The sequence below is a fragment of the Microbacterium sp. STF-2 genome, from assembly GCF_034650155.1.
GTDB lineage: Bacteria > Actinomycetota > Actinomycetes > Actinomycetales > Microbacteriaceae > Microbacterium > Microbacterium maritypicum_A.
Genome location: NZ_JARKMW010000001.1, coordinates 1,873,406 through 1,985,681, shown reverse-complemented (window position 1 = coordinate 1,985,681; position 112,276 = coordinate 1,873,406). Strand labels below are relative to the sequence as shown.

Annotated in this window: 106 protein-coding genes (2 of these 106 cut by a window edge); 65 read left to right on the top strand and 41 right to left on the bottom strand. The window is 69.3% G+C overall.

Going from position 1 to position 112,276, the window contains the following annotated elements:
* On the bottom strand, positions 1-7 hold the 5' end (the start) of the coding sequence (locus MicroSTF_RS09580) for a ribokinase (protein ID WP_021198314.1). 968 nt of this gene lie to the left of the window's left edge; 7 of the gene's 975 nt are visible here — the first part of the coding sequence; the start codon lies at positions 5-7; its stop codon lies beyond the left edge, outside the window.
* Between the two features lie 118 nt (positions 8-125).
* Here MicroSTF_RS09580 and MicroSTF_RS09575 point away from each other — a divergent pair, with 118 nt between their 5' ends.
* A complete protein-coding gene (locus tag MicroSTF_RS09575; protein WP_136024053.1) occupies positions 126-788 on the top strand; it encodes a transaldolase family protein in 663 nt (220 codons plus the stop codon).
* A 29-nt stretch (positions 789-817) separates the two neighbouring features.
* Here the strand turns inward: MicroSTF_RS09575 and MicroSTF_RS09570 are convergent, their stop codons facing one another.
* Positions 818-1,495, bottom strand: coding sequence for a FadR/GntR family transcriptional regulator (locus MicroSTF_RS09570; protein ID WP_021198316.1), 678 nt, complete (start codon positions 1,493-1,495; stop codon positions 818-820).
* Between the two features lie 46 nt (positions 1,496-1,541).
* On the opposite strand from MicroSTF_RS09570, the gene MicroSTF_RS09565 reads away from it, so the two are divergent.
* Positions 1,542-2,516, top strand: a complete 975-nt coding sequence (locus MicroSTF_RS09565) for an amidohydrolase family protein (protein WP_322955188.1) — start codon at positions 1,542-1,544, stop codon at positions 2,514-2,516.
* 59 nt (positions 2,517-2,575) lie between these two features.
* Here the strand turns inward: MicroSTF_RS09565 and MicroSTF_RS09560 are convergent, their stop codons facing one another.
* The 3 genes from MicroSTF_RS09560 to MicroSTF_RS09550 all read right to left on the bottom strand — a co-directional run bounded on the left by MicroSTF_RS09560 (position 2,576) and on the right by MicroSTF_RS09550 (position 5,358).
* Positions 2,576-3,292: a hypothetical protein gene (locus MicroSTF_RS09560; RefSeq protein ID WP_322955187.1), complete on the bottom strand. Its 717-nt coding sequence runs from the start codon at positions 3,290-3,292 to the stop codon at positions 2,576-2,578.
* Between the two features lie 459 nt (positions 3,293-3,751).
* Entirely contained in the window at positions 3,752-4,516 is a 765-nt protein-coding gene (locus MicroSTF_RS09555) for an SDR family NAD(P)-dependent oxidoreductase (protein WP_136024050.1), read from the bottom strand.
* On the bottom strand, positions 4,498-5,358 hold the full coding sequence (locus MicroSTF_RS09550) for a fumarylacetoacetate hydrolase family protein (protein ID WP_021198319.1): 861 nt from the start codon (positions 5,356-5,358) through the stop codon (positions 4,498-4,500). The genes MicroSTF_RS09555 and MicroSTF_RS09550 overlap by 19 nt, the downstream gene beginning before the upstream one ends.
* 124 nt (positions 5,359-5,482) lie before the next feature.
* Here MicroSTF_RS09550 and MicroSTF_RS09545 point away from each other — a divergent pair, with 124 nt between their 5' ends.
* Genes MicroSTF_RS09545 through MicroSTF_RS09535 form a run of 3 tightly spaced genes read left to right on the top strand, consistent with a single transcriptional unit; the run spans position 5,483 to position 8,218 of the window.
* Positions 5,483-6,778, top strand: coding sequence for an L-fuconate dehydratase (locus MicroSTF_RS09545; RefSeq protein WP_029258499.1), 1,296 nt, complete (start codon positions 5,483-5,485; stop codon positions 6,776-6,778).
* On the top strand, positions 6,765-7,751 hold the full coding sequence (locus tag MicroSTF_RS09540; protein WP_029258498.1) for an aldo/keto reductase: 987 nt from the start codon (positions 6,765-6,767) through the stop codon (positions 7,749-7,751). Before MicroSTF_RS09545 ends, MicroSTF_RS09540 begins: the two co-directional genes overlap by 14 nt.
* Positions 7,752-7,798: 47 nt before the next feature.
* Positions 7,799-8,218 (top strand): RbsD/FucU family protein, encoded by a 420-nt coding sequence (locus MicroSTF_RS09535; protein WP_021198322.1) that lies wholly within the window; start codon positions 7,799-7,801, stop codon positions 8,216-8,218.
* Positions 8,219-8,330: 112 nt separating this feature from the next.
* Here MicroSTF_RS09535 and MicroSTF_RS09530 read toward each other — a convergent pair whose 3' ends face one another.
* Positions 8,331-9,332, bottom strand: a complete 1,002-nt coding sequence (locus MicroSTF_RS09530; protein WP_322955183.1) for a LacI family DNA-binding transcriptional regulator — start codon at positions 9,330-9,332, stop codon at positions 8,331-8,333.
* A gap of 211 nt (positions 9,333-9,543) precedes the next feature.
* Between MicroSTF_RS09530 and MicroSTF_RS09525 the strand changes: the two genes are divergently transcribed.
* From MicroSTF_RS09525 to MicroSTF_RS09510, 4 genes are all read left to right on the top strand, one after another.
* On the top strand, positions 9,544-10,413 hold the full coding sequence (locus MicroSTF_RS09525) for a sugar phosphate isomerase/epimerase family protein (protein WP_322955181.1): 870 nt from the start codon (positions 9,544-9,546) through the stop codon (positions 10,411-10,413).
* 189 nt (positions 10,414-10,602) lie between these two features.
* Positions 10,603-12,105 carry a sugar ABC transporter ATP-binding protein gene (locus MicroSTF_RS09520; RefSeq protein ID WP_322955179.1) on the top strand — a complete coding sequence of 501 codons (1,503 nt, stop codon included), beginning with the start codon at positions 10,603-10,605 and terminating at the stop codon, positions 12,103-12,105.
* Positions 12,105-13,139 carry an ABC transporter permease gene (locus tag MicroSTF_RS09515; RefSeq protein WP_029258495.1) on the top strand — a complete coding sequence of 345 codons (1,035 nt, stop codon included), beginning with the start codon at positions 12,105-12,107 and terminating at the stop codon, positions 13,137-13,139. Before MicroSTF_RS09520 ends, MicroSTF_RS09515 begins: the two co-directional genes overlap by 1 nt.
* A 155-nt stretch (positions 13,140-13,294) precedes the next feature.
* Positions 13,295-14,296 carry an ABC transporter substrate-binding protein gene (locus MicroSTF_RS09510; protein ID WP_021198327.1) on the top strand — a complete coding sequence of 334 codons (1,002 nt, stop codon included), beginning with the start codon at positions 13,295-13,297 and terminating at the stop codon, positions 14,294-14,296.
* 316 nt (positions 14,297-14,612) lie between these two features.
* Here the strand turns inward: MicroSTF_RS09510 and MicroSTF_RS09505 are convergent, their stop codons facing one another.
* The 7 genes from MicroSTF_RS09505 to MicroSTF_RS09475 form a co-directional block, all read right to left on the bottom strand.
* Positions 14,613-14,909, bottom strand: coding sequence for a putative quinol monooxygenase (locus MicroSTF_RS09505; RefSeq protein WP_029267779.1), 297 nt, complete (start codon positions 14,907-14,909; stop codon positions 14,613-14,615).
* An 82-nt stretch (positions 14,910-14,991) separates the two neighbouring features.
* Positions 14,992-15,963 carry an aryldialkylphosphatase gene (locus MicroSTF_RS09500; RefSeq protein WP_322955175.1) on the bottom strand — a complete coding sequence of 324 codons (972 nt, stop codon included), beginning with the start codon at positions 15,961-15,963 and terminating at the stop codon, positions 14,992-14,994.
* The gene (locus MicroSTF_RS09495; protein ID WP_297555470.1) at positions 15,963-16,922 is read right to left on the bottom strand and encodes a shikimate dehydrogenase; all 960 of its coding nucleotides are present in this window, start codon (positions 16,920-16,922) and stop codon (positions 15,963-15,965) included. Before MicroSTF_RS09495 ends, MicroSTF_RS09500 begins: the two co-directional genes overlap by 1 nt.
* The gene (locus MicroSTF_RS09490) at positions 16,919-17,926 is read right to left on the bottom strand and encodes a phosphoglycerate dehydrogenase (protein WP_322955172.1); all 1,008 of its coding nucleotides are present in this window, start codon (positions 17,924-17,926) and stop codon (positions 16,919-16,921) included. The genes MicroSTF_RS09495 and MicroSTF_RS09490 overlap by 4 nt, the downstream gene beginning before the upstream one ends.
* Complete coding sequence (gene xylB / locus MicroSTF_RS09485) at positions 17,902-19,392, bottom strand: xylulokinase (protein WP_322955170.1); 1,491 nt, start codon at positions 19,390-19,392, stop codon at positions 17,902-17,904. Before xylB ends, MicroSTF_RS09490 begins: the two co-directional genes overlap by 25 nt.
* 9 nt (positions 19,393-19,401) lie before the next feature.
* Positions 19,402-19,977 carry a glucose-6-phosphate isomerase family protein gene (locus MicroSTF_RS09480; RefSeq protein WP_021200322.1) on the bottom strand — a complete coding sequence of 192 codons (576 nt, stop codon included), beginning with the start codon at positions 19,975-19,977 and terminating at the stop codon, positions 19,402-19,404.
* A 373-nt stretch (positions 19,978-20,350) separates the two neighbouring features.
* On the bottom strand, positions 20,351-20,887 hold the full coding sequence (locus tag MicroSTF_RS09475) for a CGNR zinc finger domain-containing protein (protein WP_021200323.1): 537 nt from the start codon (positions 20,885-20,887) through the stop codon (positions 20,351-20,353).
* Positions 20,888-20,926: 39 nt separating this feature from the next.
* On the opposite strand from MicroSTF_RS09475, the gene MicroSTF_RS09470 reads away from it, so the two are divergent.
* From MicroSTF_RS09470 to MicroSTF_RS09445, 6 genes are all read left to right on the top strand, one after another.
* Positions 20,927-21,964 (top strand): EamA family transporter, encoded by a 1,038-nt coding sequence (locus tag MicroSTF_RS09470; protein ID WP_322955166.1) that lies wholly within the window; start codon positions 20,927-20,929, stop codon positions 21,962-21,964.
* Positions 21,965-21,998: 34 nt separating this feature from the next.
* Entirely contained in the window at positions 21,999-22,706 is a 708-nt protein-coding gene (locus MicroSTF_RS09465; protein WP_240750476.1) for a GntR family transcriptional regulator, read from the top strand.
* Positions 22,703-24,229: an MmgE/PrpD family protein gene (locus tag MicroSTF_RS09460; RefSeq protein ID WP_322955162.1), complete on the top strand. Its 1,527-nt coding sequence runs from the start codon at positions 22,703-22,705 to the stop codon at positions 24,227-24,229. Before MicroSTF_RS09465 ends, MicroSTF_RS09460 begins: the two co-directional genes overlap by 4 nt.
* Positions 24,229-25,131 (top strand): methylisocitrate lyase, encoded by a 903-nt coding sequence (gene prpB / locus MicroSTF_RS09455; RefSeq protein WP_029267764.1) that lies wholly within the window; start codon positions 24,229-24,231, stop codon positions 25,129-25,131. Before MicroSTF_RS09460 ends, prpB begins: the two co-directional genes overlap by 1 nt.
* A gap of 2 nt (positions 25,132-25,133) precedes the next feature.
* The gene (locus MicroSTF_RS09450; protein ID WP_029267762.1) at positions 25,134-26,267 is read left to right on the top strand and encodes a bifunctional 2-methylcitrate synthase/citrate synthase; all 1,134 of its coding nucleotides are present in this window, start codon (positions 25,134-25,136) and stop codon (positions 26,265-26,267) included.
* Between the two features lie 171 nt (positions 26,268-26,438).
* A complete protein-coding gene (locus tag MicroSTF_RS09445; RefSeq protein ID WP_036271644.1) occupies positions 26,439-27,926 on the top strand; it encodes an MFS transporter in 1,488 nt (495 codons plus the stop codon).
* 40 nt (positions 27,927-27,966) lie between these two features.
* Here MicroSTF_RS09445 and MicroSTF_RS09440 read toward each other — a convergent pair whose 3' ends face one another.
* Entirely contained in the window at positions 27,967-28,632 is a 666-nt protein-coding gene (locus tag MicroSTF_RS09440; RefSeq protein ID WP_021200330.1) for a type 1 glutamine amidotransferase domain-containing protein, read from the bottom strand.
* 95 nt (positions 28,633-28,727) lie between these two features.
* On the opposite strand from MicroSTF_RS09440, the gene MicroSTF_RS09435 reads away from it, so the two are divergent.
* Positions 28,728-29,621 (top strand): LysR family transcriptional regulator, encoded by an 894-nt coding sequence (locus MicroSTF_RS09435; RefSeq protein WP_029259508.1) that lies wholly within the window; start codon positions 28,728-28,730, stop codon positions 29,619-29,621.
* Positions 29,622-29,645: 24 nt separating this feature from the next.
* On the opposite strand, the gene MicroSTF_RS09430 is transcribed toward MicroSTF_RS09435, so the two are convergent.
* Complete coding sequence (locus tag MicroSTF_RS09430) at positions 29,646-30,230, bottom strand: antibiotic biosynthesis monooxygenase (RefSeq protein ID WP_031207567.1); 585 nt, start codon at positions 30,228-30,230, stop codon at positions 29,646-29,648.
* Positions 30,231-30,647: 417 nt separating this feature from the next.
* Between MicroSTF_RS09430 and MicroSTF_RS09425 the strand changes: the two genes are divergently transcribed.
* The 4 genes from MicroSTF_RS09425 to MicroSTF_RS09410 are packed head-to-tail and all read left to right on the top strand — an operon-like array spanning position 30,648 to position 35,091.
* The gene (locus MicroSTF_RS09425; RefSeq protein WP_029259510.1) at positions 30,648-32,150 is read left to right on the top strand and encodes a CoA-acylating methylmalonate-semialdehyde dehydrogenase; all 1,503 of its coding nucleotides are present in this window, start codon (positions 30,648-30,650) and stop codon (positions 32,148-32,150) included.
* Between the two features lie 28 nt (positions 32,151-32,178).
* On the top strand, positions 32,179-33,384 hold the full coding sequence (locus tag MicroSTF_RS09420; RefSeq protein WP_029259511.1) for an acyl-CoA dehydrogenase family protein: 1,206 nt from the start codon (positions 32,179-32,181) through the stop codon (positions 33,382-33,384).
* On the top strand, positions 33,381-34,286 hold the full coding sequence (gene mmsB, locus MicroSTF_RS09415; protein WP_029259512.1) for a 3-hydroxyisobutyrate dehydrogenase: 906 nt from the start codon (positions 33,381-33,383) through the stop codon (positions 34,284-34,286). The genes MicroSTF_RS09420 and mmsB overlap by 4 nt, the downstream gene beginning before the upstream one ends.
* Before the next feature lie 28 nt (positions 34,287-34,314).
* Positions 34,315-35,091 carry an enoyl-CoA hydratase-related protein gene (locus MicroSTF_RS09410; protein WP_029267752.1) on the top strand — a complete coding sequence of 259 codons (777 nt, stop codon included), beginning with the start codon at positions 34,315-34,317 and terminating at the stop codon, positions 35,089-35,091.
* An 84-nt stretch (positions 35,092-35,175) separates the two neighbouring features.
* Here MicroSTF_RS09410 and MicroSTF_RS09405 read toward each other — a convergent pair whose 3' ends face one another.
* The 3 genes from MicroSTF_RS09405 to MicroSTF_RS09395 are packed head-to-tail and all read right to left on the bottom strand — an operon-like array spanning position 35,176 to position 36,624.
* Complete coding sequence (locus MicroSTF_RS09405) at positions 35,176-35,619, bottom strand: YdeI/OmpD-associated family protein (protein WP_021200337.1); 444 nt, start codon at positions 35,617-35,619, stop codon at positions 35,176-35,178.
* Complete coding sequence (locus tag MicroSTF_RS09400; RefSeq protein WP_029259515.1) at positions 35,616-36,086, bottom strand: SRPBCC family protein; 471 nt, start codon at positions 36,084-36,086, stop codon at positions 35,616-35,618. The genes MicroSTF_RS09405 and MicroSTF_RS09400 overlap by 4 nt, the downstream gene beginning before the upstream one ends.
* A 1-nt stretch (position 36,087) precedes the next feature.
* Positions 36,088-36,624, bottom strand: coding sequence for a MarR family winged helix-turn-helix transcriptional regulator (locus MicroSTF_RS09395; protein WP_021200339.1), 537 nt, complete (start codon positions 36,622-36,624; stop codon positions 36,088-36,090).
* Positions 36,625-36,764: 140 nt separating this feature from the next.
* On the opposite strand from MicroSTF_RS09395, the gene MicroSTF_RS09390 reads away from it, so the two are divergent.
* Genes MicroSTF_RS09390 through MicroSTF_RS09375 form a run of 4 tightly spaced genes read left to right on the top strand, consistent with a single transcriptional unit; the run spans position 36,765 to position 41,417 of the window.
* On the top strand, positions 36,765-37,541 hold the full coding sequence (locus MicroSTF_RS09390) for an electron transfer flavoprotein subunit beta/FixA family protein (protein WP_029259516.1): 777 nt from the start codon (positions 36,765-36,767) through the stop codon (positions 37,539-37,541).
* Between the two features lies 1 nt (position 37,542).
* On the top strand, positions 37,543-38,514 hold the full coding sequence (locus MicroSTF_RS09385) for an electron transfer flavoprotein subunit alpha/FixB family protein (RefSeq protein WP_322955149.1): 972 nt from the start codon (positions 37,543-37,545) through the stop codon (positions 38,512-38,514).
* A gap of 2 nt (positions 38,515-38,516) precedes the next feature.
* Positions 38,517-40,232 (top strand): cytochrome b/b6 domain-containing protein, encoded by a 1,716-nt coding sequence (locus MicroSTF_RS09380; protein ID WP_322955147.1) that lies wholly within the window; start codon positions 38,517-38,519, stop codon positions 40,230-40,232.
* A gap of 33 nt (positions 40,233-40,265) precedes the next feature.
* The gene (locus MicroSTF_RS09375) at positions 40,266-41,417 is read left to right on the top strand and encodes an acetyl-CoA C-acetyltransferase (RefSeq protein WP_029259519.1); all 1,152 of its coding nucleotides are present in this window, start codon (positions 40,266-40,268) and stop codon (positions 41,415-41,417) included.
* Positions 41,418-41,499: 82 nt separating this feature from the next.
* On the opposite strand, the gene MicroSTF_RS09370 is transcribed toward MicroSTF_RS09375, so the two are convergent.
* The gene (locus tag MicroSTF_RS09370) at positions 41,500-42,009 is read right to left on the bottom strand and encodes a GNAT family N-acetyltransferase (protein ID WP_029267742.1); all 510 of its coding nucleotides are present in this window, start codon (positions 42,007-42,009) and stop codon (positions 41,500-41,502) included.
* A 131-nt stretch (positions 42,010-42,140) separates the two neighbouring features.
* On the opposite strand from MicroSTF_RS09370, the gene MicroSTF_RS09365 reads away from it, so the two are divergent.
* The 10 genes from MicroSTF_RS09365 (at position 42,141) to rocD (ending at position 54,359) form a co-directional block, all read left to right on the top strand.
* Positions 42,141-42,701 (top strand): acyl-CoA thioesterase, encoded by a 561-nt coding sequence (locus MicroSTF_RS09365; protein WP_136024015.1) that lies wholly within the window; start codon positions 42,141-42,143, stop codon positions 42,699-42,701.
* Between the two features lie 130 nt (positions 42,702-42,831).
* On the top strand, positions 42,832-43,212 hold the full coding sequence (locus tag MicroSTF_RS09360) for a hypothetical protein (protein WP_136025510.1): 381 nt from the start codon (positions 42,832-42,834) through the stop codon (positions 43,210-43,212).
* A 198-nt stretch (positions 43,213-43,410) separates the two neighbouring features.
* Positions 43,411-44,964, top strand: a complete 1,554-nt coding sequence (locus MicroSTF_RS09355; protein WP_322955141.1) for a Re/Si-specific NAD(P)(+) transhydrogenase subunit alpha — start codon at positions 43,411-43,413, stop codon at positions 44,962-44,964.
* Complete coding sequence (pntB, locus tag MicroSTF_RS09350) at positions 44,961-46,358, top strand: Re/Si-specific NAD(P)(+) transhydrogenase subunit beta (RefSeq protein WP_322955139.1); 1,398 nt, start codon at positions 44,961-44,963, stop codon at positions 46,356-46,358. The genes MicroSTF_RS09355 and pntB overlap by 4 nt, the downstream gene beginning before the upstream one ends.
* A gap of 103 nt (positions 46,359-46,461) precedes the next feature.
* Complete coding sequence (locus MicroSTF_RS09345; protein WP_315072694.1) at positions 46,462-50,112, top strand: proline dehydrogenase family protein; 3,651 nt, start codon at positions 46,462-46,464, stop codon at positions 50,110-50,112.
* A gap of 81 nt (positions 50,113-50,193) precedes the next feature.
* A complete protein-coding gene (locus MicroSTF_RS09340) occupies positions 50,194-50,628 on the top strand; it encodes a hypothetical protein (protein ID WP_021200350.1) in 435 nt (144 codons plus the stop codon).
* Positions 50,628-50,858, top strand: a complete 231-nt coding sequence (locus tag MicroSTF_RS09335) for a helix-turn-helix transcriptional regulator (protein ID WP_021200351.1) — start codon at positions 50,628-50,630, stop codon at positions 50,856-50,858. The genes MicroSTF_RS09340 and MicroSTF_RS09335 overlap by 1 nt, the downstream gene beginning before the upstream one ends.
* A complete protein-coding gene (locus tag MicroSTF_RS09330; RefSeq protein WP_322955133.1) occupies positions 50,855-51,868 on the top strand; it encodes an NAD(P)-dependent alcohol dehydrogenase in 1,014 nt (337 codons plus the stop codon). Before MicroSTF_RS09335 ends, MicroSTF_RS09330 begins: the two co-directional genes overlap by 4 nt.
* A 374-nt stretch (positions 51,869-52,242) precedes the next feature.
* Positions 52,243-53,121 carry a dimethylargininase gene (ddaH, locus tag MicroSTF_RS09325; RefSeq protein ID WP_322955131.1) on the top strand — a complete coding sequence of 293 codons (879 nt, stop codon included), beginning with the start codon at positions 52,243-52,245 and terminating at the stop codon, positions 53,119-53,121.
* Entirely contained in the window at positions 53,118-54,359 is a 1,242-nt protein-coding gene (rocD, locus tag MicroSTF_RS09320; protein WP_021200303.1) for an ornithine--oxo-acid transaminase, read from the top strand. The genes ddaH and rocD overlap by 4 nt, the downstream gene beginning before the upstream one ends.
* Positions 54,360-54,473: 114 nt before the next feature.
* On the opposite strand, the gene MicroSTF_RS09315 is transcribed toward rocD, so the two are convergent.
* From MicroSTF_RS09315 to MicroSTF_RS09305, 3 genes are all read right to left on the bottom strand, one after another.
* Positions 54,474-54,761 carry a hypothetical protein gene (locus tag MicroSTF_RS09315; protein ID WP_021200302.1) on the bottom strand — a complete coding sequence of 96 codons (288 nt, stop codon included), beginning with the start codon at positions 54,759-54,761 and terminating at the stop codon, positions 54,474-54,476.
* 63 nt (positions 54,762-54,824) lie between these two features.
* Positions 54,825-56,159: an MFS transporter gene (locus MicroSTF_RS09310; protein WP_029259850.1), complete on the bottom strand. Its 1,335-nt coding sequence runs from the start codon at positions 56,157-56,159 to the stop codon at positions 54,825-54,827.
* A gap of 5 nt (positions 56,160-56,164) precedes the next feature.
* The gene (locus MicroSTF_RS09305) at positions 56,165-56,605 is read right to left on the bottom strand and encodes a MarR family winged helix-turn-helix transcriptional regulator (protein ID WP_021200300.1); all 441 of its coding nucleotides are present in this window, start codon (positions 56,603-56,605) and stop codon (positions 56,165-56,167) included.
* 59 nt (positions 56,606-56,664) lie between these two features.
* Between MicroSTF_RS09305 and MicroSTF_RS09300 the strand changes: the two genes are divergently transcribed.
* The 5 genes from MicroSTF_RS09300 (at position 56,665) to MicroSTF_RS09280 (ending at position 61,425) form a co-directional block, all read left to right on the top strand.
* Positions 56,665-57,402 carry a copper homeostasis protein CutC gene (locus MicroSTF_RS09300; RefSeq protein ID WP_029259851.1) on the top strand — a complete coding sequence of 246 codons (738 nt, stop codon included), beginning with the start codon at positions 56,665-56,667 and terminating at the stop codon, positions 57,400-57,402.
* A gap of 55 nt (positions 57,403-57,457) precedes the next feature.
* A complete protein-coding gene (locus MicroSTF_RS09295; protein ID WP_029259852.1) occupies positions 57,458-58,309 on the top strand; it encodes an alpha/beta fold hydrolase in 852 nt (283 codons plus the stop codon).
* Between the two features lie 212 nt (positions 58,310-58,521).
* Entirely contained in the window at positions 58,522-59,313 is a 792-nt protein-coding gene (locus tag MicroSTF_RS09290) for a DUF1684 domain-containing protein (protein WP_231494475.1), read from the top strand.
* A 37-nt stretch (positions 59,314-59,350) separates the two neighbouring features.
* Positions 59,351-60,400 (top strand): lipoate--protein ligase family protein, encoded by a 1,050-nt coding sequence (locus MicroSTF_RS09285; protein ID WP_029259853.1) that lies wholly within the window; start codon positions 59,351-59,353, stop codon positions 60,398-60,400.
* Positions 60,379-61,425, top strand: a complete 1,047-nt coding sequence (locus tag MicroSTF_RS09280; RefSeq protein ID WP_322955124.1) for a site-specific DNA-methyltransferase — start codon at positions 60,379-60,381, stop codon at positions 61,423-61,425. The genes MicroSTF_RS09285 and MicroSTF_RS09280 overlap by 22 nt, the downstream gene beginning before the upstream one ends.
* 9 nt (positions 61,426-61,434) lie before the next feature.
* On the opposite strand, the gene MicroSTF_RS09275 is transcribed toward MicroSTF_RS09280, so the two are convergent.
* Complete coding sequence (locus MicroSTF_RS09275) at positions 61,435-62,004, bottom strand: TetR/AcrR family transcriptional regulator (RefSeq protein WP_021200294.1); 570 nt, start codon at positions 62,002-62,004, stop codon at positions 61,435-61,437.
* Positions 62,005-62,175: 171 nt separating this feature from the next.
* Between MicroSTF_RS09275 and MicroSTF_RS09270 the strand changes: the two genes are divergently transcribed.
* The 3 genes from MicroSTF_RS09270 to MicroSTF_RS09260 are packed head-to-tail and all read left to right on the top strand — an operon-like array spanning position 62,176 to position 65,758.
* Positions 62,176-63,483 carry an MFS transporter gene (locus tag MicroSTF_RS09270; protein WP_322955121.1) on the top strand — a complete coding sequence of 436 codons (1,308 nt, stop codon included), beginning with the start codon at positions 62,176-62,178 and terminating at the stop codon, positions 63,481-63,483.
* Between the two features lie 29 nt (positions 63,484-63,512).
* Positions 63,513-65,024: a carboxylesterase/lipase family protein gene (locus MicroSTF_RS09265; RefSeq protein WP_322955119.1), complete on the top strand. Its 1,512-nt coding sequence runs from the start codon at positions 63,513-63,515 to the stop codon at positions 65,022-65,024.
* Positions 65,021-65,758 carry a phosphatase PAP2 family protein gene (locus MicroSTF_RS09260; protein WP_322955117.1) on the top strand — a complete coding sequence of 246 codons (738 nt, stop codon included), beginning with the start codon at positions 65,021-65,023 and terminating at the stop codon, positions 65,756-65,758. The genes MicroSTF_RS09265 and MicroSTF_RS09260 overlap by 4 nt, the downstream gene beginning before the upstream one ends.
* 73 nt (positions 65,759-65,831) lie before the next feature.
* On the opposite strand, the gene MicroSTF_RS09255 is transcribed toward MicroSTF_RS09260, so the two are convergent.
* Genes MicroSTF_RS09255 through MicroSTF_RS09245 form a run of 3 tightly spaced genes read right to left on the bottom strand, consistent with a single transcriptional unit; the run spans position 65,832 to position 68,096 of the window.
* On the bottom strand, positions 65,832-66,179 hold the full coding sequence (locus tag MicroSTF_RS09255) for a cupin domain-containing protein (RefSeq protein WP_021200290.1): 348 nt from the start codon (positions 66,177-66,179) through the stop codon (positions 65,832-65,834).
* Positions 66,176-67,579: an FAD-dependent oxidoreductase gene (locus MicroSTF_RS09250; RefSeq protein ID WP_322955115.1), complete on the bottom strand. Its 1,404-nt coding sequence runs from the start codon at positions 67,577-67,579 to the stop codon at positions 66,176-66,178. The genes MicroSTF_RS09255 and MicroSTF_RS09250 overlap by 4 nt, the downstream gene beginning before the upstream one ends.
* 49 nt (positions 67,580-67,628) lie before the next feature.
* Positions 67,629-68,096: an Lrp/AsnC family transcriptional regulator gene (locus MicroSTF_RS09245; RefSeq protein WP_021200288.1), complete on the bottom strand. Its 468-nt coding sequence runs from the start codon at positions 68,094-68,096 to the stop codon at positions 67,629-67,631.
* Positions 68,097-68,195: 99 nt separating this feature from the next.
* Here MicroSTF_RS09245 and MicroSTF_RS09240 point away from each other — a divergent pair, with 99 nt between their 5' ends.
* The gene (locus tag MicroSTF_RS09240) at positions 68,196-69,647 is read left to right on the top strand and encodes a gamma-aminobutyraldehyde dehydrogenase (RefSeq protein WP_322955112.1); all 1,452 of its coding nucleotides are present in this window, start codon (positions 68,196-68,198) and stop codon (positions 69,645-69,647) included.
* 96 nt (positions 69,648-69,743) lie between these two features.
* Here the strand turns inward: MicroSTF_RS09240 and MicroSTF_RS09235 are convergent, their stop codons facing one another.
* Positions 69,744-70,268, bottom strand: a complete 525-nt coding sequence (locus MicroSTF_RS09235) for a GNAT family N-acetyltransferase (protein ID WP_029267716.1) — start codon at positions 70,266-70,268, stop codon at positions 69,744-69,746.
* Between the two features lie 52 nt (positions 70,269-70,320).
* Positions 70,321-71,100, bottom strand: a complete 780-nt coding sequence (locus MicroSTF_RS09230; RefSeq protein ID WP_051671141.1) for a M23 family metallopeptidase — start codon at positions 71,098-71,100, stop codon at positions 70,321-70,323.
* 754 nt (positions 71,101-71,854) lie between these two features.
* Here MicroSTF_RS09230 and MicroSTF_RS09225 point away from each other — a divergent pair.
* From MicroSTF_RS09225 to MicroSTF_RS09210, 4 genes are all read left to right on the top strand, one after another.
* A complete protein-coding gene (locus MicroSTF_RS09225) occupies positions 71,855-73,387 on the top strand; it encodes an HNH endonuclease signature motif containing protein (RefSeq protein ID WP_315071840.1) in 1,533 nt (510 codons plus the stop codon).
* 283 nt (positions 73,388-73,670) lie between these two features.
* The gene (locus MicroSTF_RS09220) at positions 73,671-74,819 is read left to right on the top strand and encodes an ROK family transcriptional regulator (protein ID WP_029259862.1); all 1,149 of its coding nucleotides are present in this window, start codon (positions 73,671-73,673) and stop codon (positions 74,817-74,819) included.
* An 89-nt stretch (positions 74,820-74,908) separates the two neighbouring features.
* Positions 74,909-75,856, top strand: coding sequence for a polysaccharide deacetylase family protein (locus MicroSTF_RS09215; RefSeq protein ID WP_297555518.1), 948 nt, complete (start codon positions 74,909-74,911; stop codon positions 75,854-75,856).
* Positions 75,853-77,190, top strand: coding sequence for an MFS transporter (locus tag MicroSTF_RS09210; protein ID WP_322955106.1), 1,338 nt, complete (start codon positions 75,853-75,855; stop codon positions 77,188-77,190). Before MicroSTF_RS09215 ends, MicroSTF_RS09210 begins: the two co-directional genes overlap by 4 nt.
* 3 nt (positions 77,191-77,193) lie before the next feature.
* Here the strand turns inward: MicroSTF_RS09210 and galE are convergent, their stop codons facing one another.
* The 3 genes from galE to galT are packed head-to-tail and all read right to left on the bottom strand — an operon-like array spanning position 77,194 to position 80,616.
* Positions 77,194-78,174 (bottom strand): UDP-glucose 4-epimerase GalE, encoded by a 981-nt coding sequence (gene galE / locus MicroSTF_RS09205; RefSeq protein ID WP_322955105.1) that lies wholly within the window; start codon positions 78,172-78,174, stop codon positions 77,194-77,196.
* Between the two features lie 49 nt (positions 78,175-78,223).
* The gene (galK, locus tag MicroSTF_RS09200; protein WP_322955103.1) at positions 78,224-79,417 is read right to left on the bottom strand and encodes a galactokinase; all 1,194 of its coding nucleotides are present in this window, start codon (positions 79,415-79,417) and stop codon (positions 78,224-78,226) included.
* The gene (gene galT / locus MicroSTF_RS09195) at positions 79,414-80,616 is read right to left on the bottom strand and encodes a galactose-1-phosphate uridylyltransferase (protein ID WP_322955101.1); all 1,203 of its coding nucleotides are present in this window, start codon (positions 80,614-80,616) and stop codon (positions 79,414-79,416) included. Before galT ends, galK begins: the two co-directional genes overlap by 4 nt.
* 205 nt (positions 80,617-80,821) lie before the next feature.
* Here galT and MicroSTF_RS09190 point away from each other — a divergent pair, with 205 nt between their 5' ends.
* The 6 genes from MicroSTF_RS09190 (at position 80,822) to MicroSTF_RS09165 (ending at position 87,734) form a co-directional block, all read left to right on the top strand.
* On the top strand, positions 80,822-81,778 hold the full coding sequence (locus MicroSTF_RS09190; protein ID WP_322955098.1) for a LacI family DNA-binding transcriptional regulator: 957 nt from the start codon (positions 80,822-80,824) through the stop codon (positions 81,776-81,778).
* Between the two features lie 271 nt (positions 81,779-82,049).
* A complete protein-coding gene (locus tag MicroSTF_RS09185) occupies positions 82,050-83,213 on the top strand; it encodes a Gfo/Idh/MocA family oxidoreductase (RefSeq protein ID WP_322955096.1) in 1,164 nt (387 codons plus the stop codon).
* Positions 83,214-83,220: 7 nt separating this feature from the next.
* Positions 83,221-84,498, top strand: coding sequence for a dihydrodipicolinate synthase family protein (locus MicroSTF_RS09180; RefSeq protein WP_315071819.1), 1,278 nt, complete (start codon positions 83,221-83,223; stop codon positions 84,496-84,498).
* Positions 84,495-85,391, top strand: a complete 897-nt coding sequence (locus tag MicroSTF_RS09175; RefSeq protein WP_297555529.1) for a sugar phosphate isomerase/epimerase family protein — start codon at positions 84,495-84,497, stop codon at positions 85,389-85,391. Before MicroSTF_RS09180 ends, MicroSTF_RS09175 begins: the two co-directional genes overlap by 4 nt.
* A 142-nt stretch (positions 85,392-85,533) precedes the next feature.
* The gene (locus MicroSTF_RS09170; RefSeq protein ID WP_315071815.1) at positions 85,534-86,604 is read left to right on the top strand and encodes a LacI family DNA-binding transcriptional regulator; all 1,071 of its coding nucleotides are present in this window, start codon (positions 85,534-85,536) and stop codon (positions 86,602-86,604) included.
* On the top strand, positions 86,601-87,734 hold the full coding sequence (locus MicroSTF_RS09165) for a glycerate kinase (RefSeq protein ID WP_315071812.1): 1,134 nt from the start codon (positions 86,601-86,603) through the stop codon (positions 87,732-87,734). Before MicroSTF_RS09170 ends, MicroSTF_RS09165 begins: the two co-directional genes overlap by 4 nt.
* Before the next feature lie 88 nt (positions 87,735-87,822).
* On the opposite strand, the gene pgm is transcribed toward MicroSTF_RS09165, so the two are convergent.
* Complete coding sequence (pgm, locus tag MicroSTF_RS09160; protein ID WP_297555533.1) at positions 87,823-89,466, bottom strand: phosphoglucomutase (alpha-D-glucose-1,6-bisphosphate-dependent); 1,644 nt, start codon at positions 89,464-89,466, stop codon at positions 87,823-87,825.
* A 79-nt stretch (positions 89,467-89,545) separates the two neighbouring features.
* On the opposite strand from pgm, the gene pheA reads away from it, so the two are divergent.
* Complete coding sequence (gene pheA / locus MicroSTF_RS09155) at positions 89,546-90,496, top strand: prephenate dehydratase (RefSeq protein WP_029259873.1); 951 nt, start codon at positions 89,546-89,548, stop codon at positions 90,494-90,496.
* Positions 90,497-90,579: 83 nt separating this feature from the next.
* Here pheA and MicroSTF_RS09150 read toward each other — a convergent pair whose 3' ends face one another.
* Both MicroSTF_RS09150 and MicroSTF_RS09145 read right to left on the bottom strand, forming a co-directional pair.
* Positions 90,580-90,789 carry a hypothetical protein gene (locus MicroSTF_RS09150; protein WP_021200014.1) on the bottom strand — a complete coding sequence of 70 codons (210 nt, stop codon included), beginning with the start codon at positions 90,787-90,789 and terminating at the stop codon, positions 90,580-90,582.
* 125 nt (positions 90,790-90,914) lie between these two features.
* Positions 90,915-91,961: an LLM class flavin-dependent oxidoreductase gene (locus tag MicroSTF_RS09145; RefSeq protein WP_315071809.1), complete on the bottom strand. Its 1,047-nt coding sequence runs from the start codon at positions 91,959-91,961 to the stop codon at positions 90,915-90,917.
* 53 nt (positions 91,962-92,014) lie between these two features.
* On the opposite strand from MicroSTF_RS09145, the gene MicroSTF_RS09140 reads away from it, so the two are divergent.
* The gene (locus MicroSTF_RS09140) at positions 92,015-93,745 is read left to right on the top strand and encodes a cation:proton antiporter (protein WP_021200012.1); all 1,731 of its coding nucleotides are present in this window, start codon (positions 92,015-92,017) and stop codon (positions 93,743-93,745) included.
* A gap of 81 nt (positions 93,746-93,826) precedes the next feature.
* Here the strand turns inward: MicroSTF_RS09140 and MicroSTF_RS09135 are convergent, their stop codons facing one another.
* The 5 genes from MicroSTF_RS09135 to MicroSTF_RS09115 form a co-directional block, all read right to left on the bottom strand.
* Positions 93,827-95,251 (bottom strand): dicarboxylate/amino acid:cation symporter, encoded by a 1,425-nt coding sequence (locus tag MicroSTF_RS09135; RefSeq protein ID WP_029267686.1) that lies wholly within the window; start codon positions 95,249-95,251, stop codon positions 93,827-93,829.
* Between the two features lie 214 nt (positions 95,252-95,465).
* On the bottom strand, positions 95,466-95,702 hold the full coding sequence (locus MicroSTF_RS09130) for a helix-turn-helix domain-containing protein (RefSeq protein ID WP_021201318.1): 237 nt from the start codon (positions 95,700-95,702) through the stop codon (positions 95,466-95,468).
* Positions 95,699-96,472 (bottom strand): hypothetical protein, encoded by a 774-nt coding sequence (locus tag MicroSTF_RS09125; protein WP_029259877.1) that lies wholly within the window; start codon positions 96,470-96,472, stop codon positions 95,699-95,701. The genes MicroSTF_RS09130 and MicroSTF_RS09125 overlap by 4 nt, the downstream gene beginning before the upstream one ends.
* A complete protein-coding gene (locus tag MicroSTF_RS09120; protein WP_029259878.1) occupies positions 96,472-97,119 on the bottom strand; it encodes a hypothetical protein in 648 nt (215 codons plus the stop codon). Before MicroSTF_RS09120 ends, MicroSTF_RS09125 begins: the two co-directional genes overlap by 1 nt.
* On the bottom strand, positions 97,119-97,736 hold the full coding sequence (locus MicroSTF_RS09115) for a hypothetical protein (RefSeq protein ID WP_315071803.1): 618 nt from the start codon (positions 97,734-97,736) through the stop codon (positions 97,119-97,121). The genes MicroSTF_RS09120 and MicroSTF_RS09115 overlap by 1 nt, the downstream gene beginning before the upstream one ends.
* 232 nt (positions 97,737-97,968) lie before the next feature.
* On the opposite strand from MicroSTF_RS09115, the gene MicroSTF_RS09110 reads away from it, so the two are divergent.
* From MicroSTF_RS09110 to MicroSTF_RS09095, 4 genes are all read left to right on the top strand, one after another.
* A complete protein-coding gene (locus MicroSTF_RS09110; protein ID WP_021201314.1) occupies positions 97,969-100,503 on the top strand; it encodes an ATP-dependent Clp protease ATP-binding subunit in 2,535 nt (844 codons plus the stop codon).
* Positions 100,504-100,602: 99 nt separating this feature from the next.
* On the top strand, positions 100,603-101,103 hold the full coding sequence (locus MicroSTF_RS09105; protein ID WP_021201313.1) for an amino-acid N-acetyltransferase: 501 nt from the start codon (positions 100,603-100,605) through the stop codon (positions 101,101-101,103).
* 68 nt (positions 101,104-101,171) lie between these two features.
* Entirely contained in the window at positions 101,172-101,822 is a 651-nt protein-coding gene (locus MicroSTF_RS09100; RefSeq protein ID WP_322955084.1) for a hypothetical protein, read from the top strand.
* A gap of 352 nt (positions 101,823-102,174) precedes the next feature.
* On the top strand, positions 102,175-102,585 hold the full coding sequence (locus tag MicroSTF_RS09095) for a hypothetical protein (protein WP_021201311.1): 411 nt from the start codon (positions 102,175-102,177) through the stop codon (positions 102,583-102,585).
* A gap of 28 nt (positions 102,586-102,613) precedes the next feature.
* On the opposite strand, the gene radA is transcribed toward MicroSTF_RS09095, so the two are convergent.
* On the bottom strand, positions 102,614-103,981 hold the full coding sequence (radA, locus tag MicroSTF_RS09090) for a DNA repair protein RadA (protein ID WP_322955082.1): 1,368 nt from the start codon (positions 103,979-103,981) through the stop codon (positions 102,614-102,616).
* A gap of 100 nt (positions 103,982-104,081) precedes the next feature.
* On the opposite strand from radA, the gene MicroSTF_RS09085 reads away from it, so the two are divergent.
* The 5 genes from MicroSTF_RS09085 to cydC are packed head-to-tail and all read left to right on the top strand — an operon-like array spanning position 104,082 to position 110,586.
* The gene (locus MicroSTF_RS09085; protein ID WP_021201309.1) at positions 104,082-104,801 is read left to right on the top strand and encodes a helix-turn-helix transcriptional regulator; all 720 of its coding nucleotides are present in this window, start codon (positions 104,082-104,084) and stop codon (positions 104,799-104,801) included.
* Complete coding sequence (locus MicroSTF_RS09080; protein WP_021201308.1) at positions 104,788-106,203, top strand: cytochrome ubiquinol oxidase subunit I; 1,416 nt, start codon at positions 104,788-104,790, stop codon at positions 106,201-106,203. Before MicroSTF_RS09085 ends, MicroSTF_RS09080 begins: the two co-directional genes overlap by 14 nt.
* Positions 106,204-106,217: 14 nt before the next feature.
* On the top strand, positions 106,218-107,246 hold the full coding sequence (gene cydB / locus MicroSTF_RS09075; protein WP_322955078.1) for a cytochrome d ubiquinol oxidase subunit II: 1,029 nt from the start codon (positions 106,218-106,220) through the stop codon (positions 107,244-107,246).
* Positions 107,243-108,901, top strand: a complete 1,659-nt coding sequence (gene cydD / locus MicroSTF_RS09070) for a thiol reductant ABC exporter subunit CydD (RefSeq protein ID WP_322955076.1) — start codon at positions 107,243-107,245, stop codon at positions 108,899-108,901. Before cydB ends, cydD begins: the two co-directional genes overlap by 4 nt.
* Entirely contained in the window at positions 108,898-110,586 is a 1,689-nt protein-coding gene (gene cydC, locus MicroSTF_RS09065) for a thiol reductant ABC exporter subunit CydC (RefSeq protein WP_322955074.1), read from the top strand. The genes cydD and cydC overlap by 4 nt, the downstream gene beginning before the upstream one ends.
* Positions 110,587-110,631: 45 nt before the next feature.
* Here the strand turns inward: cydC and MicroSTF_RS09060 are convergent, their stop codons facing one another.
* Entirely contained in the window at positions 110,632-111,408 is a 777-nt protein-coding gene (locus MicroSTF_RS09060; RefSeq protein WP_021201304.1) for a hypothetical protein, read from the bottom strand.
* Between the two features lie 132 nt (positions 111,409-111,540).
* On the opposite strand from MicroSTF_RS09060, the gene MicroSTF_RS09055 reads away from it, so the two are divergent.
* Positions 111,541-112,276, top strand: partial view of a hypothetical protein gene (locus MicroSTF_RS09055; protein ID WP_322955073.1) — the 5' portion only. It continues 311 nt past the right edge of the window; only the first 736 of its 1,047 coding nucleotides appear in the window; the start codon lies at positions 111,541-111,543; its stop codon lies off the right edge, out of view.

The following is a 112,276-nucleotide window of genomic DNA, read 5'->3' as shown; positions in this document are numbered from 1 at the left end:
GGGTCATCTCGCTCCTGATCTTCCTCGACGGCAGGCGTAGCCGACGCTTTGACAGACCGCGGTGGCTGTCATTACATTAGCCGAAACCGCACCTGTAACGACAGGTTGTCCGCGAGGAGACCCCGATGAACCCGATCGCGCCACGCCTGTACGTCGACAGCGCCGACGTCGACCGTGTCTCCCGACTGCTCGCCGCTGGTGTGGTGCACGGTGTCACCACCAACCCGACCATCCTCGAACGGGGAGGCCGCACCGCCGCCGAGATCCCCGAGCTCTACGCCCGGTGGGAGTCGGAGGGGGCGCGCGAGATCTTCTTCCAGACCTGGGGCGGCGACGCCGCGTCCTTCCTCCGCAACGCCGAGGGCATCCGCGCACTGGGCGACCGCGTGGCCGTGAAGGTCCCGGCCACGGCGGCGGGCTTCGCCGCCGCATCCGCTCTCGTGCGCGACGGCGCCACCGTGCTCGTCACCGCCGTGTACTCGGTCGCGCAGGCCCTCGCGTGCGCCTCGATCGGCGCGCAGTACATCGCTCCATACCTCGGACGGATGCGCGACGCGGGCCTCGACGGCGACGCGACGATCGCCCGCATGCAGGAGGTGTGCGCGGGGAGCGACTCGAACGTGCTCGCCGCATCGCTGCGCTCGCCGGACGACATCACCGGTCTGCGCCTTGCGGGAGTGCCGTACTTCACCGCTGCGCCGGATGTGCTCGACCGGGTGCTCTTCCATGAGGTGAGCGACAGCTCGGCCGCCGAGTTCGACGCCGCGATGGTGCGCCTGGGCGCGTGAGCGCGGTCTGCTGAAGTCCGCAGGCGGGGTCAGCTCGCCGCGGCCTGGCGCAGCCAGCGCTCCACGCCCGCGATATGCGCGGTGGCGAGCGAGGTCGCGAGGGCGGAGTCGTGCTGGGCGATCGCGTCGGCGATGGCCCGGTGCTCGGACAGGGTGCGCTCGACCGCGCCGCCCTCGGTGAGGCCGCGCCACACGCGGGCGCGCACGGTCTGGCTGCTCAGATGCTCGATCAGACTCGCGAGGTACGCGTTGCCGGACATCGCGACGATCTCGCGATGGAACCGGATGTCGTGGTCGACCAGAGACTCGATGGTCACGGCCGCGTCGACCGAATCGACCTCGTCCTGCAGCTCGGCGATCTGCTCCTCCGTGCCGAGGGTGGCCGCCAGCCCTGTCGCCTGCGACTCCAGCATGCGGCGCACCGCGAAGATCTCGAGCATCGAGTCGTCGTCGTGCATGTCGACGACGAACGCGATCGCCTCCAGCAGCAGATGCGGTTCGAGGCTCGTCACGTAGGTGCCGTCGCCGCGTCGCACGTCGAGGACCCGGATGACCTCCAGCGCCTTGACCGCCTCGCGCATCGAGCTGCGGGAGAGGCCGAGCCGCTCGGACAGCTCCTTCTCGGGGGGAAGGCGATCGCCGGGGGCGAGCTCGCCCGCCACGATCATCGCCTTGATCTTCTCGATCGCCTCGTCGGTGACTGCCATGGCGTCATCCTAGCGATTGATCGGATGTCTCCGGCAGGATGGAGCCATGCGCGTTCTCGATTCACACCTGCACCTCTGGGATCCGGGGGTGCTGACCTACACCTGGCTCGAGGGGCCGCTGGCGTACCGGTTCGCCGACCGGGAGCTGGAGCTCGCCCGCCTGTCCGCCGCGCACCCGGAGAAGTCGGTGTTCGTGCAGGCGGAGACCATCGAAGACGACTTCCTCGACGAGGTGCAGTGGGTCGCGGGGCTGGCGCCTGCGCTCGGCATCGTCGGGATCGTCGCCGGCATCCGTCTCGACCGGGGAACCGACACGGTCGCGCACCTGGAGGGGCTCATGGCCGAGCCCCTCGTCGTCGGAGTGCGGCACAACCTGCAGGGCGAGCCGGACGGACTGGCCGTCTCGGCCGCGTTCGTGACCGGCGCGCGTGAGGTCGCCGCGCGCGATCTGACCTTCGACGCGTGCGTGCGCGCCGATCAGCTCCCGGAGATCGCCCGTTTCGCCGGTGCGATCCCGGAGCTGCGGATCGTGCTCGACCATCTCGGCAAGCCTGCCGTCGGCACGGCGGCCTCGCCGCTCCCGCCGTCGGCGGCGTGGGCTCGCGATCTCGCCGAACTCGCCCGTCATCCGCACACCTTCTGCAAGCTCTCCGGCCTGCCGGGAGAGGCAGGCGGAGACTGGAACGCCGAGCAGCTGGAGCCGTTCCTCGACGTGGCGGCGGATGCCTTCGGGATCGAGCGCCTGATGTGGGGGAGTGACTGGCCGGTCTCGGCCATCGGCCCCGCCGAGCCCGGCGACCCGCACGCGCCGGAGGAGGGCTCCGCGACGTACCAGCCCACCGCGCGGTCGCGCTGGGCCGACACCGTCGTGGCGTGGGCGGAGTCGCGGGGCCACGACCTCGACGCCCTCCTGTGGGGGAACGCCGAGCGGTTCTATCGCACCGCTCAGCCGCGGCAGATCCCGTCTGATGCTGCTCCGCGCTCCGGCCTCCGGGGTTGGCTCCGCGGTCACCGCGGGTGAGCGTCGGTCTCTGCGGTTCCGGTCGCGATTGCTGCCGCGGGGTCGGCTCCGAGACGGCGTCAACTGCGACCGGAACTGATGCCGGGCGACCTGCCGAGAGCACGTCGGATTCGCAGGATCAAGTCCTCCGGGTGCGCGAAGAGCACGCTGGTGACCTCGATCACTGTCCAGCCTGCGACCCGAAGTGCCTCGATCCGCTCGACGTCTGCGGCGTAGCGCTGGGCGTGCCGGATCCCCTGATATTCGATCGCGACCTTCCGGGCCGGATACGCGAGGTCTACGCAGGCGAGGAACTGGCCGTCGTCACCATAGACATCGACATTGAGCTCCGGTTCAGGCAGACCTGCCCACACGATGCGACACCGCAGCGCGGACTCGCGGGCAGACCAGGAGTCCTCGCGGATGAGTTCGATCGCCTGTCGAAGACGGGTCGCGCCGACGCGGCGTCCGAGTTCGACCGCGCTGCGTAGACGTTCCACTGTCGAGTAGGAGGTCTTGCCGGGATCCGGTCGGCCGTATCCGACCCGCCAGACGCGACAGAAGTAGTCGCCGAGGGCGACGAGGTCGAGCAGATCCCACGTTCCGAGACCGGCGAACGTCAGCTCCGGGCTGGCGACCGTCAGCCCGGATGGGTGGAGAAGGCGGGCAGCGGGCGCGCGAAGTCGATGCGCTCGTACTCCAGCCGCGCGGACAAGGGCTCCAGAACCGAGGGTGGTGACGTGTACCGGGAGCGTGCGCCCGTCGGCGGGCCGTCTGTCAGCGAGGACCAGAGGCATGGGACCACCCCAGATCGCGACGGCGCTCTCGTGACTGAGGAACTGACCCGGGCGCAGCCGAGGGCCGTACTCATGCGCGCGGATGCGTCTCTCGACCTGTTGCCGCTCGAAGGAGTCGAGATCGTCGCGAACTGTAGAAGTTCGCACCTGCCGCCGAACGCCACGGAACGGAGTTTCGAGATCGCCTCTTCGCAGGCGGCCCGCATTGATTCCAGCATCCAGTGCCTGTTGCACTGAGAACGATGCACCGAGATGCGCGGGAAGGGGGCGAGACGGAGTCATCGCGCCACGATCGCAGGGTTGCGCGGTCGCTGCTGCGGCTTTCCACAGGTGGCTCGTGTCACGCGCTCCGGTCGCAGTTGCCGTCGTCCGGCGTCGGTCTCTGCGCTTCCGGTCGCAATTGTTGCCGCCCTCGCGCGACGGAGGCGGCGTCAACTGCGACCGGAACGCAGGCGGATGCTACTCCGCGCGCAGGCGCAGCTGGGCCATACCGCCGTCGACCTCGATGAAGGTGCCGGTGGTCGATCCCGCTGCGGGGCTCACGAGGTAGGCGACCGCAGCGGCGACCTCGTCGGGGCTGACCAGGCGTCCGTGCGGCTGGCGTGCTTCGAGGGCGGCGCGCTCGGCGGCGGGGTCGGCTGCCGAATCGAGCAGTCGGCCCACCCACGGGGTGTCGGCCGTGCCGGGGTTGACCGCGTTCACACGGATGCCCTCGCGCAGGTGGTCGGCGGCCATCGCGCGCGTGAGGGCTGCGACGGCTCCCTTCGACGCGCTGTAGAGCGCCCGTTGCGGCAACCCTGTCGTCGAGGCAATGGATGCCGTGTTGCAGACCGCGGCGGACGGAGACTTCCGCAGCCAGGGGAGGGCTGCCGAGGTGACGCGGGCGATGCCCGTGACGTTGACCGAGAGCACGCGCGCCCACTCGTCGTCGTCGTTCGCGGTGATGTCGCCCTGGGCGCCGATGCCGGCGTTGTTGACGACGATGTCGATGCGCCCGAACTTCTCGCCCACGGCGGCCACCGCCGCGTCGACGCTCGCGCGGTCGGAGACGTCGGCCGTGAAGGCGGCGAAGGCGGGGTCGGCTGCGGCGGTGTCCCGGTCGAGGACCGCGATGCGCGCTCCGTCGGCGTGCAGACGCTGGGCGATCGCCGCGCCGATCCCTGATGCTCCACCGGTGACGATCGCCACCAGTCCGTTCAATGCGCTCACTTCCGGGCCTCCCATGCCACGAACTCCTGCCGTTGACGGCCGAGGCCGTCGATCTCGATCTCGACCACGTCGCCCGCGGCGAGATAGGGGTACTTGCCCGACAGGGCGACGCCCTGCGGCGTGCCGGTGAGGATGAGGTCACCGGGCTCCAGCGTCACGTACTGCGAGAGGTGGTGCACGATGTGCTCGACGGTGAAGATCATGTCGCTCGTGTTCGAGTCCTGCCGCGGCTCGCCGTTCACGAAGCTGCGAAGCCCGAGCGCGTGGTGATCCACCTCGTCGGGGGTGACGAGCCAGGGCCCGGTGGGGTTGAAGCCGGCTGCGATCTTGCCTTTCGACCACTGCCCGCCCGAGACGGCCATCTGGAAGTCGCGCTCGGAGACGTCGTTCGCGGCGACGAAGCCGGCCACGTGCGCCATCGACTCGTCGGGGGAGTCGAGGTAGGCGGTGCGGGTGCCGATCACGATGCCGAGCTCGACCTCCCAGTCGGTCTTCTCGCTGCCGCGCGGGATCGTGACCGCATCGTTCGGGCCCACGACCGTGTTCGGCGTCTTGAGGAAGAGGATCGGGATGGTGGGCGGCTCCGATCCCGACTCGGCGGCGTGAGCGGCGTAGTTCATGCCGATGCAGATCACGGCACTCGGGCGGGCGATCGGGGCGCCGACGCGCAGCGATGCGGCGTCCGCGAGTTCGGGGAGGTCTCCGGCATCGCGGGCGGCAACGACGCGGTCGACGAAGTCACCCTCGAGGAAATCGCCGTTCACATCGGATGTTACGGGGCGGAGGTCGAGGTATCGGTCGCCCTCCACGAGGACGGGGATCTCATTCCCGGGGGTGCCGAGCCGCGCGAACTTCATGTTTCTCCTGATCGGTCGGGAGGCCGCGATGAGGCGGCCGGTCTCGTTGACAGTATAGACATCCGATGTTTACACTCCAAGAGATCCGCGCGGAAGAAATCAGCCGCGCATCGAGAGGAATCCCGTGAGCCGTATCGTCGCCCTCGACACCACCGACATCCGCTTCCCCACGTCCCTGAGCCTGGACGGGTCGGACGCGATGAACCCCGACCCCGACTACTCGGCCGCGTACGTCATCGTGCGCACCGACGCCGACGACGACATCGAGGGCCACGCGTTCGTCTTCACGATCGGCCGCGGCAACGACGTGCAGGTCGCGGCCATCGACGCGCTGGCAGGTCACCTGGTGGGTCGCGAGATCGAGCCCCTCCTCGACGACATGGGCGGCACGTTCCGCGACATCATCGGCGATTCGCAACTGCGCTGGCTCGGGCCGGAGAAGGGCGTCATGCACATGGCCATCGGCGCGGTCATCAACGCGCTGTGGGACATCAAGGCCAAGCGCGCCGGCCTTCCGCTCTGGCAGCTGCTCGCCCGTATGACGCCGGAGGAACTCGTCGACCTCGTCGACTTCCGGTACCTCACCAACGCCCTCACCCGCGACGACGCCCTCGAGATCCTGCGTGCCGCCGAGCCCGGTCGGGCCGAGAGGGAACAGCAACTGCTCGCCTCCGGATATCCCGGCTACACCACGAGCCCCGGATGGCTCGGCTACTCCGACGAGAAGCTCGAGCGCCTCGCCCGCGAAGCGATGGCCGACGGCTTCACCCAGATCAAGCTCAAGGTCGGCGCCGACCTCGACGACGACATCCGCCGCTTCCGCAAGGCGCGTGAGGTGTGCGGGCCCGACTTCCCGATCGCGATCGACGCGAACCAGCGCTGGGAGGTGTCGGAAGCGATCGAGTGGGTCAACGCGCTCGCCGAGTTCCACCCCGCCTGGATCGAGGAGCCCACCAGCCCCGACGACGTGCTCGGCCACGCCGAGATCGCCCGCGGCGTCGCACCGATCCGCGTCGCCACCGGTGAGCACGCCCAGAACCGCGTCATCTTCAAGCAGCTGCTGCAGGCCGAGGCGATCTCCGTCATGCAGATCGACGCCGTGCGCGTCGCCGGCGTGAACGAGAACATCGCCAACCTGCTGCTCGCCGCGAAGTTCGACGTGCCGGTCTGCCCGCACGCCGGCGGTGTGGGCCTGTGCGAGGCTGTGCAGCACCTGTCCATGTTCGACTTCGTCGCCGTCACCGGCACGCGCGAGGGCCGCATGATCGAGTTCGTCGACCACCTGCACGAGCACTTCGTCGTGCCCACCGACATCCAGGGCGGTTCGTACATGGCACCCACCGCGCCGGGAACGGGCATGGAGATGAAGGCCGACAGCATCGCGACCTACACCTGGAAGGGTGCACATGTCGGTGCCTGATCGCGCGGGAGTGCCTGACCGCCTGACCGTCCCGACGCTCGGCTACGGTGCCGCGAACGTGGGCAACCTGTTTCGGCCGCTGACCGATGACGAGGCCTGGGCCGTGCTGGATGCCGCGTGGGAGAGCGGCATCCGCTTCTACGACACGGCGCCGCATTACGGGCTCGGACTCTCCGAGCGTCGGCTCGGGGCCTTCCTGCAGACCAAGCCGCGTGACGAGTACGTGCTCTCGACCAAGGCCGGGCGCCTGCTGCGGCCGAACCCCGACCACGTCGGCGGCGGTCTCGACACCGCGAACGACTTCCACGTTCCCGATGACCTGCAGCGCGTGTGGGATTTCTCGGAAGCGGGTATCCGCACGAGCGTCGACGAGTCGCGCGAGCGCCTCGGCATCGAGCGCATCGACCTTCTCTACCTGCATGACCCTGAGCGGCACGACCTCGACCTCGCGCTCGCCGAGGCTCTCCCCGCGATGGAGGGGTTGCGCGCCGATGGCGAGGTGACCGCGATCGGCATCGGCTCGATGGTGTCGGATGCGCTCGCGGCGGCCGTGCGCTCGGCCGACCTCGACCTCGTCATGGTGGCCGGTCGCTACACGCTCCTCGAACAGCCGGCTGCGGTCGATGTGCTGCCCGCATGCCGCGAGACCGGGACCGGGATCGTGGCGGCATCCGTCTTCAACTCGGGTCTGCTCGCGTCGAGCGAGCCGCGTCGCGACGGACGCTACGAGTACGGGCAGCTGCCGGACGAGCTGTGGGACCGGCTCGTGCGCATCGCCGCCGTGTGCGCCGACCACGACGTGCCGCTGCCCGCGGCGGCGATCCAGTTCCCGCTGCAGTCCGACGTCGTGCGATCGGTCGTGGTGGGCGGCAGCCGCCCGGCGCAGCTGCGGCAGAATGCGGAGTACGCAGCGATTGAGATCCCGACGGCCCTGTGGGAGAACCTGGCGGCGGAAGGGCTCATCCCCGCCTGATCGACCTGTCCCCGGAATCACCCGACGTCTCACCGAGAGGAGCACTCGTGCTCGAAGGAATCCATCCCCTGCTCACCGGAGAGCTGCTGCTGCACCTCGATCGCATGGGACACTCCGATGCCGTGGTCGTCGCCGACGCGCATTTCCCGGCATGGGGTCTGGGCGCACGGGTGATCGACCTCCCCGGCACGACGACGCCCGAGGTCGTGGCGGCCATCCGCACGGTGCTCCCTCTGGATGATGCGCCCGGGATCGACCTGATGACCTCGGCTGACGGCGAGGTGCTCGACGTGCAGAACGAGCTGATGGCCGCGGCGGGGACGGCCGTGGATACGACGGCTTTCGTCGAGCGGTTCGCCTACTACGAGGTCGCGAAGGCCGCGTACCTGCTCGTGCGCACGGGCGAGACCCGCAAGTACGGCAACGCGCTGCTGCGCAAGGGTGTCGTCGGGCACGCGTCGGCGTGACGCCGTTCACAACCCGGGAACGGCGTCGGCGGAGGCGGCCGGATCGGCCGTTTCGACTCTGAGCTGCTCTCTTCTCCTGAGTTGTGAACACCGGGAGTTGTGAACGCCGAGTTCAGCGACCGACGGTCGATTCCCGCACGATGAGCTCGGCAGGGAACGGCGTCGTCGCAGGCGGCGGAGCCGAGGGATCGGCGAGCTGCTGCAGCAGGGCGGCCCCGGCGGCGCGGCCGATCTCGTAGCCGGGTTGCCGCACGCTCGTGAGCGGTACGACGCCCTGGTGGGCCTGCGCCACGTCGTCGAAGCCGACCAGCGCGATCTCCTCGGGCACGCGGATTCCGTGGCGCAGCAGCGTGGTGAGCACGCCGAGCGCCACCATGTCGTTCGCCGCGAACACGGCGTCGGGTCGTTCGGAGGCGGGCATCGCGATGATCTGCGCGCCGGCCTGCAGGCCGTCCTCTGTCGCCAGGTGCGGTACCTCGATCGTGGATACCGTCACGTCGGTGCCGGCCACCGCTTCGCGCAGCCCGGCCAGGCGGTCGTTCGACTGACTCACGGCCGGATTGCCGAGGAACAGGATGTGCTCTCGCCCGAGTCCGACGAGATGCTCGCCGGCGAGCCGCCCCCCGGCGCGGTCGTCGAACAGCACGGAGGCGACCTTCGACGAGTCGGGGATCGGGCCCACGACGACCGAACGGATGCCGCGATCGGCGAGCCCCTCCAGGCGCGGCACCACGTCGCCGAGCGGATAGATGACGATGCCCTGCACCCGGTGCGCCTCGAACATGTCGACGTTGCGCCGCTCCTGCGCGTCGTCGCGATTGCTGTTGCTGAAGAACAGCGACCAGCCGCCCTCTCGCGCCACGTCTTCGACCCCACGCGAGAGGTCGTGGAAGTAGGGCAGCCAGGCGTCGAGCAGGATGAGGGCCAGAGCCTTGCTCGACCCCGCGCGGAGTTGCCGAGCGGATTCGTTCGGCACGAAGCCGAGTTGTTCCACCGCCGCGCGCACCCGCTCCCGCGTCGCAGCTCCGAGCACGTGCGGATGGTTGAGGTAGTTGGAGACGGTGGAGGAGGAGACTCCGGCGAGGGCGGCGACGTCCTTGACGCTCGCGGGCATGGGGCTCCTTCGTCATCTTTGTCTTCATCGTCGCTGCGTCGGTCGGGGCTCCTGACCACGTCGGCGGCCTCAGGATATCGGAGGAGTTGCAACGTGCCAAGAAAGTTCTTGACAGGGCTCGTCCGCCCGACGTAGCGTGACTCGCACACCGGGGTTGGCACGTGCCAACCGCGGACGGCGACGGTGCCGCACACCCGCTGGGAGAGGTCTCATGAACATCGGCTGCCACGGGCTCGTCTGGACGGGGAACTTCGATGCCGAGGGCATCCGTCTGGCGGTGCGCAAGACCAAGGAGGCGGGTTTCGACCTCATCGAGTTCCCGCTGATGGACCCGTTCTCGTTCGACGTCTCCGTCGCGAAGGACGCGTTGGAGGAGTACGACCTCGCCGTCAGCGCCTCGCTCGGACTCTCCGAGGCGACCGACGTCACCAACTCCGACCCCGCGATCGTCGCGGCCGGCGAAGCCCTGCTCCTGAAAGCCGTCGACGTGCTCGCGGATCTGGGGGGTCAGCACTTCTGCGGGGTGATCTACAGCGCCATGAAGAAGTACATGGAGCCGGTGACGGCCGGAGGGCTCGCGAGCAGCAAGGCCGCGATCGCGCGGGTCGCCGACCATGCCGCCGAACGGGGGGTCTCCGTCGCGCTCGAGGTCGTGAACCGCTACGAGACCAACGTGCTGAACACGGCGAGGCAGGCTCTGGAGTACGTCGCCGAGGTCGATCGGCCGAACCTCGGGATCCACATCGACACGTACCACATGAACATCGAGGAGTCGGATATGTTCGCGCCGGTCCTCGATGCCGCCCCTGCCCTGCGCTACGTGCACATCGGTGAGAGCCACCGTGGCTATCTCGGGACCGGGACGGTCGACTTCGACACGTTCTTCAAGGCGCTCGGCCGCATCGGCTACGACGGTCCGATCGTCTTCGAGTCGTTCTCGTCGGCGGTCGTCGCCCCCGACCTCAGCCGCATGCTCGGCATCTGGCGCAACCTCTGGAACGACAACGTCGAACTCGGCGCCCACGCGAACGCGTACATCCGCGACAAGCTCGTGGCGGTCGAGTCGATCCGCCTCCACTGAGTGGGAATCCGGCCGGAGGAGCATCGGAAGATCAAGATGTCATTACAGGTCTTCCCCATCCGGCCGTCATTAGATACATTTAGATACAACTTGCGCTGCCCGTAGCGTAGGACGCAGAATTGATCCGATGTTTGCGACGGAATGATCCGTCGACGTCGAAGCAGAACCTTCAAGGAAGCAGGTGAGCGCATGAGTGGACCCATCCTCCGGGTCGAGGGGATCAGCAAAGGATTCCCCGGCGTGCAGGCGCTGAAAGACGTGCACCTCGAGGTGCACGCCGGCGAGGTGCTCGTGCTCGTGGGCGAGAACGGCGCGGGAAAGTCGACCCTGATGAAGATCCTCTCCGGGATCTACACCAAGGACGAGGGCACGATCACGTTCGAGGGTCAGGAGGTCGAGCTCACGAGCCCCCTCCAGGCGCAGGAGCTCGGCATCACGATCATCCATCAGGAGCTCAATCTGATGCCCGATCTGACCGTGGCGCAGAACATCTACGTGGGGCGAGAGCCCACCACGGGGCCGTTCCTGTCGGAGCGCAAGCTGAACGCGCAGACCGCCGACCTGCTGCAGCGCCTCGACATCCACCTGAACCCCCGTCAGCTCGTCGGCGAGCTCACGGTGGCCGAGCAGCAGATGGTCGAGATCGCCAAGGCGCTGTCCTTCAACGCCAAGGTCCTCATCATGGACGAGCCCACCTCGGCCCTCACCGACACCGAGGTCGAGACGCTCTTCGTGCTGATCGAGCAGCTCAAGGCGCACGGCACCGGGATCGTCTACATCTCGCACCGCATGGACGAGCTGCGCCGTCTGGCCGACCGAGTGACCGTCCTGCGTGACGGCACATACATCGGATCACTCGACAAGTCCGAGATCACCATCCCGACGATCATCGAGATGATGGTCGGGCGTGTGATCGACGAGGGGACCCGCCCCCAGGCCCGCGAGCACGCGAACGACCCCGTGGTCCTCGAAGTGCAGGGTCTGTCGACCAAGAGCCTCTTGAAAGACGTCTCGTTCCAGTTGCACAAGGGCGAGATCCTCGGCTTCGCCGGGCTCATGGGCGCCGGTCGCACCGAGACCGCCCGTGCGGTCATCGGTGCCGACCACCGCGACAGCGGCACGATCGCCATCGACGGTCGCGCGGTGCGCATCGCCCAGCCGGCGGATGCCGTGCACCACGGTGTCGGATACCTCTCGGAGGACCGCAAGCTCCTCGGACTCATGCTCGAGCAGGACGTGACGTTCAACACCGTGCTCGCCTCGCTCGGCTCCTACGCCAATGCGATCGGCTGGATGGGCGACAGCAAGGCGAAGAACCGTACCAAGGAGTACGTGCAGCAGCTGCGCGTGAAGACGCCATCGGTCAACCAGGTCGTCAAGCTCCTCTCCGGAGGGAACCAGCAGAAGGTCGTCATCGCCCGGTGGCTGATGCGCGACTGCGACATCCTCATCTTCGACGAGCCGACCAGAGGGATCGACGTCGGCGCGAAGGAGGAGATCTACCGCCTCATGCAGCAGCTCGCTGACGCAGGCAAATCCATCATCGTCATCTCATCCGAGCTCCCGGAGATCCTCCGTGTGGCGAACCGCATCGCGGTCTTCGCCAACGGTCGCATCACCGGGACGCTCCGCAACGAGGAAGCAAGCCAGGAGAAGATCATGCAACTCGCAGCCCACGGGGAGGAAGACTGATGAGCGCTCCGCAGCAGCCCGGATCGTCGACGACGACGATCATCCAGACCGCCGTGAACGAGAACACGGACAAGAGGGACGTCGGGGCGTTCCTGAAGCGTCAGTTCCAGCAGTCGCTGGCGTTCGGCACGCTCATCGTGCTGATCATCTTCTTCTCGATCGCCAGCCCCAACTTCTTCACCTTCAGCAACATCGCCACCGTGCTGCTGTCGACCGCCGTCATCGGCATCCTCGCCCTCGGCACCACCTTCGTCATCATCACCGGCGGCATCGACCTGTCGATCGGCACCGGGATGGCGCTCTGCGCCGTGATGACAGGTGTGTTCGTGACGAACATGGGGCTCCCGGTATGGGTCGGCGTCATCGGCGGCATCCTGACCGGCGTGCTGATGGGACTCGTCAACGGCGTGAACATCACGTTCCTCCGGCTTCCTCCGTTCATCGCCACCCTCGCGATGATGATGATCGCCGGCGGCCTCGCCCTCGTGATCTCGGGGGTCGCACCGATCTACTTCTCCACCTCGGCCCCCGACTTCAAGAAGATCGCCCTCGGCGTGATCATCCCCGGCATCCCGAACGCCGTGCTCGTCACCGCCGTGCTCGCGATCATCGCCTACCTGGTGCTGTCGAAGACGCTGCTCGGCCGCTACACGTTCGCGATCGGATCGAACGAAGAGGCCACGCGCCTCTCGGGTGTCAACACGCGTCGCTGGACGATCCTGATCTACATGTTCGCCGGGGCGTTCACCGGCGTCGCGGGCATCGTCATCGCCTCCCGCCTCGACTCGGCCCAGCCGCAGATCGGCACCGGATACGAACTGCAGGCGATCGCCGCAGTCATCATCGGCGGCACCTCGCTGCTGGGCGGACGCGGATCGATCCTCGGCACCGTGATCGGCGCGCTCATCATGAGCGTGCTCGTGAACGGCCTGCGCATCATGTCGATCCAGCCCGAGTGGCAGAACATCGTCGTCGGCGTGGTCGTGCTGCTCGCGGTGTTCCTCGACTCGCTCCGCAACCGACAGCGCACCTGAGACCTGGACGGCGGCGAAACCCGTGCCCGTCGTCGTCCTCCGGCTCCGGCCGGCTCCGCGGAGACATCCGCACAGGCACCTGGAATGTCCACAGCGCCGGCCCGTCCGGCATCCACACAGAACAAACCGAGCCGTACCCAAACAATGGAGTTTTCATGAAATTCGGGAAGAAGACCGCACTCGTGGCCCTCGTGGCCGCATCCGCACTGGTGTTCGCCGGCTGTGCCGGCGGTGGCGGCGACGTGATCGAGGAAGGCTCGAGCAGCGGCGGCAGCAACGACGGCGAGATGTACATCGCCATGGTCTCGAAGGGCTTCCAGCACCAGTTCTGGCAGGCCGTGAAGAAGGGTGCAGAGGACAAGGCGAAGGAGCTCGGCGTGAAGATCACGTTCGAGGGCCCCGCAGCCGAGACCGAGATCGCCGGCCAGCTCGAGATGCTGACCGCTGCGATCGACAAGAACCCGGACGCCATCGCCTACGCCGCCCTCGACCCCGAGGCGTGCGTCGCTCCGCTCGAGCAGGCCAAGGCGAAGGACATCCCCGTCGTCTACTTCGACGCCCCCTGCAACGGTGACGTCGGGCTCAGCCTGTCGGCCACCGACAGCAAGGTCGCCGGTGCGCTCGCTGCCGAGCACATGGCCGACCTGATCGGCGGCGAAGGACAGGTCGCGATCGTCGGCCACTCGCAGATCAACTCGACCGGTGTCGAGCGTCGCGACGGCTTCGTCGACAAGATCAAGGCGGACTACCCCGACATCGAGATCGTCGACATCCAGTACGGCGACGGCGACCACCTCAAGTCGGCTGACATCGCCAAGACCCTGATCGCGGCACACCCCGACCTCAAGGGCATCTACGGCACCAACGAGGGCTCGGCCATCGGCGTCGTGAACGCCGTGAACGAGCTGGGCCTCGAGAAGGGCAAGATCACGATCGTCGGCTTCGACTCCGGTGCCGCACAGATCAACGCCATCAAGGACGGCACCATGGCCGGTGCCATCACGCAGGACCCGATCGGCATCGGTGCCCAGGTCGTGCAGGCCGCGTACGACGCCGCCAACGGCAAGGACGTCGAGAAGTTCTACGACACCGGTTCGTACTGGTACGACAAGAGCAACATCGACGACCCGAAGATCGCGGCTGTGCTCTACGAGTGACACCGCGCTGACGCGAAGAAGCCCCTCGCCTTCGGGTGGGGGGCTTCTTCGTGTTCGGGGTGGGCGCGTGTGCTGTGTGCGTGTGCTGTGTGCGTGTGCTGTGTGCTGTGTGCGTGTGCCGGATGTCGGAAGGTCTCCCGGATGCAGGGGCGGACGCCGGCGATTCCTCCGACATGCGTGCATTCTTCCGACAGGTGAACAGGGCGGAGAGGCCGGGAGCGCGCGGGGCGGTCCCACCCACACGGAGGTCTCACCCCGCATGGTCACGGACGGCGTGCCACGGCGACACGGCGCCGCGTGAACGGCGTCGGGGCCGTCAGAGGCGGCGGAGGAAGGTGAGCTGCGACGTCGGTTCGACGATAAGCTCCTGCAACGCCACGTTGAAGGGGACTCCGGCGGGGGCGGCGATGTGCGCCTGGAAGGCCGCCTCGTCGCGGTAGACCTCGTAGACGAAGAAGCGGTCGGGGTCGTCGACGAGCCGGGTCGCATCGAAGACGACGTTGCCCTCCTCGGCGCGCACGACCTCGGCGAAGTCACGCACCAGGGCGGCCACGCGATCGCCGGCTCCCGGCTGGGCGGTGAACGTGGCGTGCAGGATGGTCGGCTCGGACACGGTGTCTCCTCGGGGGTGTCGGGGGTGGAAGCGGATGCTCATGGCCATGCTCGTGCTCAGGGCGCGGATCAGGGCGGCAGGGTCAGGGCGAGAGGGTCAGCAACCGCGCCGGGGTGGACACGAGCATTCGATGCACGGCCTCGTCTCCTACGGCCGCGCGGAGGCGCGGGAGGTAGCGGTCGCCGAGGTAGGCGAGTCCGGGCATGCCGCCGTACGCGATGTACCTCGTGCGCCGGGCGACGTCGCCGCCGAGCACGATCCGGTCGCCGGCACCACGCTCGACCACCGCGACGGTCAGGGCGAGCAGTTCGGCGTCGGAGCGGGTGCGCGGACGCGCGAAGCCGTCGTACTCGAGGTGGGCACCGCGTTCGGCGAGCGACGCGTGCAGCCCGGGGTCGGGGTCGCGGTCGGCGTGCGCCAGCACGACACGGTCGGCGGACACACCCTCGGCCCCGAGCAGGTCGAGCACCTCGTGGGCTGCCGTGCCGAACTCCAGATGCACCATGACCGGGGCGCCCGTCGCGCGGTGCGCCTCGGCCACGGCGATCAGGGTGGTGCGCTCGAACGGGCTGATGCGCCAGTAGTCGGCGCCGCCCTTGAGGAGGCCCGCACGCACGGGGCTGCCATCGGGTGCCGCGGCGAGCGGCACGTCGGGCGTCTCGAAGATCTCCCCGTCGTCGGCGGGCATGCCGCGCGTGATGTCGGCGATGAACAGGGCGGCCAGACGGTCGGCGGTCCACACCTGCATCGGATGGTCCGCGCCGTAGTGGGCCTCCCGGTGTCGTCCGGTCGTCGCGACGATGTGCAGCCCGGTCGAGGCGCTGATCCGGGCGAGGGCTGCGGGGTCGCGCGCGAGACCGAACGGCGTGGCATCCACCATCGTCTCGAACCCGCTCGCCTGCAGCAGGGCGGCTTCTTCGCCCGAGGCCTTCTCGTCGTCGAGTTCGTCGCCCGGCAGCAGCGGAGTCACCTGGAACAGGTGCTCGTGATAGTCCACCCGCCCGAGGAGCGCAGGGGCGATGTCGCCGAGCACGGTCCGGACGACGGCGGGCATCAGCGCACCGACTCCGCGGCCTCGGCGAGCCGTTCGACGACGTCGGGCGTGAGGTCGAGCTCGAACACGTCGGCCACCACCTGCGACCAGCCATGGATGAAGTAGCGCCACCCGTCGACCACGTGCAGCCCGCGGGCGGATGCCTGAGCCTCGGCCTGGTGCAGGAACTCGAGCGAGCCGCGGTAGTTGAACTCCCATGCGTACGCCCCCTCGGGGAACACCACGGCGTCGGTCAGGGGCGATCCGGGGCGGTCCTTGCCGAGTCCGGTCGCGTTCGCGATGACCGATCCTGCGGGGGCCGCAGCCACAAGGGCATCGGCGTCTGCGGGGGTCGCCGTCACGACGTAGTCGATCAGGCCCTCGCGGGTGCCGTGCTGACGGTGCACCTCGCGCAGGTGGTCGAGCTTGTCCTGTGTGCGGGCGGTCACCGTGATCTTCGACGGGGCGTCGTCGCGTTCGGCCAGCGCCCAGCTCAGCGCGGTGCCCGATCCACCGGCTCCGAGGATCACGACCGCACCCCCCGTGCGCGCGAAGTGGTCGGCGGGAAGGAAGTCGTTCAGCGCCAGGTCGACCGTGATCGGATCCTTCGCCCGCCCCGACAGGACAGTGCCGCGCTTCGAGATGCTGGAGATCTCGGAGCACGACACCGCGAACGGGTCGAGCTCGTCGAACAGGTCGGATGCCGCGGCGTACACGTTCATCTTGTGCGTGGTGACGAGCGCGCCGCGGTGATGGGGGTCGTCGCGGATCTGCTCGACCATGGCGCGGTACTGCGCGGGCTCGGCATCCATCGGCAGGTCGTGGCCGACCAGGGTGCGCGTCGGCAGCTCCAGGATGTCGGCCCACAGGGGGAAGACCTTCATGATCGACGACGACGCGGTGGTCACCCCGACGAAGCCCATGTAGTCGGCGGATGCCGGAGCGTGTGCGGTGGCGACGACGTCGGCGGTGGTGGTCATCGGGTCTCCTCGGGGACGGCGACGGGGACGGGGCTGGGGACGGGGTGGGCGGGCTCGGCGCCGGAGAGGACCGCGATCACGTCAGCGAGCGACAGGGACCCCATGTTGTCGACAGCCTGCGTGGTCTGCGCTCCCAGGTGCGGGGTGACGATCACGCGGTCGGCGAGTTCCGGCGCGAGCAGTGGGCTGTCGTGCGCCGCGGTATCGCCGTCGAGGGTGTCGGCCGCGTAGCCGGCGAGGATGCGGTCGTGCAGGGCCTGCGCCACGGCGGCCTCGTCGATCAGGTCGCCGCGGGCGGTGTTGACCAGCACGGTTCCCGGTCGCATGCCGGCGAGGCGCTCGGCGTCGACGAGCCGCTGCCCACCCGGAGCGTGCAGCGTGATCACGTCGGCGGCGCGGAACAACTCGGCGAGCGAGACGGGCTCCGCACCCCGCGCCCGCACGACATCGTCGGGAAGGAACGGATCGGCCGCCAGCACGCGCGGTTCGAAGCCGCTCAGCCGTGCGGCGACGCCCTGGCCGATGCGCCCGAAGCCGACGATGCCGACCGTGGCGGCGCCGAGCTCGCGACCACGCCGCACACCCCAGTCGCCCGCGCGCACGCGGCGGTCGCCGTCGGGCACGAAGCGGAGGGCCGCGAGCATCAGTCCGACCGCATGGTCGGCGACCGCGTCGGCGTTGGCACCGGGGGTGTTGGTCACCGGGATGCCGCGGTCGCGCGCGGCGTCGAGATCGACGGACTCGGTGCCGACACCATAGCGGGCGACCACCTTGAGCTTCGGGGCTGCCGCGAGATGCGCGTCGGTGACGGACCCGGTGCCCGCGATCCACGCATCGGCACCGTGCAGCAGCGACCGCAGCTCGTCGAGGTCGTGGTGGGCAGGCCCGCGCAGGATGCGGTGACCCGCCTGCGCCGCGCGCTCGACCAGGTCGAGGTCGCCGTCGGAGAACGAGCGGCTGGTGACGAGGATGACGCCCATCAGCGCGGCCGTCCGGCGAACCACGGCGCGAGAGTCGTGTAGGCGTCGGCGAAGCGGGCGTGCCGCTCGGCATAGACGGCGTGACGTGCCGCATCCGGAATGAACTCGGCCGTGACCGCGCTCAGGGCGCGGGCGGCCGAGAAGTCGGTGAGGCCGAGCCCGACCGCGGCGGTCACCGCGGCGCCGAGGCTGTTCGCCTCTTCGACGATCGTCCGGCGGCGCACGGGCACCCCCCACACGTCGGCGAGCACCGAGAGGTATACGTCGCTCTGGGCTCCGCCGCCGACCGCGTCGATGCGGTCGATCACGGCGCCGGCTTCGCGGAACGCCTGGATGCAGCTGAGCAGGTTGAACGCGGTGCCCTCCAGCACGGCCCGCACGAGGTGCGCCCTGGCGTGGTGGCGGGCGAGGCCGACGAATGCGCCCCGCGCCTCCGGATCCCACATCGGAGAGCGCTCGCCGAGCAGATAAGGGAGGAAGTAGAGATCGTCGGTGTCGACGTCGGCGGAGGCCTCGGCCGTCAGTCGTCCGGTCTCGGGGTGCGCAGGATCGGGGGAGAGGGCCTCGGCGATCCACTGCACCGAGGCGCCGCCGGCCTGCATGGTGGCGGTCGGCACGAACGAGCCTGGCACGACGTTGTCGAATGTGAAGGTACGCATCGCAGGGTCGTGCAGCGGGGCGTCGGCCGCGAACGAGATCCACGACGATGTGCCCAGGCAGACGTAGGGGCCGTCCTCCGGCGCGACGACACCCGAGCCGACGGCGGCCATCGGGCCGTCGCCGCCGCCCATCACCACACGCACGCTCGCGGGGAGGCCGAGGGCGTCGGCTGCGGCATCCGTCAACGTGCCGGCGATCTGCGTGGATTCCAGGATCTCGGGGAACAACTCCGGGTCGAGGCGCGCAGCCTGCAGCACCTCGTCCGACCACGTGCCCGCGGCCTGGTCGTAGGCGTTCGTGCCCGACGCGTCGGAGCGATCGGTCGCGAGGCGCCCGGTCAGGCGCAGCACGATGAAGTCCTTCGCGACGCAGACGCGTCGCACGCGCGCCCAGGTGTCGGGCTCGTTGTCGCGCACCCACATGACCTTCTCGACGGAGTAGGTGGGGTTGAGGCGGTGGCCCAGGATGCCGTAGGCGCGTTCGGCGCCGATCGCGGCCTCGAGCTCGCGCTGCTGCGCGCCGGCCCTGGTGTCGGCCCAGATGATCGCCGGGCGTGCGGGCTCACCATGGGCGTCGAGCAGCACGGCACCCATCATCTGGCCGCTCACCACGAGTCCGGCGATGTCGGTCGGGGCCGTGCCGGTGCGGGCGATCAGATCGCGCGTGGCGGCGACGACCGCATCCCACCAGTCGGCGGGATCCTGCTCGGCGACCCCGCCCGCGGCGAAGTGCGCGGGGTAGGGGACGGTGACCGAGGCGACGAGACGGCCGTCATCGTGGTGCAGCGACGCCTTGTTCCCGGTGGTGCCCAGGTCGTGCGCGATGATCATGGCCGGAGCCTATTCCGCGTAGGGACGCAGGTCGACGCCGGAGGCTCCGCGGTAGGCGCGCGAGCCCATGCCGTGCTCCAGCACCCAGCCGTAGTCGTGTCCTGCTCCTCCCGGGTACACCGCGAGGAAGGCGTAGGGCTCGTCGCCGGTGTTGACGGAACGGTGAGCCCAGCCCGGAGGGATGTAGCCGATCGTGCCAGGGAGCATGTCGAGCCACTCGGTGCGCTCGCCGTCGAACATCAGCAGTCCGCCCTGCCCCTTCAACGCCAGGTAGATCTCGCCCTGGTGGTCCGGGTGCTGGTGGCCCTTGGTCATCCAGAGCTCGCCGGAGGTGTCGCCGGGCATGATCGTGGTGATCGACTGCGGCAGCTCGCGGTCGATCTCGGGCACGGGGGAGCTGACGACCGTGTAGACCACGGGGTTCTCGCCGGCCGATGCCGCAGCCCAGGCATCTGCGTCGAGGAAGAGCCCCTCGAGGTCGGACATCCGCCGGGTGAGGGTCGGGCCCTCGGGGGAGAGCGTGAGCTTCTCGGCGTCGAAGGCGATCGCCATCGGAGAGATCGGCGGGGTATGGAACTCGGGCATCGGTGCTCCTCGTAACGGTGCTGCGGCGCTGCGCAACCTGTAATGACAGGTTCACTGTACCTGTTATGACAGGTGGCGTCCAGAGCGGATCGCTCCCGCGCGCGATCCGCGGCGCGCATCTGCGCACGGTGCGGCGGTCGGCGGTGGTCCTCCGGTCGCAGTTGGTGCCGGCTGCTGGTCCTCCGGTCGCGGTTGGTGCTGGTTACTGCTGCTCCGGTCGCAGTTGGTGCCGCCTGATCGGGAAAAACCCGGCAAGAAGTGCGACCGGAACGCGGGGGTCAGCCGGGGCCGGAACGCGGGGCCAGCCGGACCGGAACGTGCAGCCGGGGCCGGAGCGCGCAGCCGGGGGGAAGGCGTCGGAGTCAGTGCCGGGTCACTCGGCCGCGAGCCTCGCTCGGTAGGCGGCGACGGCGTTGCGGTTCGCGCACGTGGTCGAGCAGTACCGCTTCGAGCGGTTGCGCGAGAGGTCGAGGGCGATCGATCGGCAGGTGTCGTCCTCGCACACGGTGAGACGCGACCCCTCGTCGGCGCGGATGACGTCGATCAGGGCCATCGCGGTCTCGATCAGGATGCGCTCGGCGAAGGGCTGCTCGTCGGCGACGGCGTGCAGGTGCCAGTCCACGCCGTCATGCCGGCGCAGAGCCGGGGTGAGGCGTGATTCCGCAAGGGCGTCGTTGACGTGCGCGGCCATCTCGTCGCGCGGTGCCAGCAGCATGGTGCGCAGGCGTGGACGCAGCTCGCGCAGCGACGCCACCTCGAGCTCGTCGCGGTCGAGGCGCCCGGTGTACGGGAACTCGCGGAGGAACGTGTCTTCATCGTCGAGGTCGGTCAGTGTGTCTGGCTGTTCGGCGGAGTTCACCAGCCAGACGGCGGACCGCAGCGCCTCCTCCGTGTCATCGGTGAAGATCATGTTGACATCTTACAGCGCGCGCGAGTAGCGTCATCGATCATGAGCACGGTGAGCAGTGACAGGGCGGTCGCTTCCGCCCGCGGGGTGCGCCTCGGGCTGCCGCTGGCGATCGCCGCGGCTTTCGCCTTCGGAATGTCGGGTGGATGGGCGCGCGGGCTCATCGATGCGGGATGGACGCCCGGTGCCGCGGTCACCGCGCGCATCTGGGTCGCCGCGCTCGTACTGCTGATCCCCGCGATGCTGTCCCTGCGTGGACGGTGGGGGCTGCTGCGGCGCAACGCGGGCATGATCCTCGCCTATGGACTGCTGGCAGTCGCCGCGACCCAGCTCTTCTACTTCCAGGCCGTCGCGGTCATGGATGTCGGACTGGCGCTGCTCATCGAGTACACCGCTCCGATCGCGGTGCTGCTGTGGCTCTGGTTGCGGCGGGGGGAGCGTCCGACACGACGGAGCATCATCGGTGCGGCCATCGCCTTCGTCGGACTGGTGCTCATGCTCGACATCCTCACCGGCGCCGACGTCAACGTGGCCGGCATCCTGTGGGCGCTCGGGGCCATGGTGGGGGCGGCGACGTACTTCGTGCTCTCGGCCAAAGCCGACACGGGGCTGCCGCCGATCGCTCTCGCCGGCAGCGGTCTGCTGCTCGGCGCGCTCGGGCTCACCGTGGCCGGCGCGATCGGTGTGCTGCCGATCCGGTGGACGACCGACGACATCGCCTACCGGTTCGGCAGTGTGCCCTGGTTCGTGCCGGTGCTGGCGATGGGCGTCGTCGCGACCGCGCTCGCGTACCTGCTCGGCATCGCCTCGACGCGGATGCTGGGGTCGCGACTCGCCTCGTTCGTGGCGCTCGCCGAGGTGGTCGCCGCGCTCCTGTTCGGCTGGCTGCTGCTCGGACAGCTCCCCGACCTGCTGCAGGCTCTCGGTGGCGTGCTGGTGCTCGTGGGTGTGGTGGTCGTCAAGCTGGGCGAACCCGCGGCGCCGGAGTTCGTGGAGCCGGTGCCTGTGGGGCCGGTGCCTGTGGAGCCGATGTCCGCGGCCGATAATGTATACGGGAAGCGGGCTGAGGAAGAGTTCTGAGCCCGCAGCCTGGCTTTATGTATACACTGAGGGCATGACCATCGCCGTCGAACGCACCTCCGCGAGTGATCGTGCGTACGCGGCCCTGCTCGACGACATCCAGTCCGGCACGCTGGCAGCCGGCGTCGTGCTCGGCGAGGTCGAGCAGGCCGAGCGGCTGGGCGTCAGCCGCACGCCGATGCGCGAAGCGCTCCGGCGCCTCATCGCCGACGGGCTCGTCGTGCAGCAGTCGCCGCGGGTCACTGTGGTGGCGGGTCTCGATGCCGACGACATTCGTTCCCTCTTCGAGATCCGCCGCGCCCTCGAGGAGAGCTCCGCCCGTCTCGCCGCCGCCAGAGGAGACGCGCAGCTCTTCGCGGCACTCGCGGACGAGTTCGCACACGTCGATCTCGACGCCGTCGAGGGACGCGACGCGTACTACGCCCTGATCGCCCGCTTCGATGCCGCGCTCGATGCGGCCGTCGCCAACGACTACATCGCCTCGGCGCTGCGCACCGTGCGCACGCACCTCGTGCGCGTGCGTCGGATGGCCCGCGACAAGCCCGCCCGCCTCGCCGCCTCCGCCGCAGAGCACCGCACCATCGCTGAGGCGCTCGCCGCGCGCGACGGCGACCTCGCCGCCCACGCCACGCACGTGCACCTGCACAACGCGCTCGCCGGCATCCTCGATTCGCTCGACCCCCGCACCACCGTCGACCCCCGCACCACCGTCGACCCCGCACCAGTGAAGGATAAGAAATGACTGTCACCCACCACGTCCGCGTGCACCGCAGCGACGAGAACCTCGCCAGGGAAGACCAGCTCGCCTGGAAGATCGCCCAGGTCGCCGCCGATCAGGTCGAGGTCGAGCAGGACGTCGTCGACATGATCATCAACCGCATCATCGACAACGCCTCGGTGGCGGCGGCCTCCCTCACCCGCGGCCCGATCAACGCGGCCCGCGCGCAGGCGTTCAGCCATCCTGTCTCCACCGGCGGCGTCGGAGCGAACCTCTTCGGTGCCGCCCTCGACCACCGCACCAGCCCCGAGTGGGCGGCCTGGGCCAACGGTGTGGCCGTGCGCGAGCTCGACTATCACGACACCTTCCTCGCGGCGGAGTACTCGCACCCCGGCGACAACATTCCGCCGATCCTCGCCGTCGCACAGCACACCGGCAAGGACGGCCGGGCGCTCGTGCGCGGCATCGCCACCGGCTACGAGATCCAGATGGACCTGGTGCGCGCGATCTGCCTGCACAAGCACAAGATCGATCACGTCGCCCACCTCGGCCCGTCTGCCGCGGCCGGCATCGGCACCCTCCTCGGGCTCGACGTCGAGACCATCTACCAGGCCGTCGGCCAGGCGCTGCACACCACGACCGCGACGCGTCAGAGCCGCAAGGGCGAGATCTCGACCTGGAAGGCGCACGCTCCGGCCTTCGCCGGCAAGATGGCCGTCGAAGCCGTCGACCGGGCGATGCGCGGACAGACCAGTCCCGCCCCGATCTATGAGGGCGAAGACGGTGTGATCGCCTGGATGCTCGACGGCAAGGACGCGGCGTACGACGTGCCGTTGCCCGCCGCCGGCGAGCCCAAGCGCGCGATCCTCGACTCGTACACGAAGGAGCACTCGGCCGAGTACCAGGCGCAGGCGCTCATCGACCTCGCCCGCAAGCTCGGCATCGAGAACCCGGCGCTGCGCGACCCCGCGAACATCGATCAGATCGTGATCCACACCAGCCACCACACCCACAACGTGATCGGCTCCGGCGCGAACGACCCGCAGAAGTACGACCCGACCGCTTCGCGCGAGACACTCGACCACTCGGTGCCGTACATCTTCGCGGTGGCGCTGCAGGATGGCGGGTGGCACCACGTCGACTCCTACGCCCCCGAGCGCGCGGGCCGCGCCGACACCGTCGCGCTGTGGCACAAGATCACCACCGCCGAAGACGCCGAGTGGACCCGCCGCTACCACTCGGAGGACCCGGCAGAGAAGGCGTTCGGCGGTCGCGTCGAGATCCGCCTGACCGACGGCTCGACAGTGGTCGACGAGATCGCCGTGGCCGACGCGCACCCGCTGGGAGCACGCCCGTTCGCCCGCGAGAACTACATCGCGAAGTTCCGTCTGCTGGCAGAGCCCGTGCTCGAGCCGGCCGAGATCGAGCGGTTCCTCGCCCTCGTGCAGCGTCTGCCCGAGCTGACGGCTGCCGAGGTCGGTGAGCTGTCGATCGTCGCGAAGCCCGGCCCGCTCGAGGCCGCACCCACGCCGGCAGGACTGTTCTGATGCTGTATTCCACCGTCACCCCCGCCGAGAAGCGGCGGCTGTTCCGTGAGCGGCTCGCGAGCGGTGAACTGCTGCGCTTCCCCGGCGCGTTCAACCCCCTGAGCGCCCGTCTGATCGAGCAGAAGGGCTTCGACGGCGTCTACATCTCCGGCGCCGTGCTCTCCGCCGACCTGGGGCTGCCCGACATCGGCCTGACCACGCTGACCGAGGTCGCCGGACGCGCGAAGCAGATCGCCCGCATGACCGACCTCCCCGCGATCGTCGACGCCGACACCGGCTTCGGCGAGCCGATGAACGTCGCCCGCACGATCCAGGAGCTCGAGGACGCGGGCCTGGCCGGCACGCACATCGAGGACCAGATCAACCCGAAGCGCTGCGGCCACCTCGACGGCAAGGCCGTGGTCGACGAGAACACCGCGATCAAGCGCATCCGTGCCGCCGCCGACGCCCGTCGTGACGAGAACTTCCTCATCATGGCGCGCACCGACATCCGGGCGGTCGAGGGGCTGGACGCGGCGATCGACCGCGCGAAGGCCCTGGTGGATGCCGGTGCCGACGCGGTGTTCCCCGAGGCGATGCGCACGCTCGCCGAGTTCGAGGCCATGGCCGAGGCGCTCGACGTGCCGATCCTGGCGAACATGACCGAGTTCGGCAAGAGCGAGCTCTTCTCGGTCGACCAGCTGCGCGACGCGGGAGTGAACCTGGTCATCTGGCCGGTGTCGCTGCTGCGCATCTCGATGGGGGCTGCGGGCCGCGCACTGGATACTCTGAACGAGGAGGGGCATCTGACCTCGAAGCTCGGCGAGATGCAGCATCGCGCCGATCTCTACGATCTGATCGACTACGAGTCGTACAACCACTTCGACTCCGGCGTCTTCAACTTCACCATCACGAAGGAGTGACCATGACCGAGCCGGACATCAAGAAGGGCCTCGCGGGAGTCGTCGTCGACACGACCGCGATCTCGAAGGTCAACCCCGAGACGAACAGCCTGCTGTACCGCGGCTACCCGGTGCAGGAGCTGGCCGACACGCAGCCGTTCGAAGCCGTCGCGTACCTGTTGTGGAACGGTGAGCTGCCCACGCCCGAGGAGCTCGCGGCGTTCCGGTTGGAGGAGCGGAAGCACCGTGCGCTGGCCGACAACGTCAAGACCGCGATCGATCTGGTGCCGTTGGATGCGCACCCGATGGACGAAGTGCGCACCGCGGTCAGCCTGATCGGTGCCTCCGATCCCGGTGCCGGCGGCTCCGTGCTCGATGCAGGCGGCAGTCCGGAGCAGAACCTCGAGCGGAGCATCCGCCTGTTCGCCGCCCTCCCGGCGATCGTCGCCTACGGTCAGCGTCGCCGTCGTGGACAGGAGATCATCGCGCCGCGCGACGACCTCGACTACTCGGCGAACTTCCTCTGGATGACCTTCGGCGAAGAAGCGGACGACGTGGTGGTCGACGCGTTCAACCGCTCGATGATCCTGTACGCCGAGCACTCCTTCAACGCCTCGACGTTCACCGCGCGCGTGATCACCTCGACCCTGAGCGACATCTACTCGGCGGTGGTCGGTGCGATCGGCGCTCTCAAGGGCCCGCTGCATGGTGGCGCCAACGAAGCCGTGCTGCACATCTTCGATGACATCGGCACAGCCGACAACGTGGTGCCGTGGCTCGACAAGGCGCTCGCCGAAAAGCGCAAGATCATGGGCTTCGGGCACCGCGTCTACAAGAAGGGCGACTCTCGGGTGCCGACCATGAAGGCCGCGCTCGACACCCTCGTGGAGCACTACGACCGCCCCGAGGTCGCCGCTCTCTACGATGCGCTCGAGTCGGAGTTCGTCGCGCGCAAGGGCATCTACCCGAACCTCGACTACCCCTCAGGGCCCGCGTACAACCTGATCGGCTTCGACACCCTGACCTTCACGCCGCTGTTCGTCGCGGCGCGGGTGACGGGGTGGACCGCGCACGTGATCGAGCAGGCCGGGGCGAACGCGTTGATCCGTCCGCTGTCCTTCTACGACGGCCCGGACGAGCGGCACGTCTCCGCCTGAGCTCCGCGTTCCCATCGCCTGAATGGCTCCATCTCCGCCCGGGATGGAGCCATTCGCGCGATTCGGGGCTGTAGCGTGCCGGCAGCCCGGGGTCAAGCGGATGCGCCGGGGAGCGCGACGGGAGTAAGACCGTATCCGGGACGAACGCGCGTCCCGGACGAAGGAGGGTCCATGTCCGCATCCGACACCACCGTCAAGGAGGTCCGCTCGCTCGTTCCCGCACGCATGGACCGGCTGCCCTGGTCTCGATTCCACTGGCTGATCGTCGTGGGACTCGGATTCTCGTGGATCCTCGACGGCCTCGAAGTGCAGATCGTCGCCGCCAACGGCTACGCCGCCACCCTCGGGATGGGACCGGCCGAGGTGGGACTCGCCGGTACGTGCTACCTGCTCGGGCAGGTGTTCGGAGCGCTCTTCTTCGGACGCCTCACCGATCGCCTCGGACGCAAGAAGCTGTTCCTCGTCTCGCTCGCGGTGTACCTCGTCGGATCCGCCGTCGCCGGACTCGCCTTCGCGCCCTGGTTCTTCTACATCTGGCGGTTCGTCGCGGGTGCCGGCATCGGCGGCGAGTACGCGGCGATCAACTCGGCGATCGACGAGATCATCCCGGCGAAGTACCGGGGCCGCGTCGACATCGCGATCAACGGCACCTACTGGGGCGGCGCGGCGCTCGGTGCCGTGGCGAACGTGTTCTTCCTGAACACCGACATCCTCCCTGAGGACATCGGCTGGCGACTCAGCTTCTTCCTCGGTCCGGTTCTCGGGATTCTGCTCATCTGGATGCGCCGACACATCCCGGAGAGCCCGAGATGGCAGATGACCCACGGGCGCGAAGAAGCGGCGGAGCGCAACGTCGACGAGATCGAGGAGCGCATCCGCAAGGAGGGCAAGACGATCCCTCCGGTCGACGAGAGCAAGGCGATCACGGTCAAGGAGTACGGCCGTGTGCCGTTCCTCGTCATCGCGAAGGTGCTCTTCCGCAAGTATCCCCGGCGCACGCTGGTGGGCATCACGATGATGGTGACGCAGTCGTTCCTGTACAACGCGATCTTCTTCACGTATGCGCTGGTGCTCGAGAACTTCTACGACACCCCGCCGGCGTCGGCATCGCAGTACTTCATCGTGTTCGCGGTCGGAAACCTCGCCGGCGCGCTCATCCTCGGGCACTTCTTCGACACCTGGGGTCGGCGGCGGATGCTGTTCGGCACGTACATGCTCGCCGGCCTCATCCTTCTCGTGAGCGCCTTCCTGTTCAACGCCGGAGTGCTCAACGCCGCGACGCACACGGCGTTCTGGTGCGCCTCGTTCTTCTTCGCCTCCGCCGGCGCCTCCGCGGCGTACCTGACGGTCAGCGAGATCTTCCCGCTGGAGCTCCGGAGCCAGGTCATCTCGTACATCTTCTCGATCGGGCAGCTGGTCGGAGCGATCGCGCCGGTGCTCTACGGCGCCCTGATCGGTCAGAGCGCCGAGAGCGGGGACCGGGGCCCGCTGTTCTGGGGCTACGTGCTCGGCGCGGCGATCATGATGTTCGGAGGTATCGTCTGCGGGGTCTTCGGGGTCAGCGCCGCGGGGAAGTCGCTGGAAGACATCGCGGATCCGCTCTCGCTGGTGGAGTCCGGAGGGAAGGCGAAGGCGAGCGGCAGGGAATCGGGGGCCTGAGCAGAACCGGCGCCGCGATGATCGCGGCGCCGGCGACGGCTCAGGAGAGCGCCGCGATGAGCGCGCGGGCGGCGGATGCCGATGACTGCGGGTTCTGACCGGTGATGAGCAGGCCGTCGATCACGGTGTTGTCGCTCCACGGGGCGGCGATGTCGAGCTCGGCGCCCCGGGCCCGCAGTTCGCTCTCGAGCAGGAAGGGTGCGCGGTCGGCGAGGCCGCCGATGCGCTCCTCCTCATCGGTGAACCCGGTGATGCGGCGTCCGGCCACGACCGATTCTCCGGCTGCGGTGCGGGCAGGAAGCAGGGCGGCCAGTCCGTGGCAGACGGCCGCGAGCGGGCGACCGGCGGCGAGCGTCGCCGTGATCAGCGCGGCCGAGTCCTCGTCGACCGCGAGGTCCTGCATCGGACCGTGCCCGCCGGGGTAGTAGACGGCGTCGTAGTCCGCGGGGTCGACGTCGGCCAGGATCAGCGGGGCGGCGAGCTGATGGATCGCGGCGATCGCTTCGGCGTCGCCCTCGGAGAGGCTGGACGCATCGGCGACGGGGGCGACGCCGCCCGGGGTCGCGAACGACACCGAGTGACCCGCGTCGCGCAGCGCGCGATAGGGAGTGAGCAGCTCCTCGGCCCAGTAACCGGTCGGGTGCGCGGTGCCGTCGGTGAGGGTCCAGGTGCGGGCGGCGGTGACGACGAAGAGAACAGAGGACATGCGTGCTCCAGAGGGGTCGGACGGCAGACGCCGTGCAGGATGCGATATCGAGGACAACGGACAGCTCTCGCATCCGATTCCGATAGATTTCCGATATGAGTGATCGGAATGGCGATGGGTTGCGTGACCTCGCACTGTGGCGCACCTTCCTCGCCGCGCACCGCTCCGGGTCCGTGTCGGCGGCGGCGCGCACGCTGGGAGTCGCCCAGTCCTCGGTGACGACGCAGCTGCAGGCTCTGGAGCGGAGCATCGGGGAGCCTCTCTTCGTCCGTCACGCGCGGGGGATCCTCCCGACCCCTCGCGCCGATGACCTGGCTGCGCGCCTGTCCGGTCCGCTCGACGCGCTCGCCCTCGCCCTCGGAAGCCCGTCGCCGACCGAGGCGCCCCCGATGCGAATCGGCGGCGCAGCGGAGTTCGTCGAGCGGGTGCTGATGCCCGCGCTGGCGTCGATGATCGCGGAGGGGCAACGGATCACGGTCGCCGCGGGGCTCGCGGAAGACCTGCTCGATCAGCTCCGTGCCGGAAGCCTCGACCTCGTGATCTCCGCCGTCCGACCGAAGGGCCGCGCCCTTCCTTCTGCGGCCCTCGTCGATGAGGACTTCGTGCTCGTCGCGGCCCCTTCCCTCGGTCTCGCTCCTTCGTCCGCGCTCGCACCGGGCGACCTCGACACCGTCCCCCTTCTCGCCTACGCCCACGACGTACCGATCCTGCGGCGGTACTGGCGGCATGCGTTCGGCATTCGACTCGAGCGCGAGCCCGCGCTGATCGTGTCCGACCTCCGGGCGCTCGCCGCCGCAGCCGTCGCCGGAGCGGGAATCACGGTGCTGCCGACCTATCTGATCGCCGAGGAGCTCGCCGACGGTCGGCTGGTCGTGCTGCGCGAGACCGACGATCCGCCGATCAACACCCTCTACCTGGTGCGCCGGCCAGGTCCGCTCACGGCTGCGGTGGCCGAGATCGATCGGGCGCTGCGGGCAGCCGTCGCGTGACGGATGCGGAAGAGGTGCGGCGCCTCAGCGGGTGAGCCAGCTCCGCAGCGAACGGGTCACGAACGGCAGCACCCAGTAGGCCATGATCGGCGTGAGCACGAGAGTGGTGACGAGCACGCGCAGCCAGATCGGCAGCTCGTTCCAGCCCGGCACAGGGCTCATCGCGTAGGTGAAGGCCAGGTTCACGGGGAAGAAACCGAGCCAGATCGAGGTGGCCTGCTTCCAGCGCGGCGGAGCGGGCGCGACCGTGACGGTCTCGGTGCTGCCGTCGGACGCGGGGAGCGTGATCGTCCCGGTCGTCGGCTCGTCGAACCACCCCTCGATTCCGGTGCGACGCTTGGAGCGCTCGCTGCGCACGAAGCCCTCGCCCATCGACAACCACCATGCCCGCTCGGCCGACTGCTCCCAGGCGGTGAGCGAATCCTCGCTCGCGAAGCGGTAGAGCATGTGCCAGACCTGCGAGTCCTCGCCGGCGCGCACCCAGCCCGAGCCGAGGAAGCCCGGATACTTCGTCGCGAGGTTCACCCCCGTCTGCACCCAGGCGGTCGCCTCGACGATGCGCTCGGGGTCGACTTCGCGGCGGATGGACACGGTGAGGGGTTCGGACATGGTGCGGTCCTCGGGGGAACGGGCGTCCGGGGTGAGAACGCCGAAGCGGATGCGCCAGGGGTGGCAGCGCACCGTCGATTCTAATTCGGATGCGGCGTGGCCCAGGCCGTCGCCGCCTGAACGAGGAGGACCCCCGCCGACCCGATTCGGCGGGGGTCTCGCGGCGTGGGAGCCGCGACGGGAGCGAGAGCGCTCACCGTGCGCGCGGTAGACGTGACACCCGATCCGGTCTGAGTCTCTGTCCGCGCACCTGCAGTTGTACCCGGGCGAGATGACGCGGTGGTGAACGAGACGCGAACAACCTCGATCACGAGTCGAGCGGCGGGCGCGGGGCGATACAAGGATGTCCTAGTAAATATCCGGTACTCCGAGTAAACTCCCCAATGTGCCAACGACGGCACGGAGGGATGTCACACAATGACTCGTACTATCCCGCACTTCGTGGGCGGATCGCTTCTCACTCCCGACTCGGGTCGCTTCGCCGACGTGTTCGATCCGAGCACCGGAGCGGTGCAGGCCCGTGTGCCCCTGGCCTCGGCCGACGAAGTGCGTCGCGTTATCGCGAACGCCGAAGAGGCGCAGGTCGCATGGGCGGCGACCAATCCGCAGAAGCGCGCTCGTGTGCTGTTGCGGTTCCTCGACCTGGTGCAGCAGGAGATGACGTCGCTGGCCGAGCTGCTCGCGAGCGAGCACGGCAAGACGGTCGACGACGCGAAGGGCGACATCCAGCGGGGTCTCGAGGTCATCGAATTCTCCGCCGGCGCTCCGCACCTGCTCAAGGGCGAGTACTCCACCGGCGCCGGAACCGGCATCGACGTCTATTCGATGCGCCAGCCGCTCGGGGTCGTCGCCGCGATCACCCCCTTCAACTTCCCCGCGATGATCCCGCTGTGGAAGGCGGGGCCCGCTCTCGCCGCCGGCAATGCGGTGGTGCTCAAGCCCAGCGAGCGCGATCCCTCGGTGCCGGTGCGCATCGCCGAGCTGTTCCTCGAGGCGGGCCTCCCCGCCGGCGTCCTCAATGTGGTCCACGGCGACAAGGAGGCCGTCGACACCCTGCTCACGGACGACCGCATCCGCGCGGTCGGCTTCGTCGGTTCGACCCCGATCGCCGAGTACATCTACGCGACGGCCGCGGCTCACGGCAAGCGGGCGCAGTGCTTCGGCGGAGCGAAGAACCACATGATCGTGATGCCCGATGCCGACCTCGACCAGGCCGTCGACGCACTGATCGGCTCCGGCTACGGCTCGGCGGGTGAGCGCTGCATGGCCATCTCGGTCGCGGTGCCGGTGGGGCAGGAGACGGCGGACGCCCTCGCGGCCAAGCTCACCGAACGTGTCGCCCAGCTCCGGGTCGGCCCCTCTCTCGCACCCGACGTCGACTACGGGCCCCTGGTCACGCGAGCCGCCGTCGAACGGGTCGAAGGCTACATCCAGCAGGGGGTCGACGAGGGGGCGACGCTCCTCGCCGACGGCCGGGGCTTCACGGTCGACGGGCACGAGGAGGGCTTCTACCTCGGCCCGACCCTGTTCGACCACGTCACCACCGACATGGCGATCTACCGCGAGGAGATCTTCGGCCCTGTCCTGGTGATCGCCCGCGCCGCCGACTACGAGGAGGCGCTGCGGATGGCCTCGGAGCACGAGTACGGCAACGGCGTCGCGATCTTCACGCGCGACGGTGACGCCGCCCGCGACTTCGCGGCCCGTGTCGAGGTCGGGATGGTCGGCGTGAACGTGCCGATCCCGGTCCCGATCGCGTACTACACGTTCGGCGGCTGGAAGCGCAGCGGATTCGGCGACCTCAACCAGCACGGAACCGACGCCTTCCGGTTCTACACGAAGACCAAGACGGTGACGAGCCGGTGGCCCGCGGCAGGCATCCGCGATGGAGCCAGCTTCGTCATCCCGACCATGCACTAGCCCCGGACACCTCCCACAAGGAATCACGATGACCATGACCACCGTCACCACCACCGCCGAGGAGCGCGAGGCGATCATCGGCGCCGTCCGCGAGTTCGCCGAGACCGAGCTCGCCCCCTACGCCGCCGAACGCGATGAGAAGCACCTGTTCCCGAGGGAGTCGCTGAACCGTGCCGGCGAGCTCGGCCTCGGCGGCATCTACGTCGACGAGGAGTTCGGTGGCAGCGGCCTCAGCCGCCTCGACACCGTGGCGATCTTCGAGGAGCTCGCGAAGGGCGACCCCGCCGTCGCGGCCTACATCTCCATCCACAACATGGTGGTCTGGATGATCGACACCTACGGCGACGACACACAGCGCGGCGAATGGCTGCCGAAGCTCACCGCCATGTCCGAGTTCGGCGGCTACTGCCTCACCGAGCCGGGCGCGGGCTCGGATGCCGCGAACATCGCGACCAGCGCGGTGCGCGACGGCGACCATTTCGTGCTCACCGGGGTGAAGCAGTTCATCTCCGGAGCCGGGGAGGCCGCCGTCTACGTCGTGATGGCGCGCACGGGGGAGCCGGGAGCACGCGGCATCAGCGCGTTCCTCGTCCCGGGCGATTCCGAAGCGCTGAGCTTCGGCGCACCGGAGAAGAAGATGGGCTGGCACGCTCAGCCCACCCGTCAGGTGATCCTCGACGGTGTCAGGGTTCCGGCGTCCGCCATGCTCGGTGATGAGGGCCGCGGCTTCGCGATCGCGATGTCGGCGCTCAACGGCGGACGGCTCAACATCGCCGCCTGCTCGCTGGGCGGCGCACAGTGGGCGCTCGACAAGGCCGTGCAGTACGTGCACGAGCGGATGGCGTTCGGAGAGCCGCTGGCCGAGAAGCAGTCGATCCTGTTCGCGATCGCCGACATGCGCACCGACCTGCACGCCGCACGCCTCATGGTGCGTGACGGCGCGCAGGCGGTCGACGAGCACGCTCCCGATGCGACGATGCGCTGCGCCATGGCCAAGCGCTTCGCGACCGATGCCGGGTTCGACGTCGCCAACCGCGCCCTCCAGCTGCACGGCGGCTACGGCTACCTGCAGGACTACGGGATCGAGAAGGTGGTCCGCGATCTGCGCGTGCACCAGATCCTGGAAGGGACGAACGAGATCATGCGACTGATCGTCGGACGCGAGATGCTGCGACCTGCGGGTTCCGCGTCGGTCCAGCGCAGCGGCGGGGATCAGACGCGGAGCGCATCATGAACGCCTCCTCGTCGAAGGCGGTCGTCGCGTTCCTCGGGCTGGGCCACATGGGGCTGCCGATGGCGAAGAACCTCGTCGAAGCCGGTCACGAGGTGCACGGCTTCGACCTCGTCCCCGCCGCCGTCGAGGCGGCGCGGGTGGCCGGCATCCGCGTGGCCCCGAGCGGCGCGGACGCGGTGTCCGAGGCCGACGTCGTCATCACGATGTTCCCCGCCGGAAAGCACGTCATCGAGGCCTATCGCACGGAACTGCTGGCGGCGGCCCGACCCGGCACCCTCTTCATCGAATCCTCCACGATCGCCGTCGACGAAGCGCGCGCTGCACACGCTCTCGCGCTCGCCGCCGGTCACCGCAACGTCGATGCTCCGGTGTCGGGCGGCGTGGTCGGTGCGGAGAACGGCACGCTCGCGTTCATGGTCGGCGGCTCGGACGAGGACTTCGCCGCGGCGTTGCCGCTGCTCGAGATCATGGGAAAGCGCATCGTGCACTGCGGCGGTCCCGGACTCGGACAGGCGGCCAAGGTCTGCAACAACATGGTGCTCGCGGTCTCGCAGATCGCGGTCGCCGAAGCGTTCGTGCTGGGGGAGCGGCTCGGACTCGAGCATCAGGCGCTCTTCGACGTCGTCTCGCAGGCCTCGGGCCAGTGCTGGTCGATCACCACGAACTGCCCCGTGCCGGGTCCGGTGCCCACGAGCCCGGCCAATCGCGACTACCAGCCGGGCTTCGCCGGCGCGCTGATGGCCAAGGATCTCGGGCTCGCGTTGCAGGCGATCGAGCAGACCTCGACCGATGCGCGCATGGGCCGGCTCGCCCAGGAGATCTACGCCGTCTTCGCGGCCGGCGACGGCGCGACGCGAGACTTCTCCGGCATCATCACCGACATCCGCGACGACCGCGTGTGATGATCGGTACTTCGACGGAGAGGGCGACATGACCGAGTACGAGACGATCCTGGTCGAGCAGCGCGGACGGGTGGGGTGGATCACCCTGAACCGCCCGGAAGCGCTGAACGCGTTGAACAGTCGGCTCGCGGAGGAGGTCACCGCAGCGGCGCTCGCCTTCGATGCGGACGAGGGCGTCGGTGCGATCGTCGTCACCGGCTCCGAGAAGGCCTTCGCCGCCGGTGCAGACATCAAGGAGATGGAGGGCATGTCCGCGGCGCAGATGCTGGAGACCGATCACTTCGGTGTCTGGCACGACTTCGCGGCCGTGCGCACACCCGTGATCGCCGCGGTCTCCGGCTTCGCCCTGGGCGGGGGATGCGAGCTGGCGATGATGTGCGACATCATCCTCGCGGCCGACAACGCCAAGTTCGGGCAGCCCGAGATCAACCTCGGAGTGATCCCCGGCATGGGCGGTACGCAGCGCCTGATCCGTGCGGTCGGATACTACAAGGCGGCCGAGTTGGTGCTGTCCGGGCGCTTCATGGGCGCAGAGGAGGCGGAGCGTTCCGGGCTCGTGTCGCGCGTGGTGCCGGCATCCGATCTCCTCGCCGAGGCGACGAAGCTCGCCGACACGATCGCTTCCAAGTCGTTGCCGTCGGTGTACGCCGCGAAGGCCGCGCTCGATACCGCGATGGAGACGACCCTCGCCGAGGGGCTGGCTCACGAGAAGCAGGCGTTCGCCGCGCTGTTCGACACCGCGGACCAGAAGGAGGGCATGTCGGCCTTCCGGGAGAAGCGGGCACCCGACTTCCAGAACCGCTGAGTGCGTGATGAGACGAGTGCCTGATGAGACGAGTGCCTGACGAGACGAGTGCCTGACGAGATGTCTGCCGGAATCGGGGAGCAGTCAGCCGCGGAGCGCGTCGACGATCTTCGTGATGCGACGTTCGCGAGTCGCCTCCTGCTTCGCTTCGGCCACGCTCCTCGCGTGCTCTTTGCGTGCGGTGTACGACAGGGCGTCGAAGGCGGTGCGCAGCGCGGGGTCGGCGTCCAGGGCCGCGGCGAGCTCGGCCGGAACGTCGACCGTGCGCTCGGCGGAGTCCACCCGGATCACGGCGTCGATCTCCTGGTCGATCTCGAGTCCGAGGTCGGCGCGCACGGCCTTGCTGAAACCGATCATGTTCTCGCTGCCCATCCGCGCCAGACGCAGGCGGGCGGTGCGTCCGCCGATCGTGACGGCGACCGGGAACGCCTTGCCGGCGCCGAGAGAGGCCACCTGCTCGTCGCTGAGGAGGATCGCCGCAGCGGGGCCGCGGCCGGTGAGGACGGTGTGCAGGCGCAGTTCGCTCATGCCGAAAGGGTACGCCCGGGCTCCTCGAATTCCGCGGCGAGAATCGCGTTGCGCTCCATGATGAGGCGGCGCATGTACCCGCCGAGGAACATCGCGTCGACGATTCGGCCGAGCGGGCCGAACGGCGAGCGGAAGGTCACGGTGTCGTGCATGAGCGTGCCGGCCGGATGCTCCTCGAAACGGTGCTCGTGCAGGAATGCCGCGAACGGGCCGGAGATCTGCCGATCCGAGAACGCGTGGGGAGGATCGATGTCGAAGACGATCGAGCGCAGGCGGAACGGGATGCCGAAGTGGCGTGCCCGCCAGGTCGCGGTGGTCCCCTCGGTGAACACGCCGCCGGCCGGCGCCTCGACCATGGTCTCGCCGAACCGGGCCATGCTCTTCACGTGCAGTGCCGGGTCGAGCGATGCGGCGAACACCTCGGCAGGAGGCGCGCTGATGATCGTCTCGAGCGCGAACCGGGGCATGTCAGAGGGCTTCGGGCTGCGGGCGCGGATCGGCGAAGTCGCCGGCGTCCTTGCGCAGCCGGGCGACGATCGCGACGAGCTCGGCGGCGTCGTCGCGGCTCAGACCGGGCTCGGCGAACACGTCGGCGTTGAGAGCCTGTGTGGCGCGCTCGACCAGTTCCCGGCCGGACTCCGTCAGCACGAGCAGCGCAGCGCGTCCGTCATGGGGGTGCGGTTCACGCGCGACCAGACCGTCGCGCACCAGGCGCTCCGCCGTGCTCGTCACGGTGGTCGGGTGCACCTGGAGGCGGGCGACCACGCTCGACAGGGGCAGGCTGCCGGCGCGGCTGAAAGCCAGCAGACGCAGCACCTCGTAGCGGGCGAAGCTCAGAGCGAAGGGCTTCAGGGCCGCGTCGACACGGGCGAGCAGCAGCTGCTGGGCCCGCATGACCGAAGTGACCAGGGCCATGCCGTCCGCGGCATCCGTCCAGCCGTGCGCGAGCCACTGCCGCTTCGCCTCGGCGAGCGGATCGATGGGGAGCGGACGGGGTCGGGCCATTTCTCTACGGTAGTGGCGCGAGCGCGGGGGGCGGCGACGGCGCGCGACGCATCCGCTGTGGACATCCATGAGTCTCAGTCGCAGGTGAGCTGGAACTCAGTATCGCGGTCTAGAATTGCAGCAGTCGTGAGGAGCAATCGATGAAGATCTTCGTCCTGGTCAAAGAGGTGCCGGACACCTATGGCGATCGCAAGCTGAATCTCGAGACCGGCCTCGCCGATCGTGCGGCGGGTGACGTGGTCCTCGACGAGATCACGGAGCGGGCGCTCGAAGTGGCGCTCAGCTACGCCGACAAGAACGACGGCACCGAGGTGGTGGCGGTCTCGATGGCTCCTGAGGGCTCGACCGCGTCCGTGCGCCGGGCGCTCGCGATCGGTGCGGGCTCGGCCGTGCACATCGCCGACGAGCAGCTCGCCGGCGCCGACCTCGGTCTCACCGCCGAGGTCCTCGCCGCCGCGATCCGCCGCGGCGCCCCCGACCTCGTGATCACGGGCAACCTGTCGACCGACGGTTCCGGCGGCGTCATTCCCGCGATGTTGGCCGAACACCTCGGATTCGCGCAGGCCACCGCGCTCACGTCGGTCGAGATCACCGCCGACGGCGTCTCGGGCGTCCGTGGCTCGGATGCCGGCAGCCAGCCGGTCTCGGCGCCGCTGCCCGCCGTGATCTCGATCACCGAGGCGCTTCCCGACGCGCGGTTCCCCAACTTCAAGGGCATCATGGCGGCCAAGAAGAAGCCGCTCGAGGTGCTCGCGCTCGCCGACCTCGACGTTTCGGCGGATCCGTCCGTCGCTCCGCGCACCATCATGACCACTGTGTCGGAGAAGCCCCCGCGGGCGGCCGGCGTGAAGATCACCGATGAGGGTGACGCGGCCGACAAGCTCGTCGACTACCTCGTGCAGAACAGGCTGGTGTGAGATGACATCCTCCGAGAACCCGATCCTCGTCCTCGTCGACGTCGACCCCTCCGGTTACGTCGCGAGCAGCACGGCGGCGCTCATCGGCGCGGCTTCGACGATCGGCACGCCGGTCGCGCTGATCGTGGGCGGCAGTCCGGCCGCGGTGGATCAGGCCGCCGCGGCGGGTGCATCGGTGGTGCTGACCGCCGACGGTGAGCCGACGGCATTGACCGTGCCGATCGTGGACGCCCTGCAGGCGGCCGCCGCCCAGGTGCGCCCCGACGCCGTGCTGATCTCGAACTCGATCTCCGGACGCGACGTGGCCGGACGATTCGCGGTGCGCACGAAGAGCGCACTGTCGGTCGACGCGGTCGGAGTGTCACGCGATGACGATGGTGTCGTCGCCCACCACTCGGTCTACGGCGGGGCCTACCTCGTCGATTCGGCACCCACGTTCGGCACTCCGGTGATCACGGTGCGCCAGGGCGCGGTGGACGCGCGCGCCGAGGCCGTGCCGTCGCACTCGGTCGAGGCGCTCGACGTCACCCCGTCCGGTGCGGTCGCGGCGACGGCCGGTCCGGTCGAGGCGGTCGAGGTCGCCTCGTCCCGTCCCGACCTGCGCGGAGCCACGCGTGTGGTCTCCGGCGGTCGAGGTCTCGCCTCGAAGGAGAAGTTCGTGCTCGTCGAAGAGCTCGCCGATGCGCTCGGTGCCGCGGTGGGTGCCTCCAGGGCCGCCGTCGACGCGGGGTACATCCCGCAGTCGCATCAGGTCGGCCAGACCGGTGTCTCGGTGTCGCCGCAGCTGTATGTCGCCCTCGGCATATCCGGCGCCATCCAGCATCGTGCCGGCATGCAGACGTCGAAGAACATCGTCGCGATCAACAAGGACCCCGAGGCGCCGATCTTCGACGTGGCGGACTTCGGGATCGTCGGCGACGTGTTCGCGGTGGTGCCGCAGGTGATCGCCGCCCTCGAGGCGCGGAAGAAGTAGCCATGGCGACGCGGATGCTGCGACGCGGTCTGCCGCGTGTACCGGGCGGAGAGCCCTGGCCCCCCGCCGATGCGGCGGCTGTGGAGGAGCCGGCGGTTGCCGTGGCACCCGAGGCTCCGACGTCGACAGAGGCTGAGCCTGCGGCGACGCCGGATGTCGCCGCCGCCGATTCCGCCGTTGCGGTGGATCAGGCAGCCGTGGCCACCGCAGCGCCGACCGGGAGCCCTGCTCCCGCGGCGACCGCCGGAGCCGCGCGAATCCGTCGCGGCCTGCCACGCGTGCCGGGCGGAGAGCCCTGGCCGCCATCGGTCGCCGTCGCTCCCGCCGCCGCCGTGGCGACCCCCGCTCCGCAGACGACGCAGCCGGTATCGGCTGTCGCGACAGCAGTTCCCGCATCTTCGGCGACCGGGAGCGCACCGGCGACGGCTCGTGCCTCGACCGCTGCCACGACCGCACCCCCGACCGCACCCTCGCCCGCCGTCAGCGCACCCGAAGCGCCGATCGCTGCCGCAGGCGGTGTCCGTCGTGGCCTGCCCCGAGTGGTCGGCGGCGAGCCGTGGCCCGCCGCAGACACCGTCCCGCGCACACACGCTGTCGCGGCATCCGTCGAGCCCGTGGCTCCGGCGCCGATCGCTCCTGAGAGCACCGGACCGGAGAGCACCGGACCGGAGAGCACCGGACCGGAGAGCACCCCGGTCGTCGCGGCGCCCGTGAACGCACCCGCCATCGCCGACGTCGCGACCCCGCTGCCGTGGACGCGCACGGTCTGGAACGGGCGCGCGCCACGTCGCATCGCCGAGGCACCCGCCGCTGCGACCGGTCGACGCCGTCCGACGTGGCCCCAGGCCATCGCCGTGCTGTTCGGCGCCGCCGCGCTCGGAGTCCTCGCGGGCGCCGCCATCGCGTTCGTGCGCGCACTCCTGAGCTTCCCGTTCATGCAGGACTTCCTCGCAGCCTTCCCGGGCGAGTACGAGCCGGGGATCGCGGTCGAACCCGGATTCTCGCCCTGGGTCGGCTGGCAGCACTTCTTCAACATGTTCCTGATGGTGCTGATCATCCGTTCCGGGCTCCAGGTGCGTACCGAGAAGCGGCCGACCGTCTTCTGGACGCCCCGCGGCAACGCCAAGGGCAAGATCAGCCTGAACCTCTGGTTCCACCAGTCGCTCGACATCCTGTGGCTCGTGAACGGCGTGATCTTCGTGGTGCTGCTGTTCGTGACCGGTCACTGGGTGCGCATCGTGCCGACGAGCTGGGAGGTCTTCCCGAACGCGCTGTCGGCGGCCCTCCAGTACGTCTCGTTCGACTGGCCGCACGAGAACGGCTGGAACAACTACAACAGCCTGCAGCAGCTCGCCTACTTCGCGACCGTGTTCATCGCCGCGCCGCTGGCGGCGATCACCGGATTCCGCATGTCGGGGCTCTGGCCGAAGAAGGCCGAGAAGCTGTCGAAGGCCTACCCGGTCGAGTGGGCGCGCGCGCTGCACTTCCCGATCATGCTCTACTTCGTGGCGTTCATCATCGCCCACGTCGCCCTCGTGATGCTCACCGGCTTCCTGCGCAACCTGAACCACATGTTCGCTTCGCAGGACGCGGTCACCTGGACCGGATTCTGGGTGTTCATCCTCTCGCTCGTGGTGATCGCGATCGGCTGGGTGGCCGCCCGGCCCCTCGTGCTCGCGCCCATCGCGAAGGCGTTCGGCAAGGTCTCGGGCCGCTGACGTCACCGCGTCTCCCGCGACGGAAGGAAGATCATGGTCGAGGCATACATCATCGACGCGGTCCGTTCCCCGGTGGGGCGGCGTGGGGGATCGCTCTCCGGCATCCATCCCGCTGATCTCGGGGCACACAGCCTGCGGGCGCTGGTCGACCGCGTCGGTGTCGATCCCGCCGCGATCGACGACGTCGTGCTCGGCACGATCGACGCGATCGGCGGGCAGTCGGGCAATGTCGCACGCACCGCCGCTCTGGTCGCCGGATTCCCCGAGCACGTGCCCGGCGTCACGATCGACCGTCAGTGCGGATCGAGCCAGCAGGCCGTGCACTTCGCGGCGCAGGCCGTGATGAGCGGTGTGAACGACCTCGTCATCGCGGGCGGTCTCCAGAACATGTCCCAGGTTCCTTTGACCGCGGCCGCGACCGTCGGGGAGCAGTACAGTTTCACCACCCCGTACGCGGAGTCTTCCGGGTGGCGCGAGCGCTACGGCGATCAGGAGATCTCGCAGTTCGCCGGTGCGGAGATGATCGCCGAGAAATGGGACATCTCCCGTGCGGAGATGGAGCAGTTCGCCCTGGAGAGCCACCGTCGTGCGGCCGTCGCTCAGGACGAGGGGCGTTTCGCGAACGAGATCGCGCCCCTGAACGGCCTCGCCAACGACGAGGGGGTGCGGCGGGACACGACCCTGGAGCGGATGGCCGGACTCGCACCGCTGCGGGAGGGGGGACGGATCACCGCTGCCGTGTCGTCGCAGATCAGCGACGCCTCCAGCGCCGTGCTCATCGCCAGCGAACGGGCGGTGCGCGAGCACGGGTTCACGCCCCGCGCGCGCATCCATCGGATGACCGTTCGCGGTGCCAGTCCGGTGCTCATGCTCACCGCGCCCATCCCGGCGACCCGGCACGCTCTGGAGAGCGCGGGACTCGGTGTCGCCGACATCGACCTGTTCGAGGTGAACGAGGCCTTCGCGCCCGTCGTGCTCGCCTGGATGCGCGAGCTCGACGCCCCGCACGAGAAGGTCAACGTCAACGGCGGGGCCATCGCCCTCGGGCACCCCATCGGTGCGACCGGCACCAGACTGCTCACGACCATGCTGAACGAACTCGAGCGCACCGGCGGCAGGTACGGCCTGCAGGCGATGTGCGAGGGTGGCGGCATCGCGAACGTGACCATCATCGAGCGCCTCTGAGCCGGAGCGACCGGAACCGACAGCGAGAACGGGCCGCCTCCGAGGGGAGACGGCCCGTTCTGCGTGCGTGCGCGGCGGTGTGTCAGGGGCGGACGAAGCGCACTTCGGTCAGCGTCTCGCCGAGGAACGGCTCCGTGTGCGATGCTCCGTCGAGGTGGAATCCGTTGCGCGTGTAGAAGCGGTGCGCGCGGGGGTTGTCCTCGGCCACCCACAGGTACAGCGGCTCGTCCTTCTCGACGGCCGCGTCGAACAGCTTCTGACCGATGCCGGTCGAGTGCCACGCGTCGAGCAGGTAGATGAAGTACAGCTCGCGGAACGCGGGGGCATCCTTGTCGCGGGCAGGACCGGAGCCGACGAAGCCGACGATCTCGCCGTCGACGAGCGCGGCGTTCATCTTGAACTCGGGGCCCTGCGAGGCCCAGTGCGTCCACAACTCGGCCATGCGGCGGGGCGAGACCTTCTCCAGTGCCGCCTTGCTGATCAGGTGGTCGTAGGTCTCGTGCCAGCACTGCGCATGCACGCGACCGAGGGCTTCCGCATCCACATCACGGACCGGACGGACGATGACTTCAGGCTGGGCTTCGGCGCTCATGTTCGTGACTCTACGCGCGGCGTCCACGAAGAGGAAATCGAGGGGATGTTCGATGACGCCCGATACGCGGGCATGGAGGGTTCGCACAATGATGTTCGCGAATCGTGCACGCCTGGCTACGATCATTCTTCGTGAACGTGATCTGGCGGACCCTCCTGGTGATCCTCGGCGCTCGCCGCCGCGTGCGACGGGGGAGGACTCTCGATGCGTCGTCGGTCAGCAGCATCCGCCTGACCACGCTGCCGACCGACATCGACATCCTGCGCCACATGAACAACGGGCGCTATCTGTCGCTCTTCGACCTCGGACGCTGGGATCTGCTGATACGCACCGGGCTGTTCGACGCGATGAAGGACCGCGGCTGGTACGCGGTCGTCTCCAGCGAGACGGTGACGTTCCGCAAGTCGCTGCAGCTCTGGCAGCGGTTCGAGGTGCAGTCGCGCTTCATCGGGCACGACGACAAGGCGGTGTTCCTCGAGCACAGGGCCGTCGTCGACGGAGAGATCTATGCGCGGGTGATCGTGCGCTCGCGCATGTTGCGCCGTACCGGCGGCACCGTCAGCAACGAAGAGCTGTTCGCCGCCGTGGGCAAGCCCGAGGGCGTGCCGGAGATCGATGCCTGGGTGCATGACTGGGCCGCGGCATCCGCGCTCCCGCCGGTTCGCGTGAAGGCGCCGAGCGTCTGGGGCTGAGCGGTTCTCGACACCCCGGGCGGGCGGACCTTAGGGTGGGTGTCGCGCGAGACGAGCACGGTTGAGCGCGATGACGTCGGGAGGATCCATGCCGCAGGAGCGCCCGCGAGCAGATCGGGAATGGATGCCCGTGACGATCGTCCTCCCGATGCTGCTCTCGGCGACTCTCGTCGCGGCGTGGATCGCGGCCGGGTTCATCCTGGTCTGGCTCTTCCGCGCCTTCCCCACGCCGGCGAACGGGACATCGTCGATTCTCTGGGGCGTCGTGGTGCTGCTCGGCCTTCTGGTGAACATGACGATCCTCATCGGGCTCGCCCGACGCACCGCGTGGATGCGGTGGGTCGTCGTGGTGCAGGCGCTGGCGATGATGGCGCTGCTGATCGCGACGCCGTTCGGACTCTGGGCGGTGCTGGTCTGCGGCGGTCAATCGGTGCTGCTGTTCCTTCCGCCATCGCGGAGGTGGTTTCGCGGCCGACCGATTCCGCAGGCCGCGCTCGTCGAAACCTCCTGATCCGAACACGATCGCTTCGCCGCTGGGGGAGCGCCCCGAGATCTTCCTCCTCCGCTTTCCGTAAGAACCCCGCTTCTTTCCCTGTCACAGAGCCGAAGGAGGGGCGCTTCCGGAGCGCTCCTCAGTACTCTGAGCGGGAAGTCAGGGGCGCAGACGCCCCGGTGACCCCGTCGACGCAGACGGGCGGAGGAGGAAGTAGTGGCAGTCATCGGCATCGTGCGGGAGCCTGCGGGCGAAGCGCGGGTCTCGGCCACCCCGGCGACGATCGCGTCGCTCGGGAAGCTGGGCCACACGGTCAGAGTCGAGCGGGGAGCGGGCGCTGCGGCCTCGTACCCCGACGCCGAGTACGCGGCGGCGGGTGCGGCGCTGGTGGATCGCGCAGAGGCCTGGGGGAGCGAGATCGTCCTCGCGATCACAGCTCCCGGGGCGGAGGAGATCTCCCTCCTCTCCGATGACGCCACCCTCATCGCCCTGCTCTCGCCGGCACTGCGCCCCGATCTCGTCCAGTCGCTCGCGCAGCGTGGCATCACGGCGCTCGCGCTCGATGCGGTGCCGCGCATCTCGCGGGCGCAGTCGATGGACGTGCTCAGCTCGATGGCGAACATCGCCGGGTACCGGGCCGTCGTCGAGGCCGCGCACGAGTTCGGCCGCTTCTTCACGGGGCAGGTGACCGCCGCGGGCAAGGTGCCGCCGGCGAAGGTGCTGGTCGCGGGAGCCGGAGTCGCGGGGCTTGCGGCCATCGGCGCGGCATCGAGTCTCGGTGCGATCGTCCGCGCCACGGATCCGCGCCCCGAGGTCGCCGACCAGGTCACCTCGATCGGTGGCAGCTACCTCCCGGTCGACGTCGAGGTCGCGGCCTCCACCGACGGCTATGCCAAGGCGACCAGCGCGGACTATGACCGCAGGGCCGCCGAGATCTACACCGAGCAGGCCGCCGACGTGGACATCATCATCACCACTGCGCTGATCCCCGGACGCGCGGCGCCGCGCCTGATCGCGGCATCCGATGTCGCACAGATGAAGCCGGGCAGCGTGATCGTCGACATGGCCGCGGGCCAGGGCGGCAACGTCGAGGGCTCGGTCGCGGGCGAGCGCGTCGTCACGGAAAACGGTGTGATCATCCTGGGCTACACCGACCTGGCCTCGCGTCTGGCCGCACAGGCCTCCCAGCTCTACGGCACGAACCTCGCCAACCTCGTGGCGCTGCTGACGCCTGCGAAGGACGGGCGGCTGGTGATCGACTTCGACGATGTCGTGCAGCGCTCGGTCACGGTCGTGCGCGACGGCGAGGTCACCTGGCCCCCGCCTGCCGTGCAGGTCGCCGCCGCTCCAGCCCCGAAGGCCGCGGCGGCGCCGGTCGAGGTCGCACCGCCGAAGAAGATGTCCGCCGCCCGCAAGGTCACGCTGATCGTGGTGGGCGTCGCCGCGCTGTTCGCCGTGAACGCGTTCGCCCCGGCCCCGCTGCCGCAGCACTTCACGGTGCTCGTGCTGTCGGTGGTGATCGGCTTCTACGTGATCGGCAAGGTGCATCACGCGCTGCACACCCCGCTCATGTCGGTGACCAACGCCATCTCGGGAGTGATCGTGGTCGGCGCGATGCTGCAGATCACGTCGCCGCTGCCGGTGGTGCAGGTGCTCGCCGCGATCGCGGTGCTGCTGGCCTCCATCAACATCTTCGGAGGGTTCGCGGTGACCCGACGAATGCTCGCGATGTTCACACTCGGGACATCGGCGAAGGGCGGCCGGAAATGACCGTCGACGCGCTCGCCGGGGCGGCCTACATCGTCGCCGCCCTGCTGTTCATCCTCAGCCTCGCCGGCCTCAGTCGCCATGAATCCGCCCGCTCCGGTGTGGTCTACGGCATCGCGGGCATGGCGATCGCGCTGGTCGCGACGGTCGCCCTCACCATGGCCGACGCATGGAGCACCGGTGCCTTCCTCGGGCTGGGCCTGCTCGTGGCCGCGGTGCTGATCGGGGCGGCCATCGGGCTCTGGCGAGCGCGGGTCGTGGAGATGACCGGCATGCCCGAGCTCATCGCGCTCCTGCACAGCTTCGTCGGCCTCGCCGCGGTGCTCGTCGGCTGGAACGGCTACCTCGCGCACCCGGAGATCGCCCCCGAGCTCGTCGGCATCCACAACGCCGAGGTGTTCATCGGGATCTTCATCGGCGGCGTCACCTTCACCGGGTCGATCGTGGCGTACCTCAAGCTCTCGGCGAAGATGTCGTCGAAGCCGCTCATGCTCCCGGGCAAGAACGGGCTCAACATCGGGGCTCTCATCGCGTTCGTCGCCCTGACCGTGTGGTTCGTGAACGACCAGCAGCTGTGGCTCCTGATCGCGGTCACCGTGCTCGCCTTCGCCCTGGGCTGGCACCTGGTCGCCTCGATCGGCGGCGGAGACATGCCGGTCGTCGTCTCGATGCTCAACAGCTATTCGGGTTGGGCCGCCGCCGCGGCGGGGTTCATCCTGAACAACGACCTGCTGATCGTCACGGGCGCGCTCGTCGGATCGTCGGGTGCGTACCTCTCGTACGTGATGTGCAAGGCCATGAACCGCTCGTTCCTCTCCGTCATCGCCGGGGGATTCGGGGTCGCGGCGCCGACCTCCGACGACACCGAATACGGCGAGCACCGCGAGATCACCGCCGAGGGCGCGGCGGAGATGCTCGTCGCCGCCGACAGCGTGGTCATCACCCCTGGCTACGGCATGGCCGTCGCACAGGCGCAGTACCCCGTCGCCGATCTGGTCCGGCGGCTCCGCGAGCGGGGCGTCGATGTGCGGTTCGGCATCCATCCGGTCGCGGGACGGCTGCCCGGTCACATGAACGTGCTGCTGGCCGAAGCCAAGGTGCCGTACGACATCGTCCTGAGCATGGACGAGATCAACGACGACCTCGCCTCCACCTCGGTGGTGCTGGTCATCGGCGCGAACGACACCGTGAACCCGGCCGCCGCCGAGGACCCGGGGAGCCCGATCGCCGGGATGCCGGTGCTGAAGGTGTGGGAGGCCGAGAGCGTCATCGTGTTCAAGCGCTCGATGGCCGCCGGGTACGCAGGGGTGCAGAACCCGCTGTTCTTCCGCGACAACGCGTCGATGCTGTTCGGAGATGCGAAACAGCGGGTGGAGGACATCATCGCGGCGCTCTGAATCCGTTTCGAATCGCGCAGATGACGGCATCCGAGCGGGAAAAGCGACCATTTGCGCGATTCGAACGGCGGGAGGATCCTGCTCCAGACCTAGGCTGAAATCCATGGCAGACCTCCCGCCGGATGCCGTGGCATCCGCACCCCTCGCAGACCGTGCCGTCGAGCTGGCTCGGCGGTGGGCGATCGAGGCCGCGGCGATCGAACCCGACCCCGCGGCCGCACGGCTCGCGGGCGTGCTGCAGGACGCGAACGGGCTGCCGTTCACGCTCGGCTTCGTCGACGGCGTCATGCGCCCGGAGAGCCTGACCGCGGCCGCCTCGCAGCTGCATCGGATCGCACCGATCGTGCCGGAGTTCCTGCCCTGGTACCTGCGCTCGGCCGTGCGTCTCGGCGGCGGTGTCGCGCAGGTCCTGCCGTCACCCGTCGTGCCCATCGCCCGCCGGGTGCTCCGTGACATGGTCGGGCATCTCGTCGTCGACGCACGACCAGCGAAGCTCGGGGCGGCGATCGAGCGGATCAGGGCGAACGGCTCCCGTCTCAACCTGAACCTGCTCGGCGAGGCCGTGCTCGGCGAGGCGGAGGCGCGGCGACGGCTCGACGGCATCCACGCGCTCATCCGGCGTCCCGATGTCGACTACGTCTCGGTGAAGGTCTCGGCGATCATCAGCCACCTCTCCATGTGGGCGTTCGACGAGGTCGTCGACGAGGTGGTCGAAAGACTGCTCCCGCTGTACCTGACGGCGGCGGCCGACGGCACCTTCCTGAACCTCGACATGGAGGAGTACCGCGACCTCGACCTCACGATCGCGGTCTTCACGCGCATCCTCGAGGACCCGCGCCTGGCCGGGCTCGAAGCGGGCATCGTGCTGCAGGCCTACCTGCCCGACGCCCTGCCCGCCCTGCAGGAGCTCACCGCCTGGTCGCAGGACCGCGTCGCGCACGGCGGCGCCCGCATCAAGGTACGCCTCGTGAAGGGGGCGAACCTCGCGATGGAGAACGTCGAGGCCCGGATGCACGGGTGGACGCCTGCGACCTACGACACCAAGCTCGACACCGACGCGAACTACCTGCGCTGTCTGGATTGGGCTCTGCAGCCCGAGCACACCGCGGCCGTGAAGCTCGGCATCGCAGGGCACAACCTCTTCGGCATCGCGTATGCCTGGCTGCTCGCCGGAGAACGGGGGGTGCGCGAGGCCGTCGAGTTCGAGATGCTCCTGGGCATGGCCCAGGGGCAGGTGCAGGCCGTCTCGCGCGAGGTCGGCCCTGTGCTGCTTTACGTGCCGGTGGTCGAGCCCGCCGAGTTCGATGTGGCGATCAGCTATCTGGTGCGCCGGCTCGAGGAGAACGCCTCGTCGGACAACTTCCTCTCCGCCGCGTTCCGGCTCGGAGAGGACGAGGCGCTGTTCGTGCGCGAGCAGGATCGCTTCCTCGATGCGCTCGACAGGTCGGCCGACGCCACGCTCCGCATCGGCCCGCGTCGCACGCAGGACCGCAGCGCGCCCGTGCACGAGTCCGTGCGGACGGCACCCGCAGCCCCGGTGCCCGAGACCGACCTCACCAAGGCGGTGCTCGGCATCTCGCGCGGATCCGACGACGGCGGGCGCGAGGCGTTCCTCGAGACCGCCGTGTACTCGGCGCGCGAGCTGGACCAGGATGCCGGTGGCGCTCCGGGCTTCTCGAACACGGTCGACACCGATCCTGCTCTCCCCGCGAACCGGGAGTGGGCACGCGAGGTGCGCGAGCGCATCGCCGCCTCCGATCTGGGAGACGCCACGATCGCATCTGCCCGGGTGTCCGATCCCGAGGATCTCGAGCGGATCGTGCAGGGCGTGCGCCGGGCCGCTCCATCATGGGGTGGACGGCCGGCTGCCGAGCGAGCCGAGGTGCTGCTGCGTGCGGCGGCCGCACTCGAGTCGCGGCGAGGGGACCTCATCGAGGTCGCGGCCTCCGAGACGGGCAAGGTCTTGGCGGAAGCCGACGTCGAGGTCAGCGAAGCCGTCGACTTCGCCCGCTACTACGCCGCCAAGGCGCGCGAGCTCGACGCGATCGCCGGCGCCGTGTTCGTTCCGGCATCCGTCACCGTCGTCACGCCGCCCTGGAACTTCCCCCTCGCGATCCCCGCGGGTGGGGTGCTCGCCGCGCTCGCCGCAGGTTCGGGTGTCGTCTTCAAGCCCGCTCCGCAAGCCCGCCGCTGCGCCGCCGTCATCGCCGAGACCCTGTGGCAGGCGGGGGTGCCGCGCGACCTGCTCGCGCTCGTCGACATCGAGGAGGGGGAGCTCGGCCGCGAGCTCATCACGCACGACGCCGTCGACCGGGTGATCCTCACCGGCGCGTGGGACACGGCGGCGCTGTTCCGCTCCTGGCGCTCCGATCTGCCGCTTCTCGCGGAGACCAGCGGCAAGAACGCGATCATCATCACCCCCTCGGCGGATCTCGATCTCGCGGTCGGCGACCTCGTCAAGAGCGCCTTCGGCCACGCCGGGCAGAAATGCTCGGCGGCCTCGCTCGCCATCCTCGTGGGACCGGTCGGACGCTCCGCCCGGTTCGCGCGCCAGCTGGCCGACGCCGTGCGGTCGCTGCACGTCGGGCAGCCCACCGATCCGCTGGCCGAGGTGGGCCCGGTGATCGACCAGCCGACCGGAAAGCTCGCGTGGGCGCTGAGCGAGCTGGAGGGCGACGAGCAATGGCTGATCGAACCGTCGCTCGCGGCGGGTGACGACGGCAGCCGACGTCTGTGGCGGCCGGGGGTGCGTGTCGGCGTCCAGCCGGGGTCGCGTTTCCACACCGAGGAGTTCTTCGGGCCGGTGCTCGGCGTGATGCATGCGCCGACGCTCGCGCGCGCCGTCGAGATGCAGAACGCCGTCGCCTACGGCCTCACTGCAGGACTCCACACCCAGGACCCGGAGGAGCTCGCGTTCTGGCTCGGCCGTGTGCAGGCGGGCAACCTCTACGTGAACCGCGGCATCACCGGAGCCATCGTGCAGCGCCAGCCGTTCGGAGGGTGGAAGCGCTCCTCCGTCGGCCCCGGTGCCAAGGCGGGCGGCCCGAACTACCTCATCGGTCTGGGATCCTGGCGTTCCCTGCCGGGTGGGCCGGCCTCCAGCACGCTGCATCTGCGGGGACTCGACTCCCGCATCACCGCCCTCATCGAGGCGGCCCAGTCGTCGCTCGCCTACGAGTCGTTCGAGTGGTTGCGGCGCTCGGCCTTGTCGGATGCGCTGGCCTGGGACCGCGAGTTCGGGCAGGTCCGTGATGTCTCGCGTCTCGGCGTCGAGCGCAACCTGTTCCGCTATCGCCCGGTGCCGGTCGAGGTCCGCGCGACCGACGATGCGGCACTGCAGGATCTGCTGCGCGTCGTGATCGCAGGTGTGCGGTCAGGGGCGAAGTTCGTCATCTCGACCCCGGTCGGGGTGCCCGGCGAGGTGCGTCGCGCTCTCGGTGACCTGGATGCCCCGGTGTTCCTGGAGAGCGACGACGAGTGGCTGCAGCGGCTGCTGCGACAGGACGATGCACCCGAGGGCGTCGCGCTGCCGGTGAGCGATCGGGTGCGGCTGGTCGGCGGGCGGGACGGTGTCGCCGCCCTTCGCGCGAAGCTCGCCACGGCTTCCGCCGGCGACCCAGACCTGGCGGTGTACGACGGCGAGGTGACGGCCGCCGCCCGCATCGAGCTGTTGCCGTTCGTGCACGAGCAGTCGATCTCGATCACCGCCCACCGCTACGGCAACCTCGACCCGTGGAGCAGCGACGTGATCTGAGCCTGGTGTAAAGAATTCTTGACACACCTCACCGACGGACGTACGCTGAGCGTGTCAATAATCTTTTACATCGGAGTCGTCATGGTCTACGAAGAGCGCAATGCCTGGGCGGGACTCATCGTCAGCCCGATCGTGATGGTCGTCTACGTCGTGCTGGTGCTCCAGCAGGCCGGGGGAGGGCCGCTCACCGCTGTCGACTGGTTCCCGCTCATGCTGTGGGTGATCGGCGGCGGCATCGTCGCGACGATCATCCTCAGCGTCGGGTGGGGCATCATCGCGGGGCTGAGAGACCCCGACGGTGTCGGCCGTTCCGACATTCGCGACCGCGACATCAGCCGCATGGGCGGCCGAGTGGAGCAGGCTTTCGTCGTGATCGCCGGTCTCGGGGTCATCGCGCTGTGCGCCGTCGGCGCCGATGTCTTCTGGATCGCGAACACTATGTTCGCGGGCTTCGCGGTGTCGGCGTTCATCGGCGGCATCGCCCGGGTGGTCGCCTACCGGCGGGGCCTCGTCTGATGGTCAAGCCCACCCGCGTCTCGAACACCATCCGCGCGCATCGCGAACAGGCCGGACTCACCCAGGCCGAGCTCGCGCGCACGGTCGGCGTGACGCGCCAGACCCTCATCGCGATCGAGCAGCAGAAGTACTCGCCGACACTCGAACTCGCCTTCCAGATCGCCCGCGCGTTCGGCGTGGGGCTCGACGACATCTTCGAATACCCCGACACGTCAGGAGCATCATCATGAGCCGTTCGATGAAGGCGTGGCGTCGGGAGACGTACGGTCCGGCCGACGGCGTCGCCCTCGAGCGCATCCCGGTTCCGACGCCCGGCCGCGGCGAGGTGCTGCTGCGGGTGCGCGCCACGGCGTTGAACGCGGGCGATGTGCGCCTCCTGCTCGGCGATCCGCTGCTCGTGCGTCCGGTGTTCGGCTTGACCCGCCCGAAGCACCCGGTGCGCGGGATGGAGGTCGCGGGCACCGTGGTCGCCGTCGGACCCGACGTCGTGGGCGCGGAGATCGGCGAAGACGTGGTGGGTGAGCTCGTCGGCGGCGGAGGTCTCGGCGAGTACGTGAGCGTTCCCGCCGCGCGGCTCGTTCCCGTCCCGATCGATATCGTCCCGGAGACCGCCGCGTGCCTCCCGGTGGCCGGGGGAACCGCCTGGCAGGCGCTCGACCTCGCGGGCGTCGGCCTCACGCAACGTGCTCGCGCCGATGGCGCGCCGAGAGTGCTGATCATCGGTGCCTCCGGAGGGGTGGGCACGTTCGCGGTGCAGCTCGCAGCTCTCCGCGGCGCCGAGGTCTGGGCGTCCTGCCGTGACCGCAACGCACCGCTGATCGAGCAGCTGGGTGCCGTGCGCACCTTCGACCACCGGACGTCGCCCCTGAGTGCGCTGCCGGACGGCCGATTCGATGCGATCGTCGACATCGCCGGAGGGATGCCGTTGCGGGAGCTGAAGCGCCTCGTGGTGCCCGGCGGCACGGTCGTGCTCGTCACGGGCGACGGGGGACACGTGCTCGGCCCGATCCCGCGGATGCTCCGCGCGGTGTTCCTGTCGATCGGCTCGCGGAGCATCCGACCACTCGCCGCGACGCCGCGTCCCGAGGTGCTGGCGAAGCTCCTCGAACTCGTCGCCGACGGACGGATGGTTCCCGTGATCGAGCGGGAGTACCCCTTCGCCGAGGCATCCGCCGCTCTCGCCCGTCTGGAAGCGGGCCACACCGTCGGCAAGCTGGTGGTCACCGGCTCCGCCCTCTGACCCTCCGGTCGCACCCGCTGCGTGTTCCGGTCGCACTTCCTGCCGCCTTCAGACGCTTTCGGCGGCAGAAAGTGCGACCGGAGCGATCGGAGGCCGGAGGCCGGGGGCCGGGGGCCGGGGGCCGGGGGTCGGGGGTCGGGGGACGGGTCGGGGGATGGGACGGAGCTGGGACGGGGAGGGGACAGGGGAGGGGCGGGGCGGGGGCGGAGGGTAACGGGCGGCGCTCTGGCGGCGTACAGGGGGCGGGTGACAGAATGGACCTCGGCGTGCCCGAGTCGCATCTTCCCCGACGCCCGCTCGATCGAGCGAAGGGTCGAAGGACCGCCGGGCCCCTGGACAGCGTCCGCCGCGCCCGTCCCACGAGGAGAGCACCCATGTCGACGCCTGAAGCCGCCGTCTCCACCGCCCCCGCCCGCACCGCGCACCACCGCCGCTATCTCATGTGCAAGCCGGAGCACTTCACGGTCAACTACTCCATCAACCCGTGGATGGAGCCGACCAAGCCCACCGACACCGCCAACGCGGTCGCGCAGTGGCAGAAGCTCCACGACCTGTACATCGAGCTGGGCCACGAGGTCGAGCTCATCGAGCCGCTTCCCGGCTACCCCGACATGGTCTACACGGCCAACGGCGGATTCCTCATCGACGGTCGCGCCTACGTGCCCGAGTTCCGTTTCGTCGAGCGTCAGGGCGAGTCGCCGGCCTTCGCCGACTGGTTCCGTGCTGCGGGCTACGACACGGTGATGCCGAAGGAGGTCAACGAGGGCGAGGGTGACTTCCTTCTCGTCGGCGAAGTGATCCTGGCAGGAACCGGCTTCCGCTCCACGGGCGACAGCCACCGCGAGGTCGGCGAGGTCTTCGGGCGCGAGGTCGTGTCGCTCAACCTGGTCGACCCGCGTTTCTACCACCTCGACACCGCGATCGCCGTGCTCGATCCGGTGCAGGGTGTCGAGAACGGCGGCCCGGAGCGCGCGAACATCGCCTACCTCCCCGGTGCCTTCGACGACGCCAGCCGCGCGATCCTCGAGGAGCGCTTCCCCGACGCGATCCTGGTCTCTGACGAGGACGGTTCGGTGTTCGGCCTGAACTCGGCGAGCGACGGCTACAACGTGGTCATCTCGCCGCGGGCGAAGGGCTTCGAGAAGCAGCTGCGCGAGCGCGGCTACAACCCGATCATGGTGGACCTGTCCGAGCTGCTGCTCGGCGGCGGCGGCATCAAGTGCTGCACGCTCGAGCTGCGGGGTGCGAAGTGACCGCGGTCGACGAGACCACGGGAACAGCGACCCCGGGTACAGCGGCCACGGCGGGAGAGGCGGGCACCGAGCCGCACGTCGCCCACAACTACCACCCGCTGCCGGTGAACATCGCCCGCGCGGAGGGTGCGTGGGTGACCGACGTCGAGGGCAAGCGTTACCTCGACCTGCTCGCGGCGTACTCGGCCGTGAACTTCGGCCACCGGCATCCGGCCCTCGTCGCCGCGCTCACCGAGCAGCTCGGCCGGGTCACGCTCGTCAGCCGTGCGTTCCAGAGCGACCGGCTGGAGCCGTTCGCCGCGGCGCTCGCGGAGCTGGCGGGCAAGGATCTCGTGCTGCCGATGAACACCGGCGCCGAGGCCGTCGAGACCGGCATCAAGGTCGCCCGCGCCTGGGGTTATCGCGTCAAGGGCATCCCCGAGGGCAAGGCGCGCATCATCGTCGCGGCCGGCAACTTCCACGGCCGCACGACGACGATCGTCAGCTTCAGCGACGACGACACGGCGCGTGACGACTTCGGCCCCTACACACCGGGCTTCGATGTGGTGCCGTACGGAGATGCGGATGCCATCGCCGCGGCCATCACCGACGACACGGCGGCCGTGCTGGTCGAGCCGATCCAGGGCGAGGCCGGTGTCGTGATCCCGCCGGAGGGCTACCTCCGCCGCATCCGCGAGATCTGCGACGAGAAGAACGTGCTGTTCATCGCCGACGAGATCCAGGCGGGGCTCGGCCGCGTGGGCGAGACCTTCGCGTGCGATCGTGAAGGCGTCGTGCCCGACCTGTACCTCCTGGGCAAGGCGCTCGGCGGCGGCATCCTCCCGGTATCCGCCGTGGTCGGCGACGCCGACGTGCTGGGCGTCATCCGACCGGGCGAGCACGGGTCGACGTTCGGCGGCAACCCGCTGGCCGCGGCCGTGGGCCTGCGCGTGGTCGAGATGCTGCAGACCGGTGAGTTCCAGGAGCGGGCGCGCGCACTCGGCGCCCACCTGGAGCAGGCGCTGCAGCCGCTGATCGGGCACGGCGTCACGGCCGTGCGCATCGCCGGGCTCTGGGCCGGCGTCGACATCGATCCCGCGAAGGGCACCGGGCGTCAGATCGCCGAGAAGCTGCTCGAACGCGGCGTGCTCGTCAAGGACACGCACGGACAGACGGTGCGCATCGCTCCGCCGCTCGTGATCCGCGCGACCGAGCTCGACTGGGCGGTGGAGCAGCTCAAGCTCGTGCTGGGCGCCTAGGCCCGACGCGCAGAACCCTACCCGCGCGGCTCGACGCGACACGAGCAACGCCACCGCAGGGGAGGGCCGTCTCTGGGGATGGACGGCTGGCGGTGGCGTTGCCTTCGTGCACGCTCAGGCGGGCGGGGAATCCGGATCGAGCGTCTTGAGGGTGTCCTCTTCGGCGGCGTTGTCCGCGTCGAGCTGATCCTCGGTGTGCTCGTCGCCACCGAGCGCTGCGCGATGGCCCTGGCCGGCGTCGCCCTGGATGGCGCCGCCCGTGGATTCGCCGCGCGAGCTGTCGCCCTGGATGGCGCCGCCGGTGCCGTCGCCCTGGCCGGAGTCTTCGTCCGGTGCTCCGACGCCGGGCGCGCCCTCTGCCGGATCCTGCGGATGGGGGGTGCGTTCCGTGTTCTCGTCCATGCACAGACGGTACGACCGGTCGCCCCGGGTCGTGCAGGGCGTTGACAAATCCCGCGACGAGGGTCAGTCTCCGAGGTCGCGCTTCTCGGCGGTGCGGATCGGCGTGGTCACGGCGGCCTCGTCGCTGAACTCGATCGGGTCGACCTCGATCACGCGAAGCGGGCGGGTCTCGTCGAGCGTGAGCAGGAACCGGCGGTTCTCGTCCCGGCGGAGTCGGCCGGAGGTCGCGACCCAGATCACCCCGATCGCGCAGGCCACGAACCCGGCCGTGCCACCGAGCATGATCGCGGCCCGCGGGCCGAACGTGTCGGCGACCCATCCCGCGATGGGGGCCCCGATGGGGGTAGAACCCATGATGACGGCCATATACAGGGCGAGCACGCGTCCGCGCAGAGCGGGGTCGGTCGTGATCTGCACGTAGCCGTTGGCGGTGGTGAGCAGCGTCACGATCATGAAGCCGGTGAAGGTCAGAGTGACGGCGTAGGAGGCATACGTGGGCATGGCCGACGACACGAACGCGGCGACGCCGAAACCTCCGGCAGCGAGGATCACCACGCGCACTCTGGCGCGATCGCGCCGGGCGGCGAGGAGCGCCCCGATGAGGGATCCGATCGCGAGTACCGAGCTGAGCACGCCGTAGCCGTCGGCGCCCGCGCCGAACTCGAGCGCCATGGTCGAGGCGAAGATCGGGAAGTTCATGCCGAAGGCGCCGATCAGGAAGACCGTCACGAACACCACGCGCAGGTCGCTGCGCCCCCACACGTACCGGAACCCGTCGGCGAGCCCCCCGCGATTGCGGTTCTTCAGACGTGGGGCGAGCAGGCTGCGGCGCATGAGCAGCAGGGCGAGCAGCATCGCCAGGAACGTCGCCGCGTTCACGATGAACACCCAGCCCGAGCCGATCGCCACGATCAGCAGGCCGCCGACGGCGGGTCCGACCATACGGGCGAGGTTGAACGACGCGGAGTTGAGGGCCACCGCGTTGGAGGTGTCGCCGGTGGAGACCATGTCGGAGACGAACGCCTGTCGAGCCGGAGCGTCGAACGCGTTCACGATGCCGAATCCGAGGGCGAAGCCGAACATCATCGGCAGGGTCATGAGGCCGCCGAGCAGCAGCGCGCCGACCGCGATCGCGAGGGCGAGCAGCGCCGACTGGGTGGCGAACAGGATGTGCCGCCGGTCGAAGCGGTCGGCCACCCACCCGGTCAGGCTCACGAGCACGAGCGGGGGCCCGAACTGCAGGGCCATCGTGACGCCCATCGCGGTGGCGTCGTTGTCGGTGAGCTCGGTGAGCACCACCCAGTCCTGCGCCGTGGCCTGCATCCACCCGCCGACGTTGGAGATCAGGGCGCCCGCGAACCAGATCCGGTAGTTGATGTTCGCGAAGGAGCGGAACATGGCGCTCATCGCTCCACCACCCGCCTCATCAGGGCGCTGGCTTCACGCAGCGTGGTCAGCTCGGCCTCGGAGTAGTCGACCTCGCGCAGCATGTCGGCGAGCAGCTCGTCGCGACGGCGGATGGTCTCGACGACGATCTCGCTGCCGGCCTCGGTGATGTCGACCTGCACGCGGCGGCGATCGTCCTCATCGGGGGTGCGCACGACGAAGCCCTGCTCTTCGAGGCCGTTGATCGTGCTGGTCATCGACGGTGCGGTGACGCGCTCGCGCTGGGCGAGGGTCGAGATCGTACGGCGTCCGTTCATGCGCAGGTCGGCGAGCACCGCCAGCTGCGCGTCGCTCATCGAGTCGGCGGCGCGGGCGCAGCGAAGGCGGCGGGCCAGCCGGAACGTGGCCATGCGAAGGTCTGTGGCGGTGAGGTCGAGGGATTCATCAGACGCAGACATTACTTAGATAGCCTATCTAATTTTCCGGATGCCGGCAGGAGAGCGGGCACAATGGAGGGGTGACCCGATCGCTCGCCTTGGAAATCGCCGTGCAGGACCCCGCCGGAGTGCGGATCGCCAAGGAGGTCGGCGCTGCACGCGTCGAACTCGCCACCGCCCTCGCCCTCGGCGGACTCACCCCGTCGCCGGCGACGCTCGAACTCGCCGTCGAGGCGGCAGGAGCCGACGGCCCCGAGGTGCACGTGCTGATCCGCCCACGCGCGGGTGGATTCCACTACGACGACGACGAGCTGGCGGTCGCCGAGCTCGACGTGCGCCGTGCGATCGCCTCCGGTGCCTCCGGTGTGGTCATCGGTGCCCTGGATGCCGACGGGCGTCTCGACCTGTTCGCGATGGCGCGTCTGCGTGACGCGGCCGGGGGAGCGCCCGCCACGCTGCACCGTGCGATCGATGTGACGGCCGACCCTGTCGCGACACTGCAGAGCGCCCGCGAGCTGGGCCTGCGTCGTGTGCTCACGTCCGGGGGAGCGTCCGCGGCGATCGACGGCATCGACACGCTGCGTGCCCTCGTCGCCGCAGCCGAGGGCGAGATCGAGATCATGGCGGGCAGCGGCGTCGACGTGGCCAGCGCCCCAGCTCTGGCGGCGGCGGGGGTCGATGCGATCCACTTCTCCGCCAAGCGCGCCGTGACCCAGGACGGCGGCGTGCGCATGGGCTCCGCCTCCGACGGGGTCGGCGGATACGAGGTCACCGATCGCGACATCGCCTTCGCGATCCGGGATGCCCTCGCGCGGTAGCCGCCCGCCTCGCCCGGTAGCCGCCCTCTCGCGTGATGGGTAGGCTCGCACCGTGATGGATACCCGTGAGTTCACCGATGCCTATGGCGTCGACATCGTCTACGACGTCCATCCCGCCGAGGGGACTCCCCGCGGCGTGGTGCAGCTGCTGCACGGCGTCGGCGAGCACGCGGGGAGGTACGGCGCGCTGATCGCGGCGCTCACCGCTGCCGGTTTCCATGTCTACGCCGATGACCATCGTGGACACGGTCGCACCGGCATCCGTCAGCACGGCGGCCCGGAGAAGCTCGGCCGTCTGGGCAAGGGCGGGCTGCGCGCGGCCGAGGACGCCGTCTGGCAGCTGACGGGCATCATCCGCGACGAGAACCCCGATCTGCCCCTCGTGCTGCTCGGTCATTCCTGGGGTTCGTTCCTGGCGCAGATGCTCGTCAACGACCACCCGGAAGCCTGGGACGCCGTCATCCTCTCCGGCTCGGCACTGCGGATGCCGGGGTCGCTCAACGCCGCGCCCCTGAACGCGCGCTGGGCAGGCGAGGGCGCGACCGGTCTCGAATGGCTCAGCCGCGACCCCGCCGTCTGGGCCGCGTTCGATGAGGATCCGCTGACCACCGACGTGCCACTGCTCAAGCTCTTCGGCCCGATCGAGGCCGCGAAGCTCTACGGTCGTCCGGCCAAGGACCTGGGACACGACATCCCGATGCTGCTGCTCGTGGGTCGCGACGACCCGGTGGGTGGACCCCGCAGCGTGCACAAGCTCGCCGACGAGTACCGCAGCCGTTCCGGTCTCACCGACGTCACGACGCTCGTCTACCCGGATGCGCGGCACGAGATCTTCGCCGAGCTGCAGCAGGAAGAGGTGCGAGCCGACGTGCTCGCCTGGCTCGACACGCACATCCCCGCGCGCTGAGACTCACGTCGCCATCGGCGAGACCCACGGCCCGCGCCCATACCCACCGTGGCGCGCGTACGTGAACATGGGTGTCGGCGGAGAGCGTGGGTCTCGGTGTGAGATCTTTCCGACGATGCCGGTATGACGCGGCGTTACGCGCGGTGAAGGCGTGTGACACGACCGCCTCGCCGGCCGCGGAGCCCCCGTAGATTCGGGGCAATATTCCGCGCATGAGCGAGGAGAGCCCCCGCTGTGCGGTTCCCTCGCCGGGAGGGAGCGCTCCGTTGAGCTTCGTGAAGGACTGGCAAGACTGGCACGCGTCACGCGAACGCTATGCGGGCTCGGAGTACGGTCCGTCGGCGCTCGAGTCGACGAACTGGCTCATCACCGAAGCGGCGGCCGTCGACGGCATCCCCGGGCTCTGGGCGCTCACCGGCGACGGGGGTATCCGTGGCAGCGAGCTCGGCCAGGCGGGATCCACCGTCGTGCTGCGCGGAGGCGAGAGCATCCGTCTCGGCCGGCGTGAGCTGCGGGTGTTCGAGCGCCACGGCACGCTCGCCCTGCGTGTGCTGAATCCGGCGCGCCCGCAGCGCGAGTGGTTCACGGCGATCGACGCCTACGCCCCCGATGAGCGCTGGCGGCTGCCGGCCGTGTTCGAGGAGACCCCGGACGAGCGGATCGTGATCACCTCGGTCGACGGCGATGCGCGCGAGACTCCCGTCGCCGGGCGGCTGCGGTTCGAGCTGGCGGGGGCGCCGCAGACGCTCACCGTGACCAGGAGCGCTCAGGGCGCGTTGAGCGCGGTGTTCGCCGACGGGACGAACGGGCTCGAGACCTACCGCTTCCGCTTCCTCCCTGTCGACGAACCCGCCGCCGACGGCACGGCCGTGATCGACTTCAACCGCGCCTACCTGCCACCGTGTGCGTTCTCGGATCAGTTCGTGTGCCCGCTGCCGCCCGCCGGCAACAGGTATTCGACGCCGATCAGGGCGGGAGAGCGCGTGGTGGTGCTCGGAGGCTGACCGCCGGAACGAGGGCTGCGCGCCTTAAGCTGGAACCGTGCACGGTGAATACAAGGTCCCAGGGGGAAAGCTCGTCGTCGTCGACCTCGAGATCGAAGACGACCGGATCTCGCGCTTCCGCCTCGCCGGAGACTTCTTCCTCGAACCCGACTCGGCGCTCGACGACATCAACGCCGCGGTCGATGGGCTGCCCGTGGAGTCCGATGCGACCGCGATCGCGACCGCGGTGCGCGCAGCCCTCCCCGACGGGGCTCAGCTGCTCGGCTTCACACCCGAGGCCGTGGGCACCGCGGTGCGCCGCGCACTCGTGACCGCCCCGGGGTGGCGTGACTTCGACTGGGAGATCGTGCACGAGAAGGCGGTCTCGCCGCGCATGAACCTGGCCCTCGACGAGGTGCTCACCTCCCGCGTGGGCGAAGGGCGCCGCCGACCCACCCTGCGCATCTGGGAGTGGGACGAGTCGGCCGTGGTGATCGGCTCGTTCCAGTCGTACCGCAACGAGGTCGACCCCGAGGGTGCCGCGAAGCACGGATTCGACGTGGTCCGCCGCATCTCCGGCGGGGGTGCGATGCTCATGGCCGCCGGGCAGATCATCACGTACTCGCTCTATGTGCCGGCATCCCTGGTCGCGGGGATGACCTTCGCCGACTCCTACGCCTTCCTCGACGACTGGGTGCTGCAGGCGCTGCGCTCGCTCGGCATCGACGCGGTCTACCAGCCGCTCAACGACATCGCGAGCCCGACCGGCAAGATCGGCGGTGCCGCCCAGAAGCGCCTCGCCAACGGCGGCGTCCTGCACCACGCCACCCTCTCGTACGACATCGACGGGCAGATGATGACCGAGGTGCTGCGCATCGGCCGCGAGAAGCTCAGCGACAAGGGCACTGCATCCGCCGCCAAGCGCGTCGATCCGCTGCGCAGCCAGACCGGACTCGAGCGCGCCGAGATCATCGAGCGCTTCAAGGACACCTTCCGCTCGCTGACCCATGCCGAGACCGGTTCGATCTCTGCGGACGAGTACGCCGACGCCGAGGCGCTCGTCGAGTCGAAGTTCGCCACCGAGGCGTGGCTGCATCGGGTGCCGTGACGGCGCCGGACCCGGTTGTTCCCGCCGCGGCGGACCCGCAGGGCGTGGTGCCTGACGTCATGCCGGTGATCGCGCCGGTCGTGCCGGGGGCGGTGACGATCGTCGAGGGCGACAACCTCGCCGTCGCGGCGACCCTGCCCTCCGGGTCCTTCAGCCTGGTGTACCTCGATCCGCCGTTCAACACCGGCCGCACGCAGGAGCGGCAGGTGGTCACTGCGCGGCGGACGTTCATGACTCCGGAGGAGAGCGCGGATTCAGGCACGGCAGCCGTCCGAACCGGGAACACGGAGCCGGTCGTCCTGAGTTCTGCACCGGGTGCCGGCGAGTCCGAGCCGGGGACCGAGGTGCGGCACGGCTTCCACGGCCATGCGTACGAGCGCGTACGCGGGATGCTGCGTGCCTATGACGACCGCTTCGACGACTACGGCGCCTTCCTGATGCCGCGGCTCGAGGAGGCCTGGCGGCTGCTCGCCGACGACGGCACTCTGTACCTGCACCTCGATTATCGCGAGGCGCACTACGCGAAGGTCATGCTCGACGCGGTCTTCGGACGGGACTGCTTCCTCAACGAGCTGATCTGGGCGTACGACTACGGCGCCAAGTCGCGCAGCCGCTGGCCGACCAAGCACGACACGATCCTGGTTTACGTGAAGAACCCACGGGAGTATGTCTTCAACTCCGACGAGGTCGACCGCGAGCCCTACATGGCGCCCGGGCTGGTCACGGCCGAGAAGGCCGCGCGCGGCAAACTCCCCACCGACGTCTGGTGGCACACCATCGTGCCGACGACCGGACGGGAGAAGACCGGCTACCCCACGCAGAAGCCCGAGGGGATCCTGCGGCGTATCGTCACGGCGTCGAGTCGCCCCGGCGACCGGGTGCTCGATCTGTTCGCGGGGAGTGGCACGACGGGAGCTGTCGCCTCGGCGCTCGGCCGCGACGCTGTGCTCGTCGATGACAACCCCGAGGCGGTCCGGATCATGAGGGCCCGAATGCCGCACGCCGTCGCGACGACGCTCGACTGAGGCGGGTCGTCAGGCCGGACGCAGCAGCACCAGGAACTGCTCGATCTCGGCGGCCATGTCGAGGGACGGATCGAGCATCCACGCGGCCTGGAGCCCGTCGGCCAGAGCGTGCAGAGTGCGCACCACCCAGGCGGGGTCGAGGTCGTCGCGCATCCGTCCGGCCTTCTGGTCTTCGGCGACCTGCGCGCGGGTGAAGGCCTCGACCCGCTCGGTGCGCTCGCGGAAATAGGCGTGGGCGGGGTGGGAGGGGTCTCCGGCCTCGGCGGCCAGCTGTGCGTAGAGCTGCACGAGACCGGGTACCGAGGTGTTGTGGCGCATGACCGCGAGGAACGCGGAGGAGGCGTCTTCGCCCGCGTATTCCTGCTCGTCGCGGTCGTCTCTGGCGCGGAGGATCGCGACGAAGAGCTCTTCCTTGCTGCCGAAGTAGTGCAGGAGTCCCGCGGGGCTGAGTCCGGCGGCATCCGCGATCTCGCGTACGGAGGCCTTGCGGTATCCGTGCTCCGCGACGACGGCGAGGGCGGCCTCGAGGATCTCCTCGCGTTTCGCGACACCCTTCGCATACGCCCCTCGTGTCGCCATGGCTCCAGGGTAACCGTCACGACCGGATCACAAAAACCAAACAACGTTCGTGAATGACTTGCGAAGGGTGGAGACGATCTGTCAGCATGTCGGGTGAATACCGAATGTCGTTTGGTATTGATCAGATCCGCTCAACATTCCGCTCAACATTCCGCTCAACGAGGAGCCGACATGTCCGTGTCCCCGCTCGACCCCGCCGCCGAACTGGCGCCGACCGGCACCATCCGCGCCGTCCCGCCCGAAGCGGGGGAGCCGGCGGCGAGTCCGCCGGCGAACCGGCGGCTGCTGCCCAGCCTGCTGATCGCCTCCCTCACGCTGTTCGCCACTTACGGCGGACTCATCGCGATTCTTCTTCCCAGTCAGATCCTGATGATCGACGAGGCGAAAAAGGTCGGCAACCTCGCCGTCGTGACCACGATCTCCTTCGTGTTCACGCTGTTCGCGCAGCCGATCGTGGGGGCGTTGAGCGACCGCACGCGCTCGCGCTTCGGACGCCGCGTGCCGTGGATGGTGCTCGGCGCGATCATCGGCGGCATCTTTCTGTTCGGGCTGGGCTCGCTGACCGACATCCTCTGGATCACGGTGTTCTGGGTGATCATCCAGGTGGCGCTGAACTTCTTCCAGGCGCCCCTGACCGCGATCACCGCCGATCGGTTCCCGCGTTCGAAGCGCGGCGGGGCGAGCGCGATGATCGGACTCGGCACGCAGGTCGGCATGACCGTCGGCATCATGCTCGCCGGTGCATTCGCCGCGCAGATCGGCATCGGCTACGCGGTGTTCGGCGGTGCCGTGATCGTGGCGGCACTGCTGTTCGCACTCGTGAACCGCGACTGGTCGTCGAAGCACGCGGCCGTGGATGCGTTCCGCTGGGGTGCATTCTTCCGAGGATTCTGGATCGACCCGCGCCGTCACCCGGACTTCGCCTGGGCGTTCGCCGCGCGGTTCCTGCTGATCCTCGGTTACTTCGTCGTCAGCGCGTACCAGCTGTACATGCTCACCGACTACATCGGCCTGCCGCTCGCGGATGCCCAGGGGGCCGTCGTCACCCTCACGCTCGTGGCCTTCATCCCGACGCTCATCGCGATCGCCCTCTCCGGGTGGTGGAGCGACAGGGTCGGGCGCCGCAAGTTGTTCATCTACGCCGCCTCCGCCGTGATGGTCGCGGGCCTCGCGATGCCGCTGCTGCAGCCGAACATGACCGGCATGGTCCTGATGAGCATCATCAACGGCGTCGGTTTCGGCCTGTACATGTCGGTGGATGCGGCGCTCATGACCGAGGTGCTGCCGAACGAGGGCGTCTCGGCGGGCAAGGATCTCGGCATCCTCAACGTCGCGACCAACGTGCCGCAGGCGTTGAGTCCCGCCATCGGCGGTGTCATCATCACGTCCGTCGGCGGCTACGCGATGCTCTTCGTCTTCGCGATCGTGTTCGTGATCCTCGCCGCCGTCGCGACCGCGCCGATCAAGGGAGTGCGCTGATGACCGGGAATGAGCAGGAGAATGCTGTGATGACGGATACCGACTTCGAGACGACCGCCGACTTCGTCGAGGTGGCCACGGCCGCCGGACGGGTGCGGGGCCGCTGGCGCCCGACCACGGGCGGGCGCGGGAATCCGCGGTCGGCGGCGTTCCTGGGCATCCCGTTCGCGGAGGCGCCGATCGGCGCGCTGCGTTTTCAGGCGCCCGTGCCGAAAGCGCCGTGGGAGGGAGTGCGCGATGCGCTCGAGTTCGCCGCCACCGCCCAGCGCGGCGACCCCGGGGTGACGCTCATCCCCGAACCGAGCGTCGAGGGCGACTCGACGCTCAACGTCAACGTCTTCACGCCGGACCCGGCCCTTGCCGCGCAGGGCGCCGGTCTTCCGGTTCTCGTCTGGATCCACGGCGGCGGATACTTCGCCGGCTCGCCCGCGAGTCCCTGGTACGACGGCCGCAACTTCAACCGTGACGGCGTCGTGACCGTGTCGCTCTCCTACCGCCTGGGCTTCGACGGCTTCGGCTGGATCGAGGATGCCCCCTCGAACCGGGGCGTGCGCGACTGGCTGCTCGCCCTCGAATGGGTGCAGCAGAACATCGCCGAGTTCGGCGGGGATCCGTCGCGCGTCACGATCGCCGGGCAATCCGCCGGCGGAGGAGCCGTGCTGACCCTGCTCGGCATGGAGAAGGCGCAGCATCTGTTCCACGGCGTGTACGCGATCTCCGGTGCGCTCGCCGACGTGGCTCCGGCCCGCGCCGAGGCCTTCGGGCGCGGACTCGCCGCAGCGGCCCGGGTCGCGCCCACCGTGGCCGGGTTCTCGACGCTGTCCGAGGACCGCATCCTCGAACTGCAGAAGAAGGCGACCGAGCTCGGTCCTGATTCGCTCGGGAGCGTGGTCGAAGAGGGCCTTCCGCTCGGTCCGGCCGTCGACGGCGACCTGCTGCCACGCCCGACGCGTGAGGCTCTCCGCGCCGGTGTCGGTGCCGACAAGCCGCTCGTGATCGGTGCGACCGACGACGAGTTCACGATGGTCTTCGCAGGCTCCGAGAAGAAGCTGCGCTGGGTGCCGAGGTCGCTGCTGCTGAACAAGCTCGGCTTGCCGAAGAGCGCGCGTCGGCAGTACCTCGCCGCCAACGCCGACATCACCGGACTCGGCAACGCCCGGCTGGGCGGTCGGCTGCTGACGGACCGGATGTTCCGCTCGGCGCTGCTGAAGATCGTCGCCGACCGCGGCGCCGCTCCCACCTGGCTGTACCGCTTCTCGTGGCCGTCCGGACACTTCGGCTTCGCCGAGCACTGCCTCGATGTGCCGTTCTTCTTCGACTGCCTCGACGGTCCGGCGATGGAGCCGCTCGCGGGTCCGAACCCGCCGCAGGAGCTGGCTGACGAGGTGCACGGCGCCGCTGTCGCGTTCATCGTCGGGGGAGACCCCGGTTGGCCGCGTCACCAGGGATCGAAGGGCATCGCGCGGGTCTACGACGTGCCGACCCGCGATGTCGCCGACGCCTACGCCTCCGTGCGGCCGTTGCTGGGAACGCCGTCGTGACCACGGCTGTCGCGGTCGGGGATGCCACCCGACCGGTGGCCTCGCCGCGCCCTCGGTGGATGCTGTGGACCGCTCTCGGACTGCTCGCGGTGTTCGTGGCTCTCGCGGTCGGCGTGCTCGCAGCGCCCGATGCGCCGTGGACGCAGGGCCTCGACGACCTGTGGCGCAGAGGTGTCGGGGTCGGGCCGGAATCGACGCTGCCCGGCTTCGTGCTGGCGCAGATATTCCAGCATCTCGGTCAGCTCCCTGGGGCGGTGCTCATGATGATCCTCCTCCCGCTCGTGCTGTCGCTGATGGGGCGTTGGCGTTCCGCGCTGTTCGTGATCGCGGTGCAGCTCGCCGGCCCAGGGCTGCTGTCGCAGCTCACGAAGAACCTCGTCGACAGGCCGCGCCCGGCCGAAGACGTGGCCGGTGGACTCTTCGGCCCGCTCGTGCAGGTCGACCACGGTTCGTTCCCGTCCGGACATTCCGTGAGCATGGCCGCGATCATCATCACGGTGCTCGCGCTGATCCCGGCATCCGCGGTCTGGGCGCGCCGCGTCTGGATCGTGCTCGGAGTGCTCCTGGCCGTCGGCATGGTATGGCAGCGCACGCTCATCAACGCGCACTGGTTCACCGACACGTGCGCCGGACTGATCGGCGGGGCGGCGGTCGCGCTCCTGCTGTGGTGGGCGTTCCTGCCCTGGCTGCGGCGCGATCAGGAGCGCCGCGTCTGGTTCCTTCGGAAAGGCTGATCTCTCGCCTTCGAATCGCGCGAACGGCTCCATCGCGCCCGGGGATGCAGCCCTTCGCGCGATTCGAAGAGCGTCAGGTGATGTAGATCTTGCGGAGGGTCTCGGTGACGGTCCAGGTGGTGCGCATGCCCTCGGCGAGGCGCACGACCGAGCCGGGACCGACCTCGAGGTCGGGCAGTCCGGACGAGGCGAACGCGATCGTGGCGCGGCCCGACAGCACGACGAACACCTCGTCGGCCTCGGTGTCGGTCGCGGTGCCGGGGGTCATCTCCCAGACGCCGATCTCGGTCCCGCCGAGTGTCGCGAGTTCCTGCGCGGCGGTCGTGGGCGCGCCGGCGAGCACCTCATCCGCAGGCAGTGACTCGTGTGCCAGAGGCAGGGTTGCGGCATCCAGTCCTGCCCCGGCGGCGAGACCGTTCACGAGTCGAAGCCCATGCCGACGGCGTCGAGCGTCTTGAGGAACAGGTTGCGCCTGCCCTCGTTGTGATCGGCCTGGTTCATCGCGGCGCGGACGAGGTTGACGCCGATCGAGGCGGCAGGCTCGGGCGGGAACGGGATGGGCTTCTCACGCACCATCCGCAGCGCGGTGCGCTCGGTCTCCTCACCGGACAGCTTGTCGAGCATGACGTCGGCCGCGAAGCGTGCGGCCCCGACGCCGAGCCCGGTGAAGCCGGTCGCGTAGGCCACGCGGCCCTTGCGGGCGGTGCCGAAGAACGCGCAGAAGCGGCTCGACGAGTCGATCGCTCCGGCCCAGCGGTGGGTGAAGCGCAGGCCCTCCAGCTGCGGGAAGGTCGTGAAGAAGTGCGAGGCGAGCTTGCGGTGGCTCTCCATGCGGTCCTCGTACTCCGCGCGCACTTTGCCGCCGAAGTGGTAGATGGCGTCGTAGCCGCCGAACAGGATGCGGTTGTCGCCCGTGAGCCGGTAGTAGTGGAACTGGTTCGCGCTGTCGGCGAGCCCCTGTCGGTTCGACCAGCCGATCGAGGCCAGTTGCTCGGAGGAGAGCGGCTCGGTCATCAGCACGTAGTCGTACACGGGCACGGTCATCAGGCGGTTGCGTTTGAGGAGCGAGGGGAAGACGTTCGTCCCGAGCGCCACGGCATCCGCGATCACGCGGCCGTTCGCAGTGACCAGCGTGATCGGTCCCGATCCGTCGCCCTCGATGGCGCGGACCACACTGTGCTCGTAGATCTCGACGCCCAGGTCGGCGGCCACGCGGGCCAGCTCCACACCCAGCTTGGCCGGATGCACCATCGCGCAGCCGTCGCGGTCCCAGTCGCCGGCGAGGAACGTCTCGGAGTGCACCTCGGCCTGCACCACTGCGCGGTCGAGGAAGCCCGGCTCATCGCGGTACCACTCCACCTGGTGGGGCTCGATGGCGACGGCCAGCTGTCCGGTGCGCTCGAACTCCGCATCCATCCGGTAGCGCTCGACGGTCTCGCCGATGGCGTCGAGGTTCGCGTGTCCCAGCTCTTCGAGGCGGTCGATCTCCTCCGGCCAGCGGTTCACGCCGTTCTCGTGTCCGTGTGTGAGGCTCGACTCGCAGAAGCCGCCGTTGCGGCCGGATGCCGCCCAGGCGATGCGCGAGGCCTCGAGCAGCACGACGCGGCGTTCGGGGTCGCGCTCCTTTGCGCGCACCGCCGTCCACAGTCCGGCGTACCCGCCGCCGACGATGGCGAGGTCGGCGCGGACCGTGCCGTTCAGCCGCGGATGTGTCGGCCGGTCGACATCGTCGAGCCAGAACACCCGCAGGGCGGTGTCCCGGAGGGAGTCGTCGATGACGGACGGCGACGGCTGCTGACGTTCGAAGACGGTGGTGCCCATGGTTTCTCTCCGTGGTGTGCGGGTGCGAGGTACGGGAGCGGGGTGCGCGTCAGCGCGTGCCCCAGTTGTAGAGGTCTTTGTAGAGACCGGCGTAGAGCATGCTCTCGGTGTGGGTGATGCCGGGGATGGTGCGGATGCGGGTCGCGATGAGGTCGATCAGGTGCTCGTCGTTCTCACACACGGCCTCGACGAGGATGTCGAACGTGCCGAGCGTGACGACGACGTACGCCAGCTCGGGGATCCGGGTGAGTTCTTCGGCGATCTCCCGCGGATCGCCCGAGACGCGGATTCCGATCATCGACATACGGTGGAAGCCGAGCTGCATCGGGTCGGTGACTGCGACGATCTGGATGATCCCGGCTTCGGTCATCCGCTGCACCCGCTGGCGCGCCGCAGCCTCGCTGAGGCCGACCTCGCGGGCGATCTCGGCGTAGGGGCGTCGCCCGTCCTCCTGCAGCAGCTCGACGATGCGCTTCGAGATGTCATCAAGGGCAGGCTGGGAAGACTTCGTACTCATGTGTCGATATTGTCAGTCATGCCAACGATCTGCAACTGATTCAGTTGTTTCATATTGCTAGATCTTCAGATTCCGTACTGATGTCGGTACGATGGCGCCATGCCCAGTCATCTTCTGAAGAACTCCGCGCCGCTGCAGAACTTCATCGGCGGCCGTTTCGTCGACGCGAGTGGTGCCGAGCGGATGCCGCTCCTCGATCCTGTCACCGAAGGGACGTACGGGGAACTCCCGGTGTCGGACGCCGTCGACGTCGATGCCGCCTACGCCGCCGCATCCGCCGCCTTCCCGATCTGGTGCGACACGACGCCCGCCGACCGCCAGTTGGCGCTGTTCCGCATCGCCGATGAGATGGAGGCGCGGGCGGAGGAGTTCGCCGACCTGGAATCGCAGGACACGGGTAAGCCGCGCGCGAGCCTGGTGGCCGACGAGATCATGCAGTCGGTCGACCAGCTGCGCTTCTTCGCGGGTGCGGCGCGCAGCCTCGAGGGTCGGGCGGCGGGGGAGTACCTCGCCGGGCATACCTCGTTCGTGCGGCGCGAGCCGGTCGGCGTGATCGGTCAGGTCACGCCGTGGAACTACCCGCTGAACATGGCCGTGTGGAAGATCGCCCCCGCGCTGGCCGCCGGCAACACCGTCGTGCTGAAGCCCGCGGAGTCCACGCCACTGACCACGCTGCTGCTCGCGGAGATCGTCGCCCGGCACACTCCCGCCGGCACGCTCAACGTCGTCCTGGGCGACCGGGACACCGGTGTCGCGCTGGTCGAGCACCCGACGCCGCAGATGGTGGCGATCACCGGATCCGTGCGGGCCGGTATGGCCGTGGCCCGTTCAGCGGCGAACGACGTCAAGCGGGTGCACCTCGAGCTGGGCGGCAAGGCTCCGGCGATCGTGTTCTCGGATGCGTCGATCGAGAAGGCCGTCGAGGGCATCATCACCGGTGCCTTCTTCAACGGCGGACAGGACTGCACTGCCGCCACCAGGGTGCTGGTGCACGAATCGAAGCACGATGAGCTGGTGGCTGCTCTGGTCGCCCGGGCGAAGACGCACGCTCGCACCGGTGGCCCGCGCGAGGAGGGGGTGCTGTACGGGCCCCTGAGCAGTGCCGCGCAGCTCGCGCAGGTGCAGGGATTCATCGACCGGCTCCCCGCGCACGCGACGATCGAGACCGGCGGACGCCGCCAGGGCGATCGAGGGTACTTCTGGGAGCCCACGATCGTGTCGGGAGTACGACAGGACGACGAGGTCGTGCAGGGGGAGATCTTCGGACCCGTGCTCACGGTGCAGGCGTTCTCGGAGGACGACGAGGCTCTGCGGATGGCGAACGACGTGCCCTACGCGCTCGCCGCCTCGGTGTGGACCACGGATCATGCCCGGGCGATGCGGTTCTCTCGCGACCTCGACTTCGGCTGCGTGTGGATCAACACCCACATCCCGTTCGTGTCGGACATGCCCCACGGCGGGTTCAAGCACTCCGGCTACGGCAAGGACCTGTCGCAATACGGGTTCGACGACTATACCCGCATCAAGCACGTCATGAGCGCTCTCGACTGAGGGGCGCCCGAGGTTCCGGAAGGCGGGACGGCAGGCGGGACGGAGGCTCCGGAAGGCGCGAGGTCAGGCAGGACGGAGGTGCCGGAAGGTGCGAGGTCAGGCGCCGAGCAGCTTCACGCGACGATGCTCGCGCAGTGTGAGCTGGGGGCGTTCCTCGATCTTGATCGCGCCGTCTTCGATCCAGCCGTGGCGGGCGTAGAACGAATCGGCGCGTTCGTTGCCGTCGAGCACCCAGAGGTAGGCGCGGTTGTGGCCGGCCTCGGCGATCCGCTGTTCGGCGGCTTCCAACAGGGCGTGACCCGCGCCCGTAGACCAGGCGGCGGGATCGGCGTAGATGCCGTACACCTCGCCGTCGGCGACCCCGTCGGGGTCGCGTCCGGAGCCGAGTGAAGCCCATCCGACGATACGGTCGTCGCGCAGGGCGACGACGGTCCCGAGGCTCGTCGGCAACGGTTCGGCGAGGGTGCGACGCCAGCCCACAGCTCTCTCGTCGATGGAGAGGCCGTCGAGCACGGCTTGGTCGATGAGCCCGCGATAGGCGACCTGCCACGAGCGGACATGCACCCCGGCGATGTCGTCGGCGTCCTCCGCGCGGGCGTTGCGGATCTCCAGGGAGCTCATCCATCCACCCTACGGTGAACCGCAGACGGGAGAAGGGGGCGGTCGACGCCGATCAGCTCACGTTCTTCTTGAGCCACGGCAGCGGGTCGACGGGCGCGGTGTTGATGTGCACCTCGAAGTGCAGGCAGGAGCCGAACACGTAGCCGGTCGATCCGACGTCGCCGATATACTGCCCCTCGTCGACGCAATCACCGACCTCGACCGCACGGCTTCCGTACGTCATGTGCGAGTAGACCGTACTCACGGCCTGCCCGTCGACGATGCTCTCGATCTGGATCGTCACGCCGTAGCCCTGGTAGCTCTCCGTGGACCGTGAGACGCAGCCCTTCATGGCGGCATTGATCGGTGTGCCGACCGGGGCGGCGAAGTCCTGCCCGAGGTGCGAACGTCCCGGCCGCGAGGCGCCGAAGCCGTCGGTGAACGAGTAGGTCCCATCGGCCATCGGCATCACGATGCGTCCGGCGAGGGGGATGTCCATCGCGCTCGAGAGCGGCATGCCGGCGGCGACTGCTGCGGCGGCGGCGCGCGAACGGGTCTCCTTGATCTCCTCGGGCGTGGTCGCGGAGAAGCTGCCCCGTGGGTCGATCACAGCGCGGATCTCGGACTTCGCCGTGTAGGACTGCGCGGTGCCATCGGCGAGGGTCGAGACGCTGGAGCTGGCGGCGGCGGCAGGGCCACCCGCGGGGTTGAGGGCGGGAAGCGCTGCCCCGGTGATCATCACGCCGATCGCCAGCGTGGCGCCGAGTGCCTTGGTCTTCGCCCACTGGCGCTTCTGTCGCCGGGCTTCGCCGCGAGAGGTCGGGGCCGTCTTCGGCGTCGACTTCGGTGCCATGTGGCGGGGGCGCAGGCGAGGATCCCAGGCGCGAGGGGTGTGGGGAGGCTGTGGCTGTGGCTGTGGCTGTGCGCGAGGGGGAGCCGCGTCGGGTGCGGCCTGGACTGTCTCCGGCGCGGGGGATGTGGGGGTTGCAGAGGATGCGGGTTCCGTGTCTGCTGCGTGCGTGGGCCCTGTGACTGCTGCGGAGGCGGCGGCCGGATCGGGTTCCGGGGTCGTCTCCGGTACCGCAGCAGCATGGGCGGTGTTCGCCGGGCGGCGACTCTGCGAGTCCGCGGAAACGGAGCGTCGCAGGTCACGCCGCAAAAGCGGTCGGGATGAGTCAGGGACTTCGGTGGGAGCTTCCGAGGCGTCGTGATCGCGCTCGGGTGGCAGGGAATTCGTGACGGGATCCTTCCGGGAGGCTGGCGTGCGCGGCGGTCGATCCCCCCGGATGCCACCGTTACCGATCTGTAATTTAATTCGCGAAACCGCGAGCGTCAAATCGAGGGTGGATGATTCGACTCGCCTCTCGGTCATCGGTGCTCTTGCTCATGGGCTTCTGTGTGTGGGTCGTGTCGATGCGCATGTACCGATTCTGCTTCCGGCGTCGGACCTTCGGGGGTGGCAGCATCACGCCTCTACCTGAGATGTGGAAAGACGGATTCGGGGCGAGTTCGTGGAGGACGCATGAGCTCTACGCGTGTTCCGGAATATTGTCCTGATCGGGGTTTATCCGGGAAGGAATGTCGGTACCCCCGAGTTGACTCGACCCATGAACAACCCCGTGGAAGTGCTCGAACAGGTGGTGACCGACTTGGATGCCGTGTTGCACTCTGACGCGATGGCGGTGATGTCCGATGCGGTGAAGATGGACCTGTTGCGTGTGGCGGGTGAGGTGCAGCGGCGGGCGGAGGCAGTCGTCGTGGAGGCGGTCGCGTCGGTCGATGGGCGTCCCGCCGGGTCGGGAGAGGCCGGATTCTGCGGGAAGTTCGGGTGCCGGACGATGAGCGAGTTGCTGCAGCGGGTCCTGCGGACGGACGGGCCCGGTGCAGGGCGGATGATGAAGGCGGCGCGGGCGGTGCGCCGGGAGGTGGAGTTGTCATCCGGGTTCCGCTCGCCCGCGCGATGGCCCGAACTGCGGGCGGCGCTACTCGACGGGGCCCTCGGTGTGGCCGGGTTGTTGGCCGCGATCGGGCCGGTGGAACAGGCCGGGATCCGTGTCGGGACAGCAGACCGGTTGCTCGCGGACGGGGAGCTGGCGGCCTACTCGCGGGGGATCCCGGCCGCGGGTGCGAGTGCACAGGACGTTCCAGGAGCGGATTCGGGTGCGGGCGTCGAAGGAGACTCCGCGCCGGCGGGGACGCCGGAGGACTTGAGGATTCTGGCGCAGGTCATCGTGCAGTACCTCGATCCTGATGGCGCCGAACCCGCGGACGACATCGCGATGCGCGCCCGGGGGATCGTCTTGGGGCGGGCGAAAGACGGGGTCATCCCGGTCCGAGGCGGGCTCCTGCCCGAAGTCGCGGGACAACTGCAACGCATCTTCGACGCTCACCTGAATCCGAAAGTCGACGGGCCTCCCCTCCCCGGAGTGATGTTCCGACCCTCGGAAGAATTCCCCCGTCGCGATACCGAGCCCACGGGGCCAGACGACGGTGACCTTCCATCCGGTGATCCGGGCCGAATGGTCGACACCCGATCTCGGGCGCAGAAGCAGCACGACATCCTCGCCGCCGCGCTCGGGATCGCCGCCCGCCATGACGACATGCCTCGCCTCGGAGGCGCCGCCCCGACCCTGGTCGTGACCGTCGCTGCCGACGACTACGCCACGGGAAACGGATGGGCCCACATCGACGGCATCGACACCCCCGTTCCCATCCGGGTCGCCGCGCACACCGCCTGCGCCGGCGGAATACAGCGCGTGATGTTCGACTCCGGCGGGCGCATCATCGGGATCGGCGCCACCGACCGGATCTTCACCGCCCATCAACGCCGCGCGATCGCCATCCGCGACGGGGAATGCCTCATTCCCGGCTGTCATGTCCCCGCCACGTGGTGCGAGATCCACCACGTCCAAGAGCATGCGCGCGGCGGGCCCACCCACACCGACAACGGCGTCGCTCTCTGCTGGCACCACCACCGCACCCTCGGCACCAGCGGATGGGAGATCCGCATGCGCCACGGCATCCCGCACATCCGTGGCCCCGCCTGGTGGGACCCGACCCGGCAGTGGCGAACGCGGCGACCCCGAGGCGGCGGGCGCAGAGAGCCGGCCATCAGCCGCGCGGCACCACTCAGGGTGTGACGCCACCACTCAGGGTGTGAATTGTTGCCACCGAGCCGACTCGAGCCGAGCCGAGCCGTGCCGTGCCGTGCCGTTTCGAGCCGAGCCGAGCCGACTCGAGGCTCTGACGGTGACCGTGACCGTGACCGTGACCGTGACCGTGACTTGCCCCACGGCACTCACCGGCACCGGAATCGGCGCGAAGTCTCGACTGGTGCGACGCGATGTGGCATGCTGGCGGGCACTGCGCCCGCCTCAGAAGCCGGGTGAAGTACGCGAAACGAGAGGCGCCTCCGGAACACCTATGTCCAGACCACTCGCGGGACCGCAGGGCCTGCTACGCACGCTCAACGGCCGCGCGATCCTGGAGGCCCTCGCCCGCAGCGGCCCGCAGACCCGCTCGGAGCTGATGTCCGCCACGGGGTTGTCGCGTACCGCTGTGACTCAGGTGCTGCGGATGCTCGAGAACGCCGGAGCAGTCGCGCCTGCGGGAGTGGACCGGGACACGAGGGGTCCCGCCGCCGGACGTGTGGCCCTGCATCCGCGCCTCGGATTCGCCGCGGCCGTGCACGTCGATCACCACGCGGCGCACGTCGTGCTGGTCGACGCGACCGGGATCGTGCGGGCGGAGGCGCACTCGCCGTTCCCCGACGCCGAGAACCGTGTCGCCCACATCGTCGGGCTCGTCGATGAGTGCCGCCGTTCGTTGAAGGCGGCGAAGGGCGCCGTGCACCTCGCGGTCGTCGGGGTGCCCGGCATCGTCACCGCTGACGGAGGCATCCGTGACGACCTCGGTCCCGACGGCGGCGCCTTCCGTGCGGCACTGGCCGCGGCCCTCGACTGTCCTGTCCGCATCGAGAACGACGTCAACCTCGCGGCCCTCGCCGAACTCACCGGCGGCGGAGGAGGAAGCCTCACCAGCTTCGCGCTGTTGCTCCTCGACGACGGACTCGGAGCGGGCATCGTGATCGACGGCGCGCTGCACCGTGGATTCTCCGGCGTCGCCGGTGAGGTCATGTACCTGCCGCAGACCCCCATCCCGATCGGTGCTCCCCTCGTGGGCGATGCAGTCGTCAGCGACCTCGCGCTCGGCGTCGGTCGCGATCCCGCCGCATCTCTCAGCGATCATCTGGAGGCCGCAGTCCACGGAGACGATGGAGCGCTCCAGATCATCTCCGAGGTCGCCCGCCGCATCGTTCTCGTGGCCGGGAGCGTCGGGCTGGTGCTCGACCCTGAGGCGTTCGTCCTCGGTGGCAAGGCGGCTCATCCCGTGCTCGTCGCTGCCATCGAGCGCGTCGCCGGCGAGTATGACGCGCAGCTCCCGCTGCGGTTCCTCGTCTCCTCCTTCGGGCCTGAGGCTCCGCTCATCGGCGCCGTCGACCAGGCTGCGGCCGCACTCCGAGGCGACCTCTTCACCCGGATCCTCACCCCCGCCCCCAAAAGCGCCCGCTGAACACCCCGCCCCCCAACGCCTGCTGAACACCACCCGCCGAACATCGCCCGCCCGAGCAGTGTCGCTCGAACCACCCGACAGGACTCCCGATGACCGCACCGTCCGATCTCGCCGACCGACTCGGCCTCCCGCCCGGCGCACGGGCGATCATCCTCAATGCGGACGACTTCGGCATGTGCCACGCGGCGAACACCGCGATCATGGATCTGCTCACATCCGGGAGCATCGACTCGTCGACCGTGATGGTCCCGTGCTCGTGGTCGCCGGAGGCGCTCGCCTTCGCCGCATCCCGCACCGATCTCGATATCGGCGTGCATCTCGTGCTCACCAGCGAATGGGCGCGCTACCGGTGGCGCCCGCTCACCGGCACCGCCACGACCCTTGTCGATGATGCGGGCTTCTTCCCGACCGATGTACTCTCCGTCGAGCGGAACGCCGCCGACGACGACGTCGCTGCCGAACTCGCCGCTCAGGTGCAGGCCGCGCTCGATGCCGGCGTCGATGTGACGCATCTCGACAATCACATGGGTTCGGTCTACGGACTCGTGACCGGACGCGGCTTCCTCCGGCCGGTGTTCGAACTCGCTGCACGCCACGGTCTGCCGTTCCGGCTGCCCCGCAGCATGGACGGCGTGGGCGAGGACTCCGCGCTCCAGTCTCAACTCGATGCCGCGGCAGCGGCCGCCGATGTTTCCGGCGTCGAGATCATCGACCGGCTCTGGTCGCACCCGTTCGAGCTGCTGCGTGAAGGCGCGCCGGACGAGGAGACGTACGCGCAGATGCGTGACGGCTTCATCGCGCTGTTGCGCGCGGTGCCGGCAGGGGTCACGGAGATCTACCTCCATCCGATGGTCGACGACGATGAGCTCCGCGCCGCCGTGGACTTCAGCGCGACGAAGCGCGGATATGAGCTTCGTCTGCTGAAGGACCCCGCGGTCCGGCAGGCCATCGACGATGAGGGGCTCGTGCGCATCGGCTGGCGCGACCTGCGCGACCTGCAGCGGGGACGCGACCTGCAACGGGGAGACGCGCGGTGACCTCCCTGGGCGATCGGGTGCGCGACCGACGCCTCGACGCGGCCCCGAGCAGGTCGCAGGCGATCGCCTTCGGAGCCTCGGGCTTCCCGACGCAGCTGATGGCGCAGACGTTCTCGGCCTTCGTCGTCTACTTCTACGTCTCGCACCTCGCCGTACCGGCCACGTGGGTGGCGGTCGCGATGATCGCTCACGGCATCCTGAACGCCGTGCTCAACCCCGTCGTCGGCACGATCTCCGACCGACTGCGCACTCCGTGGGGCCGGCGCATCCCGTGGATCGGCCTGGGCATCGTGCCGCTGGTCGTCGCATTCGCGCTGGTCTGGATGCCGCCGGAGCTCCCCGTCGCCGGCCTCATCACCTGGTTCCTGGTCGTCGTGGCGGTGTACGACATCGCGTTCGTCGTGGTGGTGCTGAACATCTCGGCACTGTTCCCCGAGATGTTCCGCACCACGGAGGAACGCGCCCGCGGCAACGTGCCGCGACAGATCTTCGCGATCTTCGGCATGGTCCTGGGCACCGCGGGCGCCCCTGCGCTGTACAGCGCGATCGGGTGGCCAGGAATGGCCTTGGTTCTCGGCGCCGTCTGCCTGGTGCTGCTCGTCTGGTCGTTCTTCGGCGGGATGATCGAGCGACGGCTTCCGGATGCGGAGTCGACGGCATCGTCGGAAGCGATGCGCTGGGCAGACCAGCTGAAGTACACGTTCCGCAACCGGGCGTTCGTTCCGTATGTGCTCGGTTCGCTGTTCGTGCAGACCTCGATCGCGGTGATCCTCGCCGCGATCCCCTTCTACGTGCGCTACTCCCTGCATGCGCCGGAGGGGCAGGGCAGCCTGCTGCTCGGTGCCATCTTCGCCACCGCGATCCCGTCGATCATGCTGTGGAGCGCGGTCGTCCGCCGCACCTCCCCCCGCACCGCTGTGCTGTGGAGCGTCGCGGTGTTCGGGGTGTCCGTGCTCGGCTACCTCGCGCCGTCCAACGTGATCGGCGCGGCGCTGGTCGGGATCGCGGTCGGCGTGGGGGTCGGGGGCCTGCTGCAGTTGCTCGAGGTCATGCTCGCGCAGATCATCGACGACGATGCCGTGCGCACCGGTCACCGTCGCGAAGGCGCCTACTTCGGGGTGAACGGGTTCGTGGTGCGCGGCTCGGTGGTGCTGCAGGCGATCGTCGCTGCCGCGGTGCTCACGGCCTCCGGCTTCGACGCCGCCCGCGGTGACACGCAGCCCGACAGCGTCGACGGCGGCATCCGGCTGATGCTCGCAGTGATCCCGCTCGGGTTCACCGCCCTCGCCTGGCTCTGCTTCTGGGCGTACCCGATCCGCTCCCGCGACCTCTGACCGTCAGGGGCGGGCGGCCTGCCGCGCTTCCCACCCCGTGCGCACCATCTCGTCGACCGAGTACCGCATGGTCCAGTCGAGGTCGCGGGCTGCGAGCTCACCGGTCGCGACGATGCGGTCGGGGTCACCGGGGCGGCGCGGGCCGATCTCGGGCGTGAAGTCGATGCCGGTCACGCGGGCGACGGCATCCATGATCTGCTTCACACTCAGTCCGTCACCGGAGCCGAGGTTGTAGGCGGCTTCGATCGGGCGTCCGTCGGACAGACGCTGCGCGGCCGCGACGTGGGCGGCCGCGATGTCGCCGACGTGCACGTAGTCGCGCACGTTCGTCCCGTCTTCCGTGGCGTAGTCGTCGCCGTTGATGCGGGGCGTCTTCCCGGCCAGCAGCGCCTCGAACACGATCGGGAAGAGGTTGTGCGGGCTGACGTCGTAGACCGTCGGATCGGCGGAGCCCACCACGTTGAAGTACCGCAGAGAGGTGTGTCGCAGGGGCCGCTCGGATTCCGCCGTCGCGATCGCCTGGTCGCGCAGCAACCATTCGCCGATGAGCTTCGACTCGCCGTAGGGACTGGCCGGCTTCTTGGCGGTGTCTTCCACGACGAGGGCCACATCGGGCGTGCCGAACACGGCGGCGGAGGAGGAGAAGACGATGTTCGAGACTCCCGCGGCCTCCATGGCCTCGAGGATCACCCGCGTGCCCTCGACGTTCTGCGCGTAGGTGTGCAGGGGGCGGTGCATCGAGACGCCGGCGTACTTGAAGCCCGCGACGTGGATCACGCCCTCGGCACCATGGTCGCGCAGCGTCTTCTCGACCAGATCGCGGTCCAGGACGCTGCCCCGCACGAATGCCACGCCCTCGGGGACGAAGGACTCGACGCCGCTGGACAGGTCGTCGAGCACGACCGGGGTGAGTCCGGCATCCGCGAGAGCGCGGACGACGTGGGCACCGATGTAGCCGGCGCCTCCGGTGACGATCCAGGACATTGCATTCCTCTCCTGCCGCGGAGTCGTCGCGGCCCGATGGATCATTCTGTCAGGCGTCGCGGCGGGGGCCGGCCGACGGGGTGACCGTGAACAGGAGGGGCGGCGCGAACCGGGACTTCGCGAAGTCGGCGTTCACGGCATCCGACACCGATGCGACGGCAGCCTGCTCGACGAGGGCGATCGCGGCACCTCCGAACCCACCGCCGGTCATCCGTGCACCGAGGGCGCCGGCTGCCAGGGCGGTGTCGACCGCGGTGTCCAGTTCGGGGGTCGAGATCTCGAAGTCGTCGCGCATCGATGCGTGCGAGGCGACCAGGAGGTCGCCGATCGCTCGGACGCCCTGCTCGCGCAACACCCGCACCGTGTCGAGGACCCGCTGGTTCTCGGTCACGATGTGACGCACGCGCCGGAAGGTGACCTCGTCCATCAGCTTCTGAGCGCGCGGCAGGTCGTCGATCGAGATGTCGCGCAGCGCAGGCACTCCCATGATCGAGGCGCCGAGTTCGCACGAGGCCCGGCGTTCGCGGTAGCCGCCGGTGGAGTGGGCGTGCTTCACACGGGTGTCGATCACGAGGATCGCGAGGCCTGCCTCGGCGACGCCGAGAGGCACGAGCCGGGTCTCCAGTGTGCGGCAGTCGAGGAAGATCGCGGTGTCGGGCCGGCCGAGCATCGACGCCATCTGGTCCATGATCCCTGTGGGGGCGCCGACGGCTTCGTTCTCGGCCCGTCGTCCGATGCGGGCGAGGGCCGTTCCGTCGAACCCGGTGCCCCACAGGTCGTTCAAGGCGGAGGATGTCGCCCCCTCGATCGCGGCCGAGGACGAGAGCCCGGCGCCCACGGGCACGTCGGAGGCGATGGCGATGTCCATCCCGCCGAACGGTCCGCGCTCGGCGGCCGCCTGACCGAGCGCCCAGGCGACCCCGAGCGGGTACGCGGCCCACTCCGGGACGGCCGGATGCGAGCCGGGTGCAGTGGGGAAGAGCCGGTCGAGCTCGTCGAGGGCGACCTCGACCGGTTCTTCGGCGAACGTGGAGCCGACCAGGACGCGACCGCGGTCGTCATCGCGCCGACCGACCGCGGCCACCGTGCGCTGCGGGATGGCGAACGGCAGCACGAACCCGTCGTTGTAGTCGGTGTGCTCGCCGATGAGGTTCACGCGCCCGGGTGCCGACCAGACTCCATCGGGTTCACGCCCGGTCAGGCGGGTGAAGAGGGCGAGGGCATCGTCGTGTGCGGCGGTCATGCAGAATCTCCGGTGTCGGGCTGGTCGTGCGAGGCGCGCTCGATCGCTTCGCGGAGGCGTGCGGCACCGACTTCCGGAGGCACTTCGGCGGCCCAGGCCCACATCGCGGCTTCCGAACCGGCGAGGAACTTCAGCTTGTCGGCGGCACGGCGCGGGCTCGTGAGCTGAAGGTGCAAGCGCACGGCGTCGCGCCCGACCTGCACGGGCGCCTGGTGCCACGCAGCGATGTAGGGCGTCGGGGAGTCGTAGAGGGCATCGACGCCGCGGAGCAGCCGCAGGTAGAGCGGGGCGAGCTCGTCACGCTCGGCTTCGGTGGTCTCGGCGAAGTCGGGCACGTGGCGGTGCGGCATCAGGTGCACCTCGAGTGGCCAGCGTGCGGCGAACGGCACGAAGGCGGTCCAGTGCTCGCCGCGGAACACCACGCGCTCGGACGCCTGCTCGGACTCGAGGATGTGCTGGAACAGGTCGGGGGTGGTGCGGCCGATCGCTTCCAGCACGCGGGTGGTGCGCGGGGTCACGTACGGGTAGGCGTAGATCTGCCCGTGCGGGTGCGGCAGGGTCACGCCGATCGCCTCGCCCCGGTTCTCGAACGGGAAGATCTGCTCGATGCCGGGCAGCTGTGAGAGTGCGGCGGTGCGGTCGGCCCACGCCTCGATCACGGTGCGCGCCCGGGTGACGGTCTGTGTACCGAAGGATCCGGCATGCTCGGGGCTGAAGCAGACGACCTCGCAGCGGCCGACGGCGGTGCGCGTGCGGCCGAGGCCGAGGGCCGCGAGGTCATCGAGCCCGCGAGGAGCGTTCGACGCCCGGGGTGCGGCGCCCGTCGCTGCGGCCAGGGCGGGTCCGAACGCGGGCGAGCGATTCTCGAACACGGCGACGTCGTACCGCGAGGGCACCTCGGAGGGGTTTCCGGGTGTCTGCGGGGCCAGCGGGTCGGCTTCTGCGCCGGGCATCATCACGCGGTTCTGTCGGTTCGCGGCGACCGTGATCCAGTCGCCGGTGAGCACGTCGAGACGCATCGTCGCGGTCTCCGGGCGGGGGTCGAGGGCGCGCGCGTCGACGGCTCGGTCGGCGCCCAGCGCGGTGCCGGGATCGTCGTAGTAGATGAGGTCGCGACCGTCGGCGAGGGCGGTGGCGCGTCTGACGACGCCGGCGCCAAGAGTCTCGGTGCGCAACTCAGGAAGATCGTCCGTGTTCACGTCAACATGGTACGCACAGCGCCGTGGTAACGTCAACATGACGGAGTTGCGCGCACGCCTCTGAGGCAGATCGCACGCTTCTGAGATACAAGGCGGGACCCGCGCGACGTCGTAGCGGATGGAGGATGAGGTGGGGCAGAGCAGACGCGACCGCGTCGACGGATCGGGTTCGAACCGTCGGAATCCCCCGTCCGGACGTGTGTCCATGGCCATGGTCGCTGCCCGGGCCGGTGTCTCGGGACAGACTGTCTCGCGGGTCGTCAACGGCAGCCCCCGCGTCGACCCCGACACCCGTGCCCGCGTCGAGCACGCGATGGCGGAGCTCGGTTATCGCCCCCACCGCGCGGCCCGAGCCCTGCGCACCGGGCGCTCGCAGACGATCGGACTCGTCGTCACCACCCTCGCCACCGTCGGCAACTCCCGGATGTTGCAGGCCACGGCCGAAGCTGCGGCGGAACGGGGGTACGCGGTGACCCTCGTGACCGCCACCCGCGGCGTCGCTGACGCGTTCGATCGGCTCGCGGAGCAGGAGGTCGACGGTGCGATCGTCCTGAACGAGGCATCGGCCCTGGTCTCCGACGCGCAGCGGCCTGCCGGGCTGCACCTCGTGGTCGTCGACGCCCCGAGCGAGGACGGGTTCACGTCGGTGCACAGCGATCACGCGGGCGGCGCCGCCGCAGCCACACGCCGGCTTCTCGCCCTCGGGGGAGGCGGGGTGCATCATCTCGCCGGTCCAGCCGACTCCTTCGCGGCGGCCGAGAGGGAACGCGGATGGCGGGAGACGCTCGTCTCCGCCGGCGTCCGGCCGCCCGCCGTCGTTCGGGGTGACTGGAGCGCTGACTCGGGGTACGCCGCCGGCGCGGAACTGCGCACGGCATCCGCCGTCTTCTGCGCCAACGATCAGATGGCGCTCGGGCTGCTGCGGGCGCTGTCCGACTACGGCCGTCGGGTGCCGGAAGACGTCGGCGTGATCGGTTTCGATGATGTGCCGGACGCCGCGAACTACCGCCCGCCGCTGACCACGATCCGGCAGGACTTCGCCGCGCTCGCCCAGCGTGCGGTGTCAGCGCTGGTGGACGCGATCGAAGGCGCTGCGCCCGCAGAGGGATCCGGAGTCATCCCGACGGTACTCGTCGAGCGCGCCAGTACCGCGTCGCGCTGATTCCCGTGCGGGCCGGCCGCCCCGCGCAGCGAACCGGTCGGCGGCCCTGCGCGTCGAATCGGTCGGCCGTCCTGTGCGTCGAATCGTACGACGCGGCTGCCGCGCACGCTGCAGCGTCCGCCGTGCGCAATCGTCTGCCTCCCAGCGGGCCGATCGTGGGATCCCCACCCATGGTTGCGATCGTCGCTCATCTCATGCCATGATCTCGGAAAGCGCTTTCCCACTGCCTCGGTGAAAGCACGACAGCGTCCCGCGACAGGAACGGAACACCATGGCACAGGCGAACACCCGCGAGATCGGGATCATCATGAACGGCGTCTCCGGACGCATGGGGTACCGGCAGCACCTGGTGCGCTCGATCCTCGCGATCCGTGACGAGGGCGGTATCGAGTCCCCCGACGGTTCGAAGATCACGGTGAAGCCGATCCTCGTCGGCCGCAGCGAGGCCAAGCTCGCCGAACTCGCCGCGAAGCACGGGATCGACGACTGGACGACCGACCTCGACGCCGCCCTCGCCGACCCGCGGTGGGAGATCTACGCGGACTTCCTGGTGACCAAGGCCCGGGCCACGGCTATCCGCAAGGCCATCGCAGCCGGCAAGGCGATCTACACCGAGAAGCCCACCGCCGAATCGCTCGACGAGGCGCTCGACCTCGCCCGCCTCGCCGACCGGGCGGGAGTGAAGACCGGCGTCGTGCATGACAAGCTCTACCTCCCCGGACTTCAGAAGCTCAAGCGTCTGATCGACTCCGGCTTCTTCGGGCGCATCCTCTCGGTGCGTGGCGAGTTCGGTTACTGGGTCTTCGAGGGCGACTGGCAGCCCGCGCAGCGCCCGAGCTGGAACTACCGCACGGAAGACGGCGGAGGGATCATCACCGACATGTTCCCGCACTGGAACTACGTGCTCGAGAACCTGTTCGGCGAGGTCGAGAGCGTCTACGCGCAGGCGGCGGTGCACATCGCCGACCGTTGGGATGAGAAGGGCGAGCATTACACCGCGACCGCTGAGGACGCGGCCTACGGCATCTTCGAGCTCGAGGGGGGCGTGATCGCGGAGATCAACTCCTCGTGGACCGTGCGGGTGAACCGGGACGAGCTCGTCGAGTTCCAGGTCGACGGCACGCATGGCTCCGCCGTCGTCGGACTGTTCGGGGCGAAGATCCAGCCGCGTGATGCCACGCCGAAGCCGGTGTGGAACCCCGATCTGGAAGACACCCGCGACTACGACGCCGACTGGCAGAACGTACCCACCAACGACGTGTTCCTCAACGGGTTCCGCCAGCAATGGCAGGAGTACCTGGTCTCGTACGTCGAAGGCACCGACTACCCGTTCGACCTGCTCGCGGGCGCGCGCGGCGTGCAGTTCGCCGAGGCCGGTCTGACCTCCAGCGCCGAGGGTCGCAAGATCGCCCTGTCGCAGCTGACGCTGGACTGAGGTGAGCATGAGCACCCTGCGCCTCCTCCGCGCGAACGGCGATGTCGCTGACGTCGCCCTCAACGACTCCGGCACCTACACGCGCCCGACCGGCCCGCTGCAGAGCCGCGTCGCGTATGCCGCCGCACACGTCGTGCCGAAGGTGCACGCCGACAACACTCCCGGGCAGGCGGCCGACATCGACTGGGACGCCACGCTCGCGTTCCGCCGCAACGTGTACTCGTGGGGTCTCGGCGTCGCCGATGCCATGGACACCGCGCAGCGGAACATGGGGTTGGACGCCGCTGCCACCCGCGAGCTGATCGCCCGCAGCGCCGAGGTCGCCCGTGAGGAGGGCGGATCCGTCGTGGTGGGGGTCAACACCGACCACATCGCCGAACCGCACATCTCGCTCGACCAGCTCATCTCCGCCTACCTCGAGCAACTGCACTTCACCGAGGAGCAGGGCGCCGGCCCCGTGCTCATGGCCTCCCGTCACCTGGTCCGTGCCGCGACGGACGCGGACGACTACCGGCGTGTGTATCGAGAGGTCCTCTCGCGTGCGACCACTCCGGTCGTGCTGCATTGGCTCGGTGCGGCGTTCGATCCCGAGCTCGCGGGCTACTTCGGCGCGGACGACTGGCAGGCGGCGTCGGACGTGCTCCTGGAGATCATCGCCGAGAATCCGGACAAGGTGGCGGGAGTCAAGATGAGCCTGTTGAACGCCGAGTCCGAGGTCTCGGTACGCGATCGTCTCCCCGAGGGCGTCCGGATGTTCACGGGCGACGACTTCAACTACGTGAGCCTGATCGGAGGTGCCGCGGCGGGCTCGTCGACTGCACGCGATCTCGCCGAGCGGACGGCTCCCTCGCGTGAACAGGGCGTGCACTCGGCGACAGGTCGTGCACTCGGGGAAGACACGGGAGACGCAGCGGGCGTGCGCACGCACTCCGACGCCCTGCTCGGCGCCTTCGCTGCGATCACCCCGGTCGCGTCGGCGGCGATCCAGGCACTCGACGCCGGCGACCCGGAACGGTATCGGCGCATCCTCGGACCGACCGAGGAACTGAGCAGGCAGGTCTTCGCGACTCCCACGTTCTACTACAAGACGGGCGTCGCCTTCCTTTCGTGGATGAACGGCCATCAGCCCGGTTTTCAGATGGTGGGCGGGCTGCACTCCGCGCGCAGCCTGCCGCACCTGAGCCGGATCATCGAGCTCGCCAACGCCTCCCTGGCGCTGGAGCAGCCCGACCTCGCCCGCGAGCGGTGGCACGGCATGCTGCGTCTGAACGGCGTGGACGCATGAGCCTCCCCTCCCCGGCCCAGGCCCAGGCGCCGGCCCCGGACCCGCGCCTGTCGATCAATCAGGCGACCATCAAGCATGCCGACCTCGCGACGGCCCTGCGGGTCACGACGGCCGCGGGTGTGGAGGCGATCGGACTGTGGCGTGAGCCGGTGAACGACGTCGGCCTCGACGTCGCGGCCCGCATGCTCGGCGACTCGGGCCTGCGCTTTTCGACGCACTGCCGTGGTGGGTTCTTCACGCTGCCGGACGGGGCGGAGCGGGCGGCGGCGCTGGACGACAACCGCCGGGCGATCGAGGAGACCGCGACGCTGGCCGCGGCCGGTGCCGAGGGCTCGACCGCTGTGCTCGTCCTGGTCGTGGGCGGCCTGCCCGCGGGATCGCGCGACCTGATCGGGGCTCGGCAGCGCGTGCGCGATGCGATCGGTGTGCTGGCTCCCGAGGCGAAGGCGGCTGGTGTGACGCTCGCGATCGAACCGCTGCACCCGATGTACGCGTCCGATCGCGCCGTCGTCTCGACGCTCGGCCAGGCGCTCGACATCGCAGCGGACTTCGATCCGGAGGTGGTCGGCGCCGCCGTCGACACCTTCCACATCTGGTGGGACCCGCAGGTGCTCGAGCAGATCGCGAGGGCCGGTCGTGAAGGACGCATCGCCACGTACCAGGTGTGCGACTGGAAGACGCCTCTCGCATCCGACGTGCTGCTCTCACGGCACTACACCGGCGAGGGCGTGATCGATTTCGGCACCCTCACCCGCGCGGTGGTCGCGACCGGGTACGACCGCGACATCGAGGTCGAGATCTTCAACGCCGAGATCTGGGCCGATGATCCCGAGAGCGTGGTGCGCCGCACCGCCGAGACGTTCGCCGCCGCGGTCTCTCCGCATCTCGCGTGAAGGTGTTCGGACACCGGTCTCTTACCGCCTCTCAGGAGGATGCACGGATGCACGGAGAAGACCGCGGATCCGGGCCGACAGCCGTGCAGCCACCCGACGTCCGTACCGGCGGGCGCACGTGTCGGGAAGTAGGATCTGGGTCATGACCAAGCCCGCAACGTCCGCGGAGCGGCCGTCGCCGACGCGGTCTCCGCGCCACGCCCGGGGGCCGGCGCCCACACTGCACGACGTCGCCCGAGAAGCCGGGGTCTCCCTGGCGACAGCTTCCCGGGTGCTCAACGGTTCCGAGCGCCGAGTCGCCGAGTCGTTCCGGGAACGCGTCGAATCAGCGGCGGAGAAGCTCGGATACACCGCGAACGTCTCGGCCCAGTCGATCGCCCGCGGCACATCACCGGTCATCGCCCTCCTCGTCGCCGATATCGCCGACCCCTACTTCGGGTTGATCGCGTCGGGTGTGGCCCGCGGCGCCGACGAGGAGGGCCTGGTCGTGACGATCGCGATCACCGAGCGCGACCAGGCGCGTGAGGCACGGATCGTGCGTGCGCTTCGCGGGCAGCGGCCGCGAGGTCTGATCCTCGCCGCCTCGCGCACACAGGAGCCCACGGAGACCGAGACCGCGCAGGAACTCGCGGAGTTCGTGCGCCTGGGCGGCCGGGTCGTGGCGTTCGGGCCGGACGGCGAGGGCGAGCGTCGAATCGAGATCGACAACCGCTCCGGGGCGGAGGCGCTCGGCCGACGGATGGCCGAGCTCGGGTACCGTTCGGCGATCGCGCTCGGGGCGGCGGCCGGAGTCCGGACCTCGGATGATCGTCTGGCCGGCTTCCACGCCGGGTTCGAGGCGGCAGGCGGTGCGGTCGAGAGCGTGCGACGGGGTGACTTCCGCCGGGAGTCGGGGGCGGCCCAGATGAGAGAAGCTCTCGTCGACGGCATCGAACCCGGCACCCTGATCTTCGCGATCAGTGACGTGGTGGCCCTCGGTGCGATGTCCGCGATCCGTGAATCCGGGCGCGAGGTCGGCAGCGACATCGCGGTCTGCGGGTTCGACGACGTGCCGGCGAGCAGCGATGCCACCCCGCGGTTGACGACCGTGCGCGTGCCGTTGAGCGAGGTCGGATATCAGGCTTTCCGCGCGACGGTCGATGCGGAATGGGAGCAGGCGCCCCTGCCGCTCGAGATCATCGTGCGCGACAGCACCCCGGGGATCACCGGGTGACGCGGGTCGTGCTGGCCCCGGACAGCTTCAAGGGCACGATCACGGCGGCGGATGCCGCGACGGCCCTCGCCGACGGCTGGGCGACGGTCGATCCCACCGCCGAGTTCGTGCACCGGCCGATGGCGGACGGCGGCGAGGGCACGGTGGCTGCGTTCGAGGCGGCGGTGCCCGGCGCCGTGCGGATGCCGATCACGGTCGACGGACCGGCCGGCGAGAAGATCGACACCTCCTGGTTGCTGCTCCCGCCGACGCGCGATGCCCCGGCGGGCACGGCCGTGATCGATCTCGGGTCGACCTCCGGGATCGAGTTGCTGCGCGAGCTGCGTCCGTGGGATGCCGACACGACCGGTCTGGGGCAAGCACTGGCCGCGGCTCTCGACCATGGCGTCTCGCGACTCGTCGTCGGCATCGGCTCCAGCGCCTCCACCGACGGTGGCACCGGGATGCTCTCGGCGCTCGGTGCGCTGTTCCTCGATGCCGCTGGGGCTCCGGTTCCCCGCGGTGCGCGTGGGGTCGCCTCCGTCGCATCGGCGGATCTGACCGCCCTGCGCCCGGCACCCGAGGTGCGCGTGCTCACCGACGTCACCAATCCGCTCACCGGTCCGCGCGGTGCCGCCGCGGTGTTCGGCCCGCAGAAGGGCCTGCGATCGCCGGACGACATCGCTCTCGTCGACGACGGGCTTCGTCGTCTCGCCGTGCTGCTCGGCGTCGATCCCGCGGGCGAGGGCAACGGTGCGGCCGGGGGCACGGGCGCTGCGCTCGTGGCCTGGGGAGGCGCGCTCGCTCCCGGCGCCGCCGAGGTGGCCGACCTCATCGGCCTCGACGCCGCGATTTCCGGCGCCGACGTGGTCATCACGGGGGAGGGTTCGTACGATGGGCAGTCGGGTGACGGCAAGGTCCCTTCGTTCCTCGCCGGACTCGCCGCCGTCGCGGGGACCGACGCGATGCTCGCGGCCGGTCGGATCACCCCGGACGCCGACACCGCGCTGTTCGCGGCCACCGCCTCCCTCACCGATCTGGCCGGATCGTCGGAGGCTGCGCGCACCGAACCCGTGCGCTGGCTGCGCGCCGCAGGTGCCGACCTGGCACGGGCCGCGCAGGATCGAGCGCACCGGATCGTGCGGGGCTGAGCCGAGAAGCGTCCCGGCCATCGGCTCTCCGACCGCCGGCCCGCCGGCCCTCCGACCGTCGGCCCTCTCGCCGACGGTCGGAGCCCGCTCAGCCTCCGAGTGCGGCGGAGACCACGGCGCGCGCCTCGGCCTGCACCTCGGCGAGGTGCTCCGGGCCGCGCAGGCTCTCGGCGTAGAGCTTGTAGACGTCTTCGGTGCCCGACGGGCGGGCGGCGAACCACGCGTGCTCGGTCTGCACCTTGAGGCCGCCGATCGCCGCGCCGTTGCCGGGCGCATGCGAGAGCTTCGCGGTGATGTCCTCGCCCGCGAGCGTGGTCGCCGTGACGGCCTCGGGGGCGAGCTTGCCGAGCGTGGCCTTCTGCTCGGGCGTCGCCGGGGCGTCCACCCGCTGGTACGCGGAGGCACCGAAGGCGGTCTCCAGCTCGCGGTACCGCTCCGACGGGGTCTTGCCGGTGACGGCGATGATCTCGGCGGCCAGTAGACACAGCAGGATGCCGTCCTTGTCGGTGGACCAGACCGAGCCGTCCTTGCGGAGGAACGAGGCCCCGGCCGACTCCTCGCCACCGAAGGCGACCGAGCCGTCGAGGAGTCCCGGCACGAACCACTTGAACCCGACCGGAACCTCCAGCAGACGCCGTCCGAGCGACTCGGCGACCCGGTCGATGATCATCGACGAGACCAGGGTCTTGCCGATCGCGGCGTCGCGCGGCCAGCCGTCGCGGTGCGAGAACAGATAGTCGATGGCGACCGCGAGATAGTGGTTCGGGTTCATCAGTCCGGCGTCGGGGGTCACGATGCCGTGCCTGTCGGCGTCGGCGTCGTTCCCGGTGAGCACGTCGTACGACCCCTTCTTCGCGACCAGGGAGGCCATTGCCGACGGTGAGGACGGATCCATCCGGATCTTCTCGTCCCAGTCCAGCGTCATGAAGCGCCACGTCGGATCGACCTCGGGGTTCACGACGGTCAGGTCGAGGTCATGCATCTCGGCGATGAGTGCCCAGTACTCGACGGAGGCTCCGCCGAGCGGGTCGGCGCCGATGCTCACCCCGGCGCTGCGGATGGCGTCGATGTCGATGATCGACGGCAGGTCGCGCACGTAGGCGTCTCGGAAGTCGTAGCCGGTGAGGGCATCCCAGTCGATGTCGGCGAAGCGCTCGAGCTTCACGCCGTCGAGTCCGGCGGCGATGAGGGCGTTCGCGCGGTCGGCGATCCAGCCCGTGGCGTCGGTGTCGGCAGGGCCGCCGTGCGGCGGGTTGTACTTGAAGCCGCCGTCGCGCGGAGGGTTGTGCGAGGGGGTGACGACGATGCCGTCCGCGCGGCTCGGGTCGTCGGCCGCCTTGCCGCGGTTGTAGGTGAGGATGGCGTGACTGAGCGCCGGAGTGGGCACCCACGAGTCGCGGGAGTCGACCCGCACGTCGATGCCGTTCGCCAGCAGCACCTCGATCGCGCTGCGCTCGGCGGGCAGCGACAACGCGTGCGTGTCGCGGCCGAGGAAGAGCGGGCCGGTGATGCCCTGCGCGTCGCGGTAGTCCACGATCGCCTGCGTCGTGGCGAGGATGTGGTTCTCGTTGAAGCTGTTCGACAGCGAGGAACCGCGATGACCGCTGGTGCCGAACACGACGCGTTCCGCAGGAACCTCGGGGTTCGGCGTGCGGTCGTAGTAGGCGGCGATCAGTTCGTCGACATCGATCAGGTCACTTTCCTCCGCGGGGAGGCCGGCACGGCTGGTCATCCTCTCAGTCTGCCCCCTGTTCGGCGGGACCGCATCCGAGAAGTCGCCCGGACGAGCCGTCGGCCCGCCGAGGGCTAAGGTGAAACCCGTGACTGAACGCCGTACCTACAGCTATCTCGGCCCTGCCGGAACCTTCACGGAGGCGGCGCTCGATCAGGTGGCCGAGGCCCGCGGCCAGAACTGGCGCCCCGTGCACAACGTGGGCGAGGCTCTGGCCGACGTGCTCGAGGGTCGGAGCGACGCCGCGATGATCGCGATCGAGAACTCGATCGAGGGCGGGGTGTCCACCACGCAGGATGCTCTGGCCACGCTTCCGGGGCTGCGCATCATCGGCGAATATCTCGTGCGGGTGAACTTCGTGCTGGTCGCTCCGCGGGGGACGACGCTCGACCAGGTCGAGGTGATCGCGGCGCATCCGGTCGCCTACGCCCAGTGTCATGGGTGGCTCGGCGCGCACCTGCCGTCACACTCGCACGTTCCCGCGTCGAGCAACGTCGCCTCCGCGATCGGCGTCCTCGACGGCACGCTGCCCGCGCAGGCGGCCATCGCGGCACCCGGCATCGTCAACCACTACGACGTCGAGGTGCTGGCAGACGGCATCGGCGACAACGCGCAGGCCGTGACCCGCTTCGTGCTGGTCACCCGCACGACCCGTTCGCCCGAGCCGACCGGTGCCGACAAGACCTCGCTGATCGTGGAGCTCCCGCACGACCACCCCGGTTCGCTCCTGGAGATGCTCGAGCAGTTCTCGACCCGCGGCATCAACCTGTCGCTCATCGAGTCGCGGCCGATCGGCGACGAACTCGGGCGCTACCGATTCGTGATCGACGCCGACGGACACATCGAGCACGAGCGCATGGCCGACGCGCTGCTCGGCATCCGTCGATTCAGCCCTCGTGTGGTCTTCCTCGGGTCGTATCCGCGCGCGGACCGGCAGATCGTGCAGTACCCCGACCGCTACTCCGATGACGTGTTCGTCGAGGCGCGCGACTGGCTGCGCGGCATCCTCTCCGGCGAGCCGGAAGCCTGACGTCACCCGCCCGCTGCGCGCCATCCCCGTGCGGGACCCGGGCGGATGCCGTGGTCCAGTGCGGGTGGTTCAGTGCGGGTGGTTCAGTGCTCCTGGAAGCGCGGCCAGTCGCTGCCCGGAGCCATATGGGAGTGCAGAGCACCCTTCGCGGAGGCCAGGCTCGGGTAGGTTCCGGTCGTCGCATCCGATCCGACCATCGTGACCGTGTAGCCGTCCTCGTCGTGGCGGATGCTGCCGACGACACCGTTGCGTCCGTAGGCGACCCAGAGGGCGAGAGTCTTGGTCGTGCTCATCGTCGAACTCCTTCTGCTGCTGCCGACAGTGCGTTCGCCGAGGGGGCCGCGCCCCTGTCGACGGCACTGTTCGTGACGCTACGCCTGTGCCGCCGGGAAAGCCAGGGGTTGACAGGCGCGCGACGTCAACTGCGAAGTGCGGCGGAGATCAGTTCCAGTGTCTGTGCGCGACCGGTCGGTGCATCGTTCGCCTCGGCGTCGTAGGCGCCGGCGACGGGGGAGAGCATGACCTCGTCGACGCCGTAGCGCTCGGCGAAGGAATGCAGCTCGGCGGCGACGCTCTCGCCGGTGCCGACGAACCAGCGCGATCGGGCGGCCCGCACGACCTCGTCGGTGGCGGCATCCGTCACGGCCGCCGCCGCCTGCTCGACGGTCTCGAGAGCGGCGAGCGGCTGGTTCAGCCGCAGCCGTGCCATCATCCGCAGCTGGGGGAGTGCACGGGCCTCCGCTTCCTCCTGCGTGGGCGCGGCGACCGCGTTCACGGTGAGGAACGTGTGCGGCTCCGGGTGCTCCTCACTCGGACGGTAGCCGGTGCGGTACAGGTCGAGCGCGCGCTCGAGGCCCTGCCCCGAGAAGTGGTTCGCGAAGACATAGGGCAGCCCGTGCGAGGCGGCGAGCTGCGCCGAATAGTCGCTCGACCCGAGCAGCCACACCTCGGGGGTGCCGGTCGCGGCCGGCGTCGCACGCACCGTGTATTCCCCGCCGGAGGTGAAACGCAGCGCAGCCCCGTCTGCCGACAGCAGGGCCGCGATGTCCTGCACGTGGCGGGGGAACTGCTCGACGTCGCTGGTGGTCCCCGAGCCGCGCAACAGCTGCGTGATCACCGGGTCGCTTCCCGGTGCCCGGCCGAGGCCCAGGTCGATGCGTCCCGGCGCGATCGCTTCGAGTGCCGCGAACTGCTCGGCGACGATGAGCGGTGCGTGGTTGGGCAGCATCACTCCGCCAGAGCCCAGCCGCACACGCGAGGTGCGGGTGGCCGCAGCGGCGATCAGCACCGGGGGAGTGGTCGACGCCACCGACGGCATGTTGTGGTGCTCGGCGAACCAGTAGCGGCGATAGCCGAGACGGTCGGCGGTCTCCGCGAGCGCGAGGGAGGCGGCGATGGCCTCCGCGCTGGTCTGGCCGGTGCGCACCGGAACGAGGTCGAGGACGGAGAGAGCTGTATCGGACATCCTCAACCACAACGCGCACCTGAGCGCCTCCATTCCCCCGATACCGTGGGGGCATGGAAGCAGGCATCTTCTACGTCCTCGTCGGGTCCGTCGCGATCGCCGCGTTCGCACGCTGGCGAGGCTGGCCGGCCCCGCTGCTGGTGACGATCGTGGCGCTCGCCGCATCCTTCCTGCCCTTCGTGCCCGACCTCGACATCGATGGGCATGTGCTCCTGAGCCTCGTGCTGCCGCCGCTGCTGTACTCGGCCGCGCTCGATGTGTCGTTCGTCGGATTCAAGCGCAGCCTGCCGCAGATCCGCCGGCTCGGGATCTGGCTGGTGCTTCTCACCGCCGTGGCCGTCGGCTTCGTCGCATGGTGGATCCTGCCGTCCCTCACCCTCCCCGGCGCGCTGCTCCTGGGCGCGATCGTGGCTCCGCCGGACGCGGTGTCCGCTGCGGCGATCGGCCGTCGGCTCGGGCTGCCGCGACGCATCATGACCGTGCTCTCGGGCGAGAGCCTCATCAACGATGCGACCTCGCTCACGCTGTACCGCGTCTTCGCCGCGATCCTCGCGGGCGCCACCGTCTCGATCTGGGGCGGCATCTGGCAGTTCCTGGTGGCGGTCGGAGTGGGTGTGGCCGTCGGTCTGGTGTTCGGGATCGTCCTGCACCAGCTGCGCATGCGCATCAGCGATCCCGTGGTGATCGGCACGTTCGGACTCCTCGCGCCGTTCGGGGCTTATGCGATCGCCGAGCATCTGCTCGGATCGGGCGTCCTGGCGGTCGTGGCGATGGGGCTGTACGTCGGCTACAACTCGCCGCGCACCGACTACACCACCCGCCAGCAGGAGAAGCCGCTGTGGCTTTCGGCCGACCTGCTGCTGGAGAGCTTCGTGTTCGCCTACATCGGGCTGCAGTTCCCCCGTGTGCTCAGCGACCTGGGCAGCGAGTCGGTCGGGCAGATCCTGCTGCTCTCCGGGGCGGTGCTGCTCGTGGTCGTCATCGTGCGGCCGCTCTACATCTATCCGACCAGTGCGTGGGCGAACTTCCAGGACCGCCGCAAGCTCGAGCGCTGGGATCGTGGTGTCGAGTCCGGCGAGTTCGAGAAACGGCATCAGAAGTCGCGGCGCTGGGGCAACTACACCGCCGACGAGCTGCGCAGTCAGATCGTGCGCGACCGGATGGCCGGACTCACGCTCACGTGGAAGGACAGTGCCGTCATCTCGTGGGCGGGCATGCGCGGCGTCGTGACGCTGGCGATCGCGGTGGCCGCCGCCGACCTCGCGACCCTCGACGCGCAGGCATCGCACGCCATCGTCGTGGTGGCCTTCATCGTCACCGTCGGAACGCTGTTGATCCAGGGTCTGACCCTGCCTCTTCTCATCCGCAGCCTCGGCATCGCCAGCGATGTGGACGAGGAGGAGGATGAGGCGGCGCTCGCCGAAGTGCGCGCGAAGAGCCGTGAGGCCGGCAAGAAGTTCCTCGCCGAGAAGCGGGTCGAGTGGGAGGCGAAGTACGGCGAGGTCGACCTCCGGGTGTTCGATGCCTTCACCAAGCGGATGACACGGGTCGAGAAGGACACCGACGAGGCGCAGAAGGTGGAGGATGCCGCGAGCCGACCCTCCTACGAAGACCTCGTCGCCCTGTCGAAGGGGTGGCTGCAGGTGCGTCGCGATATCCTCCTCGCGGAACGCGACGCGGGCAACCTCGATGAGGAGGTCATGCGCGAGCTGATCGCGGCGATGGACGCCGAGGAGCTCGCTCTCGACACCCGCGGCGCCACGCGCCAGGAGGGCCGCGCCTGACCCCCTGACCGCTTCGATGCTCGAACGGCAGAGCGCCTCGCCCCACGAGGGGACGAGGCGCTCTGCCGTTCCGCGGCGAGGTCAGCGGGCGCTGACCGGTTCCTTGTCGGCGGAGGCATCCGCTTCGGGAGCGTCGTCGTCTCCGGAGTCGTCGGCGAAGGGCAGGCCCTCACGCGGCGCGTTGTAGAGCTCCTCGTTCAGGATGCCCTCGCGCTTGGCGACGATCGTCGGGATCAGCGCTTGACCTGCGACGTTGACCGCGGTGCGGCCCATGTCGAGGATCGGGTCGATCGCGAGCAGCAGTCCCACGCCCTCGAGCGGGAGGCCCAGGGTCGACAGCGTCAGCGTGAGCATCACCACAGCACCCGTGGTGCCGGCGGTGGCGGCCGAGCCGACGACCGAGACGATGACGATCAGCAGGTACTGCACGAAGTTCAGCTCGATGCCGAAGAACTGCGCGACGAAGATCGCGGCGATGGCCGGGTAGATCGCGGCGCAGCCGTCCATCTTGGTCGTCGCGCCCAGCGGCACGGCGAACGAGGCGTACGAGCGGGGCACACCGAGGTTGCGCTCGGTCACGCGCTCGGTGAGCGGCAGGGTGCCGATCGAGGAGCGGCTGACGAAGGCCAGCTGCACGGCGGGCCAGACGCCCGAGAAGTACTGCTTGATCGAGAGGCCGTGCGTGCGCACGAGGATCGGGTAGACCACGAACAGCACGAGGGCCAGACCGATGTAGACGGCGGCGGCGAACCAGCCGAGGGAGGCGAGCTTCTCCCAGCCGTACTTGATGACCGCCGAGCCGATGAGCCCGAATGTGCCGAGCGGGGCGATGCGGATGATCCACCACAGCACGCGCTGGATGACCTTCAGCAGCGACTCGGTGAAGACGAGGAACGGCTCCGCCTTCTTGCCGGCCTTGAGTGCGGCGATGCCGACGACGGCCGCGACCACGATGACCTGCAGGATGTTGAAGCCGACGCTCGACGAGAACGTGCCCTCAGCCGCTCCGGGGTTGGTGCTCACGGTGAGGCCGAGGAAGTTCTGCGGGATGAGCCCGAGCAGGAAGTTCCACCAGGTGCCCACGGTGTACGGGTCACCCGGCTCGAGGCCCTCGCCGGCGCGGTTGCCGGGCTGGATCACGAGGCCGAGGACGATGCCGATGATCACGGCGATGAACGCGGTGATCGCGAACCACAGGATCGTCTGGCCAGCCAGGCGTGCGGCGTTCTGCACGCGGCGCAGGTTCGAGATGCTGGCGACGATCGCTGTGAAGATCAGGGGGACGACGGCGGCGCGCAGCAGCGTCACGTACGAGTTGCCGATGGTATCGAGTGTCGCGGATAGCCCGGTCGGGTTCTCGGCGGTCGCGCCGAGCTGGCGGCCGATCAGACCGGCGGCGATGCCGAGGACGAGAGCGGCGAGGATCTGGAAGCCGAACGAGGTCAGCAGCTTCCGGACCGGTCCGCGGGTATCAGGCGCCTTCTGGGCGCGTGCGGTGGTGCTCATGAGGGTGGGGACTCCAGAATCGCGGCGCACCGTGTGCGCGCCATGAGGCCCAACGCTATGACTCCCTGAGAATTCCCTGGGTGGATATGACGAAGGATGACGTTGCGAGCCGGAATCCGTTCGGTGCGGCGGGAAGGCCCGGTTGCCGTCGCACTTCCTGCCGCCTGAACGCGCCACGGGCGGCAGGAACTGCGACCGGGGCGAGCGTTCCCCGTCAGCGCGGGGCGAGCACCAGCAGCTCGCCGACCTCGCAGTCGAGGGCCTCGCAGATCGCGCGCAGCGTGGAGTAGCGGATGGCGCGGGCGCGGTCGTTCTTCAGCACCGACAGGTTCACGATGCTCACCCCGACCGCGGCGCTCAGCTCGGTGAGCGTCATGCCGCGTTCGGCGAGCAGCTCGTCGAGTCGGCAGTGGATGCCGGTGAACTCGTCGTCGCTCTCCGCCGGGCTCACACCAGTCCCTCCGTGTCCTTCTCGAGAACCGCCTTCTCCTGCTGCAATTGCGCCCTTTCCTGCTCGAGACGTGTGCCCTGACGGAACACGGCGGCGAGAGCGAGCAGCCCGAGCGCGCCGACGAAGGGGAGCGGCGTGACGGTCAGTTGGTAGAACGATGGGTACCACTCGCTGTCCGGTGAGAAGACCTCGCGAAGGCCGGCTGTGGCTGCGATACCGCTCAGGAGATCGGCGGCCACGCCGAACACGAGCACGGCGATCGCGCCGCCGGTGAGGCCACGCGTCACGGAGCGTGAGAACGCGCGGCCCCGCAACGTCTGGAAGCAGATGACCGCCACGATGACCGCGGGCATGGTGGCCAGAGCAAGGCTGCTCAGTTGTGCGGATGCCGCGAGCAACCGGAGCCCCAGCGACGCCTGGCCGACAGTGAACTCGGAGAGCTGCTCGCTGCCACAGGTCAGCATCGTCGTTGCGCTGTCACCGAACTCCGAGCACGCCAGACCGGCCGGCCAATCCAGATACACGTGGGTCTGACCGTCGAACTCCGCCCAGGGGACGGTGAACGCCTTGAAGATGTAGATCACAGCGCCCACCGCCGACATCAGGATCCACCACCCGGAGAGCGTGAGTGCCGCGTCGAGCGCGATCGTGCGGCTGCCCCTCCGGCGCCCTCTCCACACGACGACACCGAGGATGACCGCGATCACCGCGAGCGCGATCCCGATGTTGAGCAGGGACGGCCACACCTCGTCCGAACCGAAGCTGAGCATCAGACGAGTCCTTCCGTTTCCTTCTCGAGCGCGAGCTTCTCGTTCTGTAACCGGATGCCGCGGCGGAATGCCACTGCGATCAGGCCCACCGTCACGCCGGTGGCGAAGATTGGCGCGACGCTCCAGAACTCGATCGGATGCACCGGTTCCCCGTCGCCGATGCCGAGAGCGGAGGTGACGCCGTTGCGGCCCATCGTCTCCAACATCACGATCAGGATCGGAGCGCCGACGAGCGTCCAACCGATCACGTCGAAGGCTCGCGCGTTCGGACGGACGAAGAAGCGTCCGCGGAGGAAGTTCCAGGCGACCAGCGTCACCGCCGCGATGACCGCGACAGCCGCGAGAGCCCACAGCGCGATGGCGGCGATGATGGCCGTGACCGAGGCCGCGTTCACCCCGTCGGCGATGACCATCGCCTCGTCCGCGAACCCCTCGATCGAGATGGCACCGGAGTCGGTCGTGGCGGAGATCGGCTGCTGGTCGATGGGGACCGTCCACGCGATCCCCGTTTCGCGGAAGGTGCCGGCGACGCGCAGGATCGTGGCGAATGCGACGGTGACGAGCGCCGCTGCAGCGTAGAGGATCACGGTGATGGCGTCAGCGGTCTCGGAGCGGGTGGCCGGGGAAGTCGTCTTCGTCGTGGTCATCAGACCAATCCTTCCGTCTCGCGCTGCAGTCGATCGCCGATCACGAACGTGGTGCCGATGACCGAGATGATGAACGCAGCCAGGATGAAGGTGAACGGCTCGATGCTGATCACCGCATTGTCGACAGCGTTCTCGGTGAGCGCGGAGACGGCAGCGTTGGCCAGCATGTTGTCGAAGAACCGCACGGCCGCGAAGCCGAGCAGGCCGACGATGCCGGCGACCATCACGAGTCGCGTGTTGCGTCGGCTGAACACCGTGCCGCTCAGGATGCTGCGCGCCAGCAGCATCAGGCATCCGATCACGACGATGATCGCGACGATCTGGGCGAGCTGTCCGAGGACGCCCGCGCCGATCGCGATCCCCGGCAGGGTCGGGGCGGTGAGGATCGCCCTGTCCAGTTCGAGGGTGATGTTCGCGCCACCTGCACCGAGCGGAGCCTCGATCGGCTGATCCACGAACTCGACCATCACCGGGATCATCGTGCCGCTGAGCAGGGTGATGATGCGGATGATCGAGAAGACCGTGATGTACGCCGCGATCGCCACGCCGGCGACGCAGAAGGCGATGAGTGCAGCGGCGTCGCCGCGGGACAGCGTGCCCTGTTTCGTCGAGGTCATGATCGCTCCTTATCGATGATCGTTGTTAGCGATAAACGATAAGATAACGACAATCGATAAGCTCGTCAATCCCCGTCGCTTTCGACACCGCGTCACACCGCCTGCCATAGCCCCGGTATGCCCACGGCGAACACGGGCATACGTGCCCCGCACGGTGGTTACTCTCGATGTACAGGCGCAGAGAACGCCACAGGTGTCAGCGCTTCGCCCCGTGCGAATAAGGAGTCACAGCATGTTCGAGAGATTCACGGACCGAGCCCGTCGAGTGGTCGTCCTCGCCCAAGAAGAGGCGAAGATGCTCAACCACAACTACATCGGGACCGAGCACATCCTGCTCGGCCTCATCCACGAGGGTGAAGGCGTCGCCGCCAAGGCCCTCGAGAGCCTCGGCATCTCCCTCGACGCCGTGCGCGAGCAGGTGCAGGACATCATCGGCCAGGGTCAGCAGCAGCCGACCGGGCACATCCCGTTCACCCCGCGCGCCAAGAAGGTGCTCGAGCTCAGCCTCCGCGAGGCCCTGCAGCTCGGCCACAACTACATCGGCACCGAGCACATCCTGCTCGGCCTCATCCGCGAGGGTGAGGGCGTCGCCGCCCAGGTGCTCGTCAAGCTCGGCGCCGACCTCAACAAGGTCCGCCAGCAGGTCATCCAGCTGCTCTCCGGAGCTCCCGGTCGCGAGCCGGCTTCCGTCGGTGCGCAGACCAACGACTCGCCGGCCGGCACCCAGGGCGGATCCGCCGTGCTCGACCAGTTCGGCCGCAACCTCACCCAGGCCGCGCGCGACAACAAGCTCGACCCGGTGATCGGGCGCGAGAAGGAGGCGGAGCGGGTCATGCAGATCCTCTCCCGCCGTTCCAAGAACAACCCCGTCCTGATCGGTGAGCCCGGTGTCGGCAAGACCGCCGTCGTCGAGGGGCTGGCCCAGGCGATCGTCAAGGGCGATGTGCCCGAGACGCTGAAGGACAAGCAGCTCTACTCGCTCGACCTCGGCTCGCTCATCGCCGGTTCCCGCTACCGCGGTGACTTCGAGGAGCGCCTGAAGAAGGTCACCAAGGAGATCCGCACGCGCGGCGACATCATCGTCTTCATCGACGAGATCCACACCCTCGTGGGTGCGGGTGCCGCCGAGGGCGCGATCGACGCGGCCAGCATCCTGAAGCCGCTCCTCGCCCGTGGCGAACTGCAGACGATCGGTGCGACCACGCTCGACGAGTACCGCAAGCACTTCGAGAAGGATGCCGCGCTCGAGCGCCGCTTCCAGCCGGTGCAGGTCAACGAGCCGACGCTGCCGCACGCGATCAACATCCTCAAGGGACTCCGCGACCGTTACGAGGCGCACCACAAGGTGCAGATCACCGACGGCGCCATCGTGGCCGCGGCGAACCTCGCCGACCGCTACGTCTCCGACCGGTTCCTCCCGGACAAGGCCATCGACCTGATCGACGAGGCCGGCGCACGCCTGCGTCTGTCGATCCTGTCGAGCCCGCCCGAGCTGCGCGAATTCGACGAGAAGATCGCCGCCGTGCGCGAGCAGAAGGAGATCGCCTCCGAGGAGCAGGACTTCGAGAAGGCCGCCGCCCTCCGCGATGAGGAGAAGAGCCTCCTCGCCGAGCGTCTGCGTCTCGAGAAGCAGTGGCGTGCGGGCGACGTCGCGACCTCCGCGGTCGTCGACGAGGGTCTGATCGCCGAGGTGCTCGCACAGGCCACCGGCATCCCGGTCTTCAAGCTCACGGAAGAGGAGTCCAGCCGACTCGTCTTCATGGAGAAGGCCCTGCACCAGCGCGTCATCGGTCAGGAAGAGGCGATCGCCGCCCTTTCCAAGACGATCCGTCGCCAGCGTGCCGGCCTCAAGGACCCGAAGCGTCCCTCGGGCTCGTTCATCTTCGCCGGCCCCACGGGCGTCGGAAAGACCGAGCTCGCCAAGGCTCTCGCCGAGTTCCTGTTCGACGACGAGGCTGCGCTGATCTCGCTCGACATGAGCGAGTTCGGTGAGAAGCACACCGTCTCGCGTCTGTTCGGTGCCCCTCCCGGATTCGTCGGATTCGAAGAGGGAGGCCAGCTCACCGAGAAGGTGCGGCGCAAGCCGTTCAGCGTGGTCCTCTTCGACGAGATCGAGAAGGCCCACCCGGACATCTTCAACTCGCTGCTGCAGATCCTCGAAGAGGGTCGACTCACCGACGGTCAGGGTCGGATCGTGGACTTCAAGAACACGGTCATCATCATGACCACCAACCTCGGTGCACGCGACATCGCGGGCGGTCCCGTCGGCTTCCAGATCGAGGGCAACGACTCGACCAGCTACGACCGCATGAAGGGCAAGGTGAACGAAGAGCTCAAGCGGCACTTCAAGCCCGAGTTCCTGAACCGTGTCGACGACATCATCGTGTTCCCGCAGCTCTCGAAGGAGGAGCTGGTGCAGATCGTGGATCTGTTCACCAAGCGCCTCGGCGAGCGTCTGCTGGACCGCGACATGACGATCGAGCTGTCGCAGGCCGCCAAGGAGCGCCTCATCGAGATCGGGTTCGACCCCGCGCTCGGTGCCCGACCGCTGCGTCGCGCGATGCAGCACGAGGTCGAGGACCGTCTCTCGGAGAAGATCCTGCACGGTGAGCTCAACTCCGGTGACCACGTGAAGGTCGACGCGAAGGACGGGCAGTTCCTCTTCGAGCACGGCCCGCGCGACGGCGGCCCCGTCGCGGTCGGCGTCAACACCGGCGGCGGCGCGATCGCCGGCACCCCCGACCTGGCGGTCGCCAGCGGGGAGTGACCTCCGGTCGATTCATGAGAAGGGGCGGATGCTGCGGCATCCGCCCCTTTCCTGTGTCCGGTACAGGTGCCGCCGGGTCCCGGGTTCTAGGCTTGTGGTGTGAGCGAGTACATCGTCCGACCGGCGCGCAGCGCTGACATCGTCGGCATCCGCACCCTGCTGCAGCCGCTCGTCGAGCAGCGCATCCTGCTCGGCAAGGATCTGGCGGTGCTGTACGGCGCCGTGCAGGAGTTCGTCGTGGCAGAGGCCGACGGGGTGCTGATCGGGTGCGGTGCCCTGCACGTGATCTGGGAAGACCTCGGCGAGGTGCGCACCCTGCTCGTGCGCGACGACTGGCTGCACCACGGCGTCGGACGTGCGATCGTCGACCGCCTCGAGGAGAACGCCAGGATGCTCGGCCTGACCCGCCTGTTCTGCCTCACCTTCGAGGTGGAGTTCTTCGGACGACGCGGCTACACGCCGATCGGTGAGCAGGTCGTCGACCCCGACGTGTACTCGCAGCTGTTGCGCAGCGGTGACGCGGGTGTCGAGGAGTTCCTCGATCTCGCGCACGTGAAGCCGAACACCCTCGGCAACACCCGCATGCTCAAGGTGCTCTGACACTCCTTCGCCGGTCCGTGCCGAGGGGCCTCCCCGGCTCGTGGCAGAGGATCGCTTAGCCTGGAGACATGCCTCGTCCTTCCGCCGCCGTGTACCGTCGTCGGCGACTGGTCGTCCTGATCGCGCTCGTGCTGGCCGTCGCCGCCATCGGCATCGGAGCGTGGCTTCTGATCGCGCGACCGTGGGCTGCCGCAGACACGGCGTCGACCCCGTCTCCGACGCCGTCGACGTCTCCCTCGCCCTCCTCCAGCTCCACCGCTGACGGAGAGTCGCCGACCCCCGATCCGTCCGCCGAGCAGACTCCGGCGGTCGCGCCCTGCGAGGCGGCCGACATCGAGGTCGCGGCCGTGACCGACGCCGAGACGTACGCAGCCGGTGTGCTGCCGAAGCTCTCGATCTCGCTCACGAACAAGGGCGCGAAGGACTGCACGATCGACGTGGGATCGACGACCCAGTCCTTCACCATCTCCAGCGGCGCCGACGTGTGGTGGCGTTCGACCGACTGCCAGGAGAACCCGAGCAGCATGATCGCCACGCTCACGGCCGGCACGACCGTCACGAGCAAGGACCCGGTCACCTGGGATCGCACGCGTTCGAGCGTCGAGACCTGCGCGCAGGAGAACCGACAGCGGGCACCGGGCGGGGGAGCCTCGTACCACGTCGAGGTCTCGATCGGCGGGTTCACGAGCCCGTCGAGCGCGCAGATCCTGCTCTACTGAGTCGTGCCGGATCGCGCTCCGCTGAGTTCGAAGGGATCCCGGTGAACCTCGTCGGAAATCGTTGCGAATCGGCGGATCTCGCACGAAACGGAGCGACATCGGCGGTCATCCCCCCGCGATGCTGACATCCGTGGGTCTTTGGGATACCATAGAAGCGACTCTCCGCATCAGCGGCACCAAGCCATCCCCAGTGGCGTCGAACTACAGCGTCCCCAGCGCTTCGACACCGCCGCCCGAGAGTCCGAGGGCCCTCTCGAGTACCCCAGTCCCCAATGTGGGACTCGAGAGGGCCCCAATCGTATCCACGGCCGAATCGGCGCTCTGCGTGTTGCGCCGTGAATAAGCTGGACACATGGCAGCGAAGAAGGCGAAGTCCGCGAAGAACAAGCCCGCACCCGAGGACTTCCGGTCGGATGCTCTGGCACAGGCCCTGGAGAAGCAGGACGTCGCCGCGGTCGCTCTCGCTCTCCGTCACGGCACCACCGTCGTGCCGCTGATCAAGCCCGGGGCGCGTGACAACCCGCTCGACAGCGGCGAGGTGTGGACATACCGTGACCCGAAGACCGGTGACCTCGCGCTGCTGCTGTTCAGCGACGCGAAGAACAAGCCGGCCAATCTGCCGCCGGGCGTGGGCATCTACAGCGCGGAGTGGCTGCGGAAGTTCCTGGCGGCGCATCCGATCACCACGGTCTTCCTCGACATCGCAGGGCCCCACCCGATGCAGGCGGACCCCGCCGAACTGCTCAAGGCGCTCGACGCCTGAGCCCAGCCTCCCGTCGGCGCGGTACCGGTCAGAACGGCGGGATGTCGCGGTCGGCGCGGCGTGAGGTGTTACGCGCCCGCACATCGCCGAGCGCGGCGCGGAGCGTCTTCGAGCGATCGTCGACCACCTGCTCGTAGCCGAGACGCGCAGCCTCGGACCGCCGCTGTGCCGCCTGGGTCACCGGACGGATCTCGCCCGCGAGACTGAGCTCGCCCACCGCCGCGACGGTGCGCGGCACCGATATCTGTTGGATGGAACCGGCCACGGCGATGGCGATCGCAAGGTCGGCTGCCGGTTCGGTGAAGCGCACGCCGCCGACCGTCGACACGTACACGTCGAGGCTGCCGGTGGGCACGCCTGCGCGCCGTTCGAGGATCGCCAGCACCATCGCCACCCGTGAGGAGTCGAGGCCGTGCACGATGCGGCGAGGATTCGGTGCGTTGCTGGGAACCGTCAGCGCCTGCACCTCGACAGGGAGCGCACGTCGTCCTTCGAGCGAGATCGCGACGCAGGTACCCGGCTCGGTGGCCCCTTGCGAGAGGAACAGCCCCGAGGGGTCGGGTACCTCGGCGATGCCGTCTCCGGTCATCTCGAAGCAGCCGACCTCGTCGGTGGGGCCGAAGCGGTTCTTGAGCGCGCGGATGAAGCGCAGCGAGGTCTGCCGGTCGCCCTCGAAGTGGCAGACGACGTCGACCAGGTGCTCGAGCACGCGGGGACCGGCGACCTGACCGTCTTTCGTGACGTGGCCGACGATGATGATCGGCAGATCGCGGTCCTTGGCGATGCGGATCAGGGTGGCCGCGACCTCGCGCACCTGGCTCGGCTGCCCGGCGGCACCGTCGATCAGCGACGACGAGACGGTCTGCACCGAGTCGACGATCACCAGCTGGGGCTTGACCTCGTCGATGTGGCCGAGGATCGTCGCCAGATCGGTCTCACTGGCGAGGTAGAGCTCGTCGTGCAGGGCGCCGGTGCGTTCGGCGCGCAGGCGCACCTGGCCAGGGGACTCCTCGGCGCTCGCGTAGAGCACGCGCCGCCCGCCGCGCGCGGCCTGGGCGGCGACCTCGAGCAGCAGCGTCGACTTGCCGACGCCCGGCTCTCCGCTGAGCAGGATGGCGGCGCCGGGCACGATGCCGCCACCGAGCACACGGTCGAACTCGCCGACGCCGCTCGAGCGCCGCGGAGCATCCTGCGTCGTGATCTGCGTGATGGGCCGAGCGGCACGGTCGGCCGTCGGGGCGACGGGGCCGACGCGACGGAGGATGCCGGTCTGCGCCGCCTGTTCCTGCACCGTTCCCCACTGCTGACACTCGCCGCAGCGGCCGACCCACTTCGCGGTCGTCCACCCGCATTCCGTGCACACGTACGCGAGAGGAGCGGGTTTCCGGGTGGCCATGCCCCCAGGCTATCGCCGGCATCAGACATCCCTATCGGCCAGGTGTTTATTCACGGCCATACCTCTCGGCAAACTCGCAGCGTCGCGGGATACTGGGTTCATGGCCAACGGCGGGCCCGTGTGCGGGCCGATCTCGAGCTACTCCCGGGTGCAGATCCTGCACTTGCTCTTCGAAGCGGGAAGTTCGCAGACCCGAGGAGAGCTCTCGATCACCGAACTGTGCGACGCCACGGGGCTCCACGCCAACACGGTCCGTGAGCACCTGCAGCGCCTGATCGAGGGCGGCTACGTGATCCCCACGATCGAGCACCGCACCACGAGAGGGCGACCGCGCACGCTGTACAGCGCCGCCACCGGGGCGCCCGGAGCTTCCAGTCCGGTGGCGCGGGACAAGGCCAAGGCCGCCGCCCGCCGTGGGGACCTGATGCGGAGCATGCTCCCGGATGCCGTGGCGTCCGGACTCGGCCGAGAAGCCACCTATCAGCTCGACGCGCTCGTGGAGCACCTCGAGGAGAGCGGCTTCGAGCCCGTCCTCGACGACCGTCGGCTCACCGTCGACCTCAGCCCGTGCCCGCATGCCGCCGGACGATCGGAAGACCGCCCGATGCTCTGCCGCGTGCACCTCGAACTCATGCAAGGCGTCCTGAACGAGGCAGGCGGACCACTCGAAGCCGAGTGCGTACGCGATGCTGTCCTCCCGTCGGACTGCACCGTGCAGCTGCGCGACACCACCGCGCCGCTGGTCGAGGGAACGGAGCCGCCGCGTCACCGCACGACGCAGCGGCACCACAGAACAGGAGTCGTGCATGGAATGGCTTGATCCGCTCGCTCTGGCCCGATGGCAATTCGGGCTGACGACCGTCTACCACTACCTCTTCGTGCCGCTGACGATCGGCATGGCGCTGGTCGCCGCGATCTTCCAGACGGCGTGGGTGCGCACCGCGAAGGTGCAGTACCTGCACCTGACCCGCTTCTTCGGCAAGATCTTCCTGATCAACTTCGCCATGGGCGTGGTCACCGGCATCGTGCAGGAGTTCCAGTTCGGCATGAACTGGTCGGACTACTCCCGCTTCGTCGGCGACGTCTTCGGTGCTCCGCTCGCATTCGAGGGACTGCTGGCCTTCTTCTTCGAGGCGACCTTCATCGGGTTGTGGATCTTCGGCTGGGACAAGCTCCCGCAGAAACTGCACCTCGCCACGATCTGGTGCGTCTCGATCGGCAGCATCCTTTCGGCGTACTTCATCATCGCCGCCAACGCCTTCATGCAGAACCCGGTGGGCTACACGTTCAACGAGGCGACCAACCGCGCGGAGCTGACCGACTTCTGGGCGCTGCTGACCAACCCGGTCGCGCTCGCCGCGTTCCCGCACACGATCTTCGGCGCGTTCATGTTCGCCGCCGGTGTCGTCATCTCGGTCTCGGCCTGGCACCTGTCCCGCGGTCAGCACTTCGACACCATGCGCATCTCGCTGAAGTTCGGGCTGTGGGCCATGATCGTCTCCACCGCGGGCGTCGTGCTCACGGGCGACCAGCTCGGCCTCGCGATGTACGCCGCGCAGCCGATGAAGATGGCCGCCGCCGAGGCGACCTTCAACACCGTGTGCGGGCCGGACGCCTCCTTCAGCATCTTCACGCTCGGCACACCGGACGGCAGCTCCGAGCTGTTCTCGATCCGCGTGCCGTATCTGCTCTCGCTGCTGTCGACGCACACGCTCGACGCGTGCGTGCACGGCATCAACGACCTCAACGCCGAGTACGCACAGACGTACGCCTCCACCGGTCTGACCGACTTCGCCCCGATCCTGTGGATCACGTACTGGGCCTTCCGCTGGATGATCGGCCTGGGCATCGCCGCAGCGCTCGTCGCCGTCGCGGGCCTCTGGGTCACCCGCAAGGGCGCCAAGAAGCCGGTCGCACCGTGGATGTGGAAGGTCGCGATCTGGTCGTTCCCGCTCGCGCTGGCCGCCAACATCATGGGCTGGGTCTTCACCGAGATGGGAAGACAACCCTGGATCGTGTTCGGGCTCATGACCACGCAGGACGGCGTCTCGCCGGGCGTCAGCGGCCTCGAGGTGCTGATATCGCTCATCGCGTTCACGGCGATCTACGCGGCGCTCGCCGTCGTCGAGATCCGCCTCATCATCCGGGCCGCCCAGAAGGGGCCCGACACCGAAGAGAAGCCGCATGACGAGACGGCCCAGCTGCCGTCGGTCGTCTACTGAGAGGGAGGAGCATCATGGATCTCGCAACACTCTGGTTCTTCATCGTCGCCTTCTTCTTCGTGGGCTACTTCGTGCTCGACGGCTTCGACTTCGGTGTCGGCATGTCCCTGCCGTTCCTCGGCAAGAACGACGTCTCGCGCAGACAGGTGATCAACACGATCGGCCCGGTCTGGGACCTCAACGAGACCTGGGTCATCGTGGCCGGCGCCGTGCTGTTCGCGTCGTTCCCCGAGTGGTACGCCACGCTGTTCAGCGGCTTCTACCTGCCGCTGCTGCTGATCCTGCTCGCGCTGATCCTGCGCGGTGTCTCGTTCGAGTACCGACACCAGCGTGACAGCGCGAAGTGGAAGACCGGCTTCGACCGGATGATCGTCATCGGCTCGGTCGTTCCCGCACTGCTGTGGGGCGTCGCGTTCGGCAACATCGTGCAGGGCGTGGCCATCGATGAGAACCACATCTACGTCGGCGGGTTCTTCGCCCTGCTGAACCCGTACGCACTGCTGGTCGGCGTCACCACGCTGCTGCTCTTCTTCCTGCACGGCGTGCTGTTCGTGGCGCTCAAGACCGATGGTCAGGTGCACGAGGACGCGCAGAAGCTCGCGAAGAAGGCCGCCATCCCGACGATCCTCGTCGCAGCCGCGACGGTGATCTGGACGGTCGCGATCGCGATGGGCCGTGAGGCTCCGCTGCTCTGGCTGGTCATCGGCGCCGGCGCGCTCGCGGCGGTCAGTCTGATCGCGGCTGTCGGGCTCTCCATGGTCCGTCGCGACGGGTGGGCGTTCTTCTCCGGGATGCTCACGGTGCTGTTCGCCGTGGTCATGCTCTTCTCCGCGCTGTTCCCGTACGTGATGCCGTCGACGATCGACCCGGCGTACAGCCTCACGATCGCCAACGCGTCGAGCACCCCGTACACACTGCAGATCATGAGCTGGACGGCTTTGATCGCGATGCCGCTCGTGCTCGCATACCAGGCGTGGACCTACTGGGTCTTCCGCAAGCGGGTCACCCGGAAGTCGATCGAGGGGGCTCCGGCACACGCGTGAAACCCGTCGATCCGAGACTGCTGAGATACGCGGGTGCCGCGAGGGGTTTCCTCGCGGCATCCGCGTTGATCGGCGTCGTCCAGACCGCGGTCACGATCGCCTTCGCGTGGCTGTTGACCGAAGCGATCACGGGGGCGCTCGCGGGGCGGGACGTCACCTCGTCGCTGCTCTGGCTGCTGCTCACGGCTTTGCTGCGAGGCCTGCTCATCGCTGCCTCTGATGCGGCGGGGACACGGGCGGCCGCCAAGACGGGGATGCAGCTGCGCACGGCGCTCGTGGCTGCGGTCGGGAAACTCGGGCCAGGGTGGCTCGCGCAACGCAACCAGACCGCGCTCGCGGTGACCGCGGGCCACGGACTCGAAGCGCTCGATGCCTACTTCGCGCGCTACATCCCGCAGCTCGTGCTGACCGTGATCGCGACGCCGGTGCTCGTCGCGGTCATGTGGTGGCAGGACTGGCCGAGCGGACTCACCGCGGTGATCACGCTGCCGCTGATCCCGCTGTTCCTCATCCTGATCGGCATGGCGACCCGCACCGTCCAGACGCGGCAGTGGCAGACGCTGCAGCGCCTCGCGGCACGCTTCGCCGACACGGTGCAGGGGCTGTCGACGCTGCGACTGTTCGGGCGCGATCGTCGCGCTGCCGACCGCATCGAGGTCACCGCGGACGAGTACCGCCGCGAGACCATGAAGGTGCTGCGGTTCTCGTTCCTGTCCGGCTTCGCGATGGAGCTGCTGGCCTCGATCGCGGTGGCCCTGATCGCGGTGTCGGTCGGCTTCCGGCTGCTGTCGGGTGATCTGACTCTCGAGGTCGGGCTGTTCGTGCTGCTGCTCGCTCCCGAGGCGTTCCTGCCCATCCGGCAGGTGGGGGTGCAGTTCCACGCTGCTGCCGAAGGGGTTGCGGCGACGGAGGACGTGTTCGAGGTGCTGGATGCGGCAGGGGAGCGCGCACGGATGCAGGAGCTTTCGACGGATGCCGGAGGAATCGCCGTCGAAGCCCCCGGCATCCGGGAATCGGTCATGCAGGTGGAACCGGCGAAGGGCGGAAACCTCGTGGTCGACGGTCTGCGGGTGCGCGACCTGCCGCCCGTGTCGTTCGCTGCCGGGCCGGGGACCATCACGGTCCTCGAAGGGCCGAGCGGGTCGGGGAAGTCGTCGCTGCTGGCCGCGCTCCGGGGCGCGGTCGAGTTCGAGGGGACGGCGTCCTACGGCGGCGCGGACGTGCGGGGGATCGCGCCTTCGGTGTGGCTCGCCTGGGCCGGACAGGCACCTGGCCTCACGCGCGGGACCGTGGCGGCGAACGTCACCCTCGGTGATCCTGAGCCGGATGCCGACCGGGTGCGCGATGCGCTCGACGATGCCTGCGCCGAGGGGATCGACCCCGCGCTGGAACTCGGCGTGCAGGGAGCGGGGCTGTCGGGTGGGCAGGCGCAGCGGGTGGCTGTCGCTCGAGCCCTGTATCGCCAGGCATCGGCGTCCGGACGCGTGCTCGCACTCGATGAGCCGTCGAGTGCACTCGACCCCGAGACCGAGGACCGGCTGTGGCGATCGCTGCGCGAGAAGGCGGATGCCGGTGCGACGATCCTCCTCGTCTCCCACCGTCGGACCGCACGGGAGATCGCGGATCAGATCGTGGAGCTGGGGGTGAACGCATGACTGCACCCCGCACAACCGACACCGTGCATTCCCGCGGTCACCGGGTCGGCGCCATCCTGCGACTCGCGCAACCGCCGCTCGGCCGCTTCGTGCCGGGTCTGATCTGGGGTCTGCTCTCGGCCGCCGCCGCCGTGAGCCTGCTCGCCGTCAGCGGGTGGCTGATCGTGAGCGCATCGATCGTCGACTCGCTGGTGCCGCTGTCCATCGCCGTCGTCGGTGTGCGCTTCTTCGCCGTCTCGCGCGCGGTCACCCGCTATCTGGAGCGCCTGAGCGGACACGATGCCGCGCTGCGTCAGCTCGCCTCGACCCGCGCCGACATGGTGCGCCGACTCATCCCCCTGTCGCCGGCGGGACTCGGCGCGACGGATCGCGGACAGGTGCTCGCAGCTCTCGTCGACGACGTCGAGAACCTGCAGAACCTGCCGCTGCGGGTGGTGCAGCCGCTCGGGGTCGCCGCTCTGGTCGCTGTCGGGGCCGTCGGGTTCATCGCGTTCGTATCGCCCGCCGCCGCGCTCACGCTGGCCGTGTGCCTGCTCGTCGCTGCGGCAGCCGCGATCGGTTTGGGGTGGGTGTTCGGTTCACGCGCCGAAGCGCAGGTCTCGGAACGTCGGGCCGAGCTCTCGGCGGCCCTCGTCGACTACTTCGGCAGCCTCGACGTGCTCATCGCCTATGGCGCGGAGGAGCAGGCCCGTGCACGGATCACCGCAGCGGATGCCGCGCTGCGACGCGTTGTCGACCGTGCCTCGCTCGCGCAGGCCGTAGCCGCCGGCGTGGTCTCCGCGGTCGCCGGAGTCGCTTCGGTCTGGGCGCTCGCCGCGGCGGCTCCCGGCCTCTCGGACGGCTCGATCGACGGGCCGTGGCTGGCCGTGGCCGTGCTCGTGCCGATGGTGGTGTTCGAGATCTTCGGCGCGGTGCCGATCGCCGCCGCATCGTGGCGGAGCGTGCGTTCCAGCGCGGAGCGCATCGTCGACGTGCTGCCCGAGCGGATGCCGGCCGAGCTGCGCGCCGACGCGGGTGAAGACGTCGAGTTCGAAGGCACCCCGGCTGTAAGCCTGCGCGACGCGCGTGCGACCTGGCCTGGCGGGACGCCCGCTCTGAGAGGCGTGGATCTCGACCTCCGACCCGGCGAACGGGTGCTGGTCGCGGGGCCGAGCGGGGCGGGCAAGAGTTCGCTCGCGGCGACCCTGGTCGGCTTCCTGCGCGTGGAGGGCGAGTATCTGGTCGGTGGTCGCGATGCCGCGGAGCTCTCGGGTCCGGCGCTGCGACGCGTGATCGGGTTGTGCGAGCAGAGCCCTCAGCTGTTCGACGAGGACATCCGCCAGAACCTGCTCTTCGCGCGGGACTCCGCCTCGGACGAAGACCTGCAGGCGGTGCTCGAGCGGGTCGGACTCGGTGACTGGGTACGGGAGCGTGGGGGCCTCGATGCGCGGGTCGGCGACCGCGGCGCGCTGGTGTCCGGCGGTCAGGCGCAGCGGATCGCGCTCGCCAGGGCGCTGCTGCGCGGCTTCCCCGTGCTGGTCCTCGACGAGCCGACGGCGGGGGTCGATCCGGAAGCATCGAATGCCCTGCTGCGTGATCTGCTGCAGGCCGCGGGGGAGCAGTCGGTGCTGCTGATCTCGCACGTGGCGCCTCCCGCGGGAACGGTCGACCGCGTGGTGCGGATCCACGACGGCCGCACGATCTGAGGGGCAGCGAGAAGGAGCCTGTGGGGAGACCCGCGGGCCGTCGCCTCAGACGTTCATGTCGACGGGCGGTTCCATCACGATGCCCTGCGCCTCGAAGGCACGACGACGCTCTTCGATGCGGCGGTGCAGCTCGACCTGCGCATCGTCGACGAACTGCGGGTCGAGATCGACGGTCTTCGGGTGCGGGTCGCCGTGGTTGGCGGCGATGTAGGCGTCGAGCTCGGGGCCGCTGGTCCATGACGTGATGAGCGCGTACCGCGGGGCGGTGCCGCGGTGCCAGACCGCGTGCCAGAAGCGCTGGGTGTCGACGATGATGCGCGAGCCGGCGCGCAGCGGCAGGCGGATCTCGGTCGCCGGATCGAAACGGTCGGCGCGCAGGATCAACATCGACTCGGTGTCGTCGGAGAGGTTGAAGAACCCGCGGACGACCCAGCCGGTGCCCTCTTCGTTGAGGCGGTTGTTGTCGTCCTGATGCAGGTTGTAGATCGCGTCGGCGTACTCGTTCGGCTGCAGCTCGATCACGCGGCAGCGGCCGATGCCGGCGCCCGGTTCCTGTGCCCGGCGTTGGAGCGTCGGGGCGACCGCGACCTGCGAGGCGACCCAGACGCCATCCTTGTCGGTGCGCGGCGGGGTGTGGTTCCAGAAGCCGTTGCAGTCGACGTCGCCGGCATAGCTGGTGAGCGGGGCGAAGCGCGTGATGCCGGAGGAGCGCCAGCCGACGTACTCCAGGCCCAACCATTCGGCGGGATCCGTGGCGGAGGTGTGGTCGTCGAGGACCACGTAGCCGGTCTCGGACAGCGCCTCGGACGTGATGAAGCCCATGATGAATACCTTCCCGTCATCGCTGCCCCCACAGGCGGCGGGTTCTTAGGCCATCCTAACTCGAATGCCCATCGCAGCGTGGGGGTCTCGCCGGGGAAAAGGCCCGACGGGAGCGTCGATATCCTGAGGGGTATGACTCAGCCGCAGGGTGCCCTCCTCGTGGGCAGCGTGAATTACGACGATGCCGAGACCACGATCCGCACCGCTGCGGAACTGCTCGGCACCCGGCTCCGTCGCATTCCGGACGGCGAGGTCGGCAAGCGGTTCCACTGGATCATGTTCCAGCCCGACGTGATCGGTGAGGCCGAGGGCATCGAGCGCACAGGCGACGTACCCATCCCGTTCCCCGCCGGCATCGACGCCCGCGGCCTGCGCATCGCCGAGGGAGTGGATGCCGCGAGCATCGAGATGCCGCCGCTGGGGTACGCCGCAGCCGCGATCGAGTCGTATGCGGTGTTCGAGCGGCTGCGGGCCGAGGGCGCGGTGCCCGCCGGCGTGCGGTTCCAGGTGTCGCTGCCGACGCCGCTCGCCGTGATCTCCTCCTTCTTCCACGGCGATGACCGCGCCGCGATCGAGCCCGTCTACACCGCCGCGATCCTGCGCGAGCTCGACGAGATCCTCGAGGCCATCCCGCACGAGGACCTCGCGGTGCAGTGGGACGTCGCGAGCGAGATGGGCATCATCGAGCGCGCCGCCGGCTACGGAGCGGTCATGGAGGCGTGGTGGCCCGGCGACCCGTTCGACGGTCTGGTCTCGCGCCTGGCCGCACTGGTCGATGCGGTGCCCGCCGACGTCGAGGTGGGTGTGCACCTCTGCTACGGCGACGCGGGGGAGAAGCACTTCTTCGAGCCGCGCGACGCCGCGAACC

Bases quoted from the DNA above. Each gene is read 5' to 3' on its own strand.
- MicroSTF_RS09575 (WP_136024053.1), top strand. From the start codon at position 126: ATGAACCCGATCGCGCCACGCCTGTACGTCGACAGCGCCGACGTCGAC.
- MicroSTF_RS09570 (WP_021198316.1), bottom strand. From the start codon at position 1,495: ATGGCAGTCACCGACGAGGCGATCGAGAAGATCAAGGCGATGATCGTG.
- MicroSTF_RS09565 (WP_322955188.1), top strand. From the start codon at position 1,542: ATGCGCGTTCTCGATTCACACCTGCACCTCTGGGATCCGGGGGTGCTG.
- MicroSTF_RS09560 (WP_322955187.1), bottom strand. From the start codon at position 3,292: ATGCCTCTGGTCCTCGCTGACAGACGGCCCGCCGACGGGCGCACGCTC.
- MicroSTF_RS09555 (WP_136024050.1), bottom strand. From the start codon at position 4,516: ATGGGAGGCCCGGAAGTGAGCGCATTGAACGGACTGGTGGCGATCGTC.
- MicroSTF_RS09550 (WP_021198319.1), bottom strand. From the start codon at position 5,358: ATGAAGTTCGCGCGGCTCGGCACCCCCGGGAATGAGATCCCCGTCCTC.
- MicroSTF_RS09540 (WP_029258498.1), top strand. From the start codon at position 6,765: ATGTCGGTGCCTGATCGCGCGGGAGTGCCTGACCGCCTGACCGTCCCG.
- MicroSTF_RS09530 (WP_322955183.1), bottom strand. From the start codon at position 9,332: ATGCCCGCGAGCGTCAAGGACGTCGCCGCCCTCGCCGGAGTCTCCTCC.
- MicroSTF_RS09525 (WP_322955181.1), top strand. From the start codon at position 9,544: ATGAACATCGGCTGCCACGGGCTCGTCTGGACGGGGAACTTCGATGCC.
- MicroSTF_RS09520 (WP_322955179.1), top strand. From the start codon at position 10,603: ATGAGTGGACCCATCCTCCGGGTCGAGGGGATCAGCAAAGGATTCCCC.
- MicroSTF_RS09515 (WP_029258495.1), top strand. From the start codon at position 12,105: ATGAGCGCTCCGCAGCAGCCCGGATCGTCGACGACGACGATCATCCAG.
- MicroSTF_RS09510 (WP_021198327.1), top strand. From the start codon at position 13,295: ATGAAATTCGGGAAGAAGACCGCACTCGTGGCCCTCGTGGCCGCATCC.
- MicroSTF_RS09500 (WP_322955175.1), bottom strand. From the start codon at position 15,963: ATGCCCGCCGTCGTCCGGACCGTGCTCGGCGACATCGCCCCTGCGCTC.
- MicroSTF_RS09495 (WP_297555470.1), bottom strand. From the start codon at position 16,922: ATGACCACCACCGCCGACGTCGTCGCCACCGCACACGCTCCGGCATCC.
- xylB (WP_322955170.1), bottom strand. From the start codon at position 19,392: ATGATCATCGCGCACGACCTGGGCACCACCGGGAACAAGGCGTCGCTG.
- MicroSTF_RS09480 (WP_021200322.1), bottom strand. From the start codon at position 19,977: ATGCCCGAGTTCCATACCCCGCCGATCTCTCCGATGGCGATCGCCTTC.
- MicroSTF_RS09475 (WP_021200323.1), bottom strand. From the start codon at position 20,887: ATGATCTTCACCGATGACACGGAGGAGGCGCTGCGGTCCGCCGTCTGG.
- MicroSTF_RS09470 (WP_322955166.1), top strand. From the start codon at position 20,927: ATGAGCACGGTGAGCAGTGACAGGGCGGTCGCTTCCGCCCGCGGGGTG.
- MicroSTF_RS09465 (WP_240750476.1), top strand. From the start codon at position 21,999: ATGACCATCGCCGTCGAACGCACCTCCGCGAGTGATCGTGCGTACGCG.
- MicroSTF_RS09460 (WP_322955162.1), top strand. From the start codon at position 22,703: ATGACTGTCACCCACCACGTCCGCGTGCACCGCAGCGACGAGAACCTC.
- prpB (WP_029267764.1), top strand. From the start codon at position 24,229: ATGCTGTATTCCACCGTCACCCCCGCCGAGAAGCGGCGGCTGTTCCGT.
- MicroSTF_RS09450 (WP_029267762.1), top strand. From the start codon at position 25,134: ATGACCGAGCCGGACATCAAGAAGGGCCTCGCGGGAGTCGTCGTCGAC.
- MicroSTF_RS09445 (WP_036271644.1), top strand. From the start codon at position 26,439: ATGTCCGCATCCGACACCACCGTCAAGGAGGTCCGCTCGCTCGTTCCC.
- MicroSTF_RS09440 (WP_021200330.1), bottom strand. From the start codon at position 28,632: ATGTCCTCTGTTCTCTTCGTCGTCACCGCCGCCCGCACCTGGACCCTC.
- MicroSTF_RS09435 (WP_029259508.1), top strand. From the start codon at position 28,728: ATGAGTGATCGGAATGGCGATGGGTTGCGTGACCTCGCACTGTGGCGC.
- MicroSTF_RS09430 (WP_031207567.1), bottom strand. From the start codon at position 30,230: ATGTCCGAACCCCTCACCGTGTCCATCCGCCGCGAAGTCGACCCCGAG.
- MicroSTF_RS09425 (WP_029259510.1), top strand. From the start codon at position 30,648: ATGACTCGTACTATCCCGCACTTCGTGGGCGGATCGCTTCTCACTCCC.
- MicroSTF_RS09420 (WP_029259511.1), top strand. From the start codon at position 32,179: ATGACCATGACCACCGTCACCACCACCGCCGAGGAGCGCGAGGCGATC.
- mmsB (WP_029259512.1), top strand. From the start codon at position 33,381: ATGAACGCCTCCTCGTCGAAGGCGGTCGTCGCGTTCCTCGGGCTGGGC.
- MicroSTF_RS09410 (WP_029267752.1), top strand. From the start codon at position 34,315: ATGACCGAGTACGAGACGATCCTGGTCGAGCAGCGCGGACGGGTGGGG.
- MicroSTF_RS09405 (WP_021200337.1), bottom strand. From the start codon at position 35,619: ATGAGCGAACTGCGCCTGCACACCGTCCTCACCGGCCGCGGCCCCGCT.
- MicroSTF_RS09400 (WP_029259515.1), bottom strand. From the start codon at position 36,086: ATGCCCCGGTTCGCGCTCGAGACGATCATCAGCGCGCCTCCTGCCGAG.
- MicroSTF_RS09395 (WP_021200339.1), bottom strand. From the start codon at position 36,624: ATGGCCCGACCCCGTCCGCTCCCCATCGATCCGCTCGCCGAGGCGAAG.
- MicroSTF_RS09390 (WP_029259516.1), top strand. From the start codon at position 36,765: ATGAAGATCTTCGTCCTGGTCAAAGAGGTGCCGGACACCTATGGCGAT.
- MicroSTF_RS09385 (WP_322955149.1), top strand. From the start codon at position 37,543: ATGACATCCTCCGAGAACCCGATCCTCGTCCTCGTCGACGTCGACCCC.
- MicroSTF_RS09380 (WP_322955147.1), top strand. From the start codon at position 38,517: ATGGCGACGCGGATGCTGCGACGCGGTCTGCCGCGTGTACCGGGCGGA.
- MicroSTF_RS09375 (WP_029259519.1), top strand. From the start codon at position 40,266: ATGGTCGAGGCATACATCATCGACGCGGTCCGTTCCCCGGTGGGGCGG.
- MicroSTF_RS09370 (WP_029267742.1), bottom strand. From the start codon at position 42,009: ATGAGCGCCGAAGCCCAGCCTGAAGTCATCGTCCGTCCGGTCCGTGAT.
- pntB (WP_322955139.1), top strand. From the start codon at position 44,961: ATGACCGTCGACGCGCTCGCCGGGGCGGCCTACATCGTCGCCGCCCTG.
- MicroSTF_RS09345 (WP_315072694.1), top strand. From the start codon at position 46,462: ATGGCAGACCTCCCGCCGGATGCCGTGGCATCCGCACCCCTCGCAGAC.
- MicroSTF_RS09340 (WP_021200350.1), top strand. From the start codon at position 50,194: ATGGTCTACGAAGAGCGCAATGCCTGGGCGGGACTCATCGTCAGCCCG.
- MicroSTF_RS09335 (WP_021200351.1), top strand. From the start codon at position 50,628: ATGGTCAAGCCCACCCGCGTCTCGAACACCATCCGCGCGCATCGCGAA.
- MicroSTF_RS09330 (WP_322955133.1), top strand. From the start codon at position 50,855: ATGAGCCGTTCGATGAAGGCGTGGCGTCGGGAGACGTACGGTCCGGCC.
- ddaH (WP_322955131.1), top strand. From the start codon at position 52,243: ATGTCGACGCCTGAAGCCGCCGTCTCCACCGCCCCCGCCCGCACCGCG.
- MicroSTF_RS09315 (WP_021200302.1), bottom strand. From the start codon at position 54,761: ATGGACGAGAACACGGAACGCACCCCCCATCCGCAGGATCCGGCAGAG.
- MicroSTF_RS09310 (WP_029259850.1), bottom strand. From the start codon at position 56,159: ATGTTCCGCTCCTTCGCGAACATCAACTACCGGATCTGGTTCGCGGGC.
- MicroSTF_RS09305 (WP_021200300.1), bottom strand. From the start codon at position 56,605: ATGTCTGCGTCTGATGAATCCCTCGACCTCACCGCCACAGACCTTCGC.
- MicroSTF_RS09295 (WP_029259852.1), top strand. From the start codon at position 57,458: ATGGATACCCGTGAGTTCACCGATGCCTATGGCGTCGACATCGTCTAC.
- MicroSTF_RS09290 (WP_231494475.1), top strand. From the start codon at position 58,522: ATGAGCGAGGAGAGCCCCCGCTGTGCGGTTCCCTCGCCGGGAGGGAGC.
- MicroSTF_RS09275 (WP_021200294.1), bottom strand. From the start codon at position 62,004: ATGGCGACACGAGGGGCGTATGCGAAGGGTGTCGCGAAACGCGAGGAG.
- MicroSTF_RS09270 (WP_322955121.1), top strand. From the start codon at position 62,176: ATGTCCGTGTCCCCGCTCGACCCCGCCGCCGAACTGGCGCCGACCGGC.
- MicroSTF_RS09265 (WP_322955119.1), top strand. From the start codon at position 63,513: ATGACGGATACCGACTTCGAGACGACCGCCGACTTCGTCGAGGTGGCC.
- MicroSTF_RS09250 (WP_322955115.1), bottom strand. From the start codon at position 67,579: ATGGGCACCACCGTCTTCGAACGTCAGCAGCCGTCGCCGTCCGTCATC.
- MicroSTF_RS09245 (WP_021200288.1), bottom strand. From the start codon at position 68,096: ATGAGTACGAAGTCTTCCCAGCCTGCCCTTGATGACATCTCGAAGCGC.
- MicroSTF_RS09240 (WP_322955112.1), top strand. From the start codon at position 68,196: ATGCCCAGTCATCTTCTGAAGAACTCCGCGCCGCTGCAGAACTTCATC.
- MicroSTF_RS09235 (WP_029267716.1), bottom strand. From the start codon at position 70,268: ATGAGCTCCCTGGAGATCCGCAACGCCCGCGCGGAGGACGCCGACGAC.
- MicroSTF_RS09230 (WP_051671141.1), bottom strand. From the start codon at position 71,100: ATGGCACCGAAGTCGACGCCGAAGACGGCCCCGACCTCTCGCGGCGAA.
- MicroSTF_RS09225 (WP_315071840.1), top strand. From the start codon at position 71,855: ATGAACAACCCCGTGGAAGTGCTCGAACAGGTGGTGACCGACTTGGAT.
- MicroSTF_RS09220 (WP_029259862.1), top strand. From the start codon at position 73,671: ATGTCCAGACCACTCGCGGGACCGCAGGGCCTGCTACGCACGCTCAAC.
- MicroSTF_RS09215 (WP_297555518.1), top strand. From the start codon at position 74,909: ATGACCGCACCGTCCGATCTCGCCGACCGACTCGGCCTCCCGCCCGGC.
- galE (WP_322955105.1), bottom strand. From the start codon at position 78,174: ATGTCCTGGATCGTCACCGGAGGCGCCGGCTACATCGGTGCCCACGTC.
- galK (WP_322955103.1), bottom strand. From the start codon at position 79,417: ATGACCGCCGCACACGACGATGCCCTCGCCCTCTTCACCCGCCTGACC.
- MicroSTF_RS09190 (WP_322955098.1), top strand. From the start codon at position 80,822: ATGGCCATGGTCGCTGCCCGGGCCGGTGTCTCGGGACAGACTGTCTCG.
- MicroSTF_RS09185 (WP_322955096.1), top strand. From the start codon at position 82,050: ATGGCACAGGCGAACACCCGCGAGATCGGGATCATCATGAACGGCGTC.
- MicroSTF_RS09180 (WP_315071819.1), top strand. From the start codon at position 83,221: ATGAGCACCCTGCGCCTCCTCCGCGCGAACGGCGATGTCGCTGACGTC.
- MicroSTF_RS09175 (WP_297555529.1), top strand. From the start codon at position 84,495: ATGAGCCTCCCCTCCCCGGCCCAGGCCCAGGCGCCGGCCCCGGACCCG.
- MicroSTF_RS09170 (WP_315071815.1), top strand. From the start codon at position 85,534: ATGACCAAGCCCGCAACGTCCGCGGAGCGGCCGTCGCCGACGCGGTCT.
- pgm (WP_297555533.1), bottom strand. From the start codon at position 89,466: ATGACCAGCCGTGCCGGCCTCCCCGCGGAGGAAAGTGACCTGATCGAT.
- MicroSTF_RS09150 (WP_021200014.1), bottom strand. From the start codon at position 90,789: ATGAGCACGACCAAGACTCTCGCCCTCTGGGTCGCCTACGGACGCAAC.
- MicroSTF_RS09145 (WP_315071809.1), bottom strand. From the start codon at position 91,961: ATGTCCGATACAGCTCTCTCCGTCCTCGACCTCGTTCCGGTGCGCACC.
- MicroSTF_RS09140 (WP_021200012.1), top strand. From the start codon at position 92,015: ATGGAAGCAGGCATCTTCTACGTCCTCGTCGGGTCCGTCGCGATCGCC.
- MicroSTF_RS09135 (WP_029267686.1), bottom strand. From the start codon at position 95,251: ATGAGCACCACCGCACGCGCCCAGAAGGCGCCTGATACCCGCGGACCG.
- MicroSTF_RS09125 (WP_029259877.1), bottom strand. From the start codon at position 96,472: ATGCTCAGCTTCGGTTCGGACGAGGTGTGGCCGTCCCTGCTCAACATC.
- MicroSTF_RS09120 (WP_029259878.1), bottom strand. From the start codon at position 97,119: ATGACCACGACGAAGACGACTTCCCCGGCCACCCGCTCCGAGACCGCT.
- MicroSTF_RS09115 (WP_315071803.1), bottom strand. From the start codon at position 97,736: ATGACCTCGACGAAACAGGGCACGCTGTCCCGCGGCGACGCCGCTGCA.
- MicroSTF_RS09110 (WP_021201314.1), top strand. From the start codon at position 97,969: ATGTTCGAGAGATTCACGGACCGAGCCCGTCGAGTGGTCGTCCTCGCC.
- MicroSTF_RS09100 (WP_322955084.1), top strand. From the start codon at position 101,172: ATGCCTCGTCCTTCCGCCGCCGTGTACCGTCGTCGGCGACTGGTCGTC.
- MicroSTF_RS09095 (WP_021201311.1), top strand. From the start codon at position 102,175: ATGGCAGCGAAGAAGGCGAAGTCCGCGAAGAACAAGCCCGCACCCGAG.
- radA (WP_322955082.1), bottom strand. From the start codon at position 103,981: ATGGCCACCCGGAAACCCGCTCCTCTCGCGTACGTGTGCACGGAATGC.
- MicroSTF_RS09085 (WP_021201309.1), top strand. From the start codon at position 104,082: ATGGCCAACGGCGGGCCCGTGTGCGGGCCGATCTCGAGCTACTCCCGG.
- MicroSTF_RS09080 (WP_021201308.1), top strand. From the start codon at position 104,788: ATGGAATGGCTTGATCCGCTCGCTCTGGCCCGATGGCAATTCGGGCTG.
- cydB (WP_322955078.1), top strand. From the start codon at position 106,218: ATGGATCTCGCAACACTCTGGTTCTTCATCGTCGCCTTCTTCTTCGTG.
- cydC (WP_322955074.1), top strand. From the start codon at position 108,898: ATGACTGCACCCCGCACAACCGACACCGTGCATTCCCGCGGTCACCGG.
- MicroSTF_RS09060 (WP_021201304.1), bottom strand. From the start codon at position 111,408: ATGGGCTTCATCACGTCCGAGGCGCTGTCCGAGACCGGCTACGTGGTC.